85 protein-coding genes, 2 tRNA genes and 1 riboswitch (2 of these 88 only partly in view) are annotated in these 115,343 nt (G+C 54.3%); of the genes, 49 read left to right on the top strand and 38 right to left on the bottom strand.

Features of this window, described 5'->3' with window-relative positions:
* Positions 1-1,373, top strand: partial view of an Asp-tRNA(Asn)/Glu-tRNA(Gln) amidotransferase subunit GatB gene (gene gatB / locus H6G53_RS05180; protein ID WP_190531256.1) — the 3' portion only. The gene continues 112 nt to the left of window position 1, outside the view; only the last 1,373 of its 1,485 coding nucleotides appear in the window; its start codon lies off the left edge, out of view; the stop codon is at positions 1,371-1,373.
* 391 nt (positions 1,374-1,764) lie between these two features.
* Positions 1,765-2,217 (top strand): hypothetical protein, encoded by a 453-nt coding sequence (locus tag H6G53_RS05175; protein WP_143473035.1) that lies wholly within the window; start codon positions 1,765-1,767, stop codon positions 2,215-2,217.
* A gap of 98 nt (positions 2,218-2,315) precedes the next feature.
* Here H6G53_RS05175 and H6G53_RS05170 read toward each other — a convergent pair whose 3' ends face one another.
* Positions 2,316-2,894 (bottom strand): hypothetical protein, encoded by a 579-nt coding sequence (locus H6G53_RS05170; RefSeq protein WP_190531254.1) that lies wholly within the window; start codon positions 2,892-2,894, stop codon positions 2,316-2,318.
* Between the two features lie 99 nt (positions 2,895-2,993).
* Between H6G53_RS05170 and H6G53_RS05165 the strand changes: the two genes are divergently transcribed.
* Positions 2,994-3,140 (top strand): hypothetical protein, encoded by a 147-nt coding sequence (locus H6G53_RS05165; RefSeq protein WP_190355185.1) that lies wholly within the window; start codon positions 2,994-2,996, stop codon positions 3,138-3,140.
* Between the two features lie 176 nt (positions 3,141-3,316).
* Here the strand turns inward: H6G53_RS05165 and thiD are convergent, their stop codons facing one another.
* The 3 genes from thiD to H6G53_RS05150 form a co-directional block, all read right to left on the bottom strand.
* Positions 3,317-4,141 carry a bifunctional hydroxymethylpyrimidine kinase/phosphomethylpyrimidine kinase gene (thiD, locus tag H6G53_RS05160; RefSeq protein ID WP_190531252.1) on the bottom strand — a complete coding sequence of 275 codons (825 nt, stop codon included), beginning with the start codon at positions 4,139-4,141 and terminating at the stop codon, positions 3,317-3,319.
* 56 nt (positions 4,142-4,197) lie between these two features.
* On the bottom strand, positions 4,198-5,475 hold the full coding sequence (gene ftsZ / locus H6G53_RS05155; protein ID WP_190531250.1) for a cell division protein FtsZ: 1,278 nt from the start codon (positions 5,473-5,475) through the stop codon (positions 4,198-4,200).
* A 263-nt stretch (positions 5,476-5,738) separates the two neighbouring features.
* Positions 5,739-6,578: a cell division protein FtsQ/DivIB gene (locus tag H6G53_RS05150; protein WP_158234453.1), complete on the bottom strand. Its 840-nt coding sequence runs from the start codon at positions 6,576-6,578 to the stop codon at positions 5,739-5,741.
* A gap of 416 nt (positions 6,579-6,994) precedes the next feature.
* Between H6G53_RS05150 and H6G53_RS05145 the strand changes: the two genes are divergently transcribed.
* From H6G53_RS05145 to H6G53_RS05130, 4 genes are all read left to right on the top strand, one after another.
* A complete protein-coding gene (locus H6G53_RS05145) occupies positions 6,995-8,329 on the top strand; it encodes a P-loop NTPase fold protein (protein ID WP_099533550.1) in 1,335 nt (444 codons plus the stop codon).
* A gap of 91 nt (positions 8,330-8,420) precedes the next feature.
* Positions 8,421-8,912: a hypothetical protein gene (locus tag H6G53_RS05140; protein ID WP_190355182.1), complete on the top strand. Its 492-nt coding sequence runs from the start codon at positions 8,421-8,423 to the stop codon at positions 8,910-8,912.
* 358 nt (positions 8,913-9,270) lie between these two features.
* Positions 9,271-15,534 carry an AAA family ATPase gene (locus H6G53_RS05135; RefSeq protein ID WP_190531248.1) on the top strand — a complete coding sequence of 2,088 codons (6,264 nt, stop codon included), beginning with the start codon at positions 9,271-9,273 and terminating at the stop codon, positions 15,532-15,534.
* Positions 15,535-15,684: 150 nt separating this feature from the next.
* On the top strand, positions 15,685-21,084 hold the full coding sequence (locus tag H6G53_RS05130; RefSeq protein WP_190531246.1) for an ATP-binding sensor histidine kinase: 5,400 nt from the start codon (positions 15,685-15,687) through the stop codon (positions 21,082-21,084).
* Positions 21,085-21,163: 79 nt separating this feature from the next.
* Here H6G53_RS05130 and H6G53_RS05125 read toward each other — a convergent pair whose 3' ends face one another.
* The 5 genes from H6G53_RS05125 to H6G53_RS05110 form a co-directional block, all read right to left on the bottom strand.
* Positions 21,164-22,117, bottom strand: a complete 954-nt coding sequence (locus H6G53_RS05125) for a phytoene synthase (protein WP_099533555.1) — start codon at positions 22,115-22,117, stop codon at positions 21,164-21,166.
* Positions 22,118-22,166: 49 nt separating this feature from the next.
* On the bottom strand, positions 22,167-23,579 hold the full coding sequence (pds, locus tag H6G53_RS05120; RefSeq protein WP_190531244.1) for a 15-cis-phytoene desaturase: 1,413 nt from the start codon (positions 23,577-23,579) through the stop codon (positions 22,167-22,169).
* A 341-nt stretch (positions 23,580-23,920) separates the two neighbouring features.
* Complete coding sequence (gene plsY, locus H6G53_RS05115; RefSeq protein WP_190531242.1) at positions 23,921-24,595, bottom strand: glycerol-3-phosphate 1-O-acyltransferase PlsY; 675 nt, start codon at positions 24,593-24,595, stop codon at positions 23,921-23,923.
* Between the two features lie 89 nt (positions 24,596-24,684).
* On the bottom strand, positions 24,685-24,816 hold the full coding sequence (locus H6G53_RS18925) for a hypothetical protein (protein ID WP_255512336.1): 132 nt from the start codon (positions 24,814-24,816) through the stop codon (positions 24,685-24,687).
* Between the two features lie 37 nt (positions 24,817-24,853).
* On the bottom strand, positions 24,854-26,176 hold the full coding sequence (locus tag H6G53_RS05110) for an ATP-binding protein (RefSeq protein WP_190531240.1): 1,323 nt from the start codon (positions 26,174-26,176) through the stop codon (positions 24,854-24,856).
* A 143-nt stretch (positions 26,177-26,319) separates the two neighbouring features.
* Between H6G53_RS05110 and H6G53_RS05105 the strand changes: the two genes are divergently transcribed.
* From H6G53_RS05105 to H6G53_RS05090, 4 genes are all read left to right on the top strand, one after another.
* Entirely contained in the window at positions 26,320-26,577 is a 258-nt protein-coding gene (locus tag H6G53_RS05105; RefSeq protein ID WP_143473044.1) for a hypothetical protein, read from the top strand.
* An 856-nt stretch (positions 26,578-27,433) separates the two neighbouring features.
* Positions 27,434-27,700 carry a hypothetical protein gene (locus H6G53_RS05100; RefSeq protein ID WP_099533617.1) on the top strand — a complete coding sequence of 89 codons (267 nt, stop codon included), beginning with the start codon at positions 27,434-27,436 and terminating at the stop codon, positions 27,698-27,700.
* 202 nt (positions 27,701-27,902) lie between these two features.
* A complete protein-coding gene (locus H6G53_RS05095; RefSeq protein ID WP_190531238.1) occupies positions 27,903-29,309 on the top strand; it encodes a hypothetical protein in 1,407 nt (468 codons plus the stop codon).
* 71 nt (positions 29,310-29,380) lie between these two features.
* Positions 29,381-30,586, top strand: a complete 1,206-nt coding sequence (locus H6G53_RS05090; protein WP_190531236.1) for a VWA domain-containing protein — start codon at positions 29,381-29,383, stop codon at positions 30,584-30,586.
* 204 nt (positions 30,587-30,790) lie between these two features.
* Here H6G53_RS05090 and H6G53_RS05085 read toward each other — a convergent pair whose 3' ends face one another.
* The 3 genes from H6G53_RS05085 to H6G53_RS05075 all read right to left on the bottom strand — a co-directional run bounded on the left by H6G53_RS05085 (position 30,791) and on the right by H6G53_RS05075 (position 33,001).
* Positions 30,791-31,348: a glutathione S-transferase family protein gene (locus H6G53_RS05085; protein WP_190531234.1), complete on the bottom strand. Its 558-nt coding sequence runs from the start codon at positions 31,346-31,348 to the stop codon at positions 30,791-30,793.
* 90 nt (positions 31,349-31,438) lie between these two features.
* The gene (locus tag H6G53_RS05080) at positions 31,439-31,651 is read right to left on the bottom strand and encodes a hypothetical protein (RefSeq protein WP_099533621.1); all 213 of its coding nucleotides are present in this window, start codon (positions 31,649-31,651) and stop codon (positions 31,439-31,441) included.
* Between the two features lie 333 nt (positions 31,652-31,984).
* Complete coding sequence (locus tag H6G53_RS05075) at positions 31,985-33,001, bottom strand: thioredoxin domain-containing protein (protein ID WP_190531232.1); 1,017 nt, start codon at positions 32,999-33,001, stop codon at positions 31,985-31,987.
* Positions 33,002-33,143: 142 nt separating this feature from the next.
* Between H6G53_RS05075 and leuB the strand changes: the two genes are divergently transcribed.
* A complete protein-coding gene (gene leuB, locus H6G53_RS05070; protein ID WP_190531230.1) occupies positions 33,144-34,235 on the top strand; it encodes a 3-isopropylmalate dehydrogenase in 1,092 nt (363 codons plus the stop codon).
* Positions 34,236-34,436: 201 nt separating this feature from the next.
* Positions 34,437-35,255: a TlyA family rRNA (cytidine-2'-O)-methyltransferase gene (locus H6G53_RS05065; protein WP_190531308.1), complete on the top strand. Its 819-nt coding sequence runs from the start codon at positions 34,437-34,439 to the stop codon at positions 35,253-35,255.
* A 733-nt stretch (positions 35,256-35,988) separates the two neighbouring features.
* Here H6G53_RS05065 and H6G53_RS05060 read toward each other — a convergent pair.
* The gene (locus H6G53_RS05060) at positions 35,989-36,372 is read right to left on the bottom strand and encodes a hypothetical protein (protein WP_099533624.1); all 384 of its coding nucleotides are present in this window, start codon (positions 36,370-36,372) and stop codon (positions 35,989-35,991) included.
* Positions 36,373-36,748: 376 nt separating this feature from the next.
* Here H6G53_RS05060 and H6G53_RS05055 point away from each other — a divergent pair, with 376 nt between their 5' ends.
* From H6G53_RS05055 to H6G53_RS05035, 5 genes are all read left to right on the top strand, one after another.
* Positions 36,749-38,008, top strand: a complete 1,260-nt coding sequence (locus H6G53_RS05055; protein ID WP_190531229.1) for an extracellular solute-binding protein — start codon at positions 36,749-36,751, stop codon at positions 38,006-38,008.
* A gap of 138 nt (positions 38,009-38,146) precedes the next feature.
* The gene (locus H6G53_RS05050) at positions 38,147-39,520 is read left to right on the top strand and encodes a hypothetical protein (protein WP_190531227.1); all 1,374 of its coding nucleotides are present in this window, start codon (positions 38,147-38,149) and stop codon (positions 39,518-39,520) included.
* 58 nt (positions 39,521-39,578) lie between these two features.
* The gene (locus tag H6G53_RS05045) at positions 39,579-40,124 is read left to right on the top strand and encodes a 4'-phosphopantetheinyl transferase superfamily protein (protein ID WP_190531225.1); all 546 of its coding nucleotides are present in this window, start codon (positions 39,579-39,581) and stop codon (positions 40,122-40,124) included.
* A gap of 644 nt (positions 40,125-40,768) precedes the next feature.
* On the top strand, positions 40,769-41,038 hold the full coding sequence (locus tag H6G53_RS05040; protein WP_099533635.1) for a PipX family protein: 270 nt from the start codon (positions 40,769-40,771) through the stop codon (positions 41,036-41,038).
* A gap of 72 nt (positions 41,039-41,110) precedes the next feature.
* Positions 41,111-41,779, top strand: a complete 669-nt coding sequence (locus H6G53_RS05035; protein ID WP_099533637.1) for a YggS family pyridoxal phosphate-dependent enzyme — start codon at positions 41,111-41,113, stop codon at positions 41,777-41,779.
* A gap of 63 nt (positions 41,780-41,842) precedes the next feature.
* Here H6G53_RS05035 and H6G53_RS05030 read toward each other — a convergent pair whose 3' ends face one another.
* Positions 41,843-42,076 carry a hypothetical protein gene (locus H6G53_RS05030; RefSeq protein WP_190531223.1) on the bottom strand — a complete coding sequence of 78 codons (234 nt, stop codon included), beginning with the start codon at positions 42,074-42,076 and terminating at the stop codon, positions 41,843-41,845.
* Between the two features lie 362 nt (positions 42,077-42,438).
* On the opposite strand from H6G53_RS05030, the gene H6G53_RS05025 reads away from it, so the two are divergent.
* The 6 genes from H6G53_RS05025 (at position 42,439) to H6G53_RS05000 (ending at position 52,631) form a co-directional block, all read left to right on the top strand.
* Complete coding sequence (locus H6G53_RS05025; protein ID WP_099533630.1) at positions 42,439-43,140, top strand: cell division protein SepF; 702 nt, start codon at positions 42,439-42,441, stop codon at positions 43,138-43,140.
* A 178-nt stretch (positions 43,141-43,318) separates the two neighbouring features.
* The gene (proC, locus tag H6G53_RS05020; protein ID WP_190531221.1) at positions 43,319-44,152 is read left to right on the top strand and encodes a pyrroline-5-carboxylate reductase; all 834 of its coding nucleotides are present in this window, start codon (positions 43,319-43,321) and stop codon (positions 44,150-44,152) included.
* Between the two features lie 214 nt (positions 44,153-44,366).
* Entirely contained in the window at positions 44,367-45,071 is a 705-nt protein-coding gene (locus H6G53_RS05015; RefSeq protein ID WP_190531219.1) for a M15 family metallopeptidase, read from the top strand.
* Positions 45,072-45,283: 212 nt separating this feature from the next.
* Positions 45,284-46,342 (top strand): hypothetical protein, encoded by a 1,059-nt coding sequence (locus H6G53_RS05010; protein WP_190531217.1) that lies wholly within the window; start codon positions 45,284-45,286, stop codon positions 46,340-46,342.
* 562 nt (positions 46,343-46,904) lie between these two features.
* Positions 46,905-50,006, top strand: coding sequence for a COR domain-containing protein (locus tag H6G53_RS05005; RefSeq protein WP_190531215.1), 3,102 nt, complete (start codon positions 46,905-46,907; stop codon positions 50,004-50,006).
* 144 nt (positions 50,007-50,150) lie between these two features.
* A complete protein-coding gene (locus H6G53_RS05000; RefSeq protein ID WP_190531213.1) occupies positions 50,151-52,631 on the top strand; it encodes a COR domain-containing protein in 2,481 nt (826 codons plus the stop codon).
* A 313-nt stretch (positions 52,632-52,944) separates the two neighbouring features.
* Here the strand turns inward: H6G53_RS05000 and thiC are convergent, their stop codons facing one another.
* Positions 52,945-54,333 (bottom strand): phosphomethylpyrimidine synthase, encoded by a 1,389-nt coding sequence (thiC, locus tag H6G53_RS04995; protein WP_099533161.1) that lies wholly within the window; start codon positions 54,331-54,333, stop codon positions 52,945-52,947.
* 10 nt (positions 54,334-54,343) lie between these two features.
* A riboswitch (TPP riboswitch) is annotated at positions 54,344-54,444 on the bottom strand.
* A gap of 197 nt (positions 54,445-54,641) precedes the next feature.
* Here thiC and H6G53_RS04990 point away from each other — a divergent pair.
* Entirely contained in the window at positions 54,642-55,082 is a 441-nt protein-coding gene (locus H6G53_RS04990; RefSeq protein WP_099533142.1) for a hypothetical protein, read from the top strand.
* A gap of 288 nt (positions 55,083-55,370) precedes the next feature.
* Here H6G53_RS04990 and H6G53_RS04985 read toward each other — a convergent pair.
* Together H6G53_RS04985 and H6G53_RS04980 are read right to left on the bottom strand one after the other, a co-directional pair.
* Positions 55,371-55,443 (bottom strand) — tRNA-Glu (locus H6G53_RS04985).
* 211 nt (positions 55,444-55,654) lie between these two features.
* Positions 55,655-55,903 (bottom strand): hypothetical protein, encoded by a 249-nt coding sequence (locus tag H6G53_RS04980; RefSeq protein WP_190531211.1) that lies wholly within the window; start codon positions 55,901-55,903, stop codon positions 55,655-55,657.
* Between the two features lie 68 nt (positions 55,904-55,971).
* Here H6G53_RS04980 and H6G53_RS04975 point away from each other — a divergent pair, with 68 nt between their 5' ends.
* From H6G53_RS04975 to H6G53_RS04965, 3 genes are all read left to right on the top strand, one after another.
* The gene (locus H6G53_RS04975; protein WP_190531209.1) at positions 55,972-56,673 is read left to right on the top strand and encodes a hypothetical protein; all 702 of its coding nucleotides are present in this window, start codon (positions 55,972-55,974) and stop codon (positions 56,671-56,673) included.
* A 396-nt stretch (positions 56,674-57,069) separates the two neighbouring features.
* Entirely contained in the window at positions 57,070-58,167 is a 1,098-nt protein-coding gene (gene dusB, locus H6G53_RS04970) for a tRNA dihydrouridine synthase DusB (RefSeq protein ID WP_190531307.1), read from the top strand.
* A 96-nt stretch (positions 58,168-58,263) separates the two neighbouring features.
* Positions 58,264-58,659: an aspartate 1-decarboxylase gene (locus tag H6G53_RS04965; protein ID WP_190355930.1), complete on the top strand. Its 396-nt coding sequence runs from the start codon at positions 58,264-58,266 to the stop codon at positions 58,657-58,659.
* Between the two features lie 304 nt (positions 58,660-58,963).
* Here the strand turns inward: H6G53_RS04965 and fba are convergent, their stop codons facing one another.
* The 3 genes from fba to H6G53_RS04950 form a co-directional block, all read right to left on the bottom strand.
* Positions 58,964-60,037, bottom strand: a complete 1,074-nt coding sequence (gene fba, locus H6G53_RS04960) for a class II fructose-bisphosphate aldolase (RefSeq protein WP_099533146.1) — start codon at positions 60,035-60,037, stop codon at positions 58,964-58,966.
* Between the two features lie 442 nt (positions 60,038-60,479).
* Positions 60,480-60,551, bottom strand: a tRNA-Lys gene (locus H6G53_RS04955).
* 215 nt (positions 60,552-60,766) lie between these two features.
* Entirely contained in the window at positions 60,767-61,789 is a 1,023-nt protein-coding gene (locus H6G53_RS04950; RefSeq protein ID WP_190355929.1) for a glycosyltransferase, read from the bottom strand.
* An 838-nt stretch (positions 61,790-62,627) separates the two neighbouring features.
* Between H6G53_RS04950 and H6G53_RS04945 the strand changes: the two genes are divergently transcribed.
* Positions 62,628-63,356 carry a pentapeptide repeat-containing protein gene (locus H6G53_RS04945; RefSeq protein ID WP_370567683.1) on the top strand — a complete coding sequence of 243 codons (729 nt, stop codon included), beginning with the start codon at positions 62,628-62,630 and terminating at the stop codon, positions 63,354-63,356.
* Positions 63,357-63,574: 218 nt separating this feature from the next.
* The gene (petM, locus tag H6G53_RS04940; RefSeq protein WP_099533150.1) at positions 63,575-63,679 is read left to right on the top strand and encodes a cytochrome b6-f complex subunit PetM; all 105 of its coding nucleotides are present in this window, start codon (positions 63,575-63,577) and stop codon (positions 63,677-63,679) included.
* Positions 63,680-63,947: 268 nt separating this feature from the next.
* Here the strand turns inward: petM and H6G53_RS04935 are convergent, their stop codons facing one another.
* Together H6G53_RS04935 and rpiA are read right to left on the bottom strand one after the other, a co-directional pair.
* Positions 63,948-64,805, bottom strand: a complete 858-nt coding sequence (locus tag H6G53_RS04935) for a cyanophycinase (protein ID WP_099533151.1) — start codon at positions 64,803-64,805, stop codon at positions 63,948-63,950.
* 448 nt (positions 64,806-65,253) lie between these two features.
* Positions 65,254-65,964: a ribose-5-phosphate isomerase RpiA gene (gene rpiA / locus H6G53_RS04930; protein WP_099533153.1), complete on the bottom strand. Its 711-nt coding sequence runs from the start codon at positions 65,962-65,964 to the stop codon at positions 65,254-65,256.
* A gap of 379 nt (positions 65,965-66,343) precedes the next feature.
* Here rpiA and H6G53_RS04925 point away from each other — a divergent pair, with 379 nt between their 5' ends.
* Together H6G53_RS04925 and H6G53_RS04920 are read left to right on the top strand one after the other, a co-directional pair.
* A complete protein-coding gene (locus tag H6G53_RS04925) occupies positions 66,344-68,152 on the top strand; it encodes a tetratricopeptide repeat protein (RefSeq protein WP_190531207.1) in 1,809 nt (602 codons plus the stop codon).
* Between the two features lie 204 nt (positions 68,153-68,356).
* Complete coding sequence (locus tag H6G53_RS04920) at positions 68,357-69,934, top strand: trypsin-like peptidase domain-containing protein (RefSeq protein WP_190531205.1); 1,578 nt, start codon at positions 68,357-68,359, stop codon at positions 69,932-69,934.
* 225 nt (positions 69,935-70,159) lie between these two features.
* Here the strand turns inward: H6G53_RS04920 and H6G53_RS04915 are convergent, their stop codons facing one another.
* The gene (locus H6G53_RS04915; protein WP_190531203.1) at positions 70,160-70,780 is read right to left on the bottom strand and encodes a CPP1-like family protein; all 621 of its coding nucleotides are present in this window, start codon (positions 70,778-70,780) and stop codon (positions 70,160-70,162) included.
* A gap of 832 nt (positions 70,781-71,612) precedes the next feature.
* Between H6G53_RS04915 and H6G53_RS04910 the strand changes: the two genes are divergently transcribed.
* The 4 genes from H6G53_RS04910 (at position 71,613) to H6G53_RS04895 (ending at position 78,868) form a co-directional block, all read left to right on the top strand.
* The gene (locus H6G53_RS04910; protein ID WP_190355924.1) at positions 71,613-72,335 is read left to right on the top strand and encodes a response regulator transcription factor; all 723 of its coding nucleotides are present in this window, start codon (positions 71,613-71,615) and stop codon (positions 72,333-72,335) included.
* Positions 72,336-73,457: 1,122 nt separating this feature from the next.
* The gene (locus H6G53_RS04905; protein ID WP_190531305.1) at positions 73,458-74,666 is read left to right on the top strand and encodes an RNA-guided endonuclease TnpB family protein; all 1,209 of its coding nucleotides are present in this window, start codon (positions 73,458-73,460) and stop codon (positions 74,664-74,666) included.
* Between the two features lie 43 nt (positions 74,667-74,709).
* Positions 74,710-77,196, top strand: coding sequence for an ATP-binding protein (locus H6G53_RS04900; protein WP_190531202.1), 2,487 nt, complete (start codon positions 74,710-74,712; stop codon positions 77,194-77,196).
* Between the two features lie 193 nt (positions 77,197-77,389).
* On the top strand, positions 77,390-78,868 hold the full coding sequence (locus H6G53_RS04895; protein WP_190531200.1) for an alpha-amylase: 1,479 nt from the start codon (positions 77,390-77,392) through the stop codon (positions 78,866-78,868).
* 27 nt (positions 78,869-78,895) lie between these two features.
* Here H6G53_RS04895 and H6G53_RS04890 read toward each other — a convergent pair whose 3' ends face one another.
* The gene (locus H6G53_RS04890) at positions 78,896-79,096 is read right to left on the bottom strand and encodes a hypothetical protein (protein WP_190531198.1); all 201 of its coding nucleotides are present in this window, start codon (positions 79,094-79,096) and stop codon (positions 78,896-78,898) included.
* 98 nt (positions 79,097-79,194) lie between these two features.
* Between H6G53_RS04890 and H6G53_RS04885 the strand changes: the two genes are divergently transcribed.
* The 3 genes from H6G53_RS04885 (at position 79,195) to H6G53_RS04875 (ending at position 83,032) form a co-directional block, all read left to right on the top strand.
* Positions 79,195-80,142 carry an NAD(+) kinase gene (locus tag H6G53_RS04885; protein ID WP_099533160.1) on the top strand — a complete coding sequence of 316 codons (948 nt, stop codon included), beginning with the start codon at positions 79,195-79,197 and terminating at the stop codon, positions 80,140-80,142.
* Positions 80,143-80,340: 198 nt separating this feature from the next.
* Positions 80,341-81,327 carry a phosphatidate cytidylyltransferase gene (locus H6G53_RS04880; protein ID WP_190529842.1) on the top strand — a complete coding sequence of 329 codons (987 nt, stop codon included), beginning with the start codon at positions 80,341-80,343 and terminating at the stop codon, positions 81,325-81,327.
* A 235-nt stretch (positions 81,328-81,562) separates the two neighbouring features.
* The gene (locus H6G53_RS04875; protein ID WP_190531196.1) at positions 81,563-83,032 is read left to right on the top strand and encodes a DUF697 domain-containing protein; all 1,470 of its coding nucleotides are present in this window, start codon (positions 81,563-81,565) and stop codon (positions 83,030-83,032) included.
* Here the strand turns inward: H6G53_RS04875 and H6G53_RS04870 are convergent.
* The 10 genes from H6G53_RS04870 to H6G53_RS04825 all read right to left on the bottom strand — a co-directional run bounded on the left by H6G53_RS04870 (position 82,971) and on the right by H6G53_RS04825 (position 95,361).
* Positions 82,971-83,645: a hypothetical protein gene (locus H6G53_RS04870; protein ID WP_190531194.1), complete on the bottom strand. Its 675-nt coding sequence runs from the start codon at positions 83,643-83,645 to the stop codon at positions 82,971-82,973. The two genes, H6G53_RS04875 and H6G53_RS04870, sit on opposite strands and share 62 nt — an antisense overlap.
* 69 nt (positions 83,646-83,714) lie before the next feature.
* Positions 83,715-84,419, bottom strand: a complete 705-nt coding sequence (locus tag H6G53_RS18520) for a heavy metal-responsive transcriptional regulator (RefSeq protein ID WP_347343094.1) — start codon at positions 84,417-84,419, stop codon at positions 83,715-83,717.
* A gap of 201 nt (positions 84,420-84,620) precedes the next feature.
* Positions 84,621-85,532 carry a glycosyltransferase family 2 protein gene (locus H6G53_RS04860; RefSeq protein ID WP_190531192.1) on the bottom strand — a complete coding sequence of 304 codons (912 nt, stop codon included), beginning with the start codon at positions 85,530-85,532 and terminating at the stop codon, positions 84,621-84,623.
* Positions 85,533-85,652: 120 nt separating this feature from the next.
* Positions 85,653-86,780 carry a Gfo/Idh/MocA family protein gene (locus H6G53_RS04855; protein ID WP_190531190.1) on the bottom strand — a complete coding sequence of 376 codons (1,128 nt, stop codon included), beginning with the start codon at positions 86,778-86,780 and terminating at the stop codon, positions 85,653-85,655.
* A gap of 298 nt (positions 86,781-87,078) precedes the next feature.
* Entirely contained in the window at positions 87,079-87,960 is an 882-nt protein-coding gene (locus tag H6G53_RS04850) for a DUF6492 family protein (protein ID WP_190531187.1), read from the bottom strand.
* A 475-nt stretch (positions 87,961-88,435) separates the two neighbouring features.
* A complete protein-coding gene (locus tag H6G53_RS04845) occupies positions 88,436-89,848 on the bottom strand; it encodes an O-antigen ligase (RefSeq protein WP_099533766.1) in 1,413 nt (470 codons plus the stop codon).
* Positions 89,849-90,085: 237 nt separating this feature from the next.
* On the bottom strand, positions 90,086-91,264 hold the full coding sequence (locus H6G53_RS04840; RefSeq protein ID WP_190531185.1) for a hypothetical protein: 1,179 nt from the start codon (positions 91,262-91,264) through the stop codon (positions 90,086-90,088).
* A 208-nt stretch (positions 91,265-91,472) separates the two neighbouring features.
* Positions 91,473-92,855: a GGDEF domain-containing protein gene (locus H6G53_RS04835; RefSeq protein ID WP_190531183.1), complete on the bottom strand. Its 1,383-nt coding sequence runs from the start codon at positions 92,853-92,855 to the stop codon at positions 91,473-91,475.
* A 122-nt stretch (positions 92,856-92,977) separates the two neighbouring features.
* A complete protein-coding gene (gene tsaE, locus H6G53_RS04830; RefSeq protein ID WP_242030738.1) occupies positions 92,978-93,556 on the bottom strand; it encodes a tRNA (adenosine(37)-N6)-threonylcarbamoyltransferase complex ATPase subunit type 1 TsaE in 579 nt (192 codons plus the stop codon).
* Between the two features lie 200 nt (positions 93,557-93,756).
* Entirely contained in the window at positions 93,757-95,361 is a 1,605-nt protein-coding gene (locus H6G53_RS04825; protein WP_190355911.1) for an NAD(P)H-quinone oxidoreductase subunit 4, read from the bottom strand.
* A 358-nt stretch (positions 95,362-95,719) separates the two neighbouring features.
* Here H6G53_RS04825 and H6G53_RS04820 point away from each other — a divergent pair, with 358 nt between their 5' ends.
* Positions 95,720-96,478, top strand: a complete 759-nt coding sequence (locus H6G53_RS04820; protein ID WP_190531181.1) for a Uma2 family endonuclease — start codon at positions 95,720-95,722, stop codon at positions 96,476-96,478.
* A gap of 482 nt (positions 96,479-96,960) precedes the next feature.
* Here H6G53_RS04820 and H6G53_RS04815 read toward each other — a convergent pair whose 3' ends face one another.
* The 3 genes from H6G53_RS04815 to H6G53_RS04805 form a co-directional block, all read right to left on the bottom strand.
* The gene (locus tag H6G53_RS04815) at positions 96,961-97,299 is read right to left on the bottom strand and encodes a XisI protein (protein ID WP_190531179.1); all 339 of its coding nucleotides are present in this window, start codon (positions 97,297-97,299) and stop codon (positions 96,961-96,963) included.
* A gap of 161 nt (positions 97,300-97,460) precedes the next feature.
* Positions 97,461-99,401, bottom strand: a complete 1,941-nt coding sequence (locus tag H6G53_RS04810) for a tetratricopeptide repeat protein (RefSeq protein ID WP_190531177.1) — start codon at positions 99,399-99,401, stop codon at positions 97,461-97,463.
* A gap of 147 nt (positions 99,402-99,548) precedes the next feature.
* Entirely contained in the window at positions 99,549-101,375 is a 1,827-nt protein-coding gene (locus H6G53_RS04805) for an ABC transporter ATP-binding protein (protein WP_099534778.1), read from the bottom strand.
* A 553-nt stretch (positions 101,376-101,928) separates the two neighbouring features.
* On the opposite strand from H6G53_RS04805, the gene H6G53_RS04800 reads away from it, so the two are divergent.
* Entirely contained in the window at positions 101,929-103,557 is a 1,629-nt protein-coding gene (locus H6G53_RS04800) for an iron uptake porin (protein ID WP_190531175.1), read from the top strand.
* Positions 103,558-103,725: 168 nt separating this feature from the next.
* Positions 103,726-105,354, top strand: a complete 1,629-nt coding sequence (locus tag H6G53_RS04795) for an iron uptake porin (protein ID WP_190531173.1) — start codon at positions 103,726-103,728, stop codon at positions 105,352-105,354.
* 22 nt (positions 105,355-105,376) lie between these two features.
* Here H6G53_RS04795 and H6G53_RS04790 read toward each other — a convergent pair whose 3' ends face one another.
* Positions 105,377-105,532, bottom strand: coding sequence for a hypothetical protein (locus H6G53_RS04790; protein WP_190531171.1), 156 nt, complete (start codon positions 105,530-105,532; stop codon positions 105,377-105,379).
* Positions 105,533-105,719: 187 nt separating this feature from the next.
* On the opposite strand from H6G53_RS04790, the gene H6G53_RS04785 reads away from it, so the two are divergent.
* From H6G53_RS04785 to H6G53_RS04755, 7 genes are all read left to right on the top strand, one after another.
* Complete coding sequence (locus tag H6G53_RS04785; protein WP_190529806.1) at positions 105,720-107,276, top strand: ferredoxin--nitrite reductase; 1,557 nt, start codon at positions 105,720-105,722, stop codon at positions 107,274-107,276.
* A 91-nt stretch (positions 107,277-107,367) separates the two neighbouring features.
* Positions 107,368-108,708 carry a CmpA/NrtA family ABC transporter substrate-binding protein gene (locus H6G53_RS04780; RefSeq protein ID WP_190531169.1) on the top strand — a complete coding sequence of 447 codons (1,341 nt, stop codon included), beginning with the start codon at positions 107,368-107,370 and terminating at the stop codon, positions 108,706-108,708.
* 348 nt (positions 108,709-109,056) lie between these two features.
* On the top strand, positions 109,057-109,896 hold the full coding sequence (gene ntrB, locus H6G53_RS04775) for a nitrate ABC transporter permease (RefSeq protein WP_190529802.1): 840 nt from the start codon (positions 109,057-109,059) through the stop codon (positions 109,894-109,896).
* 68 nt (positions 109,897-109,964) lie between these two features.
* Complete coding sequence (locus tag H6G53_RS04770) at positions 109,965-111,980, top strand: nitrate ABC transporter ATP-binding protein (RefSeq protein WP_190531167.1); 2,016 nt, start codon at positions 109,965-109,967, stop codon at positions 111,978-111,980.
* An 84-nt stretch (positions 111,981-112,064) separates the two neighbouring features.
* Entirely contained in the window at positions 112,065-112,907 is an 843-nt protein-coding gene (locus H6G53_RS04765; RefSeq protein WP_190529798.1) for an ABC transporter ATP-binding protein, read from the top strand.
* 234 nt (positions 112,908-113,141) lie between these two features.
* On the top strand, positions 113,142-115,280 hold the full coding sequence (locus H6G53_RS04760) for a molybdopterin oxidoreductase family protein (protein ID WP_190531165.1): 2,139 nt from the start codon (positions 113,142-113,144) through the stop codon (positions 115,278-115,280).
* A 36-nt stretch (positions 115,281-115,316) separates the two neighbouring features.
* On the top strand, positions 115,317-115,343 hold the 5' portion of the coding sequence (locus H6G53_RS04755) for a DUF3181 family protein (protein WP_099534787.1). 282 nt of this gene lie beyond the right edge of the window; only the first 27 of its 309 coding nucleotides appear in the window; the start codon lies at positions 115,317-115,319; its stop codon lies beyond the right edge, outside the window.

The raw sequence follows: 115,343 nt of genomic DNA, 5'->3' as shown, positions 1-115,343 counted from the left end.
GAGCTGATCCCAACACCCATGTGGATCCGGTGTGCTTGGGGTTGCCGGGCACGCTGCCGGTGCTGAATCAAAAGGTGTTGGAATATGCGGTGAAGGCGGGCTTGGCGCTCAATTGTCAGATCGCCCCCTACAGCAAGTTCGATCGCAAGCAATATTTCTATCCCGACTTGCCCAAAAATTATCAAATTTCCCAATACGACCTGCCGATCGCGGAGCATGGCTGGCTGGAAATTGAAATTGTGGACAAGCAAGGAAACGCCACCCGCAAACGGATTGGCATCACCCGTTTGCACATGGAAGAAGACGCGGGCAAGTTGGTTCATGCGGGGGCCGATCGCCTGGCCGGGTCAGCCTATTCCCTGGTGGACTACAACCGAGCCGGTGTGCCGCTGGTGGAAATCGTTTCGGAGCCGGATATTCGCACGGGCCAAGAGGCGGCGGAATATGCCAAGGAACTGCGCCGTATTGTGCGCTATTTGGGCATCAGTGACGGCAACATGCAGGAGGGTTCCCTGCGCTGTGATGTGAATGTGTCGGTGCGACCGGTGGGCCAAAAGGCCTTTGGCACGAAGGTTGAAATCAAAAATATGAACTCGTTCAACGCGATTCAGCGGGCGATCGAGTACGAAATTGAGCGCCAAATTGAGGCGATCGCAACCGGCGAGCCGATCGTCCAAGAAACCCGTCTTTGGGAAGAGGGCAGCCAACGCACCATTTCCATGCGCTCTAAGGAAGGCTCCAGCGACTATCGCTATTTCCCGGAGCCGGATCTCACCCCGATCGTGGTGTCGGAAGAGCAACGGGAATCTTGGCGTGAGGAGTTACCGGAGTTGCCTGCCCAAAAGCGCCATCGCTATGAAACGGAGTTGAGGCTGTCGGCCTACGATGCCCAGGTGCTGACCGATGAGCGGGCGGTGGCGGAATATTTTGAAGCCACGGTGACCGCTGGGGGCGATGTGAAACAGGCGGCGAACTGGATCATGGGCGATATTGCCGCTTGGCTGAAGAACGAAAAACAGTCGATCGAAAACTTGGCCCTGAAACCGGCGGAGTTGGCGGAGTTGGTGGGGTTAATTGTGAATGGAACCATCAGCGGCAAAATCGCCAAGGACATTCTGCCGGAGCTGCTAACGGAAGGTGGCTCGCCCAAGGCCCTGGTCGATCGCAAGGGGTTGGTGCAAATTTCTGACCAAGGGGCGATCAAGGCCATGATCGAAGAGGTTTTGGCGGCCCATCCGGCGGAACTGGAACAATATCGCGCTGGAAAAACCAAGCTGAAGGGCTTCTTTGTGGGGCAACTGATGAAGAAGAGTGGCGGCCGCGTGGATCCGAAGCTCACGAACCAATTGTTGGAGGAGTTGCTGAATGGCTAGGCGATCGGCCGGCTGGGTTTCCAAGAATTCATCAAAATTTCAAAAAGGGGGGTGACACCCCTCGCCCTCCTGCTGTTATACTGTGCTAAGTAGATGCACCCTGATGACTGGGAGAGTCCGCAACGACTCTCCTTTTTTTTGTCAATTTTTTGCCGAATTTCTACCCAATCTTGCTCGACCAATTTCCCAAGCCATTTGGCCCAGTCAATTGCCGCCCCCATGGCTTGTTACCTGCCTGCTAGCGGCCGATCGGTGGCTGTCGTCTGCCCGAGTGAGGTTGACCCGCCGATCGTCCGTTCGAGATTGGTTGGGCCCCAGGTCAATGGGCGATCGGCCCCAAAACAGGCGACAATGGATCTAGTTATTTGCCCACCCGATCGCTACGCTTTCCATGTCTGCACCATCCGCCCCATCCGGTCAGTCCAGCCAACATCGCGAGCAATATACGGTTTTCTTGGATCCGACCTTGATCAATCGGGTGTTGGAACTGACCGATGCACCTGGAAATGCGATCGAGGATGGGTTGCGGTTGTGGTTAGCCCAACAAGCGGAACCTGCGGCCCCGGCGATCGCTAGCCGTAGCCTCCCCGCCAGCACACCACCACAATTGCCAGCTAAGTTGGCAGCCCCGATCGTGCCGGAGCGCCGCAGCAAGCCCCGCATTTTGAATTTGGCTCCGCCGGTTGCCCCCGCCCCGATCGACCCGATGAACGATCGCAACCTGCCGAAGCCCCTGACTCGTCCCAATGCGCCGACCCCGCGCCGATTGCCGCCGCGCCGTTCGGTCTCGGGCCCGATCGACCCGCGCAAGAGTAATGATGACGAAACGGGCTGGCTGGTTTAGGGCGGCCGGTTCAGAACATTCGCCCTAGTTGGTCAGAATGGTTCGGCCGCGAAAGTCGGCTGCGAGGGTTGTCGCCAGGCGATCGAGTGAGAACCGGTTTAACCCATGCCCGGTTCCAGAACCGTATCCCAAGGATCGGCCCAAAAATCTACCCAATCGGAGTCTGGCGATCCTTGAACAGGAGTGGCAGTGCTCGATCGCTCACTTGGGAAATTCACGCCGCTGGTAATGGTTTCCGTGGTGGTCATGGCCGCAGTTAACCCTGGCAATTGGTAGGAGGGTTCCGTTTCCGCCCGCAGTTCAGCCGTCGGCCGTGACTCAGAAGATGACTCAGAGGAAAGGATCGGCTCGATCGCGTCCGGGCCCGGTTGCGCGAACTGGGTCAGTCTCCGTAAATTCACCAAGTCATTATCAGCCTTCTCCGAAGTTGCAGACGGGGTCACAGAGTCGGCCAAACCGGCTGGTGGTTGGTCGTCCATGGCTTCGACCGTGGTTGCTGGTTGGGAATCCGAAGCTGACCGCCCCCCAGCGGGCACTTCCGGGGTAGCGGTTGTTGTTTTTTTGACCTGCGTCACACTGTTGCGAAACGACCAAGCGAGATAGACGGCCAACGCGTCGGCGATCGCCCGCACGTTGTCCTCTGGACGCTGGCCAGATTTGGGGGAATGCGTGCTCATCATTGCTCGATCGCCCATCATGCTTGTGATATCTCTAGTTTCACTCGGTTAGCAATCACAGATGGCGACGGCGATCGCAAACGGAGACCGATCTCAGTCATGCAGCAGCCTGTCCCCGATCGCCCAATTTCCGTGTTTTCACCACCGGTCGTAGCGATCGTCACCATCTTTTTTCCTCTTCCTACCGAAGCAGCAGACTTCCGGACTGGGGAGGGGCTGATTGTCGCCTGCGAAACTGGCCGATGATCGGTCGTCAAATCTGCCCACGCCCGCTAAGGAGCTGAGATTGGTGAAAATTCAGCGCGTTCAGGCAATTTCCTGCTCAAAACTTCCAGGATTGGGGAATGAGGGTGCGATCGCGGTGGGGGATTAGTGGTTGGGGATCGGTAGTCAGGAATTCACGGGGTGCGATGCAGGGGCGATTAACCGTTCAACCAACCGTTTAACAATGGGAAAAAGTGCCCGATCGGCCCCTGGCCTTGCCCGATCGCCAGAGCATGGCGCAATGCTTGCGTGACGTAGGTTTTGGCTGCCTGGGTTGCCGCCAAGGGGGCTTGTCCCAAGGCCAAGTTCGCCGCGATCGCCGCAGACAAACTACAGCCCGTGCCGTGGGTGTGGGGGGTGTCCACGGTTTCCGTTCGCAACACCACCGGTTCATCGCCCGCAAACCACACATCCACGCCCCGTAAATCTCCCGGCAAACCACCCCCCTTCACCACCACCGCCTGGGGCCCCAACTGCCAAATGGTTTTCGCCGCCGCGATCAAATCCGCCAAGGACTCGATCGCCCGTCCGGCCAATAATTGCGCCTCATAGCAATTGGGCGTGGCCACCGTCGCCAAGGGCAACAGCCGATCGCGCATCAGTGCCACCGCGTCATCATCAATCAACTGCGCCCCCGTGCGGGACACCATCACCGGATCCACAACCAAGGCCGGTAACGGGTCGGCCGTGAGCCGATCGACCACGGCCGCAATAATGTCTCGATTCAGCAACATGCCCGTTTTGGCCGCTGCGATGCCTAAATCGATCGCCACCGCATCAACTTGGGCCACCACCGCAGCCGGAGCCAACGGGTCAACCCTGGTGACCCCCAAGGTGTTTTGGGCCGTCACGCAGGTTAAAGCACAAGCACCGTGAACACAGTGCATGGCGAAGGTTTTTAAATCGGCTTGAATTCCCGCGCCACCGCCGCTATCGGAACCGGCAATGGTCAAGGCGATCGGGGGCTGCAATCCCTGGCTCATGGTCTAGATGATCTAGGACGATCAAGATCGGGCAAGATCGGGTGGGATCGGGGAGCCTAGGGATTCCGCCGCCGTTGCAGGAACTCGGGAATATCTAGCCCACCCAACATGCTGTTGCCCTTTTGGTCACCTGTGGGGTTTGGGAGGGGCTTGGGGGTCGATCGCGGTAAACCAGTGCTCAAGCGGCCCGCCGCCGGACTGGGGGGCAAATCTGCCGAAAAGCCCGTTGCAATGACCGTGACGCAAATTTCCCCTTGCAGTCGCTCATCAATCACCGCACCGAAGATGATGTTGGCGTTCGGGTCAACCACTTCATAGATCGCTTCAGCGGCCGCATTCACCTCATGGAGGGTTAGATCGCGACCACCCGTAATATTCAAGACCACGCCCTTGGCCCCTTCAATGCTGGCTTCGAGCAGCGGGGAGGAAATAGCCGCATTGGCCGCATCGCGGGCCCGGGATTTACCGGAACCAATACCAATGCCCATCAGCGCCGAACCGGCATCGGCCATCACCGCCCGCACATCGGCAAAGTCCACATTCACCAAACCGGGAATGGTGATGATATCAGAGATTCCCTGAACCCCTTGCCGCAACACGTCATCGGCAAACTGGAAGGCTTCTTGGACGGGGGTTTGTTCTGGAATGGCGGCCAACAGGCGATCGTTAGGGATGATGATCGTGGTGTCCACCTGGGCTTGCAGTTCCGCAATGCCTTCTTCGGCTTGGGCCATCCGCCGCCGCCCTTCAAACTTAAAGGGCCGGGTCACCACTGCCACCGTCAGCGCACCGGCTTCTTTCGCCATTTCCGCCACGATCGGGGCGGCCCCGGTTCCAGTGCCGCCGCCCATGCCGGCCGTAATGAAGACTAATTCTGTGTTTTGCACCAGGTTGGCAATTTCTTCCCGGGACTCTTCAGCGGCGCTTTTGCCAATGGTGCGGTTGCCGCCAGCCCCCAGCCCCTTGGTTAGCTTTTGACCAATTTGCAAGCGGTTTTGGGCCGCCGATTGGGTCAGGGCCTGGGCATCGGTGTTGATGGACCAAAACTCGATGCCGGAAATTTGGCTGGCAATCATGCGGTTCACAGCGTTGCCGCCGCCACCACCTACGCCAATGACCTTAATACGGGCGATGCTTCCTGGCACGATCTCGCTTCCTTTGGCAGTTTCACCGGGCTGCATCCCGCCATCTCCATTATTCTTAAAGCCGCTACCGATATTGCTGAGGGGCAGGCCAGCACTTCCATAGGCTCCGCTGGCTCCACGGGGGTACTCGGCGGATTCGTAGGCGGTTGGGTTGTCTTGGGCAGGCCCCAGGCGGTCATTAAGCGTCATGGGATTGGCAAGCTAAAAGGGTCGAAGGTTAGATTGTCCAACCGACAGAATTTACAGAATTTGTAGACAACTATAGGGTAAGTTGCTGAAAGTTGCTGGAAAAAAGTTATCTCAGCAATCTGGCGGCTGTTGGATCAAGGGGGCCGGGGCGTAAACGAGTGTGGGGAAGTGGCTGAGGCGGAAATCCGATCAACGGGTGGAATGCTCGGGTAATGTGCTCGGGCAATGTGCTCAGGCAATGTGCTCAGGCAACAACAGTGTTACTAGGGTGGTTTTAGCTGTTGTTGTGCTCCCTTGTCCAGAGTGGTGGATCGCATTTGGATGGCGGGTCGCTCCAAATCCCGAAAATCAATGTGATCAATTTGCCTGGGATCAAGTTGTTGCGGGAGCGATCGCATCCGCGCCAGGAGGGCCATTTGCTGGGCCCAGCGATCGCGCCCATAGGTTCCCAATTCCACGGGCCCCAATTCCGTTTGCAAACGGATCGATCGGGGGTTGCGCCAATCCACCACCTGCACGGCTACAGGCGACAAACTCAACCAACGGTAGATAAAAGCCCATTCCCGTTGAATCGTGCCATAGTCCCCGATTGCCTTGAGCACGGGCAATTGGGGAACAGGGCGCATAGCTTGGTAGCGCTCTAGCTCAATCCAAGTGCCCTGGCTGTCCATCAGACCGATTTGGGCGCGTGGGTTGCCGCCAGCCCGTTGCACCGGAACCGTGGACTCAATCACAGCCACCGGAAACAGCTCCGTGACCTGCACCACCAACTTGGGCGGCAACAGTTGGCGAGTGACTTCCGCATGGGCCACAGGGCCCCTGGCTCGCAGGCTGGCGGCAATCACTTGGGGCTGGAGTTTCCACAAAGATTGGGGATAGCTGATGCCCAGGAGCGATCGCACGTGATCATCGCTCAGCATCCGATTGCCCAGCACGTCCACCTGTTCGGGCCCCCGAATCACCCAAGGGGCAGACGTAACCAAGCTGGCCGTCGCGATCGCCACCAACCCCACCGCCACCAAGCGCCAACTTCGCCGCGCAATTTTCCAGTGGCGACGACGGCGAAGGTGCGATCGCCGCAGATCCAAGTGGCGACGAGACAAGGGAACAAGCGGATCCAGATCTGGATCCGGCCCGTCATCTGGCCCGTTAAACATCTGGCCCATTTAACTGATCTGTTTTATGTAATAGCGTCTGGAATAGTGTCCTGAATAATGGCTTCCTGCAAGGGATGGCTGATTTCTCCTGAGCTTCAGTGGCCAAGACCCCCAACCCCAATTCAAAATGGGGCCCTTTAGAATAGTTGCCGCTGCTCGCCATGCCCACCGCAGCAGCAATCCAGGACAAACTGCACAACTTCAATCAATTTCAAGATTTCAGGACAAGATTTCAGGAATAGATTTCAGGGTGAATGCCGGTGTCCCTGTACTTTGATCGCTAGGTTGGTCATGATGGTTGCATCGTAGCCCTAGTCCAAGTCGATTGTTGCTGTTTTCTTTGGCCGATATTTCTCAGTACCATGGCAATTGACGATATATCCCGCTTCTTTAAGGCCTGTAATCCTTCCTATACGCTCGATCTCGCCAAGCCGGAAGATCGAAAATACTATATTGATTTCTCGAATGTGCGCGGTGGCAATATCATCGGTGAGTTGAAGCGGACGATCGTCCGAATTTCTCCCGATGTGCCCACTTGTCAGCTTTTTACGGGACACATTGGCTGTGGAAAATCCACGGAACTCTTGCGGTTGAAAGCTGAACTGGAGCAAGAGAATTTCCATGTGGTCTATTTCGAGTCTACCCAAGACTTAGACATGGCCGATGTGGATATTAGTGATATTTTGTTGGCCATTACTCGCCAGGTCAGCGAAAACTTAGATGCCGTCGGCATTAAGTTGAAACCCAGCTATTTTGCCAATTTGTTCCAAGAGGTTTCAGATTTTCTGCAAACCCCGATCGAACTGGGTGCTCAGGCGGAGGTTTCCCTAGGAATTGCCAAAATTACCGCCAAAACCCAGGACAATCCCAAACTGCGCAGCCAATTGCGGCAATACCTGGAACCGCGAACGGAGGGAATTCTGCGGGCCATTAACGAGGAAATTATTCAGCGGGCCACCCAAGAATTGCTGCGGCGCGGCAAGAAGGGATTGGTGGTGATTGTGGATAACCTCGATCGGGTGGATAGCCGCACCTTACCCTCGATCGGGCGGCGGCAACCGGAATATTTATTTATTGATCGCGGTGCTCAGCTCCGGCGAATTAATTGCCATTTGGTCTACACCGTTCCCCTTTCGTTAATGTTTGCTGACGAATACGAAGCGATGAAAAACCGCTTAGGCGGCGGTTTGGCTCCCAAAGTATTGTCAATGATTCCGGTGCGGACTCGGAATGGGGAACCCTTTGAACCAGGCATGGAAGCCTTGCGATCGGCTGTTTTGGCGAGGGCTTTCCCAAACCTTTCTCCCACCGAAGCACTCAGCCATGTCAGCGAAGTTTTTGAAGACTTGGAAACCCTAAATCGTCTTTGTCGGGTCAGTGGTGGTCACCCCCGAAGCCTGTTAGGATTACTCTATCGCTGCCTACAGCAGGAAGACCCTCCCTTTGCTCGGGCGAACTTGGAGCGCGCCATTCGCGACAGTCGGGACGATCTCACCCTGTCGATCGATGACATTGAGCGAGAGCGCCTTTTCCAGGTTGTCCGCGAACAAAGTGTGCGTGGCGAGGACAGCTACCAAATGCTGCTGCGGACTCAAATTGTTTACGAGTACCGCGATGCCCAGGGACGGTGGTTTGGCATCAACCCTTCCCTCGAAGAAACCGATTGGTTTCAAGCTTGGCAGCAACAAAACCGCTAACTCCCAGATGATCGCCGCCTGGGCCTAACCCATCCACCCAGGCGCAATACGTAGCAGTCACGCGACTGTTCCCAAAGAGGAGCGTTAAGCCATGGGCCCCAAAGTTCCAGGCGGTCTCGCCAACGCCAATGAGCGATCTGTTGCCATTTTGGCCAGAACTCTGTTGCACCAGCAGGGAGAATTTGCCCTGATTCTGGCGCACTGCAACGATCCAACGGTTCAGCGTTGTGCCACTAATCGCTTACGCGAGATGCTGTCCTTGGAGGTCGGGTGCTTGCAGTTGCCCACCTCCGCCCGATCGCTCTTGTCACCCATCCAGAATCTCTGTCGCCAACACCCACCTCAAGCCCTGGTGGTTACCGGGCTGGAAACCCTAGAAGAACTGGATGATCTGTTGGTGGCCACCAATCGGGCCTTCAACGCCTTCACTCATCAGTTTCGATTTCCCATCATTTTGTGGGTCAACGATCGGGTAGTGCGCCACCTAGCCCGCTACGCCCCCGATCTCAAAAACCGCACGCCCACCAGCATTCGCTTCTTTGAGCAGCAGCCTCAGCCTCTCGCCTCAGTGTTGAGCAATTAGCGCTTCCCTGCTCCAACAAGTTGGATTTTTTTTCGGAATTTTCCTGTAATTTCCTAGATTTTCCCGATTTTACGCAAAATTTGTAGAGCTATACTGCTGGGTAATCTCCTTGGTACCCCATGACATTGGATCAGTGCCTTGTCAGTGCTGAGTGCTGGGAAAGTTTCTGCGCAGCACTTTTCTGCTATTCCCGAGATTTTCCTGATTTTACGCAAAATTTATAGAGCCGCATTGCTGAGTGATCGTTGAGTGATCTCTTAAGTGCCCTGAGACACTAAATCAATATCCTGGCAGTGCCGAGTGCTTGAGGATTTGTCGTGCGTCTTGAATGGATTGAGCCGATCTCCTGGTATCACTTATGACCACTGCCACTCGAGTATCCGAACAGTCAATACCCAATATTCCGGGCTACACAATCACCGAGCAGCTCTACAGAGGATCGCGAACGGCTGTCTATCGAGCTGTCCAGGATGGTGATCAGCGATCGGTGGTGCTGAAAATTTTGCTGTCGGACTATCCTACCTTTGGCGAACTGGTGCAATTTCGGAATCAATACGCGATCGCCAAAAACCTCAATTTACCTGGCATCATTCACCCCCTGACTCTTCAGCCCTTCGGTAATGGCTATGTGATGGTGATGGAAGATTGGGGAGGGGTATCCCTTAATCAATACCTACAGCAGCACCAGCTTAATTGGGTCGAAGTGCTCAAGATTGCCCTGCAACTGACCACCATTCTGCACGATTTGCATCAGCAACGCGTTATTCATAAAGATATTAAACCCGCCAATATTCTGATTGATTCCGCATCGAAAGAAGTAAAGTTAATTGACTTTAGTATTGCTTCTTTGTTGCCCAAGGAAACTCAAGAAATTCAAAATCCCAACATTCTAGAGGGAACTTTAGCCTACCTGGCTCCCGAACAAACTGGGCGCATGAATCGTGGCATTGACTATCGAGCGGATTACTACGCCTTGGGCGTGACGCTCTATCAACTATTGACAGGTCAATTGCCTTTTGAGTCTGGCGATCCCTTGGAGTTGTTGCATTGCCATATCGCTAAAGCAACACAGCCCGTGGATCAGGTAAACCCGTCAGTGCCTGAGATGGTGGGGGCGATCGTGGCAAAACTGATGGCTAAAAACGCTGAGGATCGATATCAAAGTGCTTTGGGTTTACAACATGATTTGCAGCAATGTTTAAACCAATGGGAAGCAACAGGAACCATTGCATCATTTGAACTGGGACAACGGGATTTGAGCGATCGATTCTTAATCCCTGAAAAGCTCTATGGTCGTGAGAGTGAAGTACAAATTTTGCTCAAGTCTTTTGAGCGAGTTTCCCAAGGTGCATCAGAACTGATGCTGGTGGCGGGATTTTCGGGAATTGGGAAAACTGCCGTCGTCAATGAAGTTCATAAACCCATCACTCAGCAAAAAGGGTACTTCATCAAAGGAAAGTTTGATCAATTTAATCGCAACATTCCCCTGTCAGCATTCGTGCAAGCTTTGCGGGATCTGATGGGGCAACTGCTCTCAGAGTCTGACAGTCAATTAGCCGAATGGAAAGCTCAAATCCTCAAAGCTGTTGGTGAAAATGGCCAGGTCTTGATTGAGGTGATTCCGGAGCTAGAGGAGGTCATTGGTCAGCAGCCCATAGCTCCGGAACTGTCAGGAACCGCAGCCCAGAATCGATTTAATTTACTGTTTCAGAAATTTATTCAAGTTTTCACGACTGCCAATCATCCCTTAGTGATCTTCCTGGATGACTTGCAGTGGTCTGATTCCGCTTCGTTGCAATTGCTGAAAGTGCTCATGGAAAGCAGTGGCTATCTGCTGATGTTGGGTGCTTATCGAGATAATGAAGTTTCGCCGGTTCATCCCCTGATCCTGACGATCGGGGAATTGGAAAAAGCGAACTTAACCGTTAATACAATCACTTTGTTGCCACTGAGCCTAGAGTATACCAATTGCTTGGTGGCGGATACATTGAGATGCAGCCAAGAGCTATCACAGCCACTGACTCAACTGGTCGATCGTAAAACCCAAGGAAATCCTTTCTTTACGACCCAATTTCTGAAAGCGCTTCACGAAGATGGGTACATCGTCTTTGACCGTGATCAAGGCTATTGGCAATGTGATATTGCCCAGGTCAATGCACTGGCGCTGACGGATGATGTGGTGGAGTTTATGGCGTTGCAGTTGCAGAAACTGCCGACAGCGACGCAAGAGGTTTTGAAATTAGCGGCTTGTATTGGCGCACAGTTTGATTTGCAGACCCTGGCGATCGTGGCAGAGCAATCCCAAACGGAAGCAGCCACTTGCTTGTGGAGAGCATTGCAGGAAGGACTAATCATTCCGATCACTCAGGTTTACAAGTTTTTTCAGTCTGAAGAAATTGAGCAGATTGAAGCTCAAAATCATGCCAATCCAGCCTATCGATTCCTGCACGATCGAGTGCAGCAAGCGGCTTATTCTTTGATTCCGCAGGTACGAAAGCAAGCCACTCATCTTAAAGTTGGACAGCTCCTGCTGAATAGTACGCCACAAGAAAAATTAGAAGTCGCAGTTTTTGATATTGTCAATCATTTGAACATAGGAATTGACACTGATCCATACTCTGTATCGGTGATTCAGTTAGCAGAATTAGCACTTTTAGCGGGCATGAAAGCCAAGATTTCGGTCGCTTATCAAGCTTCCATTGAATACTTTAATATTGGACTTCAGCGATTATCTCAAGAAATCTGGGACTCCCACTATCATCTCATGCTAAATCTCTATCGAGAAAAAGCAGAATGTAGCTACCTTGTTGGTGAATTTAGTACTTCAGAAACGTTACTAAACTACATTTTAGAGTGGATTACAGATCCTCTAGATACAGCTCAAATTTATAGCATTCTTATGACGCAGCGAATGACCTTGGGAACAAATATGCTATCTAGCGTTGAAGCAGGGATTAAAGGTTTAGCTGTCTTAGAAATGGTATTGCCAACTGATGAAAATGAATTGAAATCTTTAGTAGAGGTAGAGCGGCAACAAGTTCAAACTAATATTTCTCAAGTGTCAGTTCAAGGTCTGCTAAATTTACCTGAAATGACCGAACCAGTTCAGCAGAGTTGCATGAAGCTTCTAGCAATTCTGTATTCAGCTTCTTATTTGGCAGGTAATCAACTGCTGAATTTGCTAACAACTTTGCGCATGGTGAACCTATCCCTCAGGTATGGACGAGCAGAAAGTTCTAGCTTTGCTTATTGCTGTTACGGCATGATGTTGGCATTTGAAGGAAATTATCAAAGCGCTTATGAATTTGGCAAGGTCGCTTTAGATATTGACCGCATGTTTAAAAATACTCAATTTATGGCCAAAAACAATAATCATTTTGCTCATATTATCAACCCTTTTTCGCGACCTTTAGCAGAGAATATACCACTCTATAAGCAATCGGCTGAGCTGTGTGCAGAATCGGGCGATTTAGTTTTTGGGGCATGGGCAATTATTTTCTTGATTTGGTCTCATCTTTTGAAAGGAACTCCTCTGCTTTCTGTACAAGAAGAAATTCAAAAATATTTCGGCTATGTTGAAAAAACAAATGATCAAAATATGCTGGGTGTTTTTCAACTTCAAAGACAGTTTGTACGAGAACTAATAGACGATATAATTGAGGACAAGACCCTAACAGCACCTGGCTACTTTGAGCATCCATTTTTTCAGTTATGGCAACAAAGTCACTTTAACGTTGCTATTAGTTGGTATGGTTTTTTGGTTTTACAGCGGGCTTACTTTAAAGGTGATTATGCTCAAGTTTTAGCAATATCAGAAACTTTGCAAGATACATTGCCTGCAAACATGGGATTTTTTCCCATCATCGTCTACCATACTTATTATCCCTTGAGTTTGGCAGCCATTTATGTTGATGTGAACGAAGAAACTCAATTAGCTTACTATCAACAAATTCAAGAACATCAGAAATTATTAGAAAAATGGGCTGAGGCTTGTCCTAATAACTTTTTGCACAAATACTATTTAGTTACGGCAGAGCTTGTTCGCTTGAGTGGAGACCGCAGTTCAGCAGTTGATCTATATGATCGCGCCATCCTACTGGCTCAAAAAAACGAGTTCATTCAAGAAGAGGCTCTCGCCAATGAACTTACTGCTAAGTTTTACCTTGATTGGGGAAAGGAGAAGATTGCTGAAAGTTATATGCAAGAAGCTTACTATCACTATGCTCACTGGGGAGCCAAAGCTAAAGTAAATGACTTAGAGGAACGCTACCCCCAGTTGTTGCAGCCCATTTTGCAAGCTGCAAATCAACGCCTGACTGTTTTAGAAACACTATCGAGTCTTAGTGCTCCTACTTATTCAATTCATTCTACGCCTCACACCTATTCTACCAACAATATCAATCAGACTCTAGATTTAGCTGCATTGCTACAAATTTCCCAGACTTTCGCCAGCACGATCGCTCTGGATGAACTGCTCAAAAAGCTGACCCAAGCCATGCTTGAAAACTCTGGAGCAGATGGATGTGCCTTAATGCTCTGCGAGGACGATCGATGGCAAGTTCGGGTGATGGCAAATGCAAAACAAGTAGCACTGCAAGCTGTGCCGCTAGAAGATAACTCTACGGTTCCTACCAAACTGATTCATTACGTAAAAAATACTTCAATGACAGTGGTGGTTGATAATCTCAAGACTGAGCTTCCCGTAATTGGCGATTACCTCGTTCAACATCAACCTAAGAGCGTATTGTGCTTGCCGATTTTTAATCAAGGAAATTTAAGCGCTATTTTGTATTTGGAAAATCGATCAACCAGCGGTGTATTCACGAGCGATCGCATTGCAGTGCTCAATTTTCTTTGTACTCAAGCGGCAGTTTCTCTGGAAAATGCGCGACTCTATCAACAATCTCAAGAATATAGTCAGCAGCTAGAGCAGTCTCTCTATGAGTTGGACAATACCCAATCCCGTTTTCATAATCTAGTGGATAACGTTCCGGGGGTGGTGTATCAGTTCCTCATGAAAACTGATGGCTCAGTATCAATGCCCTATATCAGCAACGCTTGTTATGACCTGTACGAAGTTACGGCCGAACAAGCGATCGCCGACGTACGCATTCTCATGAATATGACACATCCAGAGGACGTTGAACTGTATCGTCAAACGATTGCTGATTCAGCTCAAGCCTTGACACCTTGGCGGTGGGAGGGAAGAATTATTACCCCATCTGGGAAAGTTAAGTGGATTCATGGAGAATCACGCATTAAAAAACTGGCAGATGAAACGTTGGTTTGGGATGGACTTTTGTTGGACATCAGTGAGCAAAAAGCTGCATCACAGGAGCGCGAAGCGGCAGAGGCTTCGTTGAGGGATTTTCAAGAGAGGCTGACATTTCTGATTCAGCAAACACCTGTTGGCATTATCGAATGGAATGACCAATTTAAGGTGGCGAGCTGGAATCCATCCGCTGAAAGAATATTTGGTTATCTTGCAGAAGAAATGCTGGATCATCACGCAACTCAGATTGTTCCAGAATCGGATAGACCCCTTGTAGCTGAAGTTATGACAGCATTGCTGGAACAAAGGGGGGGATTCCATAGTTTAAATCAGAATATTCGGAAGGATGGAACGATCATCACTTGTGAATGGATCAATACGCCTCTGGTAGATAATGAAGGAAAGGCTATTGGCATCTTTTCAATGATTCAAGATGTTAGCGATCGAATTTTGGCTGAAGCTGTAATTCAGCAAAAGTCGGAAGATCTAGAACGTACATTGCAGGAACTAAAAAATGCTCAGTTGCAAATGGTGCAGAGCGAGAAGATGGCTTCTTTGGGGAACCTAGTGGCGGGTGTTGCTCACGAGATTAATAACCCGATCGGCTTCCTGAATGGCAGCATCAATAATGGCAAAGAGCATGTGCAGGACTTGCTGGAACATCTAGCCCTATATCAGCAGCATTATCCCAGTCCCACTTCTCCAATTCAAGATCACGCTGAAGATATCGATTTGGAATATGTTTGCGAAGATTTGCCTCAGCTCCTGAATTCAATGCAAGGGGCAACCGATCGCATCAAATCGATTAGTACCAGTTTGCGGACTTTCTCCCGTGCGGATACGGAGTATAAAGTCAGCGCTAATCTGCATGAAGGGATTGATAGCACGCTGCTGATTCTGAAATATCGGCTCAAGGCAAATGCTAATCGGCCGGCGATCGAGGTGATTACCAACTATGGCGAAATACCATCGATCGATTGCTTCCCAGGACAGCTCAACCAGGTGTTTATGAATATTCTGGCTAATGCGATCGATATGTTTGATGAGTTGGCCCAGGGTCGATCGTTCAAGGAATTAGAGGCACATCCTCAACAGATCACCATCAGCACGACTCTGGTTGATGATCAGGTACAAATTACGATTCGGGATAATGGCAAGGGGATGAATGCAGAAGTGCAATCCAGGATCTTTGACCACTTGTTCACCACAAAATCCGTAGGTAAAGGTACAGGGTTGGGTCTCGCAATTGCCCAACAAATTGTAGTGGATAAACACAGCGGCAGTCTGACCGTTGAGTCGGAACCGGGACAAGGCGCTGAATTCCGGATTCAATTGCCAGTTAAGTCATAGACTTTTTTGAAGCAGAAGAGTTGTTATCGATACGAAACATAAAGTATGTGTACTAATCCTGCATTTAGCGTGATACGAGCACTCTGAAGTTGCCGCATCACCAGAAGGGAGCCTTATACTGAAAAGTAGGTTTTCTTCTTAACCACATCCATGTCCCCCCTCACCAGCTCTTCATCCCAGCCATTGCCTGCAATTGGTGGCTACACAATCACGGAGCAACTGTATTGGGGATCGCGAACGGCCGTCTATCGAGCTGTCCAGGATGCGGATCAGCGATCGGTGGTGTTGAAAGTCTTGCTGTCGGGCTATCCCACCTTTGGCGAACTGGTGCAATTTCGGAACCAATACGCGATCGCCAAAAACCTCAATCTACCTGGCATCATTCATCCCCTGACTCTTCAGTCCTTGGGGAATGGCTATGTGCTCGTGATGGAAGAGTGGGGAGGGGTATCCCTTCATCAATACCTACAGCAGCACCAGCTTAATTGGGTCGAAGTGCTCAAGATTGCATTACAACTGACCACCATTCTGCACGATCTGCATCAGCAGCGCGTTATTCATAAAGATATTAAACCTGCCAATATTTTGATTGATCCCGAATCAAAAGAAATCAAATTAATTGACTTCAGTATTGCTTCTTTATTACCTAAAGAAACTCAAGAAATTCAAAATCCAAATATTTTAGAGGGAACTTTAGCCTATCTGGCTCCCGAGCAAACCGGGCGTATGAATCGTGGCATTGACTATCGAGCCGATTACTATGCCTTGGGGGTGACACTATATCAACTATTGACGGGTCAATTGCCTTTTGAGTCTGACGATCCCTTAGAGTTGTTGCATTGCCATATCGCCAAAACAGCACAGCCAGTGGATCAGGTAAATCCGTCAGTGCCTAAGATCGTAGGGGCGATCGTGGCCAAGCTGATGGCTAAAAACGCTGAGGATCGATATCAAAGTGCCCTGGGTCTTCAGCATGATTTGCAGCAATGCTTAAGCCAATGGGAAACAACAGGCGAAGTTACTGAGTTTGAATTGGGGCAACGGGATCTGAGCGATCGCTTCCTAATCCCTGAAAAGCTCTATGGTCGTGAAAGTGAAGTACAGATTTTGCTCAAGTCTTTTGAGCGAGTTTCCCAAGGTGCATCAGAACTGATGCTAGTGGCGGGATTTTCGGGGATTGGTAAGACTGCTGTGGTGAATGAAGTCCATAAGCCAATCACTCAGCAAAAAGGTTATTTCATTAAAGGGAAGTTTGACCAATTCAATCGTAACATTCCCTTATCTGCATTTGTGCAGGCTTTACGCGACTTGATGGGTCAATTGCTTTCAGAGTCCGATGCTCAACTCGCCCAGTGGAAGAATCGAATTCTAGAAGCAGTGGGTGACAATGGCGAAGTTTTGATTGAAGTCATTCCGGAGTTAGAGCAAGTTATTGGTCATCAACCAGCAGTCCCAGAACTGTCAGGAACCGCAGCCCAGAATCGATTTAATTTGCTATTCCAGAAATTCATTCAAGTTTTCACAACTGCCAATCATCCCTTGGTGATCTTTCTGGATGACTTGCAGTGGTCGGACTCTGCTTCGCTGCAATTGCTGAAAGTGCTCATGGAAAGCAGTGGCTATCTGCTGGTGTTGGGTGCTTATCGAGATAACGAAGTTTCACCGGGTCATCCCCTGATGTTGACCATCGGGGAGCTGAAAAAAGCGAGCTTGACCGTTAATACAATCACTTTGTTGCCACTGAGCCTAGAGCATACCAATTGCTTGGTAGCGGATACGTTGAAATGTAGCCAAGAGCTATCAAAGCCGCTGACTCAACTGGTTGATCGTAAAACCCAAGGGAATCCCTTCTTTACGACCCAATTTCTGAAGGCACTCCATGAAGATGGGTACATCGTTTTTGACCGTGACCAAGGCTATTGGCAGTGTGATATTGCCCAGGTCAATGCCCTGACGCTGACGGATGATGTGGTGGAATTTATGGCGTTGCAGTTGCGGAAACTGCCGACAGCGACGCAAGAGGTTTTGAAACTGGCGGCCTGCATTGGTAACCGGTTTGAGTTGGCAACCTTGGCAATTATTTTCCAGCAATCTCCAACTGCAACGGCGGCGGCCCTTTGGGGAGCACTGCAAGAGGGATTTATTTTACCCAATACTCAAATGTACAGTTTTTTTCACTCACAAGAAGCAAACGAAACTACCGAGAAAATACAGGCTAATCTTATTTATCGATTTTTGCATGATCGCGTGCAACAGGCTGCATACTCCCTCATTAGCTCTGATCAAAAAAAACTAATTCATTTAACTATTGGTCAACTATTGCAAGCCAAGTTATCAGCAACTGAAAGAAAAGCAAAGCTATTTGATATTGTTGGGCATCTCAACTTGGGACGAGAACTGCTCACAGACCAAGCAGAACTTCAAGCTTTAGCGCAAGCTAACTTAGGAGCTGCCCAGAAAGCTAAAAATTCTACAGCTTATGTCGCTGCCAAGAACTTTGTTCAAACTGGTTTGTTGTTGCTCACTAGTAACAGTTGGCATAACCAGTATGACTTAAGCCTTCAACTACATGTACTAGCAGCGGAGGTTGCCTATTTGGTTGGAGATTGGAAAAGTATGGAGAACTATAGCCAAGAAGTTTTAGATGCAGCAAAAACAGTCTTGGATAAAGTGGAGGTTTATGCCATTCAAATCAATGGACGAGCAGCTCAAAATCAAATGGCGGAAGCAATATCAGTTGGGTCTAATGCTTTGGCGCAACTAGGTGTTGAATTTTCCTCTCAGGGAGATCAGGTAATTGCTGAGAAAGCATTGCAAGACTTAGCCCTAAAACTTGAAGGCCAAGTGATTGAAGATTTGGCTAAGTTACCAGTAATGGTCAATTCGTATATGCTTGCAGCCCTGAAGTTACTTGGCATATTGTTTGTACCGGTAAAAGTATCGAACCCCACTTTATTGCCATTACTTTGTGCCAAAATGGTCAGCCTGTCGCTGCAGTTTGGCAATAGTTCAGTATCAGCAATCGGCTATATAGGCTACGGTTTGATTCTAACAACTTTATATAACGAAGCAGAGAAAGGTTATCAATTTGGAAAACTTGCCTTAGATTTGCTCGATCAGTTTTATTCTGCTGAAAATAAAGCTATGGTCTTACTGTTTTTTGGCGCTTTTATTCAACACCGTCGCCAATCTTTACAGTCCACAGTTCCATTACTCAAAGAAGGCTATTTCCTGCACTTAGAAACAGGTGGATTACTCTATGCAGGCTATAGCATTAATAACTGTCTCTATAATCAATTTTTTTCTGGTCTTTGCTTAGAATATATACAGCCTGAGACTGAAAAGTATGCTGACGCTCTATTTCAAATGAAGCAGTATAATCCTCTAATTTATACCAAAATTAAACAACAGATCCTTCATAATCTTATTGTCATCACTGATTGCCCAGACATGCTAATTGGTGATGTTAATGACGAAAAATCTTTATTTTCTCAATACATTCGAGATAATGAGTTAATGGCCCTGGCCTGGGCTTATGTTTGTAAGCTCATGCTTGCTTATATCTTTGGTCACTATGACCGTGCTCTTAGCTATATTGATAATGCTTCTCCATACTTAGATAGTATTGACGGGTTTATCTTGATTCCAATTTTTTATTTTTATGCTGGTTTAACCTATCTTAGGATTGCGGCAACTGAATCAAATTCAGAACGATTAAATACATGTGCTCTGGCAGAAAAACAACAGATAGCCTTATCCCGATGGGCAACCTCTGCACCCATGAATCATCAGCACAAAGTGAATTTGTTGGAAGCAGAAAAATACCGAGTTTTGGGTTCTTGCTATGAAGCAGGAGATTGGTACGATCTTGCTATCGCTGGTGCTAAAGAAAATAACTACCTCCAAGAAGAAGCTCTGGCCAATGAACTCGCGGCTCAGTTCTATCTCGATTGGGGTAAAACAAAAGTCGCCGCAGGTTATATGCAGGAAGCTTACTACTGCTATGCCCGTTGGGGAGCCAGAGCAAAAATCAACGACTTAGAAAAGCGTTACCCTCAATTACTGCAACCCATTGTCCAGGCAGCTAATCAACGCTTGACTGTTTTAGAAACCCTCTCAAGTATTACCACTTCTGCTCATTCAATTCATTCCACGCCGCACACAAATTCTTCTAGCGCTATCAACGAAACTCTAGATCTTGCTACTCTGTTGCAAATTTCTCAAGCCTTTGCTAGCACGATCGCCCTAGATGAACTCCTACGAATGCTGGCTCAGACGATGCTTGAGAACTCTGGTGCAGACCGATGTGCTTTGATGCTCTGCGAAGAGAATCAATGGCAAGTGCGAGTAATCGCAGACCTAGAGCGAGTAACTTTGCAGTCTGCATCGCTCGATAATAACCTAACGGTTCCTGTGAAGCTTATTCAATACGTGAAGAACACTGAAACGACGGTGATGGTTGATGATCTCAAAACTGATCTTCCAGTGATTGGTGATTACCTGAATCAGCATCAGCCGAAGAGTGTTCTATGTTTACCGATTCTCAATCAAGGAAAGCTACGAGCTATTTTGCATTTGGAAAATCACTCCACTAGCGGTGTATTTACGAATGATCGTATTGCAGTGCTCAACTTTCTTTGTACGCAAGCGGCCATTTCTTTGGAAAATGCCAGACTCTATCAAAAATCTCAACTTTATGCTCAGCAATTGGAACAATCCCAGTTGCAAATGGTGCAGAGCGAGAAAATGGCATCTTTGGGAAACTTAGTAGCGGGGGTTGCTCATGAAATTAACAACCCGATCGGTTTTCTGAACGGCAGCATCGATAATGCCAAAGAGCATGTACAGGACTTGCTTGAACATCTAGCTCTGTATCAGCAGCATTATCCTAGTCCCACTTCTCCGATTCAAGATCACGCTGAAGATATTGATTTGGAATATGTTTGCGAAGATTTGCCTCAGCTCCTGAATTCAATGCAAGGGGCAACCGATCGCATCAAGTCGATTAGCACCAGCCTGCGTACCTTCTCCCGTGCGGATACGGAGTATAAAGTCAGTGCCAACCTGCATGAAGGGATTGATAGCACGCTGCTGATTCTGAAATATCGGCTCAAGGCTAATGCTAATCGGCCGGCGATCGAGGTGATTACCAACTATGGTGAAATACCACCGATCGATTGCTTCCCGGGACAGCTCAACCAGGTATTTATGAACATCCTGGCTAATGCGATCGATATGTTTGATGAGTTAGCCCAGGGGCGATCGTTCAAGGAATTAGAAGCACATCCTCAACAGATCACCATCAGCACGACTCTGGTTGATGATCAGGTACAAATTACGATTCGGGATAATGGCAAGGGGATGAATGCAGAGGTGCAGTCAAGAATCTTTGACCATTTATTCACCACAAAATCCGTAGGTAAAGGCACAGGGTTGGGTCTCGCGATCGCCCAACAAATCGTAGTCGATAAACACGGTGGCAGTCTGACCGTTGAGTCAGAGCCAGGACAAGGCGCTGAATTTTTGATTCGACTGCCGATCGAGGGCTGAGCAGTTTGAACTGAGCCAGCCGCTGACGAGCACCGATCGACTGGCCCAACGATTTTGCGTGGCGGGTTAACAGCTTGGCCTAGAGAACCTGCGATCGCATCAGGGCCACGGGCAGACAGCGCACTTTCCCCGTGGTGGGGACATAGGCGCGTTTATTGAACACGTCGTAACCGTTGCGCTCGATCGAGTGCAAAATTCGGCTGTAGAGCATCAAAGCAGCCCAAACGGGCCAACGCGCATCGGGGTGAAGCAGGCGAATGCCCTTGGCGGCGCTGTCAAAAATGGTGCGGGCCCGCTGAATTTGGAACTGCATCAGGGCACGCCAGCGATCGTCAACCACACCGTTCATCAAGTCCTGCTCGGTGTAGCGGAATCGCTCCAAATCTTCTAAGGGCAGATAAATTCGGCCCCGGTGGCGGTCTTCGCCCACGTCTCGCAGGATGTTGGTGAGCTGGTTGGCAATGCCGAGGGCGATCGCCCGTTCCGTGGGGTCATCCGGGTTGCGATCGGGGCTGGTTTGCATTTGCAAAAACCCATCCCAAGGGGCGCGGGCCGGCTCGCTAGCCACCCCCAAAACCGGTGTGGTCATCAGGCCCACCGTGCCCGCCACGCGATAGCAATATAGCTCTAGCTCTTCGTAGGTCTCGTAGCGACTGCGATAGAGATCCATGCGCTGCCCGGCGATCATGTCGCGGAAGGGCTGAATATCTAGGTTGTAGCGCCCGATCGTGTCAACTAGGGCCACATCAGAATCATCCAGCGCATGGCCACCAAAAAGCTGTTCGAGTCGCCGTTCCCAATCGTCCAGGGTTTCCGGCGTGGTCAGTTTGGCCATGGGCCCATCGACCAGTTCATCAGTGCGCCGACACCAAACATAAATTGCCCAAATGGCCCGCCGCTTAGCCAACGGCATCAGCGCACTGCCCCAATAGAACGTTTTGGAGTACTTGGCTGTGACCTGGCGACACAACTCATAGGATTCTTCCAGGGTCGCCAGGGTGTTAGTGCGTGGCGGGTCAGGCAAGTGCAGCATGAAGACCGGCGGGGCTGGGAAAGGTCGATGGGTCAGTCAAAGGAGTGGCTTAGGCGGAAGCGGCCAGGGCCAAATCGCGATCGCGCTCAAGGCGCGCGGCATTGCGGACAATCGCTTGCGCTGTCAGCTTACCAGAAAGCACAGCCCCTTCCATGCTGCCTAGAAACTCTTGCATGGTGTAGCTACCGGACAGGAAAAAATTCCCGATCGAGGTTTCCTGTTGGGGGCGCAGGGCCTGGCATCCCGGCCGGGCCGTGTAGACCGATCGGGGCGTTTTTTTCACCTTGGCTTTGCGAACTTTTGCCTGGTGGGGAATGTGATCGGGGAACAGCTTAGCCAGCTCGTCCATGGTGGCAGCAATGATGTCTTCATCGGAGCGGCCGATCCAATCCTTGGCCGGAGCCAACACCAATTCCAGCATCGATCGATCCGGGTCTTCGTATTCCCGAGTGGTGCGGCTCATATCCGCATAAACACTGAGGATATCCGATCGGGAGAACAACAACTGGTCGATCGTCGGCAACTTGCAATCAAACCAAATTTGAACATTGATTACCGGCACACCTTCGAGGCCTTGCAGCTTCTCGAACTCCGGCACGGCTTTCCAAGCGTCCGGCATCATGATCTTTAAGGCATCCACCGACATGGCGGACACAAAAGCATCGGCCACAATTTCCTCATCGGGCGCGCCGTTTTGACCGCGCACAATGAAAGACTTCACCGATCGATCGCCATTCAAAACAATTTCCTTCAGCGGCGCTTGGGTGCGCACTTCTCCGCCCCGAGCCGTCACGTAGTCCACGATCGGCTGGCACAACCGCTCCGGCGGGGCCCCATCCAAAAAGGCCACCTTGGACCCATAGCGCTCTTGCAAAAACCGATTCAGCGCCGTCAGGGGAACCGTAGCCGACACATCCTCAGGATTAATAAACGTCAGGGCCTTGGAGGCGGCGATGAAAATGTCGGTGTTCACCTGCTCATCCACCCCCTGGAGCCGCAGCCATTCCAAGAGGCTGTACTTATCCATGGATTCCACGTACTGCTGACCCCGCACGATCGCCGGCAACAGCCCGATCGCGAACCGAATTTTTTGCTCCCAGGTCAGCATGTCGTTATTCCGCAGAATCGACATGATCACATTAAACGGGGCGGGAATGTCCGGCACATCAAACCAAGACAGGGTTCCCGGCTTCTCCGGTTGGTTAAACACCAGGGCGTGGCGCTTCCATTGCAGGCGATCGAGAATGTCCAGCTCGCCCATCAGTTGCTTCATGTTGTGATAAGCACCGAAAAAGGCGTGCAGCCCCGTTTCCAGCCAATCACCATCCTCATCTTGCCAAGCGGCCACCAAACCACCCAACACGGCCTCGCGTTCCAACACGATCGGCTGGTGTCCCGCATCGACCAAATATTTGGCACAGGCCAGGCCCGCTAGGCCGCCACCGGCGATTGCAACTCGCATGGATTTCAACAGTCCTACTCGCTAGGGGTAAACAACGGAAGCCACAGGGCTGATGGGGGTGGAAACCGCCCGATCGCGCTTGAAATGCGATGGGTGTTGGATTCCCTTGAATAATTCTTAAGAATTAATTTTTCAGAGCTATTATACGTTGCAATTCGTTACATTTGGGGCAAATCAGAAGATGGTCATCCCCAGGCCACTTCCCGATCGAGCCAGGCCAGAGGCCCAAGCCCCCAATCCATCAAGGTTAAGCGGCGTTTCGTCAAGCTTTTAAGACTTAACCCGCTCTTGACCGACCTGCTTTCGACCCGGCACACCACCACAGAAGTAGGGCCAAAATCCTAAGAACCGCTGGCGCTGTCGGAAACAGGCTCGGGAATTTGCACCTTTTGGCCAAATTTAGGTTCTGTTCCCTTCAACAGGCGGCTGATGTTGGTCTTGTGTCGCGCAATCACAAACACCGTAATCGCCAAGCCAAATAAGCAGTAGGGCAAGGGATTTTGCAAAGACAGCATCAACACGCTGACCATGATTGCCCCGACGATCGACCCGAGGGACACATATCGCCAAATGGCCAGCACCACACAGAAGGCCGCGAACCCGCCCAAGCCCACTTGCCAAGACAGGGCTAACAACGTGCCCAGGCTGGTGGCGACGGATTTGCCGCCCTGGAAATTCAGCCACAGGGATTTGCTGTGGCCAATCACGGCGGTGAGGCCGGCGACCACTTCTAACCAGGGCTTGATTGCCAGCCAGTTGGGATCAACGATGAGGTCGCTAGTCCAAAGGGCGCGCACCAGTCCAATGGCGATCGCCCCTTTCAGGATGTCGAAGATAAAGACGGTGATCCCGGCTGGTTTGCCCACGGTGCGCATCACGTTGGTGGCCCCGGTGGAGCCGGAACCATATTGGCGGATGTCGATGCCTTTGAGCCAGCGCCCGGCTAGGTATCCAGCGGGGATGGAGCCGAGCAGGTAGGCCAAAACGAGTAATCCTAGTGCGATCGCAACAGCCATAGTTTCCAGTCCGCCAACGCCAAGCTGAATTCAACGCCACTTTATCAGCATCCCGGCCGCTAGGCTTCGGCAACTGAGGGCGGTTGCGCTTAGGGATTGCGGCGGCGGGGTGGGGGATGGGCTGGCCCTGACCGGGGGGCGGGTTGGCGGGCGGCTTCCAGTTGGGCGGCTTTGTCGCTGAGGCGGCGGGCTTCGTCGTGGTTGCCGAGGTTGCGCTCCATCGCGGCCCAAGCTCGCCAGATCGGTGCATTCTCTGGATCAACTTGGGTGGATTTCTGGAACAAGGCCCGAGCCTCTTGATGATTTTGAATGTTTCGCTCCATCACCGCCCAGGCTTGCCAGGCCGGCGCGTGGTTCCGAAATCGTTTCCAACAAACGCGCCGGAAACCCCAAATCGAACGTGTGCAACGCCGCCACCAACTGACAAGCCCGCACCACTCTTTCGCCAAATCGATCCGCCAAGTCGTTCAGGGTTTTTTGGACATAGCTAGTCAGGCTTTCGTTGTATTTGGCCTCCAGCAACATCACCAACAACTGACGATCGGCCCCCTGCCGAAACTTGGCCGCCCGGGCCGCGGGCGACAAATTCGCCAATTTGCCCAACTCGCCCGCTCGCTCATAGGCCGCCAAAAAGCGATCGATTTCCGCGTCGCTGACTCGATCGATCTCGAAGCGCTGAATCTGGGCGATCGACTGGGGAAGCTGCCGACCCCCGAGCCACAGCTCTCGCCGCACCCCCAACACCAACAACAACCCCGCCCCAACCTGGTGAAGCGATCGCACCTGCTGCTCCAACCCCTCCAAGTCCAGCGCATGGGCATCGTCAATGATCACCACCACCCGCCGATCGGTCTTCAGGGTGGCCAGCGCCGTCAAATCCAACGCCACCTGATTGCGCTGATTGGGTTCGTGCCACAACACCCGATCGCCCCGATCGTGCAACTCCGCCGCCAACCGCATCAACAGAGTGCTTTTGCCATCGCCCGATCGGCCCAACACCAGCGCGATCGGCAACGCCCCACCCAACGCCGCCCGCGATTCCACAAAGTCTTGGAGATCTTTGAGGCGATCGCGCTTCACGTCATAGCCCGCCGCAATGTCCGCCCACTGGGGCAACGTACCGTTATAAAACGCTTGACTGGTGTGGTTGGCCACCGTCGCCCGCGCTTGCTCCAGGAGCGATCGCACCGTCGGATAACCAGGAATCTCTGCTGGAGGCGGGAGCGTTGTTGAAGAACTGGGGATTTCCGCTGGAGGTGGAGCAACCGGCCGAGTCCGTTCCGAAAACTCCATTCGCAAAATTACGAGAACTGCTTGTCGTTTGCCTCTGCCAACAATTTGCTTAAGGTTGGGATAGAAGTCGGCTAAGCGCCTATACACATTGGTCATGTGATTCTTAAACGTGTTTTCGCCAATGTCCAGAGAGATAGAAGCCTGGACACGCGAATCGCTGCGCTTCTGTTCGGCAAACTGAACGAGAAATGCTGCCTTTTGCTCAGGTGTGAGACCGTAGTAATCAGCCTGCTCGCTTAAAAATTGGCTCCAAGTTATGGCGGGGGTGGGAGAGCGTGGCGATTCCATGTTGGGCGATCAATAGCTGTAGCTGTTCCTGGTCGGTAGACCAAGAGGGGACTAAACCAGACTAAGACGGGACTTGTGGGGGACTTGGGCGCTGATTACCAATTTGAGAATGGTTGCGTAGTCAATGATTCAAGGTTTTCACCATGAATTCGCAACCCCAAACTAACACCATTCAAACGACCCAAGAAACGATCGCCCAGCCCGCCCAACTCGACCCGATCTTGTCCCTCCCGATCGCCCAAAATGCCCCAAGCTGGCTGATCGCCCTGCTGACGGTTTGCGTCATCGTGGGCCGGCTCGAAAAGAGCCTGCGGTGGTCGTTGTTGCTGCTGCGCCAAGCCCGTCAGTGGCGCAACCCCAAACAGAGCCAACGCCGCCAAAACCAGCCACCCACAACCTAGACCGCGAGCGCTGATCTTCCCAACCCAAAGTCGTGGCATGTCCGCAGGGGCGTACCTCGGTACGCCCTCCAACCGGATCGATCGCTCTCTCAGTCCGGCTGCATCATTGATCACACCAGCGCCCGGCAGACAGGTCAAAAAAATTGCCAACCCTGACTTAAACCCCCGATCGCCCTGATCCTCGTCTTTGGCTGGGCAGCGACAGCCCAAAGCCACCACAAATCATCCTCAAAATTCAGACGATCGAACGCCAGCCAACCTAAAAATGGCGGATCACTTTCGATCGTCAACGGGAGTCGATCGCGGATCGCTTCCAGCAACAGGCAAAGTTAGTCTTTATTAAAGGCCTTTCAGTCCAAAATTCTGACCTCAAGCATCATTTTCTCTTCAGAAATGTCAATGTAAAATAAAATACAATTATCAAAAATGACTTAAAACAAAGAAAAAATATTGACTCTTGAGATTTCTGGGAGTTTTATGAGTTTCAACAATTGAATCATTCGCATTTAAGCATCAAATAAAAACAAATCAAATTGAAATTCACAAGAAAATATTCTTGATTTTCGGCTCGGATTGAATAATGAAAATTACAACAAAAAGAAAAATTAATTTGATTGACAATTGGAATTAATTGAAATTTTCTGTAAAAAATTGTATTGCAAATGTTTAAAAATGAAATGATTTATTTTTAAGAGAATTGTTGCCAATTTTTAATTGCGTGTTTATACGGAATTGTTCAGAAAAATGAAAAAATTAACATTAACTTCTCTCAAATTTCAATTAGCTTGAGGCACAATTCGTAGAGTTCAATTGGAAAGTCTGATCAACCCTCCAATTAAGCTGGAGATTGTACAACATGTCAGTAGATTGGAAAGTGAACAGTGCAGACACCGCTGCTCAAGCAATGGGTGGTGAGGTTCTTGATCTCAGCAACGAATTTCGCGACGACTACCATGTCTTGGTCTACCGATGTCCCGATGGGCGGGTGATTGTATTTGAAGATTGGTGGTTTCGCGTCAGTGAATTTGCGAATGAGGAAACTTTCCAAAAGGCCCTTGCGGGGGGAAATGAAGATTACCCGTTTGATTTGGAATTAGCCAATAAGCAGATTCGTTTGGAGTAGATCAAGGCGATCGAGATCAGCAATGGGCTAATTCAAGGGTGATGGCTAAATTTCCCAAGAACGCAGGTTAGCCACTCAAGCAAGATTCCAATTGAGAACCCATCAACAGACTCCTTAGCCCCATTAGCTCGATCGACTCGATCGACCGAATCAGTTGCCTGGTGTTTCCCTAGGGTTGCAGTGCTTTTTGGAGAAGTGATTTGTGAAGAATCAAAAGATTGTTGAAGCGATGCCTGGCTACCGCTGGGAAATTGATGGAGCCAATTTCGTTAAGGTCGTCTATCGTCAAGATTCAGACCTGGTTGTTTTTGCTGATCAGGGCATTTGCCACTATCGGTTTGAGGACGATGGTGAGCGGTTGATGGAGTTTTTGGACGCACAATCGCTGGTGGATGTGGGCACGGTCACGGATGGTGGTTGGCTGGATGTCACGCCCAGTGTTGTGATTCCCTGGAGTTCAACCGCAGAAACAACCAACACAACAGCAGATTCTTCTACCTCAGCACCGTCCACCCCAGGAAAGGCCTACACCTTTCGGGTACTGAACAACGACGGCACTGAGTTTGGCAAAGGGTGCTTTACCCTAGGGGATGGCAGTGAGTCTTCGGCGGAATATCGCCGGGGCAGTGCGGAAACCTTGACGGCGTTTTGGTATCGCGACCCGATCGTCGGTGTGTTGGATCTCAGCGCTCTGTTGAGCTTGAGTTTCAGCGATCGGGCAGGCGAGCAACAGTTCCAGTTCAATGCCTGGGCCCAGCCAGACTTTGATCGGGGCTTGGTGGCCGGTGGTGCAACGCCGGAGCAACTGGGTCATGTGTCTGCGCACCGGGGGGCGACGGAAGACGGAAGCTGTCAAGGACGCAAGTTGGAGTGGGTGGCGATCGGGCAGCCCACGATCGAGGTCATCGAAGAAGATGGCGTGACGATCCCGCTAGTGGACTTGGTGGTGGCGATCGACTCCAGCGTTTCCATGAAGGACGAAGCGGTGGCGCTGGATGCGGCCGTTTCCGCCGCGATCGAGGCGGCCCGGGCCCATTGCCCCTCTGACTTGCGAGTGGTCTATCTGGGCATTGAAGGCACGTTCCGAGACACCCGTTTTAATCAATCCATTCGCAAATACCTGACCACAACGGCCAACGCGGCGGAGGCCGAGTTACGGGGTCGCCAACGCGGCACGGTGGCCGGCGGTGGGGCCCAAGAAGACGGCGCAAGGGCGATCGAGGATCTGAGTCGCCATTTTGACTGGCGGCCGGGGGCTGGGCGGGCCCTGTTCTTCCTGGGCGATGAGTCCTTGGATGGCGGGAACCAGGATGCCAAGCAAGATCAAGGAGACATCGAAGCCGCTAACCTCGCGATCGCGGTGGCCAAGGAAGCTGGCGTGCGGGTGCATACCTATCTTGGAACTTCCTCGGTGAAAGACAAAGTGCGCCGGGAAATTGAAGGGGAATACGCCAGGGTGGCTCGGGAAACGGGCGGTCAATCCTTCACCTCCCAGGATGCGCTGCGGGGCTTCCAAGCCCTGTTGCAAGACGTGATTTGCGGCAGCAAGCCCGCACCGCGCCGCATTGAACATCCCTTCTGTTGCTGCCAGGCCTACGTTGAATCCTAGGGGTTCACCAGTCAGCGGCCTGCCCAACGTTTCACGATCACCAAGCCCAAACCTCACAGGAATTTGCTGCTATGCCTCAGGTCACGAGTTTTGTTTTTCACACCTTGAATCCGGATGGTTCGGTTTATGGCCGGGGCTGTTTTGCCTATGAAGGGCCGCCGGACGGGGTTGATATTCAATACAACTTCGGCACGTCGGCCGGCGGAACGGCGAATAAGATGCTGTCGTTTTGGTATAGCGACCCGGTGACGGGCACGCTGGATATCAGCGCACTGATTAATTTCAACTGGACGAATGGTTGGCAGGGGGCCCACTATCGGTTTGATTTCAACCTCTGGAACCATCCCTACAACAGCCACGGCATGACCGCTGGCCAAGCCCAACCGAACCGCCTGGGCCCCATTTCCGGTCACCGGGGCAATGGGGATGTTTCAACCCAAAAGCGGCTGCAATGGCCCACCTTGGCTCCGGCCACCATGACCGGCCAGGGCGGCTCCGCCACGCCGGTTCCCGCACCGGCCCCCGTGTCAACGCCCTCGCCCACGGAGGTCTTGACAATTCCCAAGGTGGATCTGGTGGTGGTGATCGATTCCAGCGTGTCGATGAAGGATGAGGCGACGGCCCTGAGTGAGGCGGTAGGCGCGGCGATCGAGGCGGCCAAAACCAGTTGCCCTTCTGATTTGCGGGTGACCTATTTGGGAATTGAGGGGGTGTTTAAGGGAACGCGGTTCGATCGCACCGTGCGCAATTACCTGACGGAAACGGCCAAGGTGTCGGAATCGGCGCTGAAGGGCCGCAAGGTGGGCACGGTGGCCGGCGGCGGGGCCCAAGAGGACGGCGCAAGGGCGATCGAAGATGTGTCCCTGAATTTTGACTGGCGATCGGCCGCATCGCGGGCCGTCTTCTTCCTGGGCGATGAGTCCTTGGAAGGGGGCAACGAGAACGCCAAGCAGGATCAGGCAGACATCGAAGCCGCCAACCGGGCGATCGCCACGGCCAAGCAAACCAAGGTGAAAGTCCACACCTATTTGGGGACTTCCGGTGTGAAGGCCAGTGTGAAAAAAGAAATCGAGGGTGAATATGCCCGTGTGGCTAAGGAAACCGGCGGGCAGGGTTTCACTTCGCAAGATGCCCTGAGCGGTTTCACGGGGCTGCTGCAAAAGGTAATCTGCGGCAGCAAGACGGTGATTCCCACCCCTGCGCCAACCCCTACGCCAACGCCTGCGCCGGCCGCGCAACCCTTCTGTTGCTGCCAGGCGTTTGTGGAAGGCAAGTAGTTCCTGTGATGCTTGCGATTCCCGTTGCCACCCACCAGCGGGCGATCGGGGCGTGAGCGAACTAATCCGTTCAGGTTGATGACGAATTGAGCACAAAGCATGGGGGTTGATCGCCCGATCGACCCCCACTTTCCTTTGCGTATTTGTTGGGATTTTTTGTTGAGATCTTGAGGTTGATCCCTATCCCTGGGCTGGCCGTGCTGTCTAAGCTCGCGAGCCGATCGCCTTGTGGAAGGCCGGCCGCTCACTCAGTCGTTTCAGGTAAGCGCCCAGCGCTGGATAGGGCGACAGATCCATCTTCAGCATCATGGGGATGTAGGCCAAAATTGACCCCAGGGCCACATCGGCCACCCCGAAAGTTTCACCCGTGATATAGGACGACTGGCTCAACAGCTCGTTGATGCCGCCCAGCAAGCGCGGAGCTTCCCGATCGCGGTTGGCTTCCACAAAAATTCCGGTGGCAACGGTGGAATTGGCAAACAGCGTCCATTGTTGATCCACTGCTCGCTGCTCCGTGGATTTTTCGGGGCCGTACTTCGCATCCAAGTAGAGCAAAATCGCACCGGATTCCCACAATTTGAAGTCGTCATCTTCAATGGCTGGCACTTTGCCAAAGGGGTTAATCTCCGTCAGCGGTGGTTGGCGGTGTTCGCCGGCCTGCATGTCCAGCAAAATGAACTCGTAGTCTAGGCCCAACTCTTCGAGGTACCACTGCACGATCGAGGCCCGGCTGCGCGCACCGCCATAAAGCTTAATAGCCATTGGATTTCAGTCCCAGTTTTGATTAATTTGCTCAGACTGAAATTTTAATCATTAACGCAGGGCCCTAACCGAACCCCCTGCCCTCAAGAATTAGCGAGTGCCCGTGCCTTGGGTGCGGCTGGGGCCACCGTTGTCGGGAGGCGTGGGCTGGGCGGCTGAGGCGCTTTGGGGCGCAACGGCCGCCACCAGCGCGGCATCGATCGAATGGCCATCGATCGGTTGCATCACGGCGGCCGAACCCAGAATTACGCCCACGAGGGTCAAGCTTTGGCCAATGCGGGTGCAAGTTTGAAGCGCGGTCATGATTCAAGCCCCTGATGCGAGTCGTGAAGGTCAGCCAGGGTCGCGATTGGATTGCGTCGCGCTCCTGATGACTCTTACTGTCGTGGGCGTTGCAAATCCGGAGAGGGGCAGCCGTGAAACTACGGAGGCTGGCCGATCGCCCGATCGCTGAAAGGCTGATCCTCTCGTTGGCGGTGGCGGCGATTCAGCGTCCAGTTTTGTAACTGGTTTTTAACCATCTCCGCTCTAGGAACCTCCCTTGGAACCGGGGCAGCCTGATATCCAGACCAACTCAAACAAAAGGGGCTGCCAGGGCGATCGCCTAGCAGCCCCCAGCCCCCGAACGGGGCCGGTTTAGAGAGAAGAGGGCGGAATCACCTGCAAGGCCGATCGCACCACATCCGGCGTTTGATCCAGCACCACCCCCAACAGGGCCCCGGTGGAGGTACGGCTGATGATGGCATCGGCGGCTCCGCTGTTGTCCACATTGCCAGCGGTCACCGTCACATCAGCAATGGCGAAATCTGCCGCCAACAGCACCACATCTCCTTGGCTCACGCTGAGATCCGTAATTCGATCGACCGTTTGCACCCCGGCTCCGGCCACGGCTTCCTCAGCTCGCAGCACAAACAAATCTCGGCCCGCACCCCCCGTCAGCACATCCGTGCCAAAGTCGCCGGACAACACATCATCCCCATCACCACCCAAGAGCGTGTCGTTCTCCCGACCACCCCGCAGGATGTCATTGCCATCGCCGCCCACCAGGGAATCGTTGCCCCGGTTGCCGCTCAGCAGATCATTGCCCAAGCCGCCATCCAGCACATCATTATCAGCACCGCCATTGAGCACATCGTTGGCATCGTTGCCCAACAACAGATCATTGCCCGCATTGCCAAACAGCACATCCACATCACTGGAACCAGTCACGGTGTCATTGCCCCCCAAGGCCCGCACCCCGCTGGGATATTCACTGAGACTGTTGACGGGGATAACGCGGTTATCGCTGTCGTTGGTCAAGTCCAGAAATTTGGGCCCCGCCAACAAGTTCACGCTGTTGCGGGTGAGGAAGCTGCGTACCTCGTTGCCGGACACTGCACCCACAAACTGATCCGTTGCGCGGCCGCTTTGCACCAAGCGCACATCGGGGGTCGATCGCACCCCCGCCTGTTGCACCAATCCCACCTCCTGTTGGGTGTTCACCTTGGCCAAAACCACGTCGTAGTTTTTAACGATCTCTTCTAGAACCGGGCTGAGCTGTTGGCAGGCGCTGCAAGTGGGCGAGGAAAAGTACAGAACCACCGGCTTCTCGCTGGATTTGCTCACCACCTCGGTCTGAAAATTTTGGGCTGTGATATCAACTTTGGAACTCATGGTTTAGACCTTTTATCTGGATAACCATCAATCATTTGTCTTCACGACTATGCCCTAAGTCATCGGGAAAATCTCCCATGGAAAGGGCCGCCTCCCGTCCTATGATGAAATCCGTTCAACCCTCCCGACATTTGACCGACCCGTGACCCAGACCTATCGCATTGCGCTGCTGCCCGGTGATGGCATTGGCCCCGAAATTACCCGCGTTGCTGTTCAGGTGCTCGAAACCGTCGCCCAAAAGATTGGGGTGACCTTTGAATTCACCGAAGCGCCGATCGGGGGCTGCGCGATCGACCAAACCGGCGAACCCTTGCCCGCCAGCACCCTGGAAATTTGCCGTAACAGTGACTCGGTGTTGTTGGCGGCGATCGGCGGCTACAAGTGGGACAGCCTGCCCAATGCCCAACGGCCCGAGCGCGGCCTGCTGGGGCTGCGGGCCGGTTTGGGTCTGTTTGCCAATCTGCGGCCGGCAACGATTTTGCCCCAGTTGGTGGATGCCTCGACCCTGAAGCGGGAAGTCGTCGAAGGTACGGACATCATGGTGGTGCGCGAGCTGACCGGCGGCATTTACTTTGGGCAACCGCGCGGCATCTTTGAGGGCGAAAACGGCGAAAAGCGCGGTGTCAACACGATGGTTTACTCCGAAAGCGAGGTCGATCGAATCGCCCGCGTGGCCTTTGAAACCGCCAAGCGTCGGGGCAGCAAGCTTTGCTCGGTGGATAAGTCGAACGTGTTGGAAGTGTCGCAACTGTGGCGCGATCGGGTGACGGCCGTGGCTGCGGACTATCCCGATGTGGAGTTGTCTCATCTCTATGTGGACAATGCGGCGATGCAGTTAGTTCGCGCCCCGAAACAGTTCGATACGATCGTCACGGGCAACCTGTTTGGCGACATTCTTTCGGATGCGGCGGCGATGTTGACCGGCAGTATCGGCATGTTGCCCTCGGCCAGCTTGGGCGAACCGGGTACGCCGGGTGTGTTTGAGCCGGTGCATGGTTCCGCGCCGGACATTGCGGGCCAAGATAAGGCGAATCCGTTGGCCCATGTGTTGAGCGCGGCGATGATGTTGCGCTACGGGTTGGATCTTCCGGAGGGCGCTGACCGGATTGAAAAAGCTGTGAATGAAGTGCTCGATCGGGGTTTCCGCACGGGTGACATCATGTCCGAAGGCAAAACCCTGGTGGGTTGCACGGCCATGGGTGAGGCCCTGATCGCGGTGTTGAACGAGGCGTAGGCGCATTGAACCGGAGGGCGCATCGGGCGTATCGAACCGGAGGGCGCATCGGGCGCATCGAACCGGAGGGCGTATCGGGCGTATCGAACCGGAGGGCGCACTGCCGTGCGCCCCTACAGACCGGAAATATTGGGTAGGGGCGCACCGCTGTGCGCCCAAATCCAGGATCTTGGCAAAAATCCCTTAATTTCGGTTGATTGGGTGGCAAAAACGGGCAAACAACGATTAGATGCGCTGTTGGTGAGTCGCGGGTTGTGCGAGTCGCGCCAGTTGGCTCAGCGCTGGATTCGGGCCGGCGAAGTGCGGGTCGATCGCGCCTGCATCGACAAGCCCGGAACCCTAATCGCCGAAGATGCCGAAATTGAAGTGGCGGCCCGATCGCGCTTTGTGTCCCGGGGTGGCGAGAAGTTGATCCACGCCCTGGAGGCCTTCCCGATCGATCCCACGGGTCGAGTTTGCTTGGATGGCGGCATTTCCACGGGCGGCTTCACCGATTGCCTGTTGCAGGCGGGTGCGGCCAAGGTCTATGGCGTGGATGTGGGCTATGGGCAGGTGGCCTGGAGCCTGCGCCAGGATCCGCGAGTGGTGTTGCGCGAACGCACGAATCTGCGCCACCTGACCCCGGCGGAGCTGTACGGCCCCGATGATCCGATGCCCGATTTGGGTGTGGCGGATGTGTCGTTCATTTCCCTAACGAAGGTGTTGCCGGCCCTGTGGGCGCTGTTGCAACCGCCGCGCGAGGTGATTTTGCTGGTGAAGCCGCAATTTGAAGTGGGGCGCGATCGCCTGGGCAAAAACGGCGTGGTGCGCAATCCGCGCGATCGGGCTGAGGCGATCGCCACGGTTTGGCAAGGGGCTGAGGCGATCGGGTGGCACTACGGCGGCCTGGTGCGATCGCCCATTACGGGCCCGGCGGGCAATGTGGAATTTTTACTTTGGTTGCGTGACGCGGAAATTGCGGGGCGATCGGCTCCCGATTTGGCGGAATTTTTGGCCGTGGTGCAAATGGCCGACAACTGAGCAAACAACTAAGCCAAAACCAATCCAATCAAGTTAGATCAAGAATTCTGTCCCAAAATCCTGTCCGAGAGTCCGGATCGGAATGCACAGCGGTGCGCCCCGATCCATCATCCCGTCCCATCATTTTGGACTGAGCAACAACGCTGATTGTTCAAGGTTTTGCAGGACTTTGCAGGGCTGTTCAGGGCTTTCAGGGGGCGATCGATCGCAACCAGAGCGCCCCTGAATCGGTCATTGGCATCACATCCCCCCTTTGAGCCAGAGGGTAAGCAGCCACATAATACTTTGTAAAGTCTTCCTACCGATTTGCTAAGGAAGTCAGAGGGTGATTACGAATTCTGGAGTAACCACTGAGCATGAAGGTTCCAGAATTGAATATTGCGTACCGATCGTGATCGATCAGCCCTGGTAGGCTCTGTAATTGCTGAGGCCTGATGCGTAAAGCATGGGCAATGGTTGGGGATCTCTAGCAGAATTACTTCCACGCGATCCGCTGATCCCACAAAATTCAGAGAAATTCCTTCAAGAAACCTTCAAGGATCTGATCAAATTTTTGATCGCAAACTAACAGCAGTAGTCTCAAAGTTGCCCCTCTGGGAGATGAGAAAGGCATGATGAAGTTGACCCAAATCCGAACCGTCATCGGCGAATGACTGCCAATTTCAGACTTGCCTACAATCGGATTGAGGCCAAGGCAAAGGGTCGATCGACTCGTTGCTTGGAGGCATCCAAGTTAATGGATCCGTCGCGAAAGGAGTTGTTCCTCTAAGTCGGCAATCCGATTGTAGGCAGCAGTTAATTGAGCCATTAACCGTTGCACTTGAATTTCCGGCGTGAGTTCCTTGTCACCCGCGCGATCGCTCGGTTCCCGATAGCTATCATCGATCAGAATATCTTTATATTCAGCATTCAGATCAGCCATGGAATGGAGGATAGGGCTGGGGGAATCAACCAAGGCTGCACCCCGTTGAAGAATCTGAGCCATTGGTTCATGTAAGGACGATGACTCTTCGGAAGAAACACGACTTGCTAAGCGTCCCAAGAGTGTTTCAATCGACTGATGTAGCGCATCGAGCTTGTGGTTGAGGAGTGTAATTTGATCTTGCAATGGTTCCATAGGAGGTCAGCGCATGGTTTTAGATTGCACTGGCGGAGGCTTGTGTTTTTATCGTAAATAACCCATCCTCAAAAGTTCAGCAATCGCTGAATCATTTAACGATTATCCGCATGGTAGATTGTGCAGGATATTGTTGTTTTGGAAAGTGTTTCGCATTTTTCCAAAGAATGATCTTTTAGAAAAATATGCACAAAAAACTTGTCAAAACTTTATAAAACTTCAAATATCGAGAGTTGATCGCTAAAATGACCTGGCAAAACACTGCGCAATAAATTCGCGATGAATTCGCGATGAATTCGCCATTAACGGACAAGCGACGCGCAAGTCGCATCAATTTCGCATTAATTTCGCATCAATTAAGGCAATCTAGGCGGCCATGGCTTTGCAAAATCCCGAGGCAAGGGCGGAGTTGAAGGGGAATCGATCGCCCGGAATGGCGGTGGATCTGGAGCCTCGGTGGGGGCGGCGGCAGTGGTTGCTCGGCACGGGGGCGATCGCGGCGGGCCTGTTGCTGGGGGGCTGTGGACGGCGCAATCCCAATGATTTGACCGTGCTGGCGATCGAAAATACGGTTCCTGCCCAACTGCTCCAAGCCTTTCAGCGGCTGGCGAATGCGCAGGGAGCCACCCGAGGCATTCACCTGACTTTGTTGGATCAGGCGGAATTATTGATGCAACAGTTGCAAGACTGGCAGCGGGATCCGGCGGGAACCACCATGGGTCAAGGTGATTGGCGATCGTGGATTCCGTTTTTGCGGCCGGCAGGGGCGGGGCCGGTGGGATTAACGGGATTGCTGGGCCATGAATGGCTGGCGGGGGCAGTGCGGCGCGGTTGGATCCAACCCTGGCCCGATCGCCCGGCGGGGGTAACTTTGGGCGATCGCTGGCAGTCCGTCATCCAACTCAATCGCCAAGGATTACCCGATCGCGCCGGATCCCTGTGGGGAATTCCCTACCGTTGGGGAACGACGGTGTTGGTTTACCGGCCCGATCGGTTTGCGGCCTTGGGATGGGAACCCCAGGATTGGGCGGACTTGTGGCGGCCGGAGCTGCGGGGCAAGGTGGTGCTGCTCGATCGGCCTCGGGAGGTGATTGGTCTGGCTCTGAAGCGACTGGGGCGATCGTATAACGAAGCTCAACCCCAGTCCGTAACCGGCTTGACCGCTGCTTTGGCGGCCCTCAATCAACAGGCCCTGATCTATGCCACTCAGGATTATTTGCAGCCGTTGCTGTTGGGGGATGCTTGGGTGGCAGTGGGTTGGTCCCATGAGGTGGTGACGGCCCTGGCTCGCCAACGGAGTTTGCGGGCGGTGGTTCCCCAGTCGGGCACGGCCCTTTGGGCGGATCTGTGGGTGCGGCCGGTTCATGCGGCTCCGGAATCGCTGGATTTGGCGACCCTGTGGGCCAGTCTTGCTTGGCGATCGGACATTGCCCAAGGGTTGGCCGGGTGGTTGGATGCGGCTCCGGCTCCTTGGCTGGAGGGCGATCGCACGGCTATGACAGCCAGCGTTCAGCGGGATGTGTTGCTGCCGACACCTGAGCAGCTCGATCGCTGCGAACTGTTGCAACCGTTGCCGGCCGAGTCGCTACGGCAATATCAAGACCTGTGGGTGGCGATGCGTCGATCGGTTGCTTAAGCAATCTCAGGCTCAGCCCAGCGGCCCGAACCGGTTGGGATCGGCTCAAACCCAAGCTCAAACCCAGACAGCTTCCCTATACTGGGAACAGCACTGAGCAAAACCGCAAAAGACCCAGAGCGGCTGATTTATAGACCTATGGCTTCTGTGCCCGCGATCGAATCTGGCTTGTTAGAAGCCGTTGAGCAACTGAACTACCGTGTCACCGTGGCCGATGTGGCTGCCCAAGCGGGTTTGGATTTAAACCTGGCGGAACGGGGGCTGATGGTGTTGGCGACTTCGGCCGGCGGTAACCTACAGGTGGCCGAGTCCGGTGACGTGGTTTACGTCTTTTCCCGCGACTTTCGCGACATTCTGCGCAACAAGTTCTGGCAACTCCAACTTCAGGAAACCTGGGCCAAGATTTGGAAAGTCCTGTTTTATCTGATTCGGCTTTCCGTTGGCATTGTGCTGTTGCTGTTGATTGTGGCAGTGGTGGCGGCGATCGTGGTGGCTTTGGTGGCCCTCAGCAGTTCTCGGGACAGCGATAGTGATAGTGGTGGTGGCGGCGATTCGCGGGGGTCTGGCTCCAGCTCGGGCAGTTGGAATATTGGTTTCCCGATCGGGGGTGGCTACTACGGCTGGTCCGATTGGATTTGGATCTGGTGGCCCGACTACGACAACTACGCTTACCAACGGCGACGGGAAAAGCCCGATCTCAACTTTTTAGAGGCGATCTATTCCTTTCTGTTTGGGGATGGCAACCCGAATTTGTATTTGGAAAAGGAACGTTGGCAACTGATTGCCCAAGTGATTCGCCAAAACCAAGGGGCGGTGGTGGTGGAACAGGTGGCTCCCTATCTGGAACTGCCCGATCGGGCAATGCCCAAGGCCCAAGACCTGGATGAAGATTGGATGTTGCCAGTTTTGGTGCGGTTTAATGGCCATCCCCAGGTGACCGATCGCGGCGAAATTATCTATCAGTTTCCCGACTTACAAACCACCGTGCAGGATTTGGCCGATCTGCCCGAAACCCTGCCGCGATTCCAGTCGGAGCGTATCTATAACTTCAGTCGCGCTAGCTCGGGGCAACGGGCTGGGGCGATCGCCCTCGGGGTGGCGCTGTTGGTGTTGTCCTTGGTGTTAGGGGGGCTGATTGCGGCGGGGGATGCGGCAACCTTTGGCAAGGCCTATGGGTTCTTGCGCTTTACCTGCCTGTTGGGATTGGGCTACAGCGGCGCATTTCTGAGCATTCCGGCGGTTCGCTGGTGGGTGATTTCGGGGCGCAATCGGGCGATCGAGCGGCGCAACCAGCAGCGCAGTGCCCTGGCGGATTTGGTGACCCATCCCGATCCAGACTTGGCTCACAAGCTGGCTGCCCGACAACAACTGACCCAAGCCCGCAACCAAATCACCGATCGGGATTTGACCTACACCACAGAAATGGACGTGACGGAGCAAGAAGCCCTGAACCCGGAAGCGGTCGATCGGGCCTGGCAACAGCGGCTGAACTCCGCTGGCTCTGCGGACTAGGCAGGGGGCAGGGATTGGGGTTTAGATTTCGGGTTTGGACTTTGGATATTAGGTCGCCGTGTTTTATCTGGGTACTGACTTGGTTTATATCCCCCGCATCCGAGCAGCCCTCGATCGATTCGGGGGCCGCTTTCTGCAACGGGTCTATACTCCCCAGGAACAGCGAACTTGTTGGCGATCACTGGCTCGATCGATCCCCTGGGAAACCCTCAGTCCCGAAACTCTGCTGAACGACCACCTCACGCCCGATGTGGTGAACCGGTTGGCGGGCCGCTGGGCTGCCAAAGAAGCCGTGGTCAAGGCCCTGGGCACAGGCTGGCATGGAGTGGGTTACAAGGATGTGGAAATTACCCGCCGGGCCACGGGCGAACCGGGCGTTTGTTTGCGTGGCCGGGCCCTGGTCGCCCTCGATCGCCGCTGTACCCTCCATTGCCAAACCCATCCCGTCGCTGCCAGTGCTGGGCCCGAAGCCCATTGGCAAGTCAGTTTCAGCCACGATCGGGACTATGCCACCGCTTCCGCCATTCTGGTTTGTGGATCGGGGTCTGACTCTTTGGGCCCAGCTCCCAAGGCAACCCGCACAGGATCGGATGTTGAATGTTGAATATTGGATTAGGTATTGGATCAGAGATTGAATTGGGCGCTGTCTCTGGGGGTGAAAATTTGGGGTGGAATTCGACGGATCCTGAGAAAGTTAGCCCGCCGTAACATTTCCCTGAGACCGCAGCATCTTGGGTTCCGGGATGATCCTGACCATGAAAACGGTTCTCGCCCCGGCCCCACGGCTCAACGTTAGGCAGCCAAACCATCCAGAATCGGATCTGTGGGCCGATCGAGCCGATCGCCCCCACAAAGCAGCAAACCCAGGCAAGGATTGTGTTTGATTGATCCCCGGTTTCTGATCCCGGCGCAGTGATCGGAATTAAGAATTTCAACCGAATTGGGCTGAATTTGGGTCAACCCCCGATCGAATCTCGACCCAAAATCCCGATCGCCCGTTAGCAACGCCTTGCAAAATCCCTGGAAATTGGAGAAACCCCGTAGAGATTTCACGGACTATCCCGGCGAAAGGCGATCGCATTCCGATACTATTAACTGTTCGATGCAACTGTTCGACACGAACGTTTTGCTGCGTCATGATTTGATGGCAATCTGCACGCCATAAACTAACCCGATCGCACTTCCTTGGCCATCCCGAGCCAAGCGCTCTGGGTGGCCGGCTTGCTGTCCTACCCCACTAGAGCTGGAATGAGCCTCGAAGCCTATCTAAATCACCCCACGTTTGGGTTATTGCTGATGATTTGTCGGCTGGAAAACAGTCGCGAATTATTTACGACGCTATACGCCCATCGTCTGTTCTTTTTGGTGTCGATCGCGGAGACGGGCCTCCGGTTTGAACCGGTTACCCGCAGCGATGCCCGAACCATGGTCGAGGTCAGAATGCGAGCGCTTCAGCGCAACGGCAACCGGGAGGAATATCAAGCGGTGCGGGCCGCCTACCAGCGCACCTTCCAGTAAAATCGCCTTACGAATCATCCTGTTGCCATGAGTGCGCCGTCTATGTCCCAGGATTGGGTGCAGGCTTTGGCTATGCTGCCCCGTTTGTCCCAGCGGGTCGAATTTTTGCGCGATCATTTGCCGGACTCGGTGCGATTCATGGCCGTTTCCAAGACCTTTGGCCCCGAATGTGTGCGAGAAGCCTATGAATGCGGGATTCGGGACTTTGGGGAAAATCGCGTGCAGGAAGCGGCAGAAAAACGCGCCGCCCTCAGTGACCTGACGGATATTCGCTGGCACTTAATTGGCCAACTGCAAAGCAACAAGGCCAAAAAAGCCCTGGAACTGTTTGAGTCAATTCATTCGGTCGATCGATTGGAGTTGGCCCAACGGCTCGATCGCCTGGCCGCCGAACGCGATCGCCCGCCCCAAATTTGTCTGCAAGTGAAGTTGCGGCCCGACCCCAACAAGGCCGGTTGGTCGCCGAGTGAACTGCAAGCGGCCTTGCCCGAGCTGGATCGGTTAACCCATCTGCAAATTCGAGGATTGATGGCAATTCCTCCCCTGGGCTTAAACGAAGCGGAATTAGCGGACTTTTTTGCCGAAGCCCGATCGCTGGCGGATCAAATCCAAGCCCAACCTTGGCAACGCTTGGCCATGACGGAGCGATCGATGGGCATGTCTAACGATTGGCCGATCGCCCTGCAAGCGGGAGCCACCATGATTCGCCTAGGACGAACCCTATTTGGCGATCGGGCCTAGATTCCTCACCCGTTGAATTGAGGAGATTGCACAAAAAATTCCCCAACCATTCAGCAAGACCTGTCAAGATCTGTCTGAATAGTGACCAATTTTGACCCGATCGACCACTGATCTTCGTGAATGGTGACCATAGGTAACCGCCAACCCCGATCGCTCCCCCTCCGTCGCTCGATCGCCCTTGGCAACCACCCATCCTTCAGTGGCCAACCCGATCGTGGTGGAATCAAAAAAATTGGAGTAGACTGTTGACCAAAAAACGGGCAGCCAATCAATTACGGCTCCTTTTGAATAGCTCATTGGGGTGCAGATTGGGGAATTAGGTCTGGATTCAGACCCTTAAGCAGGCGGCTTTTAGCCCAGTCTGATAAAATCGGGGCGACCTAAACCCCAACCCATTCAACAATCATTGAACAGCCCCGCGCTGGAACCCCATTTTCAAGACAACAAGCGCCGAAAACGCTGAAGGTGACGATCAATCCCATCGGCAGCAAGGATGCAACTCTTGTGGTCAATGGCGGTTTAAATGGTGGTTAATGGTGGTTCGTCGAGGAGTGGATGTTAGGCAACCAAGCCGACGGAGTCTTGGCGGCGTTCAATCAGCCCCTAGAAACTCGTCGGTACTCCAGCCCCCAACGTGGTTAGTAAGTGGAGAGGACGAGGTGAACGCTATTTTTACGAAACTTCGGGATTTTGTGGGTCTGGGTGATCCAGTGGAATACGATTACGACTACGACGAAAACGATAGCAATAACAATGGCTACCGTGGTTCGTATCAGCAGCCAGCGGCGGAATCCCAGCCCGCTGCGGCTCCCACGGATGAGGCCAACGCCCGCCGTAGCCGTCGCTATGCCGCCGTTGCTGATGCATCCGCTTCGTTGGCCGGTGGGTTTCCGGCACCGGCTGCGGCTCGATCGCCCGAGCCGATTGTGCCGCCCAGCCCCCGCGCGACAACTGGAACCCCAACAACTTCTTCTATGAGCAACGTGATTGGTATGCCGGGTGCGGTAAACGGAATTTCCGAAGTGGTGGTGATGGAGCCGCGCTCGTTTGAGGAAATGCCCCAAGCGATTCAGGCCCTGCGGGAGCGGAAGTCGGTGGTGTTGAACCTGACGATGATGGATCCCGACCAGGCCCAACGCTCCGTGGACTTCATCGCTGGCGGAACCTACGCCCTGGATGGTCACCAAGAGCGGATTGGCGAAAGCATTTTCCTGTTCACGCCCAGTTGTGTGCAGGTCAGCACCCACAGCGGTTTGGTGCGCGAAGTGTTCCAGGCCCAGGCTGCGGCCCAGGCTGCCGCTCGCCCTGGCCAAGCCCCCGTTTGGGCAACCGATCGCTTCCAGCAGGCTGCCGCTCAGTAGGCCGCCGCCCAGTCGGTTTAATCACGGCTCAATCTTCAACGATCAATCACGATCGAGGGGCCCTTGAACACCGGGCCAAACTGTAGGGCAGTAGTCAATCTATTGCCCTATATTTTTGCTCTTGACTAAATCCAATCCGCATCGATTGGATCGAAAAATTCAGCATGAGACAAGGTTTATGACGGATTCCGGGGCCGGTGCGGTTTGGCAGTTGGGCGTAATTGGCGGGGGCGTGATGGCCGAGGCAATTTTGGCCCGGTTGTGCGATCGGGACGTGATTCTTGGAGCGCAAATTTGCGTCAGTGAACCCATGGCCGAGCGCCGAGCGACCCTGGCCGAGCGCTATGGGGTACAGGTCACCGATGACAATCGATCGCTCCTGGCCCAATCCCAAATCGTTCTTTTGGCCATCAAGCCCCAAGTTTTTGCCACGGTGGCGGCCCAGGTGGCCGGTGCTTGGGATCCCGCGCGATCGCCCCTGATCCTGTCGATTTTGGCCGGCACAACCTTGGCCAAACTGGAAGCGGCCTTCGGTGGCTGTCCGGTGGTGCGAGCCATGCCCAACACACCGGCCACCGTGGGCGCAGGGGTCACGGCGATCGCCCCCGGTTCTTTGGCCGAGCAGGCGGCCATGGAACAGGCTCGCCAGATTTTTGGGGCGATCGGACAAGTGGTGGAAGTGCCGGAATCTTTGATGGATGCGGTCACCGGGTTGTCTGGGTCAGGGCCGGCCTTTGTGGCCTTGTTTGTGGAAGCGCTCACCGATGGGGGCGTGGCGGCCGGGTTGCCCCGAGCCACTGCCAGCACCCTGGCCCTGCAAACGGTTTTGGGAACCGCCCAACTGTTGCAAGACAGCCAACTACACCCGGCGATCCTGAAAGATCGGGTCACCAGTCCCGGCGGCACAACGATCGCGGGGGTGGCCGCCCTGGAGCAGGCTGGATTCCGTTCCGCCACCATCGAAGCGGTACGCGCGGCCTGGCAACGATCGCAGGAATTGGGCCGCGCTTAGGAACTGTCATCAAATCCCCGAAACCCTGATTCTTGCGTTGCGAGATCGTGGGGAGCAAGGGGCTTAAGCCCCTTGTTTAGGGTGGTTGAGCTAGGAAAATTAGTCGTTCCAGCTTCATTTGATGACACGCCCTAGGGTTCGCCGTTGATGAACCCCCAAGCTTTACCCTCAAGCTTTGCCCTCAGGCTCCGCAACCGCCGCACCCATGAACCCCATGGCCCTCAAGCCCTATCAAAAAATCCCGATCGCGGACTGTGGCGAACCCCTAGTGCCCATCCCGCCCGATCGCTTCCAGCTCTGGGATCCGCATCCCTACGCGGTGTTGGGTGCGCCCTATGGTGACCAATCGCCCTTTTGGGTGCGATCGGGCGTGCTCGATCGGCTGTTGCAGGCCGCCCAATGGTTAGCCCAACAACAACCGGGCTGGCAACTGGCCATCTTTGATGCCTATCGCCCCTTGGCCGTTCAGCAATTCATGGTGGACTACACCTTTGCCGAATTGGCCCTCATGGAAGGGTTGGATCCCGTTGCCCTGGCGCAAAATCCCCAGCATCCCCAAACCCAAGCCCTGCGATCGCGCGTTAGCCAGTTTTGGGCCAGCCCCAGCGACCACCCCGCCACCCCGCCACCCCACAGCACCGGAGCCGCCCTGGATCTGACCCTGATTGACGCGGCCGGGCGGCTGCTGGATATGGGATCCCCGATCGATGAATGTTCCGATCGTTCATTTCCCGACCACTTCGCCCCAGCCACCGATTCCCAACACCAGCAGTTCCACGCCCATCGCCAACTGTTGCGACGGGCCATGGCCGCGGGCGGGTTTGCCCAACATGCCCAAGAGTGGTGGCACTTTTCCTGGGGCGATCAACTGTGGGCCGATCGCACCGGTCAGCCCTTAGCCCACTATGGCCGGGCCTGAGAGGCTGGGTCGGAGGAGTCGCGCCTGAGGAATCGCGCCTGAGGATGCCGCCCCCCCACGGCAAGACACCATGGGCGAGCCACCATGGGCGAGCCACCGAAAACCAGGTGTATGATTGCGAGAAATGGCGCTTCCGGCCAACAGCAGCCCCCCGGGCCCCTGTTGATTGGGTGAGCAGCCTCCAGGCTTTCAGGCAATTGAACCACCGGTCTATGTCTCAGACGGAATTGTTACTGCTCGCCCGGCAGGGCAATGTAGAGGCGATCGCCACCCTCATGAACCGCAAGTTACAGACGGCGGGGATTGCGGTGGAAGTGAGCCTTGATGGCAATTGCCTAATTTTGAATCTGTTGGGGGCCGATCGCGCCCCCGATCGCCCGGCGCTGATGACCTTTGTTCGCAAGGGCATGAACATCTTGAAGGTGGAACCCGTGGGCGTGGTGCGGGTCTCCGGTTGGGCGGCCGGGGCCGGCGCACCCACCTGGACTGATGCCCTCTACCTGGCCAATGATGGCTCTGGCATGTCCTTGGCCACGCCCCCGTTGAGCGCTCTGGGCCTGACCGGTTCGCCCAGCTACACGATCGCCCCCAGCCCAGCCCCCGCGCCCTCGGAGATCAGCGCCACCTACGATCCGGGAAATACCGGGTTTGTTGCGCCGGCCCCCGCGCCCAACCCAGCCCCCGCGCCCCAACTCCCGCCGATTTATCCTGAGCCGACCTATCCCAACCCCGAAGAGGCGATCGACCTGATTCAACCGGAAAAGGTCTATGAAGATTGGCTGGCGGAAACGGGCCAACTGGGTTTCCCGATGCAGGGGGCAATTCCCAAGCTGGCGGAATTTTTGGTGTATTTCCTGAACGCACCGGAAGAACAGCTCATTGACGTGGTTTCCGTGCGCATTGATGACGGGCCGGCGGTGTTGCTGGTGACCAGTACCCGACTTTGCGCGATCGCCCTGCCCTCTTTTTGGAGCCAGCAACCGGTGCGGGAGCTGGCTGCTTTTGCCTATGGGGGCATTTCCCGCGTGGGTGTGTCCCGCGATGGGCTGGGCATTGAAACCACGTTGGGTAAGCAACTGTTGGCCTATTTCAGCAATCCTGTGTTAGGCGAGGCTTTTGTAAATCGGAGTTTAGTGCGTTTTTGTCCGGTGGAGGCGGATCCCTCGCTACCCAGCCCCAAGGACGAGCGATCGATTCTGTTTTATGGTCTGGCGATTTTGGCGGTGGTGTATTTGCTGATTCTGCTCTTGCATTGGATTTGGGGACGCTAGAACCATGGCCATCATCCCGATCGGGGGGCTGATTCGGCTGGGGATTGGTGGGAGCTTGCCTCGATCGGCTTGAGGATGCCCACGAGGATGCTGGCAATTTCTGGCAAATTGCTGAAAATTGAGCGTTGTTGCAGATCTTGGGTGATGGTTTGGATCGAGGATGGGTCGTTTCAGCATGGTTTGAGACTCCAATCGCGATCGGGCGGCTGGGCAATTCAGTCTTGCATTTTTGGGGTGGGCTTGTCGTGATGGGCGATCGGCGCTGATCAAAACAAAAACCGTAGGGTGCATGGGAGGACGGCCCAATGGTTAAAACACGCTGGATGGGTTCTCCCATGCACCGCAGCGCGATCGCTCCCTCACGATCAGATGCTTTCAAGAAATGGTCGTTAAGTGCGTGACGGATTGTGGTGCATGGGAGATGAGGCGAAATCATCACGAGTTACGGTGCATGGGAGATGAGGCGAAATCGTCGTTTCTCTTTGGCCTTGCTCCCATGCACCCTACGGGATGTTGGGGGTAGGCTCCTACAATTGGAGCGGTGATGTGAGGGGGCGGTGGCATGGAACGGGCGGAGTTGTTGGCGCTGCTGGAGCGGGCGAAGGCGGAGGGCTGGACAAAGCTGGATCTTTTACTGAAGGGATTGAGAGAATTACCAGCAGAAATCGGTCAACTACAAAATCTGACAGAGCTTAACCTCTTCGGCAACCAACTGAGTCAGCTCCCGGCGGAAACCACGCAACTGCAAAATCTGACAAAGCTTTACCTCAGCCGCAACCAACTGAGTCAGCTCCCGGCGGAAATCACGCAACTGCAAAATCTGACAGAGCTTTACCTCAGCGACAACCGACTGAGTCAGCTCCCGGCGGAAATCACGCAACTGCAAAATCTGACAAAGCTTGACCTCTTCGGCAACCAACTGAGTCAGCTCCCGGCGGAAATCACGCAACTGCAAAATCTGACAAAGCTTTACCTCTTCGTCAACCAACTGAGTCAGCTCCCGGCGGAAATCGGTCAACTGCGAAATCTGACAGAGCTTAACCTCAGCTACAACCAACTGAGTCAGCTCCCGGCGGAAATCGGTCAACTGCGAAATCTGACAGAGCTTAACCTCCACTACAACCAACTGAGTCAGCTCCCGGCGGAAATCACGCAACTGCATAATCTGAAATCGCTTGACCTCAGCTACAACCAACTGAGTCAGCTCCCGGCGGAAATCACGCAACTGCATAATCTGACAGAGCTTAACCTCGGCAGCAACCGACTGAGTCAGCTCCCGGCGGAAATTACGCAACTGCAAAATCTGACAGAGCTTAACCTCGGCAGCAACCGACTGAGTCAGCTCCCGGCGGAAATTACGCAACTGCAAAATCTGACAAAGCTTTACCTCAGCCGCAACCAACTGAGTCAGCTCCCGGCGGAAATCACGCAACTGCATAATCTGAAATCGCTTGACCTCAGCGACAACCAACTGAGTCAGCTTCCGGCGGAAACCACGCAACTGCATAATCTGAAATCGCTTGACCTCAGCAATAACCAACTGAGTCAGCTCCCGGATTTCATTCGAGAATTGCCCAAACTCGAAAAGCTGGACTTACGCGGCAACCCAATTCCCATTCCTCCAGAAATCTTGGGGCCCAAAGAGCCTTGGGAAAATCCAGGTAATTTACAAACAATTCTGGATTTTTATTTCAACAGCCAACACGATCCAAAACCTCTCTACGAAGCCAAGCTGCTAATCATTGGCGAAGGCGGCGCAGGCAAAACCAGCCTGGCCAAAAAGCTAAAAGACGAAACCTATCAACTCGAAAGCCAGGAAAAATCCACCGAGGGCATTGACGTATTGCCCTGGGAAATTCCCCATCTAGACGGCACGCCAATGCGCATCAATATTTGGGACTTTGGCGGTCAAGAAATCTATCACGCGACCCACCAATTTTTCCTAACTAAGCGCTCCTTATATTTGCTGGTTGCCGATGAACGAAAAGATGACACTGATTTTTATTACTGGCTAAAGGTTGCAGAAACCTTTGGCGACAACAGCCCCCTGCTGATCATCAAAAATGAAAAACAAGATCGCCAATGCAAGCTCGATGAGCGCACCCTACGCGGCGAATTCAGTAACCTCAAAGAATCCCTCAGCACCAACCTAGAAACCAATCGCGGTCTAGACACCATCTGCGCCAAAGTTCAGCAGTATCTCAGCAGCCTCGACCACGTTCAACAAATCATTCCCGCTCACTGGGCTGATATTCGCGCCGTCCTTGAAAACTATTCCCAAAGCCGCAACGTTTTAGAACTCAGGGACTATTTCGATCTCTGCCGCAGAAATGGTTTCAGCACCGAAGCAGATATGCTGGCTGCCAGCCAATTTCTGCATGATTTAGGTATTTGCCTCCATTTTCAAGATGTCCGATTTCTCAAAAGAATCCTGATCCTTAAACCCGAATGGGCAACCGGCACACTCTACAAAATTCTTGATAACCAAGAAGTCAGAGCCGACTTTGGCCGCTTCAATGACGACACCCTCGAACAGCTTTGGGATGAGGGCGATGAATCCCAAATGCGCGACGAACTCTTGCAACTGATGAAAGAGTTTGCCCTTTGCTATGAAATCCCCGGCTGCAAAGGTCGCTACATTGCCCCCCAACTGCTCGAAAAAGAACGCCTTGACTACGATTGGGACAGAACCGATAACCTAATCCTCAGCTATCGCTACCAATTCAAACCCAAAGCGATTTTCCCGCAACTGATCGTGGCGCTCCATGAACAAATCGAGAAGAATTGCCGCGTCTGGAAACATGGCATGGTGATCACCAACGGTTCCGCCCGCGCCGAAATCATTGAAGACGATCGCTACTACGAAGCCGAAATTACCATCCGCGTTTCTGGCTCCAACAAACGCCAACTGCTGACTATTGTTGGCCACGAACTCGACAAAATTAACCGCAGCTATGAACGCCTCACCACCGAAGTCCTAATCCCCTGCAATTGCAGCCAATGCAAAGGCAGCCAAACCCCCCACACCTACTCCTGGGAAAGCCTGCAACGCCGCCTCGCCAACGGCCGCCGCACCGTCGAATGCGACCAAAGCTATGAAGATGTCGATGTGAACCGCCTCATCGACGACATCGCCGAACCCCAACCCCGCGACAACCTCGACAAAATGGAGAGATTCGAGCAACCCAACCAAACTCAATCCGCCTCCCCATTCAGCCCCACAATCAACATCTACAACCAAAACGACAATCAACCCATGACCACCAACATCACCCAAAACCACCACGGCAGCGGCGACAACGTAGCAGGCAACAAAACCGTTAACAACTACCACGCCCCCCAAACCCCCGAAGCCGCCCAACAGGCGATCCAAGACCTGCTGAAACAACTGAAAATCGACGAACAAACCACCGCCGCCAAACTGCAAACCCAAGTCACCTTCAAAGATTTGGAATGGCAACAAACCCTCTGGGCCGCCTTCAAAAACGCCGGCCCCGAACTCGCCAAAAGTGCCGTTGGCATCGCCCTAGCCAGCGCTGGTCTACCCGGCGCGATCGCCGCCGCCGCCTTTAATGTGGTGGTCGAAGGAGTGCGCGGCGGCCTAGATGCCCGTGACGCACTGCCCCCCGGTGAAGACAACCCCTTTGGGACACCAACCTTTTGAGTTGCAACGCTTCCTAAAAAACCAAAAAAAGAGGCAGGAAAATCCCACCCCTTGCGAGTTTCTCTGTGGCATTGCTCCCATATCCCCAACATTCTTAGGGGATAGGCTCCTACAATTGGAGCGGTGATGTGAGGGGGCGGCGGCATGGAACGGGCGGAGTTGTTGGCGCTGCTGGAGCGGGCGAAAGCGGAGGGCTGGACGGAACTGGATCTGGCGGGGCTGGATTTGGTGGAGTTGCCCCCGGAAATTGGTGAGCTAACTCAGCTTCAGGTTTTGATTTTGGGGAAGTGGGACGAGGAAACCGAAAAATGGAAGGGCAATCAATTAACGACGCTGCCGCCCGAAATTGGTCAACTGCAAAATCTGACAAATCTTGACCTTAGCTACAACCAAATTAGCGAGTTACCAGCGGCGATCTCGCAACTGAAAAATCTGACATTGCTTGACCTCCGCGACAATCAACTGAGTGAGCTACCGACGGCAATTGGTGAACTGGAAAGTTTGACTACGCTTCACCTCGGCAACAACCAAATCAGCGAGCTACCGGCGGCGATCGCACAATTGCAAAATCTAACTACGCTTAGCCTCTGCGAAAACCAACTGTGGGAGCTACCAGCGGCGATCGCCCAACTGCAAAATTTGGCAGAGCTTGACCTCCGCGAAAACCAACTGAGGGAGTTATCGGCGGCGATCGCACAACTGGAAAATCTGACATTGCTTGACCTCGGCGACAACCAAATCAGCGAGCTACCAGTGGTGATCGCACAACTGGAAAATCTGACATCGCTTGACCTCGGTAACAACCAAATCAGTGAGCTACCAGCGGTGATCGCGCAACTGCAAAATTTGACATCGCTTGACCTCGGCAACAACCAAATCAGCGAGCTACCAGTGGTGATCGCACAATTGCAAAATCTGACATCGCTTGACCTCAGTGGCAACCAAATCAGCGAGCTACCAGTGGTGATCGCACAATTGCAAAATCTGACATCGCTTGACCTCAGTGATAACCAATTGAGGGAACTACCGACGGCGATCGCGCAATTGCAAAATCTAACTATGCTTAACCTCAGCTATAACCAACTGAGAGAGCTATCAGCCGCGATCGCACAACTGCAAAATTTGACAGATCTTGACCTCCGCGATAACCATCTGAGTGAGTTGCCAGCATCTATTCGAGAATTACCAAAACTTGAACATCTAGATTTGTCTGGAAATCCTCTCCCCATTCCTCCAGAAATTCTATGTAGACAAGAACAGTTGTCTGAAAATTTATGGGGTCTTTATTACGAGTCACAAACTATTCTGGATTTTTATTTCAATAGCCAACGTGACCCCAAACCCCTCTACGAAGCCAAATTGCTGATTATTGGCACAGGAGGCGCAGGCAAAACCAGCCTCACCCAAAAGCTCCAAGACGACACTTATCAACTCGAACCTGAGGAAAAATCGACTGAAGGAATTGATGTTCTGCCTTGGGAGATTTGCCACCTAGACGGCACACCAATGCGCGTCACTATTTGGGATTTTGGCGGTCAAGAAATCTACCACGCTACTCACCAATTTTTCCTAACTAAGCGCTCCTTGTATTTGCTGGTGGTCGATGATCAAAAAGATGAAACCAACTTCTATTACTGGCTAAATGTTGTAGAAACTTTTGGCGATAATAGCCCACTGCTCATCATCAAAAATGAAAAACAAGATCGCCAATATCAGCCCGACGATCGCACCCTACGCGGCGAATTCAGAAATCTCAAAGAATCCCTCAGCACCAACCTAGAAACCAATCGCGGACTAGACACCATTCGCGCCAAAATTCAACAGTATCTCAGCAGCCTTGATCACGCTCAGCAAATCATTCCTGCTCACTGGGCTAACATTCGCACCGTCATTGACAACTATTCCCAAAGCCGCAACATTCTAGAACTCAGGAACTATTTCGATCTTTGTCGTAAAAATGGCTTCAGCACCGAAGCAGATATGCTAGCTGCCAGCCAATTTCTGCACGACTTGGGCATCTGCCTACATTTTCAAAATGTCCCATCCCTCAAGAGATTCCTGATTCTCAGACCTGAATGGGCCACTGTTTCGCTCTACAAAATTCTTGATAACCCAGAAGTTAGAGCCAACTTTGGCCGCTTCAATGACGACACCCTTGAACAACTGTGGGATGAGAGCAATGAATTGCAAACACGCAACGCACTCTTGCAACTGATGAAAGAGTTTGCCCTTTGCTATGAAATTCCCGATTGCAAAGGTCGCTACATTGCCCCTCAACTGCTTGAAAAAGAACGCCTTGATTATGATTGGGACAACACCGATAACCTAATCCTCAGCTATCGCTACCAATTCAAACCCAAAGCCATTTTCCCGCAGCTAATCGTGGCGCTCCACGAACAAATCGAGCAAATTGAGGAGACTTTCTGCGTCTGGAAACATGGCATGGTGATTACCAACGGTTCCGCCCGCGCCGAAATTATTGAAGACGATCGCTACTCCGAAGCCAACATCACCATTCGCGTTTCTGGCTCCAACAAACGCCAACTGATGACCATTGTGGGTCACGAACTCGACAAAATTAACCGCAGCTACGATCGCCTCACCTATGAAGTCCTGATCCCCTGAAATTGCAGTCAGTGCCAAGGTAGCCAAACACCCCACACCTACACCTGGGAAAGCCTGCAACATCGCCTCGCCAACCGCCACCAAACTGCAAAACCGGGTGATGATCCAAGATTTCACTTGGTAGCAAACCCTCTGGGCTGCCTTCAAAAACGCCGCCGCCTTCAACGTGGTGGTTGAAACCGACCTTTTGAGCCGCAACACCTCCCCAAAACCCATAAAAAAAGGGATAGGAAAATCCCACCCCTGTCTGGTTAGGCGGCTCGATCGAACCTCACGGGACGATCGAACCACCCATCAGTCCTGTGATTGACGCTTACGGAGCCGCCACCAAGTCTTTCTTCGCGGCCTCGCTGGCCAGGAATTTCTCCAGTTCCGTCAGTTGATCCGCATCCACCTTGGTTTGCATCGGGCAGAACTTGGGCCCACACATCGAGCAAAACTCAGCGGTTTTGTAGATGTCGGCCGGCAAGGTTTCATCGTGGTATTCCTTGGCCCGCTCCGGATCGAGGGACAGCTCAAACTGCTTGTTCCAGTCGAAGTTGTAGCGAGCTGCCGAGAGTTCGTCGTCCCGATCGCGCGCGCCGGGCCGGTGGCGAGCAATGTCCGCCGCATGGGCCGCGATCTTGTAGGCGATCAAACCGTTACGCACGTCTTCCGCGTTCGGCAAGCCCAGGTGCTCCTTCGGCGTGACATAGCAGAGCATCGCCGTGCCATACCAGCCGGCCATGGCCGCCCCGATCGCACTGGTGATGTGGTCGTAGCCCGGTGCGATGTCCGTCACCAGCGGCCCCAACACATAGAAGGGCGCTTCGGAGCACTCTTCCATCTGCTTCTTCACGTTGAACTCGATCTGATCCATCGGCACGTGGCCGGGGCCTTCCACCATCACCTGCACATCGTGCTCCCAGGCGCGGCGAGTCAGTTGGCCCAGGGTTTTCAGCTCGGCCAATTGCGCTTCATCGGACGCATCGTGGGTACAGCCGGGACGCAACGAGTCGCCCAAGCTGAAGGACACATCGTATTTCTTGAAGATTTGGATGATGTCGTCGAAGTGCGTGTAGAGCGGGTTTTGCTTGTGGTGGTGCAGCATCCAGCGGGCGATGATGCCGCCGCCACGCGACACAATCCCGGTGATCCGGCTCTTGACCAAGGGCAGGTGCTCGATCAAGATCCCGGCGTGGATCGTCATGTAGTCCACACCTTGTTGGGCGTGCTTTTCGATGATGTGCAGGAAATCATCGGCGGTCAGGTTTTCGATCCGACCATGGACGCTTTCCAGGGCTTGGTAGATCGGCACAGTCCCGATCGGCACGGGCGAGGCGTTGATGATCGCCGTGCGGATTTCGTCCAGGTTGCCGCCGCCGGTGGACAAGTCCATCACGGTGTCTGCGCCATATTTCACCGCCAGTTCCAGCTTGGCCACTTCTTCGGCCAGGTTGGAGGAGTTGGGCGATGCGCCGATGTTGGCGTTGACTTTGCACTTGGAGGCAATCCCGATCGCCATCGGTTCCAAGTTGGGGTGGTTGATGTTAGCCGGAATGATCATCCGGCCGCGGGCCACCTCGTCGCGAATCAGTTCGGGGGTGAGGTTTTCGCGTTGGGCAACGTAGAGCATCTCTTCGGTGATGATGCCCTGACGTGCGTAGTGCATTTGCGACACGTTTTCTTGACCGCGACGCTTGGCAACCCATTCGCTACGCAACATATTTGGTTCCTCAAAAAAGTAGCTTTCCTACGCCGGTTTGAACCGGATCAGGTTCTAAGGGTGTGTTCTCAGCCTGGGCAAGGATCCCAGACACCCCTAGCTTGGCCAGTGGTGGAGCTGGCGCTGAGGTTTCATCCTACCATTTTGCCTTGGCTGCCATTGGCTGGAAAACCGGGCGGGGATCGACTGGGGAAAGGATCAATTGGGGAAAGCCACAGAATCGCGATCGGGGTTTGATTGGCGGGCGATCGCGTCTAAATTGGGTGGGAAATTGTGTTGGAAACGTTGTACGGAGTCGCCAGACCATGCCACAGGGGCCAGGATTTTTGTTCACATTTGTCTACTACACCGTGATGGCGACGGTGGTGGCCACTTTCTCGAGTGCGCCGTTGCTGTTTGGTGGACGGTTGGGCCTGGAGGCGATCGAAACAGCCTTGCCGATCGGGCTGGTGTTGGGGCTGTTGGGGGCTTATTTTAACCGCACGGCTTCGCTGGAGCTGACGGTGCGATCGGGCAATGATCTGCAAACGCAACTGGAGCAACTGCTCACGAGCTGGGAATTTGTGACGGTGGATCCCACAACCGTGCTGGGCGATCGCACCGGCATCCAGGTTTATGAACGCGCTTCCTGGCGCAAGTGGTTTTCGGGGCGTGTGTTTGTGCGCATCGAGCGGCAAACGGCCACCGTGGTCAGTCGTGCGGGCCTGATTCGGAAACTGGAGCGACAACTCGGCGCGGTTCTGTAAGGGCGTTAGGGTCGATTTCCTGGAATAACGGTTGTTTCCATCCCTCAACGGTCGCCGCCGCCCTAGACAAGGGGCTTAGGGCCTGTCGTCATTTCCATCGCCGTAGGGGTTGGGTCTCCTAACCCTAACCCGGGCGATCGCCACAACCCTGTCCACCCCTGGGAACACCCAAGGATTACGGGAACCCCCAAATGGGCTGAGAACCTGTCGTAATTACGACAGGCTCTCGACTCTTAATCCTTCCTAACCTCTGGTGTTACCCGGCTCGTCAGTCAGTTCTATTTTTGATACCCCCAGGGGAATTCGAATCCCCGTCGCCTCCGTGAAAGGGAGGTGTCCTAGGCCTCTAGACGATGGGGGCGTATCATTAAGCTTTCGCTCGGAGCGCTCAGGCTCGGTAAACTTACTTTACCATTGCTTGAGTTCTTTTGCTGTGGGCGTTTCGCTCGCGTTTCGCTTGCCGTCCGCGCCTTTCGCGATATCTAAATTAGCGAACTCCTCTAGAAGTGTCAAGCACTCAATTAATTCTTAACAATCGTTAACAATTGATCTCAGCGTCCCGATCGCTCGGGTTAGCCAGCGGTCACTTCATTAACCTGCACGATGCACCGGTTCAGGACGCGGTGGCAACTGCTTTGATGGATGACTCCGGCTTGGGGGTGCTCGTTATGATTGGAGCAGATCCTAGACAAAATCCAAGACCAGCCCGATTCAGCGCCGGCCAGATCCCAAACCAGCCCGTTTGATGTTTGACTGCGGAAGCCTGGGGCGATCGAGCGAGATTGGTTGGCCACCCTGGCGGAATGGCGACGGGCAGCCATGAATAAGTGGAGTATTGGGGCGATCGGGAACTGGTAAATTGCACGAGGCGCAAGGGAGGATTGGGGGAATGCAACAAATTCATCGATCGCGTGACCGATCGGGCCAGCGATCGCCCTCCCGAGCGCCCTTGGGCTGGGCTGTGGTGCTGGGTTGTGTGGCCCTGTTGACCATTGAGGCGATTGATCAAGGGCGATCGGCGGTGGCCCAGGCGCTCCCGGGGGCGATCGACCGAGTTGGGCAACCTCAGCCTGCGCCCCGGGTGACTGCGCCCGGCCCGGATCGTGAGCTGAAGTTTGACTATTCGGTTTCCGGTTGCGAAGATGCCTCGATATCGCCTGCGGTTGCGCCTCTTTGGGCAGCGGCTCGGGCCCTAACCTGCAAAAGTGGGGCATCCGAGGGGTTGACCCGTTCCCCCTTGGCCTTGGGACGAGAGTTGGTCAGCAACATCGCCATCAGCACCGAAGGCAGAACGCTGGTCTTTGGCCATGATTTGACCTACACCTGCTGTGCGGCTTTTGTGCTCGATCGCTCCCTCGATCGCGAAGGCGGCCAATCGATCATCACCGTCGTGGAACGCAATGAGGGGGAACATTGTCGCTGTCTATGCGATTACCAAATTACCGGCACGATCGGCCCCTTGCCGCCCGGTTCCTACACCTTGCGGGTTTATGGAGAATTGGGAGCCGCCCGCGCTCGACAGTTGCTCTTTGAGAGATCGACCGTCATCGGTGGAGAACTGCCGCCCGCTGGGGCCCCCACGAAGCGCTGAACCCTTGGCAACAGTGCCAATCTAAGGCCCTGCTGCCGCCGCTCGATTTCCAGAAAGGGCGATCAAATTCCCATGTATTCTTAAAGAAAGATTTTAAAAAAGATGCTTAGGGAATGTCTGAACAGCCCCAATGGCTACCTTGCGGGCCCCAGCGATCAACATAAACAAGGGGCTTAAGCCCCTTGCCCCGCGACGGTTGATGCTTGGCCCGTGTCGAAAGACACTTTCCAGACATCCTCTTGAGGCAATATTTCTTAGGCAATATTTCTTAGGCGATATTCAAAAGCCAACTTTTAGGGGAAATTCCCCATCCCTCAGCCACGGTTTCCTGTCCCGATCGCATTGCCCACGGTTGCAGCCGGTGACCAATGCCTCGATCGCCCCTTTCGATCGCCCATGTTGACCCTATCCCCTGAACTCAAAGCCCGTTTGGCCGAACCACTCCAAATTGGTTCCGTCACCCTTCAGAGCCGCGTGTTGCAAGCGCCCCTGTCTGGTGTCACGGATTTGGTCTTTCGGCGTTTGGTGCGGCGCTATGCACCCACCTCAATGATGTACACCGAAATGGTGAACGCCACCGGGCTGCACTACGCACGGCAACTTCCGCAAATCATGGAGGTTTCCGCCGAAGAGCGCCCCATCAGCATTCAACTGTTTGACTGTCGCCCGCAATTTTTGGCCGAGGCGGCCCAAATGGCCGTTGAAGAAGGGGCCGACACCGTGGACATCAACATGGGCTGCCCGGTGAACAAAATCACCAAAAACGGTGGTGGTTCTTCCCTGTTGCGCGACCCAGAAACGGCCGAGGCGATCGTGCGGGCCGTGGTGGCGGCGGTGAACGTGCCGGTCACCGTGAAATCACGGATTGGCTGGAACGAAAGCGAAATTAACATCGTGGATTTTGCCCGGCGGATGGAAGCGGCGGGCGCAGCCATGCTGACCGTTCACGGTCGCACCAGGGCCCAGGGCTATAACGGCCCCGCCAAATGGATCTGGATCCAACGGGTGAAGGAAGCGGTTTCCGTGCCGGTCATTGCCAACGGGGATATTTTTGCCGTGGAGGCTGCGGTGCGTTGTTTGGCGGAAACCGGCGCGGATGGGGTGATGTGCTCGCGGGGAACCATGGGCTATCCGTTCTTGGTGGGTGAAATTGACCATTTCCTGAAAACCGGCGAGTTGCGCCCCCAGCCCAGCCCGATCGAGCGGTTGCGTTGTGCCCAAGAACACCTGACCATGTTGGCCGCTTACAAGGGCGATCGGGGTGTTCGCCAGGCCCGAAAGCACATGACCTGGTATGCCAAGGGGTTCTATGGGGCGGCGGAGTTGCGCGGCCAACTCTGCCGGATTGAAACGGCCGCTGAAGGGGTGGCCCTGATCGATCGCACCATTGCCCAAATTGAACGCCACGAAGCCGAATTCGGCGCGATCGGCCCAGAATCAGAACAACCAAACGAGCCAATTAACGAGCCAATCAACGAACCCGTTTTGGCCTAGCCCCGATCGACTCCTCAGAACCTGTTACCTCAAAGGCCCTGAAACAGGAGAGACTCTGAAATAATCATCGGCAATCCTTCTCTTATCGCTTCTTTAATGAAGACCTTTGTTTCCGGGAAAATTCACGGTATCCGCGTCACCGACAAAAGTGTGGATTACAACGGCAGCGTCGGCATTGATGCGGCGTTGATGGAGCGCGCTGGCATTGAAGCCTATGAGCAAGTGCATTTGGTTAATCTGCGCAATGGTGAACGTTGGGTCACCTACGCCATTCCCGCCGGGCCGGGCGAATTTACGCTCAATGGTGGTTCTGCGCGGTTGGGAGAAGTGGGCGACAAATGTTTAGCGATCGCCTATCGCTTGAGCGATCGACCCTTCACGGCTCCCGTTGTTTTTTGTGATGAAAACAATGCCATTGCTGACACCATGCAATACCACATTCAAGGCGGCAACCTGACGGGCCATAACGATTGGGTGGTTCCGGTTCATTAAGCTTGTTGCTGTTGGCCGATCGACATCAACAATCAACCCAAGCCACAAACCCGAGGGCCAATAACCCAAAGGCAACCCCCCTAAACAGAAAAAATAGCGGCGAGGCACTTGGCTTCACCGCTATTGTCATTTTTGGGTCAAAAATTCAGTGATTAATCAATGACCAATTAATGACCAATTAATGACTAATCAGTAATCAATTAGTGCTCAATCAATGATCAATCAGTGATCAAGCGAAGGCAGAGTTGGGCGATCGCCCGATTCATTTTGAATCATCCATCACCCAACTTCCCGATCGAACCTTTTAGACCTTGGCAGCAGCCTTAGCCACCAATTCACCCTTGGCATACTTGCGAGCAAACTCGTCCACCGAGACTTGCTTGATCTTGCTAGCGTTGCCAGCGGTCCAGAACTCGCTATAGCGATCGGCACACACTTTTTGCATGTACTTGATCGAGGGCTTCAGGAAGTGACGGGGGTCAAATTCCTTGGTGTTGCCGGCCAGGGCTTCGCGCACCGCAGCGGTGATCGCCAAGCGGTTGTCGGTGTCGATGTTCACCTTGCGCACACCGCACTTGATACCCTTTTGGATTTCTTCCACGGGCACGCCGTAGGTTTCGGGGATCGTGCCGCCGTATTGGTTGATCAGCGCCAGCAGATCTTCGGGAACCGAAGACGAACCATGCATCACCAAGTGGGTGTTGGGAAGACGGTTGTGGATTTCTTCAATGCGGCTGATGGCCAAGATTTCGCCGGTCGGCTTGCGAGTGAACTTGTAAGCACCGTGGCTGGTGCCGATCGCCACTGCCAGAGCGTCCACTTGGGTCTTTTCCACGAAGTCGGCTGCTTCATCGGGGTCGGTCAGCAGTTGGGAGTGATCCAGCTTGCCTTCAAAGCCGTGACCATCTTCTGCTTCGCCCATGCCGGTTTCCAGCGAACCCAAGCAACCCAGTTCGCCTTCCACGCTCACACCCAGCGAGTGGGCAACTTTCACCACTTCGCGGGTCACGTTCACGTTGTACTCGTAGCTCGCGGGGGTCTTCGCATCAGCTTCCAGCGAGCCATCCATCATCACGCTGGTGAAGCCGTTTTTGATGGCCGAGTAGCAGGTGGCCGGCTCGTTACCGTGGTCTTGGTGCATGCTGATGGGGATGTGGGGATAGGTTTCCACAGCTGCCAAGATCAAGTGACGCAGGAAGTTTTCGCCAGCGTAGTTACGAGCACCACGCGACGCTTGCAGGATCACGGGGCTATCGGTTTCATCGGCTGCCCGCATGATCGCTTGGATCTGCTCCATGTTGTTGACGTTGAAGGCAGGAATGCCGTAGCCATTTTCTGCCGCGTGGTCGAGCAGAAGCCGCATGGGTACGAGCGCCATAGGAATCCTCCTAAGATAGATTTATATCGATGCCTCGATAACTCTCGGCCGGTCGAGTGCTTGGCACTAATCTTAAAACAATTGTTGCCAGCCCCTCTGTTTTTCTGGAAGCAAGAATTAAAATTTCGGCGATTTGGCGGTTTTGGAGATCTTGAATTGACCCAGCGCCCGATCGACCAAGCCTAGAGACCTGATCTCGAAAGGATTCGGGCGATTCTGGCCCGTGGAAAATCCTGAGTTGCAGGGAGTTGTGGCAGGGAGTTTTGGAAAGTGACTTGATCTCCCGATCGACTCGATCGCCCAAAACCAGCCCTTGGGGTGTTGCGCAGGCATGGCGGATTGTGGAGAGATCCGGTCAGTTCAATCCAGAGCAGGATCCCAAAGACAGGATCTGAAGACTATCTCTGAAGACTATTTTTGGGGACTGTGGATTCTAAAAAAATGGGTCGCCTGGGATTCGAACCCAGAACTAATCGGTTAAAAGCCGAGTACTCTACCGTTGAGTTAGCGACCCCCATCGCCCTGTTGGGGGCTATGAGGCGGTGTTGGGGACTGCAAGCACAACCGGGCCGGTTGGGTGTCGCAGTGAAATTCCGAACACGGGTGATTAATCTAGCAGGCTTTTTGAAGCTCGTCAACTGATCGTTGCAAATCATTGCGCCCAATTGCGCCAAATTGATCCGCCAGTCGATCAAATTTTGCCGTGATGCGACGTGATGCAAGGTCACTTTAGCGGCTAGAACGGTTGTCATGCATGGGATATAGCGAAGCCAGGGGGCCGCTAACCGGAGGATCGCTTTCTTGGCGGGCGGCTTCAATTTCTGCCCGGCGGGCCCGCAGTTGGATGTCTTCGAGCATTTTGCGGTTCACGGCCAGCAAATCCGCTACCAATCCCAAAATCCAGAGCTGCACCCCCACCAAAATCCCGATCGCCGCCAGGATCAAGCTAGGCACGTGGGCCCGGGGTGAGCCGCCAAAGTAAAGCAGCAGCCAGCGAATTCCCAGCAACACCCCGATCGAGAAAGGAACTGTCCCCAAAATCAGAAACGATCGCAGGGGCTTGTAGGTCATGAAAATCCGCAGGATCGTGAAGATCGATCGCTGGATGTAGCTGCGGATGCTCTTGACCAGGCGTGAGGGGCGCAGGTAGCCATTGGTGCGAATCGGCACGGAAACAATTGCGATTCCCTGTTGCCCCGCTTGGATAATCGTTTCCAGGGTGTAGGTATAGCCATTGAACACATTGACCCGCAGGGCCGCCTCCCGACTCAGGGCCCGAAAACCGCTGGGTGCATCGGGAATGTCCGTGTCGCTGGCCAAGCGCACCACCCAACTGCCAAACTGTTGCAGGGCCTTCTTGACGGGCGAGAAATGCTCAATTTCTGCGATCGGGCGGGCCCCAATCACCATCTCTGCTTGATGGGCCAGGATTGGAAACACCAGCGCCGGAATGTCATCGGCACAATATTGATTGTCCGCATCGGTATTAACGATGATGTCTGCTCCGGCCTTCAGGCAAGCATCCAAACCGGCCATGAACGCCTTTGCCAGTCCCTGATTGGTGGACAGTCGCACAACGTGGTCTACCCCATGGGCCAAAGCCACCTCAGCGGTGCGATCGACGCTGCCATCATCAATCACCAACCACTCCACCACATCACAGCCGGGCACCTCGCGGGGCAAGGCTTGGAGCGTAATGCCCAGGGTTTCTTCTTCGTTGAAGCAGGGAATCTGAATAATCAGCTTAGTCACGGTTCAGTCGCCAGGAAGACGCTAGGGGCGATCGCCCGCATTTAGCCTACCGCCCTTGGGGCAGACCGTAACAGAACCATGGGCTAAGGTAGTCAGCTATTGTTGCGCAACTGTCAAGAATCTTCATCGAAACTTGATGTTTCTCCAATGCAGACTCTAACCAATATTCCAATTGCCCTTTAAGCAATACTTTGGCCCAGACCCGATCGCTGGGATGTGAATATCGGGTGGATATGGGGTCGATTGCTAAGTCGGCACTTGATCCGCGATCGTAATCAATACTCAAATCGACACTTAATATCGACACTCAGATCAATAGTTGAAAGTCGGCAACAATGTTTAACCCAATCGATCATAGTTGCGTGAAAACAACAATCGATTCTTTACATTCTGTAAATTTGAATTTGAAATGTAGGATAAATCAATAGGGTTCTTACTGGAGCGGAATCATTTTTCTCAGCAGATCCTAACAAAATTGATCCCCGCAAGCGTTGAGTTGCTTTGATCGAGCGAGGTGGTGATGATCGGCGCGATCGACTGCTGAATCGATTTTCGGTTGTAGGGACGGATTTCCGAACTAAAGCCTGGAACCGTTGATTTATCTGGTTCAGAAACTGTCACATCGCGATTTTTTGCCGCACAATTTCGCGAGTCAATGGAAACCAAGGGTATTTGATGGGATGTGCGATCGAGATCACCATTGCTCTGTAATGGCGGCCGGCGTATTAAAGCGTAACGATCGCATTCCGCAACAGCAAGCGGTCACCGCCCCCACCCAATTTATCCTAGATATTAGAGGCAGGTTGAACGAGGGGAAGGCGCAATGAATTCAGTTCAAGTGTTGACGAAAGTAGTGGCGGGCGTTGCATTCTTCGCCAGCACATTGGCAGTGACGGCGCTCCCGAGCGTTGCGGAAAACCCTGCCCATGTGCGCCAACTGCTGGAAACCAAAAGTTGCGCAAATTGTGACCTGAGTGGTGCTGACCTGTCTGATCTTGATCTGGCTGGGGCTAACCTGCAAGGGGCGAATTTGAATGGAGCCAAACTGTGGCGCACGGACTTGACGGCCGCTAATTTGAGCCGAGCCAGCGCGATCGAGGCGCGGATGCACGCAGTTAAGCTCGCCCAAGCCAACCTGCAACAGGCGGATTTGACTCTGGTGGGATTGGTGTTGGCAGATTTGCGCTCGGCGAATCTCCAGGATGCCAACCTGTTGGGAGCCAACATGGAAGGGGCCCAGTTAGCTGGGGCCAACCTGAACAATGCTCGCCAGACCATGGCCGGGTTGCTGCGGTGGCAACAGGCCAGCTACGGCAACATGGATGTGCCGATGGATGTGGCGGGGATTAATTTGCGGGATGCGAATTTACACAACGCTTCCCTCAGCCGCGCCAGCTTGGAAGGGGCTGACTTGGCCGGGGCCAACCTAACCAATGCCGATTTGCGGTTTGCCAAGTTGCATGGGGCGAATGTGGCGAATGCCCGCTTGGAAAACGCTCGCTTGCAGGGCACTATTTTGGCAACCCAAAAGGAAAGCACCGCCCTGTTGATTCGCAGCGCACCGTAAGTTTGGCTGGGTTGGGTGGCCAGCCAGGCCACCAGTTGGCTCGCGGGGAAGGCCAGCAAAGGGCTGAATCCAAGTCTCAATTCGGGCCGCAATTCGGGCCACTATTCAAGCCGCCATGCAAGCCGCCATTCCAACCGTAATTCGAGTCTCAATTCGAGTCCCAGTCCTACGCGCGTTGATACAATGGCGAGGCACGTTACCGAAACCGAAATAACACCATGAGCGGCGAAATTTTTAGCACGGCTTTTTTGGCATTCACCTTGATTTTGATTGGCTTGGGCGGTGGTTTCCTGTTGCTGCGGTTGCAAGGGGCCGATAAGTAGGCAACCTGGAACAGCGTTTGCCGATTTCATCGGTGGCTAGCCCAGCGTCGATCGGCTCAATCCTCGAGTCTCAATTCGCTGCCCGTTCAATGCCGGTTCGCGCGATCGGGTCAAGATTTCAAAGCTCAAACGCAAAACCCAGCCCCGGTGCATCACTGAGGCTGGGTTTTGTGGTTTTGAACAGTGCTCTTTCGGTTGGCTTAGCCCAGGAGCGCGAGAGTCGTTAGATCACGGAAGATCACTGAAGCTCACGGAAATGGTTTAACGACTAGCGCGGTTGCCCGGTGCTGACCACACGCCGCATGGGAATCGAGTATCGATCGCCGTAGCTGAGCACATGCAGGCGGAGGTGATGCAGACTAACGGGATCGTTGGCTCCCACTAGGGATTGATTGGTGTAGGTGATGTCGCCCGGGTCAATGATGGTGACCGTGCCTTTACCCAGCACTTCGATCGAACCGTCATCCTCAAAACAGGCGCAGGTATCTTCATCAATGCCAATGCCCAGGCGATCGGGATGCAAGGACACGGCGCTCAAGAGCCGCGCCATCCGATTTCGGTTGTGGAAGTGCTGATCCACGATCACATGGGGCAACACACCAAACCCCGTGGCCATATCCACCAGCGATCGATTGGGGGACTCGCCCGAGCCACCGCCCGCGATCATGTGGTGGCCCATCACCGCCGCCCCGGCACTGGTTCCGGCCAGGGAAATTTCCCGTCGCCGCACCCGCTCCAGAATGCTTTCCATCAGCCGCGTTTCCGCCAGCAGGCCACACAGCCGCAACTGATCGCCGCCGGTCATGAACACGCCCGTACAACTGTAGACATATTCTAGATAGCTTTCGTTGGAGCCTTGGTCGCGATCGCGCACATCAAGAATTTCGATCGACTCGGCTCCCATGCTCTCGAAAATCATGCGGTACTTGCTGCCAATCACCGATGGCTCCCGCGAAGCACTCGGAATGATGGCGATTCTGGCACCGGTTCCGCCCGATCGCTGAAAGAAGGCGTGCAGAATTTCACGACCGTGAATCTTGTCTTCTGCGCCGCCAATGACCATGACTGCGGCTTTTACGGCTTGGGGAACTGAACGATCCAACATTCGCGTGTGAGCTTGCACCATGGGCTTAAACGTGCGAGGGGGAGAGCAAAATTGAGGAGCCATGATCTCTTGCGTTGAGTGGTTGCAGATGGCATTGGCACTCAACCCTGCGCTTCACTCTGCGCTCAATTTTGACTGGATTGTCATTCTGCCGAATGACCGAAACAGGTAGACATTCGGGCAAGGATCGCGCACAAGACCCAACTTAGGAGTAATTAGCGATCGCACAGATATTTAATCATCTTTCTATCCTGCAATTGGCAAAGATTTTGACCGACAGAATTGACCATGATGGCGATCGCGGGCCCTTCAATCGTTCGAGTGTTGTTCAGCGGCTAATGAATTTCTATGAATTGGTTAGCGATGGGGCAGACATTCAGCCAGTTACTGAGTCGGGCATTCAGTTAGACCTTGACTCACTAGCAGGGTGGGCATTACCCACCCCGATCTAGCCCAGACGGCATTCATCCTACATTTGGCGGACTTGCGGTTCCCCGTCCACAATTTCCCCAATCAGCACGCAGTCTGTGGTTCCCACAAACAGGCCGTTTTCCAGGACTCCGGGAATGTTATTCAGGGCTTTTTCCAACGTAGCGGGATCGTCAATGCCGTTGGGGAACTTCACATCCAGAACCAAGTTGCCCTGATCCGTCACCACGGGGCCGGCTTTTTTGACGGCCATCCGCAATTGCGGCTCACCACCCAGAGCGACGATCGCCCGCTTCACCGGCTCCAAAGCCATGGGCAACACTTCCACAGGCAACAGGAAGGTGGTTCCCAGCCGATCGACCAATTTGCTGGCATCCACCACCACAATAAATTCCGCTGCCAAGCAGTCCACAATTTTTTCCCGGGTGTGGGCCGCGCCGCCGCCCTTGATCAGGTTCTTTTGCGGATCCACTTCGTCGGCCCCGTCGATCGCCACATCAATCCGATCCACATCGTTGGGCGTGGCCAAGGGAATGCCAAACTGCTTGGCCAGCACTTCCGACTGGAACGACGTGGGCACGCCGATGATGTCGGTGAGTTCACCGGACTTGAGCCGATCGCCCAAATATTCGATCGCAAAGGCCGCCGTTGAGCCGCTGCCCAACCCCACGACGGTTCCCGACTTGACGCGGGCCACGGCGGCCCGGGCCACTTGTTGCTTCATGATGGTTGCGGGATCGAGCTGGCTCATGGGTCAAACTCCTGTGAAGTTTTGAAAGATTGATCTCAGGGGGATCGGGTTATGCAAACCGGGTTCAATTAAACACCGGATGGCTGACCCGATCGCGAGTTCCGGCGGCCGAGATTGCAGCGGGATCCGGAAACCCAGGCCCTAAACCGTGACCTGGAGCAGGTGTCGTGCCATCAGCCAAATTCGATCAATTCAGATTCCATCAAGCCAATTGAAGCGATCAAGAAAATCCAAGCGATCAAGTTCGGTCAGCCCGATTTACCCCACTAGATTTACCCAGCCCGATTTACCCAGCCCGATTTACCCAGCCCGATTTAACCCATTAGATTGAGCCAGCCCGGTTATCAGCAGCCAAACGCGGGCGGATGCGAGGAGATCCATGCAAGCAGGCGAAACCACAGCCCCCAGACAGGAAGAAACGATCGCAACAATCACCCCCAAAACTGCGCTCCCGATCGCCTTGAAAATGCTGGTGACGGAGTTTGACCAGGCTTTGGCGGCGGCCGAGGCGGCTTGGCGACAGGGCCAGGCCCAAGGGGCGATCGAGCAGGCCCGTCGGGCCATTCGGCTGATTCCCGATCGGCCAGAGCCTTACCGCTGGTTGGGCAATGGTTTGCAGGGGCAAGGTCAGTGGGCCGCGGCCGATCGCGCCTATGGCTGGGCCTTGCACTATCGACCCGATTGGGCAGAAGTCTGGGCTAATCGGGGCACCACTGCCCTGCAACAACAGGATTGGGCAACGGCCACCGAGCACTATCAGCAAGCCATTCAGGCTAACCCTGAGCTACCGGACTTGCATCTTTACCTGGCCCAAAGTCTTTGCCAGCAATGTCGGTGGCCGGAAGCGGCGGCGGTGATCGAGCAGGCCTTGCAACGCAACCCCGATCGCGCCCTGGCCCACCTGCTGCAAAGTTGGATTGCGCTCGATCGCGAAGCTGGGGACGATCCTGAGCTGGCCTATGCGGCGGTTCAGCGATCGTTGGCATTGGATCCTCACTATCCCGGTGCTTGGTTCCAGTTGGGACGGGTTTGTTTTTATCGCCAAGAATTTCGGGAGGCGATCGCCGCCCACCAACGGGGACTGACCCTGGCTCCGCCCGATTCCGGTGTGCAGGCGCGGGCCCTGGGGGCGATCGGGAATTGCCACTTTGAGCTAGCGGAATTGGCCGCCGCCGCCGACTGCTACGAAGCCGCCCTCCGCCATCAACCCGATGAAGCGGATGTTCACTGGGGACGGGCCAACCTTTGGTTACACCAAGGCGACTATGAACGGGGCTTTGCGGAATTTGAATGGCGCTGGCCCAACGTTTTGCCCCGGCGGCCCTTCCAGCAACCGGCCTGGAATGGGGAGCCGATCGCGGGGCAAACCATCTTGGTCTATGCCCAGTGTGGTTTGGGCGATATTTTGCACTTGGCGCGATATTTGCCCCTGTTGGCGGCTCGGGGCGCGAGGGTGGTGGTGGAGTCGCCGCCGCCCACGGCCCGAATTTTGGCGGCCCTGCCAGGGGTGGCGCAAGTGGTGGTTCAAGGGGCGGCCCTGCCGGCCTTCGATTGGCAAATTTCCTTCCTGAGCCTGCCCAAGGTGTTCACGCCCAGCTTGGCGGCCATTCCCCGATCGATGCCTTACCTGTCAGCCCAGGCCACGGACTGGCGACCAGAGCAGGCATTTACCTTTCGGCGCGATCGACTCCATGTGGGCATTGCCTGGGCCAGTGGCTACCAAGCCAATCGCGACGGCCGCCGGGACTATCACAATCGATCGATTCCCCTAGCCCAATTTGTGGAGCATCTGAATTGCCCTGAGGTGCAACTGCATAGCTTGCAAGTGGGCCATGATGCCGGGGCGATCGCCCAATTTCCGCAAGTCCAGGCCTGGCACGATCGACTCCGGGATTTTGCCGACACCGCCGCCCTCGCGGCCCAAATGGATTTGGTGATTTGTGTTGACACCTCTGTCACCCACTTGGCAGGCGGCCTGGGCTTGCCCACCTGGATTTTGTTGCCACAGATGCCCAATTGGCGCTGGATGCTCGATCGCGCCGATTGCCCTTGGTATCCCACGGCTCGGTTGTTTCGTCAGCTCCAACCCCGAGATTGGGCGGGCGTTTGGCAGCAGGTTCGGCCCGCCTTGGCTCAGGCGATCGACCAATGGCGATCGGGACTAGGCCCCTTTGGGCCCCGTTCCTGAGTGAATTTTCGGTGGATTAACCTCACGTTCTTCAGCTTCCAACCGCCAACCCAGCGAGCCGCTAAGACAGAAACCAAGACAGGATTTGTCTGCGATCGCATCGGTATCTCCCGATCGGTCTGCTAAGTTCAAGAAAAGTACAATGCCAACGCCAGCGCACCCACCAGTGGGGCCCGGCGCTGGCGGTTTTGTTGTGACCACGTTGTGACCATCGTTGCAGAAGGGTTTGGGGCCATGAGTATCAATCAGCGATCGCAGCCTATGCCGCCATATCGGCTTCCCCATGCCCTCTGGGGGCTGGGAGGAATGATCCTCCTCTCGATCGGCTCCATTGGCTGGGCGGCCAGTCCCGTTGCAGCGCGGCAAATGCCCCCCGACGCAGGACGACTGGGCCCGGCGAACGAGTCGATCGAGCCGTTGCGCCCCGTGGTTCCCGGTCACCGAGCCCAAGGCAACAGTGATGAAGAGGTGAACGTGCGGGTTTATCGCACCGCCAGCCCCGCCGTTGTGTCGATCGAAACCAGCAGCAGCACCGGCAGCGGCAGCATCGTTAGCGCCGATGGCCTGATTCTGACCAACGCCCATGTGGTGGATGATGCCGCCAGCCCCGTGACTGTGGTGTTGGCCGATGGTCAAAAATTTGAGGCGGATATTCTGGGATTTGCGGAAGGCAGCCTAGACCTCGCCATGCTGAAGTTGCGGGGGGCGAGTGGGTTGCCGGTGGTACCCATTGCGCCACCCGGTTCCGTGGAAGTGGGGCAGCGGGCCTTTGCGATCGGGAATCCCTTTGGCAAATTCCAAAACACCTTCACCGTGGGTATTGTCAGCCGCCTGGACAACATTGAAGGGCTAATTCAAACCGACGCGGCCATCAACCCCGGCAACTCCGGCGGCCCACTCCTGAACAGCAAAGGGCAACTGATTGGGGTCAACACTTCGATCTATGTCGATCGCGACGGCGGTGGCAACATCGGCATTGGCTTTGCCATCTCCACCGATCGCGTGTTGGACTTCCTGGCCAAGGCGCGATCGGGAGATTTGCGTCCCTCCATCCCCGTCACCACCCTGGCTCTGAATAATCAGCCCCTGGCCGGCGAACTGGCCGAGGGCGATCGGGTTTTGAGCCAAGACCAAACCCTCTACGACATCTACACCTTTACGGGCGAAGCGGGCAACCAAGTCACGATCGACCTGGCCAGCGGCGACTTCGATGCTTACCTGATCGTGCTCAATCCCGAAGGAGAAGAGCTAGCCCAGGACGACGACAGCGGCGGCCAAACCAACGCCCGCGTCACCGCCACCCTGCCCAGCAGCGGTCTGTACACCGTGTTTGTGAACACCGCCGCCACCAACCAACAAGGACGCTATACCCTGCGGGCGCGATCGGGTGGCCCCGCCGCCACCAACCCCGGCACGCAGCCCGGCACGCAGCCCGGTACACAACAGGCCGGCTCCCTCATCCTGCAAGATGCCGGCAGCCTAACCGCCAGTTCGCCCCGTCTGCAATCCGACAACAGCCCCTACCAGGAATATCGATTCAATGGGCGGGCCGGCCAACGAATTGAAATCCTGCTGGAGAGCAATGACTTTGATCCCTACCTCATGGTGGCGGATCCCCAAGATGAAAAACTGGCCGATGCCGACGACATCAGCGACACCAACACCAACGCTGCTCTCGTGGTGCAGTTGCCCAGCACCGGAACCTACCGGATCATCGTCAATGCCTACGATCCCCAAGGGCGAGGACGCTATCAACTCACGGTGCGCGAGGTTAGCAACTAGGGGAGCGTTCCGTGAAATAACCAGAAAACAACCCCTCTGAACGGCAAATGCCCAGCGATCAAAGATAACTGTTGATCGCTGGGCATTTTGGGCTTTCAAGGCTTGGCTCTAACTTTCAAGCTTTAGTTCTTGATTGTTGCCGTTTGCCTTGAATTGTGCCCTTAAATTAAATTTTGCTCTTGAATTCCGAGTCTTGGCCCTTGTCTGCAATGGCGATCGCCCTGCTCATCGCAGCAAGCAACTGGTAAGCCAAAGGATAATCAGCGTCACCACCGCCACCAACTGCTCCGTGCGCAGGCCAACCACAGGCGGAATCAGACCCGTGATCAACGAACCCAAAATCAGACCACCAATCAGCCCCAGCAGCGTCAGCAACACCGCTCGGCCAAAGCGCCGTTCCTTGCGATTGAGGAAAAACAAGCTGGCCCCTGCCCCGATCGCCAGCACCAATTGCAGCAGCGCACCATCACCACCAGGGTTCAATAACCCCAGCACCAACAGCACCGAAAATGTGCCGCCGGCCTGGATCCAATCGGTACGGGTGGGCTGATCGATCGACCCCGCTAACCAATTGGGCAGTTGCGGCGGCTGACTGGGCTGGGGAGCGGCCGGTGCGGGGCGATCGTCCTGTTCCGCGAACCGGATTCGATCGGGGACTTTAATGCGTCCCTCCTGCCGCAGCCGCAGCCGATCCATCAACACTGCGTCATAGGCCATTTCAACCGCTTCCATCCGTTGGCGGTCTGTTTCATGTTCCTTGAGGAGCCGATTGCGCGCCGATTGAATCTCATCAAAAGACGCATCCTCGGTCACGCCAAGCTGTTCGTAGGGGTTCGGGTTGCTCATGCGTTGGGTGGGGCTAGTCTCTTGGCGGCGATCGAGTGGAACAGCGCCTTCGACGCTATCTGTTCAGTACTGTTTTAGTGATCACTGCATGATCGCGGCACTTGGCGATCGCCCTAATACCGTGAAAACACTATTTAAATCTAGTCTAAATTCTAAGCAACCGGCACCTGAGCAGTTCGGATTGGCAACAAGTCCTCATCATTGAGTCAGTCCCTCCCCCAAGCCTTGCGCCAGATCAGCCGAATCTGCAGCCGGATCTACGGGATCTGTCCGGATCTATCCGGATCTATAAGAATCGACCCACTGCGCCAGACCAGTCGGATCCTTGGGCCAAAACCTTGCACCAGTCAGCTCCCAAGGGTTTGGGATGATGGCCCGTCAATTGCCAATCATCCGTTGGTCAAAGGCGAATCGCCACAACCGTTAGTGAAATAGTGCCGGTTTGATAGAATACGCGCAATAACATGCAGCCCACTGTCCAAAACTTTCCTAAACACTCCCTCGTAAGCAATCAAGCGCCCAAATAAGCTAGAAATGCGTTTGGTCACATCCGGTTGATCCCTGATCCCCGTAGAAAGGGTCAATAAACTGGCGTGCAACCCCAATCAGCCCCGCAAATGATTTGGACAATCATCCTATTTGGACAAATTTGGACAAATTTTAGTTGGATCGTTGGACAACGATTTGCACCTGATTGAGTGAAAGGGGCACAATTGAGCAGCCCCTATTTATTTGGGTTCATCACAGCTACCCAAATCTCCACCCCGCGATGACCGTCGCACCCCCAATGGCCCCATAATATTTCTCTGCCGATTATCTTGGCTTCAAAGCGATGACTGACACGCCTCCAAAGCTGCTGGTTGTGGATGACGATCCAGCGATCCGAAAGTTGATCCATCGCTTCTTAAGCAAGCAGCAATATCAAATGGAGTCGGCTCCTGACGGGAAGACGGCCTTAGCGCTCTTTGAAAAGTTTCAACCCGATCTGGTGATTTTGGATGTCAATCTACCGGATGCAACGGGGTACGAACTGTGTCGGGAAATGCAAGCCAAAACGGGTGTCTACGTTTTGATGCTCACCAGTCGTTCCGATGAAGCCGATAAAATTAAAGGGTTTCGTCAAGGGGCAGATGATTACTTGACAAAACCCTTTAGCTTGATGGAATTAGGGGTGCGCGTTAGTGCCATTCTCAAGCGGGGGCGGGGCAATTCTCCGCGTGATTTACCGCAACCTTCCCTTAATTTTGGCAGCTTAATCATCGATCCGGAACGCCACGAAGTCACCCTTGATGATCAATTAATTACCCTAACGGCCTTAGAGTTCAATATTTTGCATTTTTTGGCCAATCATCCAGGACGGGTCTGGAATCGCCAAGAACTTTTGCAAAGAGTTTGGGATTACGACTATGTGGGCGACCAGCGGGTTGTTGATGTCCACATTGGTCAAATTCGCAAAAAGATGGAAAGTGCAGGAGCGAAAACCCAAATTATCCAAACGGTGCGCGGAGTTGGTTATCGATTTAATCCTCCCGATGCTGCACCACCGGCTCAATAGGATGTTCTAAGAGGATGCCTGAGCAGTAACTTGGGGCACTTGCCAAGGGACTAGTAGCTATCAGGGCAAGGGGCTTAAGTCCCTTGTCTTCGTCGATCGATGCCACCCACAAGGTCGCCGATTTGGCTTTTTCGCCCATCCCCTCAGGATTCCCGAGGGCGTTCAGGGGGAAATGTTGGGGCGATCGATCGGGCGGTCGATCGGGACTTCAAAAACCAATCGTCAATGTTGAATCAGCGAAGTTGACTCAGCAAAGGTAGCCCGTTTTCTCGCGGCCAACTCTGGCTTTTCAGGCATCCTTCGCGCAAGACCTCGTGAAACCTGGGGCGCGAATCCCAAGCATCATCATCGGAATACGGTAGTCTTGAATACAAGATCAGTCCAGGTGATCTCCTAAGCTAAGGGGAATTTTGGATAAATCAAATTGGCCTTTCTACTCCCCATGGGTGCATTCCAGACCGTTTAGCTAATGCCCTAACTCGGTGGTTTTCAGGCAACAGTCAATTGCACCAGTCCTTGGGATCAATTTGTCAATCTTGAGGAAGTTTGATGAGGAGTAAATTTAGGAGTAAATTCAGAGTGAACCAATAATTTCAAAAAAGACTAATTTCAAGAATGATTAATTTAAGAGATGATTCAAAAACGCAGTCATTTCTCAATAATTCTTTTTGGTTTTAGTCGATTTGCAGAAAGGCCTAGCGAATTAGCATTAGGCAATTTCTGTCCTGACCATCATTGCGTCACCCTTCACAATGGCAATCGAGAAAAAACCTAAATCATTGGGTTTATTATTCAGTTGCCAATGGTCTGTTTTGTCGCTAATTGTCGCCAAAGATGCATTTTTTGGGATAAATTTAGCCGAAATTTCATCAAAAGTCCGTCATTGGGATGAGGTCATTAGGATGAAATGGGTCAGAAAGTTCTGAAGTTTCCCGAATCTGCAAAGTTCGATTGAGATATAGGAAATATGTAGTTGTCGAGAGAGCCGAGGCATTGTAATGCCATCGCACCCCGAGATTACCTAGTTTTGCAGTGATGGTCATGTCATTGACCAAAAGAAAGGGTACAAGCCCCGCTCTTCTAGGGCGGCTTTTTCGATCAACCCCACTTATAATGTTAGTTATGAGAGCACGATTTCGCTACCGAATTTATCCCAATCGCCTGCAAAGATTAATGCTGGCGAAGACGTTCGGTTGTGCTCGTGTGGTCTACAACGATGCAATTCGATTGCGTCAAGACCTCTATCAGCAAGGGGAGAAAGTTAGCGATACTGAAATTCAGAAACGGGTGATTACCCAAGCCAAGCTAACCGTTGAACGTGAATGGCTATCGGAAGTTGCATCTGTACCGTTAGTTCAATCCTTGCAAGATGCCCATCTGGCTTTTCGTAACTTCTTCAAAAGCTTGAAGGGTGAGCGGAAAGGCCGCAAGGTTGGGTTTCCGAAGTTCAAAAAGAAACACTCAACTCAATCCATTCGCTTCACAACTAACGGTTTTTCGGTTAAACCCAACTCGGTTTACTTAGCCAAGATCGGTTGTGTGCGGGTCAAGTGGTCAAGAGAACTGCCATCGGATCCATCATCAGTGACGATCATCAAGGATGCAGCCGATCACTACTTTGCATCGTTTGTCTGTGAAGTGGATCCGATCGCTCTGAAGGCTATCAACAATGGAGTTGGCATCGACTTAGGATTGACCACCTTTGCCACTCTGTCCACGGGTGAAAAGGTACGAAGTCCCAAGCCTCTAGCCAAATCCCTCAAGCGATTGCGCCGTGCTCAAAAATCCCTCAGCCGCAAGGTTAAGGGCAGCAAGCGCCGATATCTAGCCCGCCGCAAGGTGGCCCGGATTCACGCCCGCATCAAGGATCAACGAACCGACTTCCTGCACAAGTTATCAACCCGAATCGTTCGCGAGAACCAAGCGATCGTTCTGGAAGATTTGAATGTGTCGGGCATGGTGAAAAATCGCAAGTTGGCGCGGGCAATTTCGGATGCTGGCTGGTACAGCTTCCGTCAAATGATCGAGGGAAAAGCAACTCGCTATGGGCGGGATTTCCAGGTGATTAGCCGATGGGAACCGACTAGCCAGCGTTGTTCATCTTGTGGTCAATTGGGCGGCAAGAAACCCCTTGATGTACGCGAGTGGACGTGTATGCACTGTGGTGCGGTACATGATCGCGATGTGAATGCCGCAATCAATATCCAAGTCGCGGGCGGGCAGTCCGAGACTCAAAACGGACGTGGAGGCCAGCGTAAATCCAGTTCGCTGGTGGCAGCCGATGAAGCGTCAACCCGTGGTCTAGTCGAGCAACTTCGGTTGTTTGCCTAGGGCCGGAATCCACGCTCCTTTAGGACAGGGAGGATGTCAACACATGAGACATCGCGTCTTTGAACTGCTACTGATTCTGAAGGCCACGAGGCTTTCTTCCATTGGTGCTCAGATGCTCTTGTGGACGATGCTGGGCATTTTGTCAACGCTGGGCATCATGACCGGGATTACTTACAACCTGCTGAAGGATCAGACGGTTGATGAGATTCAAAAAACCCTGAGGATTGAGGTGCAAGGCCTCGAAAGCGATCTGAAGCAGGTGGAAGAATTTGCGGATGGGTTCGGAGTTGCTGTCTATGAGGTCAGCCGACTGGGCCAGGATGAGGCGGCGATCGCCCAAAGCTGTGAACAGATTATTTTGGAATTTTTGAAAAACCGGCCGCCTCTGGTGGCGGGCTTGGGGTTGCAACAGGAACCGTTTGCCCTGCTGAAGAGCCGGGAGCAGTTCGATCCGTATTATTCGATCGTGCCGCAGCGGTTGGTAAACCGGGTTTCGGAACTGGGGCGATCGCAGCCCACGCCTACTAGCCCCCGATCCACGGTGTCGGAACCGAAAACCGCTTTTTCGGAGCCAAGCATGATCCATAAGCGGCTGGCTCCGCCCTATGTGTTGATCCGCGATGGCATTCCCCCTTCCACTCCATCGCCCACAGCCACGCCTTCAACCCCCGATCGCTTGGCCCAACTCGATCGCGCCGAATCCCTGACGGAGCGGCTGACCCCTTCGGAAGCTCGCCTGGTGTCTCCCAAGGAGGCAAGTGCAGCGGAGCCAAGGTGGCTCAAGCCCTACCGCTGGAATCAACAGGTGCTGGTGACGCTGCTGAGTCCGGTGCGCAGTCGCGATCGCCACAAGGTGGGATCCACGGTGGTGGATATTGACATTACCAATCTCAGTGAACGTTTGGCGCGGCCGGTGCTGGGACAGGACGGCTATTTCGTGCTGCTGAGTTATGAGGGGGAACTGCTGGCCTATCCACCGGATCCGCAGCGGGCCACGGGCCTATCGAGCTACCAGAAAATTCCCTCCCTGGAACAAATTTGGCCCAAAATTCGCCAATCTCGGTTGGGTTTTCGGACAACTCCCGCTGAGTTTTTGGCCTATCGCCCGATCGCGGGAACGGACTGGATGATGGTGGCGGTGGTGCCGCGCCGCCGACTGTTTGCCCCCATTTTTCAAACGGCCTTGGGAACCAGCTTAGTGGCCAGTTTGGTGCTGTTGGGCAGCATTTGGTTTTTCGTACACCGGTTGAATCAGCGCTTGAAGCCGATGATTGATGGCTGCCGGGAACTGGTTCACAGCAGCCAAATGGCGCTGCTTTCCAGCGGAATTACCAATGAAGAGGAAACATCGCCCCCGGCAGGTGGCATCCCCAGCAATCCCAAGGGGCCGGAGTCGGCGCGATCGCCCGAATCGATCGCCCCGATGGCTACCTTAGCCAGCGCCGCGCCGCCCTTTCCCGGCGCAGGAGCGGGCGCGGTGGGGTCGATCGACCCTTCCGCAGCCTTAGCAACCAAGCCCGCCGCCCCGATCGATCCCACCCTGGGACTCGATGAGATTGATCTTTTGCAAGATGCTTTCCAGGCCATGTATCGGCAATTGGAAACCTCGCTTAGCTCTTTGCAAAATACCCTGAATCAACTGAAAGATACCCAACTTCAGGTGATTCAAAGCGAAAAAATGGCGGCGGTTGGGCAAATGCTGGCAGGGGTAGCCCACGAAATTAATAATCCCATTAGCTTTATTTCCGGCAATGTGGAACACCTGGGCCACTATGTTCAGGATTTGGGCCGCATTATTCGCAGCTATCAACATTACTTTCCCGAAGTGCCAGAAGAGTTACAAGAGGTGTTGGAGGAAGTTGATCCTGATTTTCTGTTAGATGATTTGACCCAAATGGTGCGATCGATGCGGTTGGGATCCGAGCGTGTACGAGATATCGTGCGATCGCTCCGATCCTTCTCGCGAGCCAATGACAACGATTTTCAGGTCACCAATATCCATGAGGGCCTCGACAGCACCTTAATTATCTTGAACCATCGCATTAAGGCTTCCAGCGAGCGGCCAGAAATTCAAGTATTACGGGAATATGCGGATTTGCCCTTGGTGGAATGCTGTTTAGGGCCTCTGAATCAGGTGTTCATGAACCTTTTGAGCAATGCGATCGACGCGATCGAGGAATCCCAATCCGGTTGGACTTTTGATGAAATTCGGGAAAATCCTGGCATTATTCGGATTCAAACGCGCCTCTGTGAAGGACGGCTGATTCGGATCACGATCGCCGATAACGGCAGTGGCATTCCTGACCATTTGCAGAGCCAAGTGTTCAATTCCTTTGTGACTTCAAAACCCGTGGGCAAAGGTACAGGTTTGGGGCTTTCAATCAGTCACCAGGTGATTCATCAAACCCATCGAGGTCGGCTCTGGTTTGATTCGCAAGTGGGGCGTGGTACGGCGTTTCACATCGAAATCCCGATGCATCAAGACATTCCCAGCCCGGCCCTCTCCCAGGCTGTGGCTGCCGTGAGCTAGGTCGCTGCCGCTTTCTCGGAACCGCTTGCCGACACCCAACCCACCACCATCCTCCTCAACGCCATCGCGACCAATCCGTGCAATAGCACCCTTTCTGAAAGAGTTTAAGTTTGTGCAAACTACCGGGCTGAGTTCTGGGCGATCGGCCTACAGTCATGGATAAGGGCCAGCCCAGGAAGCGGAGAGAACGGTCATGGTAGAAACAAACGGTGTCATCATGCAGTACTTCGAGTGGTACTGCCCCGCCGATGGCTCCCTTTGGGGTCAGGTGCAGGATCAAGCTCGGGAGTTGGCCGCAAAAGGGATCACAGCCCTTTGGTTACCGCCGGTTTATAAGGGCACCAGCAGTTCTGATGTGGGCTACAGCACCTATGACCTGTTTGATTTAGGCGAGTTTGACCAAAAAGGCACTATTCGCACCAAATATGGCACTAAAGAAGAGCTGATCGCAGCCGTGAAAGCTTCGCGGGCAGCGGGTTTGCAGGTTTACTTGGACACGGTGTTTAATCACAAAAACGGGGGCGATGCCACGGAAACGGTGTGGGCCACGCCCGTCGCCAGCGATAACCGCAATTGGGAGTTGGGAGCGGCCCGGGAAATTAGCATTTGGTCGAAGTTCACCTTTCCCGGTCGGGGCGATCGCTACTCGGCCATGAAGTGGGATGCCCGCTGTTTTGATTCGGTGAACCACAATGCCAACGATCCGGACGATCGCGCCATTTATCGCCTCAGTCCCAAAACCTTTGAGTCGGAAGTGAGCCATCGCTATGGCAACTGCGACTTTTTGATGGCTTGCGATTTGGATACGAATCACCCGGAGGTGCGCCAGGAGTTGGTGCATTGGGGCCAATGGATCCAAGACACCCTGGGCACGGATGGGTTTCGGTTGGATGCGGTGAAACACATTCGATCGAGCTTTTTCAATGAGTGGCTCGATGCGGTGCGCCGTCACTGTCCCCATCGAAAGCTGTTTGCGGTGGGGGAATATTGGGAAAACGACGTGGAGGCCCTGCATCGGTATTTGGCGGCCACGGAGGGGCGGATGTCGCTGTTTGACGTGCCGTTGCACTACAACTTCCACCAGGCCAGTCGATCGGGCAGTGCCTATGACCTGCGCACCATTCTCGATCACACCCTGATGCAACAGCAGCCCACCTTGGCCGTCACCTTTGTGGACAACCACGATAGCCAACCCCTGCAAGCCCTGGAATCGCCTGTGGAAGCTTGGTTTAAACCCCTTGCCTACGCGATCATTTTGCTGCGGCGGGAGGGCTATCCCTGTGTGTTCTACGGGGACTATTACGGTGCGGAATATACCGATCGGGGACGGGATGGCCATCAACATACCGTTTCGCTGTCCAAACACAATTGGCTGTTGGATAAGTTTCTGTATGCCCGTCGGCGCTTTGGTTGGGGGCCGCAGTATGACTACTTCTCCGGCAGCAACACGATCGGCTGGACTCGGTTAGGCGATGCCACTCATCCCCTGAGCATGGCGGTGGTGTTGAGCAATGGTGGCCCCAGCAGCCTTTGGATGGAAACGGGGCAATCGAACGCCACGTTCTATGACCTAACGGATCATGTGAAGGAACTGGTTTACACCAATGAGTGGGGCTGGGGTGAGTTCCGCTGTGCCGGGGGATCGGTATCGGTTTGGATTCAGCAGGCTTGATCCCGATCGGGGCGAATCAGAGACTCATCAAGGGCTAATCAAAGGGCTAATCAAAGGGCTAATCAACCAAGGGCTGAACCCAGCAGCTAATTCAGCAGCTAACTTAACCAGCAGCTCAGCCAGCAGCCAAATCATGGGGGCCGATCGCAACGGTTGAATTGCGGTTGCGGTGGCATGGTGGTGCGATTCGAGCATTCCGCATTGGCCAGAAACGCTACAAAAAGACATGGTGCAAGAGAGACATGGTGCAAGGGCCAAGTTCTCGTCTTGTTCTGCGTTCTCTTGGCCGATCGCCCTGACCTGCACCGAATCATTTCCCCTTTGCCATGAATCTGAAACAAGTCATCATCATCTATAAAGCCGGAGACTCTCGCAGCCAAGGCTGGGCAGAGCGTTGCTCACGGGAACTGGATGCCCTAGGCACGCGATCGCTCGTGGGCCCCAGCGGCCCAAAGGACAATCCCTACCCGGTGTTTTTGGCTTCGGTCACCCAGCCGATCGACCTGGCGATTGTCTTGGGGGGGGATGGCACGGTGTTGGCCGCTGCTCGACACCTGGCCCCGGAACAAGTGCCCATTTTGGCCGTGAACGTGGGAGGGCACTTGGGGTTTTTAACGGAACCCTTTGAGCTGTTTGAAAACTCCCAAGCGGTGTGGGAACGGCTCCAGAGCGATCGCTTCGCCGTTCAACAACGGATGATGTTGCAAGGGCAGGTTTTTGAAGGGAAAACCCTCGCCGCGATCGAAGATGGCAGCTACAAGGGGACGGAACCGGTGGGGGAAACCTTCCTGGCCCTGAACGAAATTTGCGTGAAGCCCATTTCCAACGATCGCCTGATGACCACCATGCTGGAAGTGGAAATTGATGGCGAAATCGTCGATCGCTACCACGGCGACGGGCTAATTGTGGCCACCCCCACCGGTTCCACCTGCTATACCGTTTCCGCCAACGGGCCCATTCTCCATTCTGGCCTGGATGCCATCACCGTTACCCCCATTTGCCCCCTCAGTTTGTCTAGCCGCCCGATCGTGTTGCCTCCCCGCTGTGTGGTCAGCATTTGGCCCTTGGGGGATTACGAGCTGGCCACCAAAGTTTGGACGGATGGTGTTTTTGGGGCTTCCCTTTGGCCCGGCCAGCGGATTGATGTGCGGATGGCGGATTGCGTGGCCAAGTTTGTGATCCTGCGGGAAAACTATTCCTACTACCGTACCCTGCGCGAGAAATTGCTTTGGGCCGGGGCCCGCATTGACTATGGCCATGCCAGCCGCAATTAGGCCCAGCACCCAGCCTAAACCTGAAATAGGGACGGCTTTAGAGCGATCACCCTAGTTGGCTACGGCACACAACACCGAGGCGCACTGCCTTATCCTTAATTAAGGCCAACTTAACCTCGGTTCCCCGTTTCCTTAACCCTGTGTCGCAGTTCTTGGTCGCTGCGCTCGCCCTTGCTGTCCTCGTGCTGGTTGCGTCCCATGTCTTTGAGTGAATCAAGTTCCGCTGCGATCAAGTCTGCTTTGCCAAAAGCGGCCCAGGGCAATGCCGGCCGCAGTTGGGGCGATCGATTAGCAGGGTGGCCCTGGCGGCGGATTTTCAGTGCCGTGGTGGGAATCTCGATCGCCCTCACCATGCTGGTGTTGGGTGGCTGGTATTTCACGGCGGGGTTTGGCCTGTTGGTCTACCTGGGTTTGGGTGAATATTTCGCCCTGGTGCAGGCCAAAGGGGCAGTTCCCGCCGTGAAAACCGTCACCATTGCTTGTTTGGCAATTGTGGCCGCTTCGGCTTGGATGCCGTCCGTGGCCGATGCGATCGTCCCGATCGCCAGCACCCTGGTTTGTTTCTATTTGCTGTTTATGCCCAAGATGGCCTCGATCGCCGATCTGTCCAGCTCGGTGATGGGCCTGTTTTACTGTGGCTATTTGCCCAGTTATTGGGTGCGACTGCGGGTCGGGGCGGGGCTGGCCTTGGACGATGGAGCCGTGGCCCGGTTGCCGCTGAATGGGTTCTGGCCCGAATCTTGGAACCCGGCCGCCTGGCCCGAGGCCCTGACGGTGACGATTCTGGCCTTTTGCTGCATTTGGGCGGCCGATATTGGGGCCTACATCATGGGCAAATGGGTGGGCAAAACTCGCCTCTCGGACATCAGCCCCAAGAAAACCGTGGAAGGCTCTTTGGCCGGCACGCTGGGCAGCGCACTGGTGGGAACTCTGGGTGCGGCCTATTGCCATTGGCCCCTGTGGTTCATCACGGGGCCTTTGTTGGGGCTGCTGGTGGGCGTTTCCAGTCTGCTGGGGGATTTGATTGAGTCCCTGATGAAGCGAGACGCGGGGGTCAAAGATTCCGGGAATTTGATTCCGGGCCATGGCGGCATTCTCGATCGCGCCGACAGCTACATTTTCACGGCTCCCCTGGTGTATTACTTCACGACCCTATTGCTCCCGTTCGTTTCCCAGTTGAATTAGTTGTGTTAGCTAATTCGCTGCTGAATCGTTCCAATCCCATGACTTTCTAAAAACTCCAATTCCTTAAATTCCTTGAACTCCTGTTCCCTAAGGAGTTGCCCTATGGCCGTGGTGCTGATGGCAGGAATGACCCGATCTGCGCCTGCTAGCTGGATTTTCGGGAGCCAATGCAACGAGACGATCGCCTCGCTTCTACAATGGGGGCGACTAGTTTGATTTGGATGAGTTCACAGCCTTGAACGCGCCCCAGTCGGAACAATTTGAGCGCGTCCGATCGAGCCTGCGACGGGCGATCGAGCAGTTGGGTGCTCGCGATTCACAACGGTGGAATGCCCTGATTCAGCCGGATTTGGATCGGTTAGCGGGGGCTCTCGACAAGCTCGATCGATTCGTGGTGCGGATTGCGGCCTTTGGCTTGGTTAGCCGGGGCAAATCCGCCGTTTTGAATGCCCTATTGGGGGAACACCTGCTGGAAACGGGGCCCCTGAATGGCCTGACGCGCTTGCCCCGATCGGTGCGGTGGCATCCTCCCGGGCGCGATCGCCCGATCGAGGTGGAATTCATTGACACACCGGGGCTGGATGAAATTGATGGAGAAAGCCGCGCCGAACTCTCGCGGGAAGTGGCCGAGCGATCGGACTTGATCCTATTCATCACCGCTGGCGACTTAACCCAGGTGGAATATGCGGCCTTGCGAACCTTGCGCCAGGCCCATAAGCCCCTGATTTTGGTTTTCAACAAAATTGATTTGTTTCCCGAAACGGAGCGGCCGGCGATTGTGGAGCGGCTGCGATCGCTCATGCAGTTGGAAGCGGCCGGCCAGCCCCCACCCACCCACCCGCCCAGCAATCCCGCCGAACGTCGCTGGGATCCGTTCTTGCCCGTGGATGAAATTGTGCTGGCGGCGGCGGAACCGGCTCCAATTCAAGTGCGGGAAGAATGGCCCGATGGCCGGGTGACCTATGGTTGGGAGTCGCCCCCACCGGAGATTGAGACCTTGCGATCGGCCATCTTGGCCACCATCGATCGGGAAGGAGAAGCCCTGCTGGCCCTGAATGCTCTGATGCAGGCCCGCACTGCCCAGCAAACCATCGCCCAAAAAACCCTCACCCACCTGCGCGACGATGCGGAGGCCCAAACTTGGCGATTCATTCAAGTGAAGGCCGTAATCGTGGCCCTCAGTCCCTTTGTGCTGTTGGATGCGATCGCGGCGGTGTTGGTGGATTGGTTTTTGGTGCGATCGCTGTCGCGGCTCTATGGCTTGCCCCTGGTGCGATCGGCTTGGCAGTCGTTTTGGAAAACGGGCTTGGTTAGCTTGGGAGCCATGTTGCTTGGAGAAGTGGGGGGCGGCTTCCTGGGTGGGAATGACGGGCGATCGCTCCAAGCGGGCAGCGACGGCTTCAGCGGTTACCTGGGGGCGGCCCTGGTGCAGGCGGCGGCGGCGGCCTTTGGTAGCTTAGCGATCGCCAAAACCACCCGCAGTTCTCTCGAAGCGGGCTGCACTTGGGGAGATGACGGCCCCGACACCCTCGCCAAGGACTTGCTGGATTTTGTAGAGCCGGGAACCGTCTTGCACCAACTGCGAGACGAGTGGCGATCGCGCATTGGCCTGGGTGGCCTTGATGCCAAACCCACCGACCCCGCTAAAACAGTCGCGATCGTGCCCGCGCCGAAAATCCCCCCGGCAGATAAATCGGACAAGTGACCCCCGCCCGCATTTGTGACCAGTCGCAGAACTGGGCCGCCAGCGCATCGCCCGAGCCATTGCAAACTCGCACATTAAAGCCATATTCCCTGGCCACTCGCCCAAATTCATTCAGGTAGGCATATTGGCGCGGGTATTCCAAATTATTCCAAGGTTGCAAATTAAACGTCACTTCCACCCAAGGCGGCAATTGCTCATCACCCCGGTGGATCGTCCAGCGATCGACAATTTTTCCCCCCAGCAAATCCCGCGTGAGCCAGAGGCTAGGCGGAGTCAGGCCCTGTTGGCGAATTTCCTGATCGGTGGCCATGGGTTGATCGCCAAAACAGCCCGTCCGTCGAAAGATTCGGGTTGGCTCCAGTTCCACGGCCACCGGATCCCCCAAGGGTTGATCGGACAGTGCATCGCTGCCGCTGGTGACGGCTGCTGCCGCGGCCTCCGAAGCCGAAGTTTCCACGGCTGGCGACACGGACATTTGCACCGGCTCGGTCTTGGGTGGCCCTTCCCGGGCGATCGCCCCGGGCGCAATTGCCACCGGCAACCCCAACCCCAGCCCTAAACCAACGGCCCAACCAATAGCAGCACGGTTAGCAACACGAGTAAGACTGGGCATGACTTTTGCGCCATTCTGGCGGCAGCTTGCAACGGGCAATTCTGAAGATTTTAGAGGGCGCGATCGGCTTCAAGGTTCAGTGCCAGGGCTTGGCGATCGATTCGCACAGCAACCGGCAGCAGCAGACGGCGGCGGGGTTGACTGGGCGATTGATGACTGGGCGATTGATGACTGGGCGATTGATGACTGGGCGATTGATGACTGGGCGATTGATGACTGGGCGATTGATGACTGGGCGATCGATGACTGGGCGATTGATGACTGGGCGATCGTTAAACCCTGAGTAGCCGCAGTCTCCGCCTCCAAAGCAGCACCCTCCATCGCCTGATGAAGCTGACTTGCTCGCTCCACAATCGGACAAATATTGCCCGGGGATTGTTCCAAGTCATCCGCCACCGCCAACAGGGATTGCAACTCATCTCGCAGCCGCTGAAGCGATTGAATGCGGCGATCTAGATCTGCCAACTTATCCCGCAGCTTATGCTTCACCGTTGAACAGGGAGCATTGCCACTGTCATAAACCGTCAGCAGCTCACTGATATCTTGCAAACTCATGCCCAAAGATTGGGCCTGCTTCACAAAGGCCAAGCGATCGAGCGTGGACGGTGCAAACAACCGAAACCCGCCAGCCGTTCGATCGATCGCTTGGATCAGTCCCAAACTTTCGTAGTAGCGAATCGTTTGAATGGAGCAGCCACTGCGCGATCGCACCTCTCCAATTTTCAACAGATTTTGGGCTGGTGCTTCAGCACGCTTTGCAAATTCCCAAGACACTGGAACCTCAGAAATTTTTTATTCATCGAACTTCGTTCACCTAAGCTTATCAATATTTATCAATCATGCATTCAACTTTGAGGATATCTACATTGAGGGATTTACACATTAAGCTTTGATTGAAATCCTGAGTTAGCTCCCAGGTTTTAGCAGCATCAACAATCCCTCACTGAACTTTATTAAGCTGAGCTTAGATGATCGCTAAACCCAAGTGGTTCTGCGTCCCAGTAATCCCATAATTGTGCCCGCTCCCTGCGCCGTTCGGATACAAGCTCGATATAAATGATGCTTTCCTCGCAATAATCCAGGAATTAGTGCCAGAATTCCCAAAATCATTAACGCAAGCCCTTTGCAGAGCCGAACTAGAAATATCTTGGGCTGTGGGTAGAGTTCTTTTTCAACCAAGCTGTAAATGCTCCAACCCCAATAGTTACGCCGTAACAACCATTGAAACGTGGTTCGACTAGCTGGAATCGATTCATAGGCGATCGCCTCTGCTGACCAAACAATTTTTAAGCCCGCTTGATGGAGTCGCATAAATAGGTGCGTATCTTCTCCACCTCCCACCGCAAATCGCTCATCAAAAACACAGGGCATTTGCTTCAGATACGGCGCAGGGAGCAACACATTGTTCGTGAAAGCCACGTGCAAGTTCTGACCTGTTTTATAGGCAGGAGGCGCAAAGAATTGTCCCTGATGAATCCAGTTAGGCACTTGATTGGATTGAAACACGGGCAAGATTGGCCCGCCCACAATATCTGCTTGAAATTGCGCTTGCGCAGTCAAAAGTGCTTCTAGCCAAGAGGGGCAAGCTTGTTCATCATCATCAATGATGGCGATGAAGTCACTATCTTCAGCCGCATTTTGAATGGTACGATTTCTGGCATAGGTCACACCCGATCGCATTTCAATATCGTAGCGAATTGGCCAGTGGGAGCTTTCTTGCCAAGTGGACAAGGTTTCGCGCGCCGATCCATTTGCATCATTGTCAACCACAATGATTTCAATTTCAGGAGTTGCAATTTGCTCAAACTTGAGTGCCTGCAAGCTCAAGATCAGTTGATGCAGTAAATCTTGTCGTTTATAGGTGGCAACGCAGATGGAAACTTTCATGAAAATTTAATTGATCACCTTCAATTAGCCACACTCAATCAGTCGCACTCACCAATCGCACCTAAACCGCCCGTGATCCCTCATTTTGCGATGATGACTCGTTGAATCGAAGCCTCACGATCAAAGCGCCCAAGGCAACGGTTCCACCGCCGGACAATCGGTTTGCATTTGATAGGTACATCCTTGAGCCGTTGCGTAGTGAATAGCCAAGACCATTTCATTCACATGCAATGAATAGCGTCCTGATAACCTGGGCGATCGCTTATTTTCAATTGCCTCGGCTAAGTCGGCAATTCCCCGCGCAAAATCCATTTGTTGAGCGCCCCGATACTTTTGACGCTTGGTGACTGGCCCCACCAATGGGTAACGTTGCGCGAGCGGCCCCTCGATCGTTTTGCGACGAATTCGTAGACGACGTTTAATATAAACGGGCGATCGATAAAACCAACAATCTTCCGTATACATCACCCCCTGATCTCCAAAAATTCGTAATTCGTGATCGTGGGAAGCCACGATGCTACAGGTCAAGCGAGCCACAACTCCCGAGGCAAACTTAATACAGGCAACTGAAAAATCCGGCGTATTGGGTGGATCTAAATGATCAACACCCTTATTGGGAATCGTACAATCCGCAAAGGCAGTAACGCTAACAGCCGACCCAAAGAAAGCAGGTAACCAAGTTAAGTAATAGCCCGCATGTTCCAACGTGCAACCCACTTCAAATTCATCTTTGTAGGGCCACGGTATTCCCGATTCACTCAGCCAGGTTTGGTAAGCCATCGCAGGCACAAACCCATCGTCCATTTCTGCATAAACCAAGCTGACTTGGCCAACCGCTTGCTCGCGCAAAGCTTTCCAAATTGTCTGTGCCGTTTCGCCCAAAAGGCTGCAAGGCGCACCGGAAATTTCCAGTTGCTTAGATTCCGCTAGTTCAACCAGTTCTTTGGCCTCTTCAAAAGTCATCCCCAGCGGTTTTTCTGAGTAAACATGTTTGCCCGCCAACAAAGCTGCTTTGGAAACTTCGTAGTGACTGCGAGGATTGGTTAGGTTTACGACAATTTGCACGCGCTCATCTGCGAGCACCGCTGCCAAACTGGGGTACTTAGGAAGTTTATGAAATTGAGAAAAATGCTCTGTGCGTGCTGAATCTCGATCCATTACGCCCAGAATTTTTAATGAAGGATGATTTTCGAGGGTTCGCACATAATAATCAGCAACAAATCCACAGCCGATCAATGCAACATTCATGGAACTATTGCCCGTCTATATTGATCAAAAACAGAACAAGGGGGATGCCCCAAATAGTCAGCCAGTTTTGGCGGTCTCAGGATCAAGAACATCACTATTGGCCAACTCCTTGGGCAGCGGGCCCCCACAAACCTGGCCAAATTTTCATCCTTTACCAAGATTTGTGGCCAGGAACCGGATCATTGAAAGTAGCCCGAGGGTTTTTGATCGTATGCTGGCTTCTTCGACTCGCTCAACATTTACCCTCCATCCATCATGAAGAGCGATCGACTACACATGCACACCCCTAGCAACCAGTCTATTCAAGCTCTAACAAGCTCGCGTATCGATCAACTGCTATTTTAGCCTTAGCAGAAATCATGATGGCAACATGCTCAGGTCGAGTTGAGTTAACAAAGTTGCGCAACTCTTCTTCGGTCATCACATTGGGATCGTAATAGGAATTGAGAATTTTGGTTGGATCCCAGTAATGACCGCTTCGGTCTTGAAGCACCCGGTCAATATAGGTTCCATAGAGTGTGTATTCAGAAAAATGCCAGGTTTTTGAAACTGCCTCGAACCATGATTGATGATAAATTCGCTCAATGTGACGACACATCGCTGTTACATTTTCTCGTTTCCAAGTGATCACATCAGCAATGTAGTCGGGAGCTGGCATGGGTGTTGCCGTTAAACCCAATAACCGGCTAGCCGATTGATGCCAATGTTGATGCGGCGTATCCATTCCGATCGGATTGCCCTCTGGCTCAGCATAGAATCGAACTTGGTTATTTTTGACCAGGTTCGAAATGCCAAAGTCTCGGATAAACATTTCATCCGAGTCCAAAAATACTGAAATTTCTTCATCAATGACTCTAGAAAGTGCGATTTTGGAAATTTGCTGCATAATCCAGCTACGCACTGGAACTCCTTTTAGGCTGAACCAGGTTTTTCGGATTTTGGGTAGCCTAAAAAGCCAAAAGGGGAGCAGATCTTGAACAATAATAATTTCTGTGTGTTGATTTTTGAGTTGTGAAAACAATTTTAGATCGCGCTTTTCTACAACAATGTAATGCTTGAAAGGTGGTTGAACAAATCGCGATATACTTTTGCAGAGAAGTTGACAGCGTTGGAAATCTTGATCATAGCTTGGCGTAATGATTGCAAAGGAAGACAGATTTTGAGAATTATCGACTTGCATGGGATGACTGGTGTTGAAGGCAGAGCTAGGTTATCGATTTTTGAGCGTCTTCAAGCGAAGTACTGACTCAAAGGGTTCTTTTAAAAACAGGACAGTTGAAAGCAAGGCACTGAACAATTATTCTTATTGATTTTATTTGAATCAGGAAAAAGTGAATCAAGAAAAAGTTTCTCAATCATGAAATGAATTGTTCTATTTTCAAGCTTGAAGCTTTGTAAGCCTGAAGTAATGTTCAAGCAACTTCTCAGGCTATGTTTCAAGCACCCATTGTAAGCCAAGGATTTTCGCTATTATTATACTGCATTGCCGAAATTGATTTGTATTTAGCTTTGTAGAATTTTTTGAGAATTTTCGAGGAATTTTTATTTTTGATCAAGAAGAATTTGTAAATTGTAAAAAGTGAATTTTTCTTAAAGAATTTGCTTACAAGTAAGTATTTTGAATTTTCTTAAAGTACCTTCAGTTTTTCTCGTAATCAAGAATTGGACTTATACTCAATTCCAACTCTTGACTCATCCGACAAGAACTCAGCGGTCTCGGGCAAGGGTTGTTCCGGAATTTGAGTGGAAAAATTTGGAGGGTTGACTTTAAATTGTTGATAATAGTTTGCTGCCACTGTGAAGGAGACAGCGGCAAAAATGACACTTGGCAAAGAGTTACGAAACAGCAAGGAGCTTTCCGAAAGATTAGCAACGGTGCTGTAGGTAAAGAACATCAGAACCCAAATATATTCGTTATTTTTGGTGGCACGCATGAGCGCTATGGTTTTGACAATTGTTTGGAAAACAACCCAAACGTAAACTGCTAAGCCCACAAGACCTAAATCAATACATATTTCCAAAAATCCATTATGCGCATCAGGAACGGGCCACCGAACTGCACGAACAACATAGGCTGATTTCCCATCTAAGCCATTCCAGAATGTGCCAAAGCCATAACCCAGGATTGGTCGATCTTTGATTCGATCAATCACAAATTCCCAAACATCTGTTCTACCTGTTAGGCTAGCATCCTTACCTAACGCGCCCAGGATATTAATTACGATGTCATCCCAATAAAAAAATAAATTAATTCCAATGACGGCTGACCAGATTAGGCAGCGAACCATCCATTTGTGTGGTAGGCGAAAAATCTGGCCAAATGCGCTCATGCCAATCAGCAATCCAATATTAATAAAGGGACTTTTGGAGCCAGAGAGTTGAATAAGAACAAAGGCAGTGAGGAGGCCAGACCAAGCTAAATAGCGATATCGTCGATAGGTTTCGGAAATACCAAGCAGCACAAAGACCCCGGAAGCGAGGGCCATCATTTTACCCAGTTGATTTTTGTGGGAATAGATGCCACGCCATTTGCCGGCATGAACTGCGCCCATCACGCCATATTTACGCAGGGCAACACCAAAGACGAAGCAGAGTACTTGGGAAATACCAAACATAACTCCCAAGATGCGCACTTGATCCCTGAGGGAGTAGCGAGTGGCGAGATAAAGACCAAATTGAAAGGTGCCAATCATGGCGATCGAGGCGTTAAGGGTCTTAGACGGCTCGATCGACCAGAGAAACGAAATGGGAAACATAGCAATGAGAAAAACCACTGTGGGAGCTGCCATTAGCATCACAATGACTTTTTTCCATCGCATAATTAATAAAATATTAGTGACGATGTAGTTCAAAAAATAGAGCGCCACGCTCGGTTTATAATTAAAAGATAAGATATCTTGCCCATCACCTTCACTGGCTCCATTGGTTAAAATAACCTCCAGAATGCCAAGGGAGTAGCGAATGAGAAAGAAAACAACAAAAATGTGTTCTAAGAGAAAGAGAGGATTGCGGTTATAAACCTCTTTGAGTTTTGCTGTTGCTTCCTTTGTAATCAAAAAAATGCTCATTTCTTTTTGATCAAATACTAGTCAAGGGGTTTGGCAGCGAATCTGGGACAATATTCGTAAACAGTCAAAATAAATTCAAAACGAACTCAAAAATAGAACAATTTAAGATCAATGGCAGATCAATATTAACAACATTAATTCAATGCCAAGCTCAAGTTTGGTTCATGGGTTCGCTGGTTTGAGCCGTGAGTTCAGCAGTTATAGTCCAATTTTTAAGCGAGTTTACCTGACTTGCCACTAGGCGTTGGGCTTGCGGGGGGCGCGGCGGTGCTTGGGTGCTGGTGGCTCGTTAGCGGACAGGTCTTTGAGAAGAAAACTGAGCCACAGCCGCAAGGAGTTGGTTTCCTGTTGTTTTTTGTGGTTGACCCGCAGGAGTGCTTGGCGATCGCGCTGTAACTCGGCTTGGATTGCTTGCTGCTGAGCACGAGCTTGGGCCATATTTTCGTGAATTTGGTTTAATTCCACTTGCCGATCGCGACAGAGGGCCACGAGTCGATCGTGCTCTGCCTGTAGTTTAGCGACGGTGGAGGGCAGTCCGTCGTATTGCTGTTGCAGGGTTTCGATCTGTTGGCGAAGTTCGTAGCGCCGCCGGTGATGGGCATCGGCTTGGGTGCGAATTTGTTCGAGGGCCGCTTGCTGCTGTTGCAGGGTCATTTCTACGCTCTGCTGTTCTCGCATGGTGTCAGCGAGCGATCGCGTGAGGGTGGCCGTGCGCTCGCTGAGTTCGGCCGCTTGGGCCTCAAGGCTGGTGCAGTTGTTAAGGAGGGTTTGTTCTCGCTGGCGGAGGTTGCTGAGGTTGGCTTGGCGTTCTTGGGCCTCTTGTTCTAGGGCAATTGTTTCGGCGCGCAGTCGATCGACCTGAGCAAGGTCGCGCTCCATGCTTGCCTTGCGACTGTCAAGATTGGCTAGTTGAGTTTGATGCTGAGCAATTTTGTCTTCGAGTTGCTGGCGCTGGGTTTCCAAATCAGCCAAAACGCGATAGACCTTCTGCGTTCGGCCGCTGCCTTCATCAATTTGGGACTGAATTGCTTCTTTTTCCTTGCGCAGAACACCAATCACGGCTTCGAGTTGCTGCTTACGGGTGAGGGATTGCTCTAGTTCTCGTTCGAGGCGATCGACCTCCACACGCAAGGCGCTGGCGAGGTCGCTGCTGAGGGGCGGGTTGATGGTTGGTGGGCGGCGATCGCTGGGTAACCAGTTGGCATATTCGGGGGAGATGGTTTCCCTGAGGCGAGGATCCCAGGGTTCGGACTGCGATCGGGAGCGATCGGGCGTTAAGGCGGTGATCGCCGCTGCACCGGACAGGGCAATGGCTCCGAGACCGAGGGCCTTTTGCCATTGGCGATCGGTCACAACCCCAATGCCAAGACCTAAGCTAAACGCGACCGTGCCTGCGATCCACCAATTGCGATTCACTGCTAACACACCATCTGAACTATGCGATCGTAGCCATAACTTAACTGCTGATTACTCCAATCCATCGATTACCCCAATCTATACCAAGGGATCAACAGAGCCAGACCGAGACCAACCAAACCCACAAAAAATCAGCAGACAGAATCAACGAACGAAACCAGCCAATACAACCAGTCAATACAACCAGCTAATACAACCAACAACCGGGTTAATATTCCAGCCCGTCCATCTCAACGCAATTCCCCCCATGCCGACGGGCCCGCTCAAGGGCCCGCAAAGCCGATCGCACGGCCGCATCGGGCAGTTGCTGGAGGTCAGGTACTAACGTGCCAATGCCTAAGGATAGGGTCACTTCTCCGCCAGCGATTGGGATCGGCTCCTGGGCGGATGGGGAGCGATCCATTGGTGCTCCGGCAGGGACTTCGGAAGAGACTTCAGGGGCCACTTCAGCAGCCATTGCAGCCTCAGAACCAGTGACCAAGAACGCATCGGCTAAATCTGCGCTGGCATCGATGCCGACATTGCCAACATTGCCAACATTAGTGTTGGTATTGATCGGTCTGGATGCCTCTTGCCCAGCATGAACCCGGTCATTGGCGGTGTTGGAGTTGCTCCGGGGCCGATCGCGCGTTGGGGGAAAATCCATATCCAAATGCAAAGACGAACCGGCAGCCCAAGGAGAAGCCGGAGCCTCATCGTAGTGGCTTGGCCAATGGTGAGCCGTGGGAGTCATGGCCTGCTGAGTCGTGCAGCGATTGAACTGATGGCGAATCGATTCCGCGACGGCCAAAGCGCCGATCGAGTCGGTGTTGGGCAGCAGAATCAAGAATCGATCGCCCCGATCGCGGCCAACCACATCAGAACTGCGCTGCACCTGTTGTTTTAAGACCGTTGCCAGATTGTGGATCGTTTGTTGACCAAAGGCCTCGCCTTGGAGATTCACCCAATCCGCCAAATGATCCACCTCGCAGGCCACAATCGATAGCACCTGTTCCGATCGCAGCGCCTGTTGCCAAGTGTGCTGCAACGCTTCATAAAAGCGATGATGATTCGCCAAACCCGTTTCCAGATCAACGCCTTCCAACTGTCGAATTCGGTCTTGGGCCTGGGCGAGGGCCACTTGCAATTTTTCCTGTTCCGCTTCCATCAAAATCAGTCGATCGCGATGTTCATGGAGCCAACTTTCCAGGGCTAATCGTTGTCGCTCCAAAAACTGCAATCGATCGCCATACCGCACCAGCAAGCGACTGGTGAGCCGCACAAACTGCGCACAATCATCCTGATCGTCCAATTGCGTCAGGGCGCTGACCTTCGCCGCCAAACCCCCCGTAAAGGAAGACTCCTGATCCAAACAGCTCAACAGCACCCAAGCAAGGCGGATGGAGTCCAAGGCCCGACTACAAATCCAAGCCGCAGTCATTCCCGTTAAAAGACTGACAGCCAAGGCCCAGCTCGCCACCTTGGCCAAGGGAAACGGCTCCCAACTCGCCCACAGAAACCAGCCCCCCAAAACACTTAAAAACACTGCCGCACCGACTTTGGTTGGCAGCGATCGATTCCAGTTGATCGGCGGACTAGAGAAGCGCGTCACCGGTTGGCTTACCCACTGAGTTGATCAAGTTATCCAGGACGGGAACGCCACAGGAGCATCGGAGATGAGGAAATCGCATTCACTCACAGTTCACCTCGCCACAGACCAGCGCCCACCCTCCATCATTCCTGATTCAGCGTGAGTCCGCCCAAATTTGCGCAAAGATCTTCAAGATGTCGAGGGTTCCAGCCCGGCACTTCACCCACCACCTCAATCAACACCTGACGGCCCGTCATGCCCGATCGCAAGGCCACTTGGAGATAATCGATCGGCAGTTCCGGCAACCGCTCCGACCACTCGATCGCCACAATTCCCGCAGCCACCTCGCCCCCTTCCCAATATTGCTCCAGGGCCAGCGGCTCCACCTCTTCTGGACTCAACCGATAGAGGTCAAAGTGATACAGCGGAATCGCCCCCTCCAAATACTCATTCACCAGCACAAAGGTGGGACTCACCACCGGCTCCGCAATGCCCAGCCCCGCCGCCAAACCTTGCACCAGCGTTGTTTTGCCGGCTCCCAACTCTCCATCCAGCAGGATCACCGCACCGGGCCGCAAGATCTGCCCGATCGCCCGGCCCAGGGCTTGGGTCGCAGTCGCATCTGCCAAAAAGAATTCCAGAGTCATTGCACCAAAGTCGCCGGGTTGCCAAAGAAAACCATTACCAGGAAACCCCAAGGGATTAATCAAGGGGTAAGTCAACGGTATCTGTAAAACTATCGCTGTGGAATTCCATCAACTCAGAATCGCACGGCTGCTGATTGGTGATCAAAACAAAATCCCGATTCTCCACCAGGAAAAATCGGGATTATGGAATCATCTCATCGAGATTTGTCAGGGGTTCGTCACCCCTTCAGGGGCAACATTGAGAGCCTTCGCTAGAGACCCTTAGCTAGCGATCCTTAGTTGGTGCGTACCGATGCCGCCAACTCCGTATCCGCCAGCTTTGGAGCATTCAGCACCGCCGAGTAGAATCGGGAATCCTGGGCCTTTGCCACGATCGCGAAGCTGCTCCGCACTCGGCTAGCCACTTCCGTTGACTTCATTTCATAGGTTTGGGTCGCCAGCTTGGGATAGATACCCACACCCACGATCGGGGCCAACAACACCAGGGCGATCGCCAGTTCCCGCAGCTTCAGATCCGACCAATTCACTTCAGTCAGAGCCGTATTCTCCTTGCCGTAGAAAATTTCCCGCAGCATCGACAGCAGATAAACCGCCGAGAGAATCACGCCCACCGCCGCCAACACCACCACCGTGGCCCGGAACGGAGCGCTATAGACTTCGCTGGTGGTTAAGCCAAGGAACACCGTCAGCTCACCCACAAAACCGCTCATACCGGGCAGGGCCAAAGAAGCCATGGTCGTCGCCACAAACAGCGCGAAGGTGCGGGGCATCTTTTGCCCAATGCCGCCCATGTCGTCGATCGAGAGGGTGTGGGTGCGCTCGTAGGTTACGCCCGTCAGGAAGAACATCGCCGCCGCAATCAACCCGTGGGACACCATTTGCAGCACCGCGCCGCTCAGACCCACATCGGTGAAGGAAGCAATCCCCAGCAACACAAAGCCCATGTGGGACATTGACGAGTAGGCAATCCGTCGCTTCAGATTCCGTTGGGCAAAGGCGTTCAGCGCACCGTAGATGATGTTCACCACACCCAGGATCGCCAAAACCGGCGCAAAGTAGATGTGCGCGTTCGGCAGCATCTCCATATTCATCCGAATCAAGCCATAGCCCGCCATCTTCAGCAGCACACCGGCCAGCAGCATGGAAACGGGCGTGGGCGCTTCACCGTGGGCATCGGGCAACCAGGTGTGACCCGGGAAGGCGGGCAGCTTCACCAAGAAGGCGATCGAGAAAGCCGCATAAAGCAGGAGTTCCGCCGTCAGGGAGTAGTTCTTCAGCCCCAAGGCATCCATATCAAAGGTGACCGGGCCGCCCGAGAAGGCCATGGCCAGCGCCGCCACCAAGATGAACAGGGAAGCAAGAGCCGTGTAGAGAATGAACTTAGTGGCAGCGTAACGGCGCTTCGCACCACCCCAAATTGAAATCAGCAGGTAGACCGGTACTAACTCCAGTTCCCACATCAAGAAGAACAGGAGTAGGTCTTTGGAAACAAACACCCCAAGCTGAGCGCTGTACATGGCCAGCAGCAGGGTGTAGAACAGGCGGGGTTTCTTGGTGACATTCCAGGAAGCGCCGATCGCCAGGGTGGTGACCAAACCGGTCAGGGCCACCAGCGGCATGGAGATGCCATCGATCGCCAAAGACCAGTTCAAGCCAATTTGCGGTAACCAAGCGTAGGTTTCCGCCAGTTGAAACTCAGTGTTGGTGAAATCAAACTGCCCGAAGCAGGTGTAGGAAATCAGGGCCAACTCCACAATGCCCACTGCCAGCGCATACCAACGGATTGTTTTTCCGTCGCGATCGGGCAGGAAGGGAATTGGCAGTGCCGCCACCAAAGGCAGCAGCGTAATCAAACTTAACCAGGGAAATGTTGCGTCCATTGACTCCACCCGGCTGCAAAGGTCGGGTATGAACTCGATGAGGAGTAGGTAGGGATAATTACTCACCTGGTTTTAGTTTAATAAACTTTACATACAGTGACCAATCGTTTTTTCTAATGATTACGATTTGTTTCAAAAAGTTAAGTTCATGTCTGCAATCGATCGCCCAAGGGGATCGCTCCGCCGATCGCGGATCCAGCGATCGAATGGGCGGGGCAAGGGTGGGGAATTTTTTCACCGAACTGGATCAATCGCTCAGGCTGAATGGTGGCAGGCTCGGAGAACCAATCCTGTCTGATTCTGTCTGAACGGAGAGATTGCTAAAATCCAAACAGTCGATCGCCCCCACTTGCCCGCCATGGTTGCCATCCGGCCCAACCGCTCCACAACAATTGCTAGGACTGCCGCTGGGGCTGCTGCATCTGACCAGCCTCAATCGTTGGCCGCCACACCGGCAACCGAACTGGTTGAAGGGGGCGATGTGATTGCCAGAGACTCACCCGATGACTGGCAAAAGGCAGATTGGGAGATATATCAGCAAGCGATCGCCCAAGCCAGTGAGAAAACAAAAGGTTATTATCACGACGGAATGATGAGGCTCGAAATGTCTCCCGTCGGAAACCCCCACTCCCGTGACCATTCGATCGCAATTTACGCGACGTTACTGTTTGCTGCGCTTCGTGATCTGCGGGTGGATGTCCACGACAATTGCACCTACCGCAAAACCGGCCTGAGAGAAGCGCAACCTGATATTTCCCTATATGTGGGCGATCGGGTGGGATCGCTGGACTGGGAAACCAAGATTGTGGACTTGGATCAGTTGCCGCCGCCGGACTTGGCGATCGAAATTTCCGATAGCACCTTGCCCGATGACTGTGGGCGCAAACGCTTGCTCTATGAAGATTTGGGCGTGCGGGAATATTGGGTTGTGAATGTGGCGGAGGCGCTGATCCTCGGGTTTGAAATTATTGAGCGCGGCAGTCGGCGGATCCAAGAATCGATCGTGTTGCCGGGCCTGAGTTTGGACATTCTTGAAGAAGCCCTGCGGCGATCGCGCGAGGCCGACCACGGCCAGGTCAGCGCTTGGTTACTTCAGCAATGGCAGGCTGAAGGGTAGTTTCCAGCGAAGGAGCGGCCGACACGGAAGGGTGCAGAAAGTTGCAGCCAATGGCCGCTGTACGTCCTCTACTAGGGGCGATCGCTTGAAATGAATTGGTTTGCGGAGATCTCGCATATCAGAGGGCGCATGGCGATGTGGCCCCACAAGAATCGATTTTCCCGCATGGGTAGGGGCGTACCGCTGTACGCCCTCCGCCAGGATTGATCGCTGGAACCGAATTGGTTTGCGGAGATCTCGCGTATCGGAGGGCGCATGGCGATGTGGTCCCACAAGAATCGGTTTTCCCGCATGGGTAGGGGCGGACCGCTGTACGCCCTCCGCCAGGATTGATCGCTGGAACCGAATTGGTTTGCGGAGATCTCGCGTATCGGAGGGCGCATGGCGATGCGCCCCTACGGGTTGGGTTGGGTGGTGAGTTGTTGCAGGAGGGATTGGGTGAGGGGGTGGTCGGAGAGTTCGGCGGCGCGAGATTGCTTGCTTCATGCCACCGCGAATTCGGAGAGGGGACGCTCTTCGGGGGCAAGGAAACCAAGGACAATATCGGTGTTGGGAATGCCAGCTCGCATCAGGTCGGTGGCGATGCCGTCGGCGGTTTCGTCGGTTTCGATCCAGATTTTGCCGTTTTTGAGGCGAGCGAAAATCATGGTTTTTTCGATGCGTTTGCGGTTTTTCCAACCGATGCATAGCCACAGGCAGTAGCCCCGATCGCGATCGATAATCAGGCAGTTTTCATCAGTGTCGCTGGCGGCTCGGTTTGCCCAGTCGTGGTAGTCCTGTACGGTGGCTTCGAGAATGTTTAGGTACGCTGAGGTGTCCATAAAACGATCTCTGGGGTGTCTGGATTTATGGGGGCGATCGGGCGGGCGGCGGCGAGGTCGGGTAGGGGCGTACCGCTGTACGCCCTCCGCCAGGATTGATCGCTTGATACGAATTGGTTGGCGGAAATCTCGCGTATCGGAGGGCGCATGGCGATGCGCCCCTACGGGTTTGGTGGGGTGGTGAGTTGTTGTCGGAGGGATTGGGTGAGGGGGTGGTCGGAGAGGTCGGCGGTGCGATCGGCTTGGAGGACGGTTTGCACCAAAACATTCAAGCGGCGCACGGTTTCTTTGACGTAGGGATGATCAGGATTGAGAGCGTCCTGAAAAGTCTTGAAGGCCAGAAGCAATAAGCTCTCTGCTTCTGAGTAGCGTTCTAGAGCCATATATAGTTGCCCCAAATTGCCCTGGCTAATGGCGGTGTCGGGATGGTCGGCTCCCAGCACTTGCTCACGGATTTCCAGCGATCGCCGGTAGAGGGGTTCCGCTGCCTCGTACTGTCCCTGGGCTTGGTAGAGTACCGCCAAGTTGTTGAGGCTGGCGGCAGTGTTGGGATGGTCGGCTCCCAGCACTCGCTCCCAGATTTCCAGAGATCGCTGGTAGAGGGGTTCCGCTGCCTCGTAACGTCCCTGGGATCGGTAGAGGTTTGCCAAGTTGTTGAGGCTGGTGGCGGTGTCGGGATGGTCGGCTCCCAGCACTCGCTCACAGATTTCCAGAGATCGCCAGTAGAGGGGTTCCGCTGCTTCGTAACGTCCCTGGGATTTGTAGAGGTTTGCCAAGTTGTTGAGGCTGGCGGAGGTGTCGGGATGGTCGGCTCCCAGCACTCGCTCACAGATTTCCAGAGATCGCCAGTGGAGGGGTTCCGCTGCCTCGTAACGTCCCTGGGATTTGTAGAGATTTGCCAAGTTGTTGAGGCTGATTGCGGTGTCGGGATGGTCGGCTCCCAGCACTCGCTCACGGATTTCCAGAGATCGCCGCAAGAGGGGTTCCGCCGCCTCGTACCGTCCCTGGAAATAGTAGAGTCCTGCCAGGTTGTTAAGGCTTTGGGCGGTTTCGGGATGGTCGGCTCCCAGCACTCGCTCACTAATGCCCAGAGATCGCCGATAGAGGGGTTCTGCTGCCTCGTACCGTCCCTGGGAATAGTAGAGTCCTGCCAAGTTGTTGAGGCTGGTGGCGGTGTCGGGATGGTCAGGGCCAAAGCGGCGTTCGGTAGTGCTCAAGCGGTCGCTCCAGTGCTGTTCGGCTTCGGCCCAGAGACCCTGCCCCTCAGCCAGCCGCGCCAGGGCTGTGAAGGGCCAACCACAATCGTCATCATTAATCTCGCCACTGGCCGCCGCTGCTGTTGCCAAATGCGGCCAGGCGGGGCGGGTGCGCTCCAAGTCCGCCAGCGTCACCCCATAGGGAACCGTTTGCGCCACGCTCACCATCTGCCCCAAAAACGCCTGTTGCAGGGCCTCGCCTTCAGGCCAGTCTGATCGCTGGGCTGCAAAAAACTCCCGAATTAGCGGATGCAGGCCATATTGCCCATCGCCCAACTGTTCCAACAAACTCAGCCGCACCAATTCCGCCCGCGCTGCCTCCAGCGCTTCCTCATCGTCGTTGGGCAAACAGCCCTGCACCCAATCCCACAACACCGGAGCCGGCCCAAAACAACCCAACAACACCGCCAGCCGTTGTGCTTCCTGGCTCAGGGCTTGCCAGCTTAACTCAAAGGCAGTTGCTACCCCCTGCTCGGCTGGATCGTTGAACATCATGCCAGCCTTTCGCTGATCGATTTTGATGTTGATCGCCGGTAAGCTGCTCACCACCTCGTTCACAGTGGCCGCCACCGCCGGATCGGCCGTTTCTTCCACCACGATCGCCTCCAACAGCGTCAGATCATCGAACGGATTGTCCAGATTGGCCGCCGGGAGCCGCGCCGCCACCCGATCGCCCAGGGCCGCCACCCGATCGCGCACCGGAGCTGCCAAAGCACCCACCGCCGTGCGGATTTGGGGCAAGATCGGCTCTAGAACTTCCTTGGTTAACAGTTCGCTGGTGGTTTCTGCCGATTTTTTCAACATCAACACCCCGATCTCCGCTGCGCCCATTGCCAACGGTTCCATCACTTAAACTCCCGTGGGATTGGTCTAATCTGTCTCTGTTTTACAACGTCGATTAGCTCGGTGGCAGGGATTACGCAGGGGTTGTTGGGGGGTTGGGGCCGGGCGATCGCACAAAATCACCGATCGCCCAGCAAAATCAAGCCATTGCTAAACATCTGCCCCCAGCATTTGCAATCGATAAAGGCTGGCATAAAGACCATCCAAAGCCATCAATTGATCGTGGGTTCCAGACTCCGCCAAACGACCCCGTTTGAGGGCAAAGATGCGATCGACATTGCGAATGGTCGAGAGCCGGTGGGCAATAATAATTGCCGTGCGATCGCGCATCATTCGATCGACCGCTGCTTGAATAACCGCTTCTGTTGCCACATCCAAACTGGACGTAGCTTCATCCAAAATCAGTACTTTGGGTTCTCGAATGGCCACCCGTGCAAAGGCCAAAAGCTGCTTTTGACCGCCCGATAAATTAGTGCCGCGCTCACGCAATTCCGAATCATATCCTTGGGGTAATTGCCGGATAAATTCATCAATGCTGACTCGTTCGGCGGCGGCTTGCACCTCGGTCAGGCTGTAATTTTCCCCGAGGGTAATGTTGCTTTTTACGTCGCCGGAAAAGAGAAATCCATCTTGCAAAATAATCCCTAATTCTCGGCGCAAATCAGCCTGGGCCATGTCGCGAATGTCCACGCCATCCAGCAAAATTCGCCCTTCGGTGACTTCATACAAACGGCTGAGTAGCCGGATGATTGAAGATTTGCCCGCGCCCGTGGGCCCCACGAAGGCCACTTTTTCGCCGGGATGGATGGTGAAGTCTAGGTCGTGGAGCACAATTTCATCGGATTTGTAGCCAAAGGAAACATGCTCAAAGCGAATTTCACCACGGGTTTTCAGGCTGGCAAATTGGGCGCGATCAACCTTGGGCGGGTCTTGGATTTCGATCGGCTCCGAGAAGATTCCGTTAATTCGTTCAATGGCGGTGAATCCCGCTTGAATGGCGGTGAATTTTTCGGCAAATTCTCGCAAGGGATCAAACATCCGTTGGGCAAAGAGAATGAAAGCCGCCAAGGTTCCAAACTCGATCGTTTTGCCCGCCACCAATGCGCCGCCATACCAAAGCACCCCGGCGATCGCGACCAGGGAAATCCACTCCAAGGTGGCTGAAACGGCCGAGTCAAAAAAGATGGTGCGATCGACTTCGTGAATATAGTCTTGGTTGGTTTTCCGAAACTGTTTGGCGTTGTAGCGTTCTCGACGGAACAATTGCACCACATTCACGCCCACCAGATTCTCTTGCAGCATCGAATTCAAATCCGATAACCGCTCGCGGGCCCGATAGTTGGCTTTCCGAAATTCCCCTTGGAAATAAACAATGGCCCCCGCGATCGGGATCAACATCAGCAACAGCAATAAGGCCAATTGCCATTGCAGGGTCAACATGGTGGCCACCAACACCACGATCGACAACAGATCGCTCACAATCCCGATCGCGCCCGTGGAGAAAACCTCACCTAAGGCATCCACGTCGCTGGTTAGGCGGGTAATCAACCGACCCACGGGCGTGCGATCGAAAAAGCGCATGGCCAGCGCGGTCACATGATCGAATAAATCATTGCGAATATCCGCCGTGATCCGTTGGCCCACTTCCTGCACCAAGTAGCCCTGAAGCCCTTGGAGCGCCAACCGCACTGCCACCGTCACCAACACCAACAGCCCCACGGTGTTCAGACCCGATCGCAGGGGCATCGCTTCCAGAAAATCCCAAGCGCTGGCCTCGCCCCGAATCAGCGAGATGGCTTGACCCACCAAAATTGGCTGCAACGCATTGCCCAAGGACAAGGGCAGCAACAAAATCAGTGACACAATCAGCAGCTTGCCGCTGCGACGGGCGTAGGGTACCAGTCGCAAAAAAAGCCGCCAGTCAGTTTCAGAGCGGCGATCGGACGGGGTTTGCGCAGCAGCAAGATTCGCAGTCATAGCCAACCGGTAGAGACACAAATCAAGCCGCCCTGACGGATTGGCGGCCGGGCCTGTTTGCAAAGGCGGGCAGACAATCGATCAGGGTGGCTTGACGGCAATTTCAGTACAGAGTCTCCCCCATTATCGCCTATGAATTCGCCTCCATGACTCGATCGCCCGGTGGCAGCTCAGCGGCTCCAATCGCCCAGCGGATCTCTGGATCGCCCTGTCTGAATTGATACGCGATCGGGATCTGCAATCCATCACGATCAACGATGGTCAAATATCTGCCAAGGAGGCACAAACAGTCAGAAAGGTGGTATTTGACAAAGGGAAAAAATCAGAAATAATCAAAAAAATTGACCGATCTGAAATTAGAACGCGAACCAAGAATTAAGGAGTTTGAGGGTAGAAATCAGCAGAATTTGGGATGACATCTGAATTCGCCATAGGTTATGAATCTGAAGATTTCTGTTTTGGGTGCTCGTGCGTTGACTGCGAATTCTACCTGCCAGCTAGCCCTACAGAATCGTTACCCGCTAGCTCCACAGGAAACGCCTAGGAATTTCTGATGATTCATCCCTTTGCTCCACGACTCGCTCATTATTCACTGCTGCCTTTTTTAGCCCTGATTTTGGGAATACCCACGGGGGCGATCGCCTCGGAAATTCCCCTGCTGACCTTGGACGATCGCCCGACGGTGGCCACCGAAGCTGACCTGCTGGGCACGGATCCCTTAGGCACGGATGACCTGGCCCAAGTCACCGCCGTTTCGCAACTCTCGGATGTGCAACCCACCGATTGGGCATTTCAGGCGCTGCAATCCTTGGTGGAGCGCTATGGCTGCATTGCCGGTTATCCCGATGGCACGTTCAAGGGCAACCGGCCCCTCAGTCGCTATGAATTCGCCGCCGGGTTGAATGCCTGCCTCGATCGAATCAATGAGCTAATCAAGTCCGCCACCGATCCGCTTGCGACCAAGGAAGACCTGCGGAAATTGCAAAAACTGCAAGAGGAATTCGCGGCGGAACTGGCAGCCCTGCGCGGTCGGGTGGATTCATTGGAAGCCCGCGCTTCGGAACTGGAAGCGAACCAGTTTTCGACCACCACCAAGCTGAAAGGCGAAGTGATTTTTGCCTTGGATGACGTATTTGGCAATGGGCGGGCCGGCGACGGTGACTTGGATTACAACACCACGTTTTCTTACCGAGCGCGGCTGAATTTCAACACCAGCTTTACCGGAAAAGACGAGTTGCGGGTGCGGCTGCAAAGCAACAACATCATCCCGATCGATGGGGCCGTGACCGGAACCAGCATGACCCGCCTGTCTTTTGATGGCAACAGCAACAATCGGTTTCGATTGGACGATTTGCACTATCGCTTCCCGATCGGGCACAAAACCCATATGTGGCTGATTGCCAGCGGTCAGGGAACTGACGGCATTGCCGATCCGTTGAATTCGTTTCTGCGCAGTGACAGTGCCGGTTCCCTGTCGCGGTTTGGTCGCTTTAGTTCGATCTACCGCAGTGTGCGCGGCCCCGGGGTTGCGATCGAACATGACTTTAGCGATCGGTGGTCGGTGGATCTGGCCTACCGTGCGCCCCAGGGCAGCAACCCGGATGATGAAGCGGGCCTGTTCAACGGCAGCTACGGCATTTTGGGCCAAATCCTATATCAGCCCAGCAAAAGCGCTGGCATTGGCTTCACCTTCGCCCACACCTACTTTGACGAAGCCGACGTGAACATCACGGACGGCGTGGGCAGTGCCTTTGCCCAACGGCCCTTTAATCGGGTTGATACGTTGGCCAACTCCTATGGGTTGATCGGCTCGGTGCAATTTAGTCCGCGTTTCAACCTGTCCGGCTGGGTGGGCTACACCGATGCTAAAGCCAAATCGGGCAACGATCGGGGAGCCAATGCCGACATTTGGAATTGGGCCGTCACGATGGCTTTTCCGGATCTGTTTAAGGAAGGCAACTTGGGCGGGATTATTTTCGGGATGCCGCCGAAGACCACCCAAAACGATGTGGACAGCCGCGAAGATCGCGATACCTCGTTCCACCTGGAGGCGCTCTACTACCACCAGCTCACGGACAACATTGCCATTACGCCCGGTGTGATTGCGATTTTTAACCCGGAGCACAACAACGATAACGAGACCCAAGTGGTGGGTGTGGTGCGCACCGTGTTCTCTTTCTAACTAAATCCGGTGTGGCCATTCAGCGTAAATACCTGATCCGGCTTTTTGAAAGTAGCAGAGGTGAATCATTGACGGGGAGCCAGCTTTTTCTGGGCAACAGCTCACTGCGGCTCACTGCGGCTCAGTCAATCTCCCCGCAACCGCTTGGCAATTATTGAGGACTAACCCATGACCCATCGTTTTCTGCCACTACTCTCTAGCTCCGCTCTGTTGCCTCTTTTGACCCTGATTTTGGGAATACCTACGGGGGCGATCGCCTCGGAAATTCCCCTGCTGACCTTGGACGATCGCCCCACGGTGGCCACCGAAGCCGACCTGCTGGGCACGGATCCCTTAGGCACGGATGACCTGGCCCAGGTCACCGCCGTTTCGCAACTCTCGGATGTGCAACCCACCGATTGGGCATTTCAGGCGCTGCAATCCTTGGTGGAGCGCTATGGCTGCATTGCTGGTTATCCCGATGGCACATTTAAGGGCAACCGGCCCCTCAGTCGCTATGAGTTCGCCGCCGGGTTGAATGCCTGCCTCGATCGGATCAATGAGCTAATCAAGTCCGCCACCGATCCGCTTGCTGCCAAGGAAGATCTGCGGAAATTGCAAAAACTGCAAGAGGAATTCGCGGCGGAGTTGGCCGGCCTGCGGGGGCGGGTGGATGCCCTGGAAGCCCGCACGGCAGAACTGGAAGCCAATCGCTTTTCGCCGGCCACCAAGCTCCAATCCGAGGCCATGTTTGCCCTAGCTGATGTGTGGGGCGACGAAAAGGCGGGCGGCGGCGATTTGGACTACAACGCCACCTTTGCCTATTGGGTGCGGCTGAATTTCAACACCAGCTTTACCGGAAAAGACGAGTTGCGGGTGCGGCTACAAAGCAACAACATTCTCCCGATCGATGGCGACTTGACGGGAACCAGCATGACCCGCCTGGGCTTTGACGGCAACAGTGGCGGCCAGCTCCGGTTGGGGGATTTGTACTACCGCTTTCCCTTGGGCGATCAAACGCGGGCCTGGTTAATTGCCAATGGCCACGGCACGGATGGGATCACGGATCCCCTGAACGTATACCTGCGGAGTGACAGTTCTGGGGCCCTGTCCCGATTTGGGCGCTATAGCTCGATCTATCGCGGGTTGCGCGGCCCCGGTGTGGGAATTCAGCATCGTTTTAATCAACATTGGTCGGCCGATGTGGCCTACCGTGCGCCTCGGGCCAGCAGCCCGGATGATGAGGCGGGGCTGTTCAATGGCAGCTATGGCATTTTGGGGCAATTGCTCTATCAACCCACCCCCAGCACCAGCATTGGCTTCACCTTCACCCACACCTATTTCGATGAAGCGGATGTGAACATTACGGACAACATCGGCAGCGCCTTTGCCCAACGGCCGTTCGATCGGGTGGATACTGCGGCCAATTCCTACGGGTTGATCGGTGCGGTGCAATTCAGTCCCCGTTTCAATTTGTCCGGTTGGGTAGCTTATACGGATGCCGAGGCCAAATCAGGGGGCGATCGGGGGGCCAATGCGGATATCTGGACTTGGGCCGTCACGATGGCTTTCCCGGACTTGTTCAAGGAGGGCAATGTGGGCGGGATTATCTTCGGGATGCCGCCGAAAACCACGCGCAACGACTTGGCCAGCCGCGAGGATCGGGACACGTCGTTGCATGTGGAAGCCCTCTACCGCCACCGGCTGACGGATAACATCGCCATCACGCCGGGCGTGATCGTGATTGTGAACCCGGAACATGATGAGGACAACGGTATGCAGGTGGTGGGCGTGGTGCGCACTACCTTTGCGTTCTAAGTTCTGCGTTCTGAGGTTTTTTCTAAGGGTTTTGCCTGTGTTGGGAGCCGATCGCCTGGTTCAGTTTTGGGCCGAGGCGATCGGCTGTTTTTGGGGTGGCTGACTGGGCGATCGGGGCGATCGGGGCGATCGGGGCGGAATCGAGCGGCTCACGGGTGCTTAAATGCAGAAATTGCATGAAATTCATGCTTGAAACGGATTCTGTAAAGTTTTTTGTAACTTGGATTACAAAAGCCCTGAGGCGCGATCGCTAGCATTTGCCCATTCTCAGCTCTAGCAACTACAACTTCTGACCGAATACTCCCTGGCCTCGGCCAGCGGTCAGAAGTTTTTACCCACCGGCATTGACCCCCTCGCTGGTAACTATGGCTCAAGCGATCGCCCCGGCAAGTTCCAAACTCACCAAGTTTGAGAAATTCAAAGCCGAAAAAGACGGACTGCAAGTTAAACACGAACTCGCCACCTTTGCCCGCTTGGGCTGGGAAAACCTCCCCGAAGATGACTTGAATCACCGTTTGAAGTGGCTAGGGGTGTTCTTTCGCCCGGTCACTCCCGGAAAGTTCATGTTGCGGATGCGGTTGCCCCACGGCATTTGCACCAGCGGCCAACTGCGCGTCCTCGCCAGCATCGTTGAGCGCTACGGCGACGATGGCAGCGCCGACATCACCACCCGCCAAAACCTGCAACTACGCGGAATTCGGTTGGATGACATTCCTGAAATTTTCCAACAGCTCGATCGCGCCGGCCTCACCAGCATCCAATCGGGCATGGACAACGTGCGCAACATCACCGGCTCCCCCGTGGCCGGCATTGATGCCGACGAGTTGATCGACACCCGGGGGCTGGTGCGCAAAGTGCAGGACATGATCACCAACAACGGTGATGGCAACCCCAGCTTCACTAACCTGCCCCGCAAATTCAACATCGCGATCGACGGCAGCCGCGACAACTCGGTTCACGCCGAAATTAACGACATCGCCTTCATCCCCGCCTACAAAGACGGCAAGCTTGGGTTCAACGTGGTGGTGGGCGGGTTCTTTTCCGCCAGCCGCGTGGCCCCCGCCATTCCCCTCAATGCCTGGGTGGATCCACGCGATGTGGTGTCCCTCTGCGAAGCGATCTTGGTGGTCTATCGGGATCACGGCCCCCGCGCCAACCGCCAAAAATCTCGGTTGATGTGGCTGATTGACGAGTGGGGAATTGAAAAATTCCGCGCCGTTGTCGAAAAGCAACTGGGATTTCCCTTGATTGCCGCCGCCGAGCAGGATGAGTATTGCTGGGACAAACGCGACCACATCGGCATCCACGCCCAAAAGCAAGTGGGCCTCAACTATGCCGGGTTACACATTCCCGTGGGCCGGCTGAATGCGCGCCAAATGTTTGACCTGGCGCGGTTGGCGGATATCTACGGCAGCGGTGAACTGCGCTTCACCGTTGAGCAAAACGTGATCATTCCCAACATTCCCGATTCCCGGTTAGCGGTTTTTACCCAAGAGCCGCTTTTGAAAACCTTTTCGATCGCCCCGGCTCCCCTCGTGCGGGAACTGGTTTCTTGCACGGGGTCGCAGTTTTGCAACTTTGCGCTGATTGAAACCAAACAGCGTGCTCTGGCCGTGGCCCAAGCCGTCACCGATCGGGTCAAGCTGCCTCGGCCAGTGCGAATTCACTGGACCGGCTGCCCCAACTCCTGCGGCCAGCCCCAAGTGGCCGACATCGGCTTGATGGGCAGCAAGGCCCGCAAGGACGGCAAAACCGTTGAGGCCGTGGACATTTTCCTCGGCGGCAAGGTGGGCAAGGAGGCCCACTTGGGCGATCGGGTCATGAAAGGCATTCCCTGCGAAGACCTGAATGATGTGCTGGTGGACTTGCTGGTGGAGCATTTCCAAGCCGAGCGCAAATCTCCCGCCCTGGCCGAGGCGTAACCCAACCCGGCCCTTAGCTCCCAACACCCAACACACCACTCGATCCTCCCCGATCGTTGACTCCCCCTCTTTACCTTCAAACTCAGCAACCATGAGCAGCTTTTCTCGCCGCAAGTTTTTGTTCACCGCCGCCACCGCTGCCGGAGCCACCGTTGCGATCCATGGTTGTGCTGCCGGAGGTGGCAACCAGGCCGCCAGCAGCCCGGCCGGTGGCGACTCCGCCGGGGGCAGCCCTTCGCCGGCCGCCTCGATCGCCCCGCCGGAAGTAACCAAAGCCAAGCTCGGTTTCATTGCCCTCACCGACGCGGCCCCCTTGATCATCGCCAAGGAAAAGGGCCTCTTCGCCAAATACGGAATGCCCGATGTGGAAGTGGTCAAGCAAGCCTCTTGGGCCGCCACTCGCGACAACCTGGAATTGGGATCGGCCGGGAACGGGATTGATGGTGCGCATATTCTTTCCCCAATTCCTTACCTGATGACCACCGGCAAGGTCACGAAAAAACCCGTGCCGATGAACATCTTGGCCCGTTTAAATACCAACGGTCAGGCTATTTCCCTCAGCAAAGACTATCTTGGTCAAAAAATCGGTCTTGACAACCAACCTTTCAAAGCAGCTCTGGCTAAAGCAAAGTCCGGTGGCAAAGATGTGAAAGTGGCCGTCACCTTCCCCGGAGGAACACACGATTTATGGATGCGCTACTGGTTGGCATCCGGTGGCATTGATCCCAACAAGGATGTGTCGGTGATTGTGGTTCCGCCGCCGCAAATGGTGGCCAACATCAAGACCGGAACCATGGAAGCCTTCTGCGTGGGTGAGCCTTGGAATGCCCAAACGGTATCCCAAAAGCTGGGTTTCTCGGCCTTGGTGACCGGTGAACTGTGGAAAGATCACCCGGAAAAGGCCTTTGCGATGCGTGCCGATTGGGTGGAAAAGAACCCGAACGCCACCAAAGCCCTGACCATGGCAGTGCTGGAAGCACAAATGTGGTGCGACAAGCCCGAAAACATTGCCGAAATGTGCGACATCATCAGCAAGCGCGAGTGGCTGAAGATCAAGGCGGAAGATATCTTGGGTCGCTCCCAAGGCACGATCGACTTTGGTGATGGGCGTAAGGAAGAAAAATTCCCGCTGGCCATGAAATTCTGGGCAGACTTCGCCTCCTATCCCTTCAAGAGCCATGACCTGTGGTTTGTCACGGAAGACATTCGCTGGGGTTACTTGCCGGAAAACACCGACACGAAAGCTTTGGTGGATCAGGTCAACCGGGAAGACATTTGGCGCGAGGCAGCTAAGGCGCTGGGTGTGCCCGAGGCGGAAATTCCCAAGGATACGTCGCGCGGGGTGGAAACCTTCTTTGATGGGGTGAAGTTTGATCCGGAAAATCCCAAGGCCTATCTCGATGGTCTGAAGATCAAGGCCCTGAAAGCCTAGGGCTGGGTTCTGAATCGAATGTTGTCAGGCAATCAAAACCTTTCATTCAGGAATGATTGCCATATTGAAGGGAGGGCTGAAGCCACCAGCAACGGTTTCTCTCGATCGAGATTAGACTGCGACTGCCCGATCGAGATTGCCCGATCAAAATTCCTGGGTCAGTCGCCTGAATCAAATCATTTGATCAGGCTTGATAATCTCATCGAGAATGAGCCGTTGTTGGAGGGTTTCAGCCATCTGCGAGCAAGCGCAACGATCGACTCAGGCTGACAACTTGAATGCCCATCGAATGCCCATCGAATGCTCAACGATCGATTGAGGATTTAATCACACTCAGGTTTGACCACCATGGCTGCAAGTAGTTCTAGTTCGCTCGTTGATTCGATTATTCGTTTTGTGCCGCTGTCTAAGAAAAATGCCCGCAAAGTGATTGCGGCCATTGTGGGAACGCTCATTTGCTTGGTGGCTTGGCAGGCAATTTGCTCAATTCCCGGAGCACCCTTGCCGGGGCCCCTGGAAGTGTTTGGCGACACCCAGGAATTGATTGTGGGTGCGTTCGATCGCACGGATCCCAACAGCACCGATGTGGGCATTTTTTGGCACTTAATGGCCAGCTTGCAGCGGGTGGCGATTGGCTTTTCAGCGGCAGCAATTATTGGGGTTTTAGTGGGCATTCTGATCGGCAGCAACCCGCTGATCTATGACGCACTGGATCCGGTCTTTCAACTCTTACGAACCATCCCGCCATTGGCTTGGCTGCCCATTTCCTTGGAAGCCTTGAAAAATAACCAATCGGCGGCGCTGTTTGTAATTTTCATTACAGCAGTTTGGCCGGTTTTGCTGAACACGGTAACCGGTGTGCAGCAAGTGCCCCAAGACTACAAAAACGTGGCCCGGGTGCTGCGTTTGGGGCGAGTGGAATATTTCCTGAACGTGCTGTTTCCGGCCACGGTTCCCTATGTTTTCACGGGTCTGCGGATTGGCGTTGGGCTGTCCTGGTTGGCCATTGTGGCGGCGGAAATGCTGGTGGGCGGTGTTGGCATTGGGTTCTTCATCTGGGATGCCTATAACAGCTCCCTGACCAGTGAAATTATCCTGGCGTTGATTTTTGTGGGCTTGGTGGGGCTGTTGCTCGATCGATTCGTGGCTTTTTTGGGCAGCATTGCCGTGCCGCCGGAACGCCGCTAACGGGCGAAGTTTGGGCATAGCTTTGGATAACTCACTCCTCGATCGCACAACACCGATCGCACAACACCATGACTCCTTTTTTGGAAATCGATCACGTTGACAAAATCTTTCCGCTGCCGGGGGGCGATCGCTACATTGCGCTCCAAAACATCAACGTTGAGATCAAGCAAGGGGAATTTATTTCCCTGATTGGTCACTCCGGCTGCGGCAAGTCCACCCTGCTGAACATCATTGCGGGCCTCGATCGCCCCACCAGTGGCGGGGCCATCTTGAACGGTCGCCAAATCGAAGCCCCGGGGCCCGATCGGATGGTGGTGTTCCAAAACTACTCCCTGTTGCCCTGGAAAACCGTCCGCGACAACATCGCCCTGGCCGTCAACACGGTGCTTAAGAATCTGCCCAAGGAAGAGCGGCGGGCGATCGTGGAAGAGAATATTCAGCTCGTGGGGTTGGCCCACGCGGCCGATAAGCTTCCCGGCGAACTGTCCGGCGGCATGAAACAGCGGGTGGCGATCGCCCGGGCCCTGGCCACCCGTCCCCAAGTGTTGTTGCTCGATGAACCCTTCGGGGCCTTGGATGCCCTGACCCGGGGCGGCCTCCAAGAGCAACTGATGCGCATTTGCGAAGAGAGCCATGTCACCTGCGTGATGGTGACCCACGATGTGGACGAAGCCTTGCTCCTGAGCGATCGGGTGGTGATGCTAACCACTGGCCCCGCCGCCCATGTGGGGCAAATTCTGGAGGTGGATATTCCCCGTCCCCGCAGCCGCATGGACGTGGTGAACCATCCCAGCTACTACAGCCTGCGCAACGAAATCGTTTACTTCCTCAATCAACAAAAACGTTCCAAGAAACGGAAAGTGGCGGCCCCTGTGGTGGCGGCCGGCAATGGCCTGGAAAAGGTCAACTTGGAGCTGGGTTTCATTCCCCTCACTGACTGTGCGCCCCTGGCGATCGCCCGGGAAAAGGGATTCTTTGCCAAGCACGGTCTAGAGCAGGTCACCCTTCAGCGCAAACCCAATTGGAAATCGATCGCCCATGGAGTCGCCAGCGGCCAGCTCGACGCGGCCCAAATGGTGACCGGAATGCCCTTGGCCATGACCCTGGGCAGCAGCGAAAGCGAACCCGTGCCAATCCAAGCCTCCATGGTGCTGTCCCGCAACGGCAACGCCATCACCTGGGGCAAACGCCTGATCGAACAGGGCGTGAATGACCTGGCCACCTTCAAGAGTTTGATTGAGCGGGATCCGGACAAGGTTCACACCTTTGCCATGGTGCATCCGGCTTCCATGCACAACCTGTTGCTGCGGCATTGGTTCGCCTCCGGCGGCATTGACCCCGATTGGGATATCAGCTTGGCCACCGTGCCGCCGCCGCAGATGGTCTCGAACCTGAAGGCGGGCAACATTGACGGCTATTGCGTCGGAGAGCCTTGGAACTCCCGAGCCGTGCAAGAGGGCATTGGTCAAATCATGGCCACGGATCTTGACCTGTTCCCGGGTCATGTGGAAAAAGTGCTGGGGGTGCGGGAAGATTGGGCCCAGGCCTATCCCAATACCCATGCGGCCCTGCTGACGGCCCTGCTGGAGGCCTGTGAATATTGCGATGATCATCGCAACCGGGCTGAGGTGTTGGAAATTTTGGCCCGCCCCGACTATGTGGGGCTGCCGGTGGAGATGATTTCGCCCGGGTTCCTGTCGCCGCTCGATCGGGGTGATGGTTCCGAGGCCCAAGCGCTTTACACCTTCCATCAGTTCTTTGTGAGCCGATCGGCCTGTCCCGACGCGGTACAGTCCCTTTGGACCCTGGCCCAGATGGCCCGCTGGGAAATTACGCCCTTCCCCCGCAATTGGGTGGAGGTGATGGAACGGGTGAACCCGACGGCCACCTATCTGACTGCGGCTCGCAATTTGGGACTGCCGGAGGTGGAATTAGACCGCAAGCCGATCGTCCTGTTTGACGGCCAAACCTTTGACCCCGATCGCCCGATCGACTACCTCGACAACCTGGCGATTAAACGCAATATCCGTGTGGCCGAAATTCGGGTCGATGAAATCTTTAGCTGCTCCGTTTCTCCTAGCTAAGGGGCCCGCCTGTGGCCCGATGCCGATCGCCCCAACTCTTCATCCTCTGACTCGATCGACCCCTTCCTCAGCCCTGGCAATCCTATGCAAACCCTCTCTTCTCAAACCGTCCCGCCCATGGTTGTCGCAGCGGAACCCGATTTTTTGGTGATTGACCAAGTTTCCAAGGTCTATCAAACGCCCAAGGGGCCATACCCCGTGCTGGATGGGGTCAACTTGCGGGTAGCCGAAGGTGAATTTGTTTCGGTGATTGGTCACTCGGGTTGCGGCAAGTCCACCCTATTGAACATGGTTTCGGGCTTTGCGGAACCGACGGCCGGTGAAGTGCGCCTAGAGCAGCAGCGAATCACTCGGCCCGGCCCCGATCGGATGGTGGTGTTCCAAAACTATGCCCTGCTGCCCTGGAAAACCGTTTTGGAAAATGTGTTGTTGGCGGTGAAAGCCGTTTACACCACCCAACCCAAGGAAGCACAGCGGCAATTGGCCCTGAAATATTTGGAGATGGTGGGGCTGAGTGAAGCAATTCACAAGCGGCCGGCGGAAATTTCCGGGGGGATGAAACAGCGGGTGTCGATCGCCCGGGCCCTGGCCATTTGCCCCAAGGTGTTGATTCTGGATGAACCCTTTGGAGCGTTGGATCCCATCACCCGCGAAGAGTTGCAAGACGAGTTGCTGCAAATTTGGCGGGAAAATCAGGTCACGGTGTTGATGATCACCCATGACATTGATGAGGCGCTCTACCTGTCCGATCGATTGGTGATGATGACCAATGGCCCCGCTGCCAAGATTGGAGAGGTGATGGATATTCCGTTCCCCCGACCGCGCGATCGGGCCCGACTTTTGGAAGATCCCAAATATTACGAGCTGCGCAACTACGCACTCGACTTCCTTTATAACCGCTATGCCCACGATGACGCGGCGGAATAGGGCTGAGGGTTGGCCCCCGATCGGCTCTTACGCGATCGGTTCCTACGCGATCGGCGCTTAATTGGCCTCATGGGCCTCTCTCCTCAGCTCAATGCTCAGTTCAACATTCAGCTCAACGCCCCGCCAGGGGCATTTTTTTGACTCATGGCCCGCTGGGATCGTTGCCTAGCTGCGGCTTGACTTATTTTCACAACGTAAACGTATTCGCAACTTAGAGGTTGTTTTAATTAATCCATGGAATCTGTCAGAACCGTTTGTCCCTACTGCGGCGTGGGGTGTGGTTTGGAAGTGGTGCAAGGGCCGGCGGGGCTGAAGGTGCGGGGCGATCGGGCCCATCCTTCCAGCCAAGGTATGGTTTGCGTAAAAGGGGCAACGATTTTGGAGTCGATCGACCGCGATCGGCTGCTGTACCCCATGTGGCGATCCGCTTTGGATCAAGACTTTCAGCGGATTAGTTGGGATGAGGCCTTTGAGGCGATCGTGCATCGCATCCAAACCGTTTTGGCCAACCAAGGGCCCGACGGCCTTTGTATGTATGGCTCCGGGCAGTTTGTCACGGAGGATTACTACACGGCCCAAAAACTGATCAAGGGTTGCCTGGGAACCAACAATTTTGATGCCAATTCGCGGCTTTGCATGTCTTCCGCCGTCTCGGGCTACTTACGCAGCTTCGGGGCCGACGGGCCCCCCTGTAGCTATGACGATTTGGAACTGACGGATTGCCTGTTCGCGATCGGGACCAATACAGCCGAATGTCACCCGATCGTCTTTAACCGGTTCCGCAAACACCACAAGGCCAACCCCGATCGGGTGCGATTGGTGGTGGTGGATCCCCGCTGCACCGAAACGGGCCAGGTGGCCGATCTCCATTTGCCCATTCGCCCCGGCACTGACATCGACTTACTGAACGGCATGGCCCACCTGCTGCTGAAGTGGGATCAGATCGATCGCGCCTATATCGAAGCCCACACGGGCGGCTTCGCAGCCTACGAAGATTTGCTGCAACATTACCCGCCCGATCGCGTGGCCGAGCAATGCGGCATTGCGGTGGAGTCGATCGAGGCAGCGGCGCGAATTTGGGCCCAGAGCGATCGGGTCTTGTCCCTTTGGTCTATGGGCATTAACCAATCCTCCGAAGGCACAGCTAAAGTTCGCAGCATCATTAACCTGCACCTGCTGACGGGGCAAATGGGCAAACCGGGCGCGGGGCCCTTTTCCCTGACCGGCCAGCCCAACGCCATGGGCGGCCGCGAGGCCGGCGGTTTGTCGCGGTTGCTGCCGGGCTATCGCTCCGTGACCAATCCCCAGCACCGGGCCGAAGTGGAGGATTTTTGGAACCTGCCCCCGGGTCGCATTTCCCCAACACCGGGCCGGGCCGCCTGGGAAATTGTGGAAGGGCTGGAGGCGGGAGCGGTGGGCCTGTTGTGGATTGCGGCCACCAATCCCGCCGTTAGTTTTCCCGACCTGAACCGCACCAAAGCCGCCCTGAGTCGATCGCCCTTCACGATTTATCAAGAAGCCTATTACCCCACGGAAACCAGTGCCTTTGCTCATTTGCTGCTGCCCGCCACCCAATGGAGCGAAAAAACCGGCACGATGACCAATTCTGAGCGGATGGTGACCCTTTCCCAGGCGTTTCAGCCCCCTCCGGGAGAAGCCAAGGAAGATTGGGCCATCTTTGCGGAGGTGGGCCGGCGACTTGGCTTCCGGGAGCAGTTTTGGTTCCAATCCTCAGCGGAGGTTTACGGCGAATTTGTGCAATTGACCCGAGGCCGCCCTTGCGACATGACCGGTTTGAGTCACGATCGGCTCAGAACCGCTGGCCCCCAACAATGGCCTTTTCCGGCGGATGGGGCGATCGACCCTTTGCAGCCAGCCCCCACCAAGCGGTTGTATACCGATGGACAATTCCATACTCCCGATCGGCGGGCTCAATTTCTGGCGGTTCACTCGCGCGGGCTGGCGGAACCACCCGATGCGGCCTATCCCCTCGTGTTGACCGTAGGCCGGCTCTATGGCCATTGGCACACCCAAACCCGCACCGGTCGGATTGAAAAAATCAAAAAGCTGCACCCGAATCCCTTCATCGAAATTCACCCCAAGGATGCGGAACCCCTGGGCATCCAGGAGGGCGACTGGGTGGCGGTGAAGTCGCGCCGGGGCGATGGGCGGTTTCCGGCCAAGGTGACCCGGGCGATCGCGCCGGGAACCGTGTTTGTGCCCATGCATTGGGGATCCCTGTGGGGTGACGGGGCCGAAGCCAACGCCCTCACCCACCCGGAAGCTTGTCCCGACTCCTTTGAACCGGAACTGAAGGCATGTGCTGTTCAGTTGCAAAAGCTGGCCTCACCGCCCAGCAATCTGGATAATTAAGTCTGCAAGTGATCCAACTCAACCGCAGGTGCTGAAATGTCGAAATCTGTCAGTAATGAAGCG

The sequence above is a fragment of the Limnothrix sp. FACHB-406 genome (assembly GCF_014698235.1).
In the GTDB taxonomy this organism is placed as follows: domain Bacteria; phylum Cyanobacteriota; class Cyanobacteriia; order CACIAM-69d; family CACIAM-69d; genus CACIAM-69d.
This window is presented reverse-complemented; position numbering and strand designations above follow the sequence as displayed.

Bases quoted from the DNA above. Each gene is read 5' to 3' on its own strand.
- H6G53_RS05005 (WP_190531215.1), top strand. From the start codon at position 46,905: ATGGAACGGGCGGAGTTGTTGGCGCTGCTGGAGCGGGCGAAGGCGGAG.
- H6G53_RS04975 (WP_190531209.1), top strand. From the start codon at position 55,972: ATGCAACAAATTCATCGATCGCGTGACCGATCGGGCCAGCGATCGCCC.
- proC (WP_190531221.1), top strand. From the start codon at position 43,319: ATGACGGATTCCGGGGCCGGTGCGGTTTGGCAGTTGGGCGTAATTGGC.
- H6G53_RS05050 (WP_190531227.1), top strand. From the start codon at position 38,147: ATGGCTTCTGTGCCCGCGATCGAATCTGGCTTGTTAGAAGCCGTTGAG.
- H6G53_RS04845 (WP_099533766.1), bottom strand. From the start codon at position 89,848: ATGAGCATTTTTTTGATTACAAAGGAAGCAACAGCAAAACTCAAAGAG.
- H6G53_RS05100 (WP_099533617.1), top strand. From the start codon at position 27,434: ATGTCAGTAGATTGGAAAGTGAACAGTGCAGACACCGCTGCTCAAGCA.
- rpiA (WP_099533153.1), bottom strand. From the start codon at position 65,964: ATGAGCCAGCTCGATCCCGCAACCATCATGAAGCAACAAGTGGCCCGG.
- H6G53_RS05145 (WP_099533550.1), top strand. From the start codon at position 6,995: ATGGCAATTGACGATATATCCCGCTTCTTTAAGGCCTGTAATCCTTCC.
- H6G53_RS04800 (WP_190531175.1), top strand. From the start codon at position 101,929: ATGATTCATCCCTTTGCTCCACGACTCGCTCATTATTCACTGCTGCCT.
- dusB (WP_190531307.1), top strand. From the start codon at position 57,070: ATGTTGACCCTATCCCCTGAACTCAAAGCCCGTTTGGCCGAACCACTC.
- H6G53_RS05125 (WP_099533555.1), bottom strand. From the start codon at position 22,117: ATGCTGCACTTGCCTGACCCGCCACGCACTAACACCCTGGCGACCCTG.
- H6G53_RS04815 (WP_190531179.1), bottom strand. From the start codon at position 97,299: ATGGACACCTCAGCGTACCTAAACATTCTCGAAGCCACCGTACAGGAC.
- H6G53_RS05105 (WP_143473044.1), top strand. From the start codon at position 26,320: ATGAATTCGCAACCCCAAACTAACACCATTCAAACGACCCAAGAAACG.
- H6G53_RS05085 (WP_190531234.1), bottom strand. From the start codon at position 31,348: ATGGCTATTAAGCTTTATGGCGGTGCGCGCAGCCGGGCCTCGATCGTG.
- H6G53_RS04870 (WP_190531194.1), bottom strand. From the start codon at position 83,645: ATGCCCAGTCTTACTCGTGTTGCTAACCGTGCTGCTATTGGTTGGGCC.
- H6G53_RS05135 (WP_190531248.1), top strand. From the start codon at position 9,271: ATGACCACTGCCACTCGAGTATCCGAACAGTCAATACCCAATATTCCG.
- petM (WP_099533150.1), top strand. From the start codon at position 63,575: ATGAGCGGCGAAATTTTTAGCACGGCTTTTTTGGCATTCACCTTGATT.
- H6G53_RS04770 (WP_190531167.1), top strand. From the start codon at position 109,965: ATGACTCCTTTTTTGGAAATCGATCACGTTGACAAAATCTTTCCGCTG.
- H6G53_RS04760 (WP_190531165.1), top strand. From the start codon at position 113,142: ATGGAATCTGTCAGAACCGTTTGTCCCTACTGCGGCGTGGGGTGTGGT.
- ntrB (WP_190529802.1), top strand. From the start codon at position 109,057: ATGGCTGCAAGTAGTTCTAGTTCGCTCGTTGATTCGATTATTCGTTTT.
- plsY (WP_190531242.1), bottom strand. From the start codon at position 24,595: ATGGCTGTTGCGATCGCACTAGGATTACTCGTTTTGGCCTACCTGCTC.
- H6G53_RS04880 (WP_190529842.1), top strand. From the start codon at position 80,341: ATGTCTTTGAGTGAATCAAGTTCCGCTGCGATCAAGTCTGCTTTGCCA.
- H6G53_RS05075 (WP_190531232.1), bottom strand. From the start codon at position 33,001: ATGAGTTCCAAAGTTGATATCACAGCCCAAAATTTTCAGACCGAGGTG.
- H6G53_RS04820 (WP_190531181.1), top strand. From the start codon at position 95,720: ATGGTTGCCATCCGGCCCAACCGCTCCACAACAATTGCTAGGACTGCC.
- H6G53_RS05175 (WP_143473035.1), top strand. From the start codon at position 1,765: ATGTCTGCACCATCCGCCCCATCCGGTCAGTCCAGCCAACATCGCGAG.
- H6G53_RS04855 (WP_190531190.1), bottom strand. From the start codon at position 86,780: ATGAATGTTGCATTGATCGGCTGTGGATTTGTTGCTGATTATTATGTG.
- H6G53_RS05110 (WP_190531240.1), bottom strand. From the start codon at position 26,176: ATGGAATCGCCACGCTCTCCCACCCCCGCCATAACTTGGAGCCAATTT.
- ftsZ (WP_190531250.1), bottom strand. From the start codon at position 5,475: ATGACGCTTAATGACCGCCTGGGGCCTGCCCAAGACAACCCAACCGCC.
- H6G53_RS04785 (WP_190529806.1), top strand. From the start codon at position 105,720: ATGGCTCAAGCGATCGCCCCGGCAAGTTCCAAACTCACCAAGTTTGAG.
- H6G53_RS04905 (WP_190531305.1), top strand. From the start codon at position 73,458: ATGAGAGCACGATTTCGCTACCGAATTTATCCCAATCGCCTGCAAAGA.
- H6G53_RS04810 (WP_190531177.1), bottom strand. From the start codon at position 99,401: ATGGAACCGTTGGCAATGGGCGCAGCGGAGATCGGGGTGTTGATGTTG.
- H6G53_RS04925 (WP_190531207.1), top strand. From the start codon at position 66,344: ATGCAAGCAGGCGAAACCACAGCCCCCAGACAGGAAGAAACGATCGCA.
- H6G53_RS05040 (WP_099533635.1), top strand. From the start codon at position 40,769: ATGAGCCTCGAAGCCTATCTAAATCACCCCACGTTTGGGTTATTGCTG.
- H6G53_RS04895 (WP_190531200.1), top strand. From the start codon at position 77,390: ATGGTAGAAACAAACGGTGTCATCATGCAGTACTTCGAGTGGTACTGC.
- H6G53_RS04825 (WP_190355911.1), bottom strand. From the start codon at position 95,361: ATGGACGCAACATTTCCCTGGTTAAGTTTGATTACGCTGCTGCCTTTG.
- H6G53_RS04935 (WP_099533151.1), bottom strand. From the start codon at position 64,805: ATGGTGCAAGCTCACACGCGAATGTTGGATCGTTCAGTTCCCCAAGCC.
- pds (WP_190531244.1), bottom strand. From the start codon at position 23,579: ATGCGAGTTGCAATCGCCGGTGGCGGCCTAGCGGGCCTGGCCTGTGCC.
- H6G53_RS04790 (WP_190531171.1), bottom strand. From the start codon at position 105,532: ATGCAATTTCTGCATTTAAGCACCCGTGAGCCGCTCGATTCCGCCCCG.
- H6G53_RS05130 (WP_190531246.1), top strand. From the start codon at position 15,685: ATGTCCCCCCTCACCAGCTCTTCATCCCAGCCATTGCCTGCAATTGGT.
- H6G53_RS05080 (WP_099533621.1), bottom strand. From the start codon at position 31,651: ATGACCGCGCTTCAAACTTGCACCCGCATTGGCCAAAGCTTGACCCTC.
- H6G53_RS04915 (WP_190531203.1), bottom strand. From the start codon at position 70,780: ATGAGCAACCCGAACCCCTACGAACAGCTTGGCGTGACCGAGGATGCG.
- H6G53_RS04910 (WP_190355924.1), top strand. From the start codon at position 71,613: ATGACTGACACGCCTCCAAAGCTGCTGGTTGTGGATGACGATCCAGCG.
- H6G53_RS04885 (WP_099533160.1), top strand. From the start codon at position 79,195: ATGAATCTGAAACAAGTCATCATCATCTATAAAGCCGGAGACTCTCGC.
- H6G53_RS04780 (WP_190531169.1), top strand. From the start codon at position 107,368: ATGAGCAGCTTTTCTCGCCGCAAGTTTTTGTTCACCGCCGCCACCGCT.
- H6G53_RS05165 (WP_190355185.1), top strand. From the start codon at position 2,994: ATGCAGCAGCCTGTCCCCGATCGCCCAATTTCCGTGTTTTCACCACCG.
- H6G53_RS05010 (WP_190531217.1), top strand. From the start codon at position 45,284: ATGTCTCAGACGGAATTGTTACTGCTCGCCCGGCAGGGCAATGTAGAG.
- H6G53_RS05140 (WP_190355182.1), top strand. From the start codon at position 8,421: ATGGGCCCCAAAGTTCCAGGCGGTCTCGCCAACGCCAATGAGCGATCT.
- H6G53_RS05015 (WP_190531219.1), top strand. From the start codon at position 44,367: ATGGCCCTCAAGCCCTATCAAAAAATCCCGATCGCGGACTGTGGCGAA.
- fba (WP_099533146.1), bottom strand. From the start codon at position 60,037: ATGGCGCTCGTACCCATGCGGCTTCTGCTCGACCACGCGGCAGAAAAT.
- H6G53_RS04850 (WP_190531187.1), bottom strand. From the start codon at position 87,960: ATGCAAGTCGATAATTCTCAAAATCTGTCTTCCTTTGCAATCATTACG.
- H6G53_RS04795 (WP_190531173.1), top strand. From the start codon at position 103,726: ATGACCCATCGTTTTCTGCCACTACTCTCTAGCTCCGCTCTGTTGCCT.
- H6G53_RS05090 (WP_190531236.1), top strand. From the start codon at position 29,381: ATGCCTCAGGTCACGAGTTTTGTTTTTCACACCTTGAATCCGGATGGT.
- thiD (WP_190531252.1), bottom strand. From the start codon at position 4,141: ATGAGCCAGGGATTGCAGCCCCCGATCGCCTTGACCATTGCCGGTTCC.
- H6G53_RS05170 (WP_190531254.1), bottom strand. From the start codon at position 2,894: ATGAGCACGCATTCCCCCAAATCTGGCCAGCGTCCAGAGGACAACGTG.
- H6G53_RS05035 (WP_099533637.1), top strand. From the start codon at position 41,111: ATGCTGCCCCGTTTGTCCCAGCGGGTCGAATTTTTGCGCGATCATTTG.
- H6G53_RS18925 (WP_255512336.1), bottom strand. From the start codon at position 24,816: ATGGAGCGCAACCTCGGCAACCACGACGAAGCCCGCCGCCTCAGCGAC.
- H6G53_RS05000 (WP_190531213.1), top strand. From the start codon at position 50,151: ATGGAACGGGCGGAGTTGTTGGCGCTGCTGGAGCGGGCGAAAGCGGAG.
- H6G53_RS05055 (WP_190531229.1), top strand. From the start codon at position 36,749: ATGGCTTTGCAAAATCCCGAGGCAAGGGCGGAGTTGAAGGGGAATCGA.
- H6G53_RS04900 (WP_190531202.1), top strand. From the start codon at position 74,710: ATGAGACATCGCGTCTTTGAACTGCTACTGATTCTGAAGGCCACGAGG.
- H6G53_RS04765 (WP_190529798.1), top strand. From the start codon at position 112,065: ATGCAAACCCTCTCTTCTCAAACCGTCCCGCCCATGGTTGTCGCAGCG.
- H6G53_RS04890 (WP_190531198.1), bottom strand. From the start codon at position 79,096: ATGTCTTTTTGTAGCGTTTCTGGCCAATGCGGAATGCTCGAATCGCAC.
- H6G53_RS05030 (WP_190531223.1), bottom strand. From the start codon at position 42,076: ATGAGCTATTCAAAAGGAGCCGTAATTGATTGGCTGCCCGTTTTTTGG.
- H6G53_RS04965 (WP_190355930.1), top strand. From the start codon at position 58,264: ATGAAGACCTTTGTTTCCGGGAAAATTCACGGTATCCGCGTCACCGAC.
- H6G53_RS05060 (WP_099533624.1), bottom strand. From the start codon at position 36,372: ATGGAACCATTGCAAGATCAAATTACACTCCTCAACCACAAGCTCGAT.
- H6G53_RS04980 (WP_190531211.1), bottom strand. From the start codon at position 55,903: ATGGCTGCCCGTCGCCATTCCGCCAGGGTGGCCAACCAATCTCGCTCG.
- H6G53_RS04860 (WP_190531192.1), bottom strand. From the start codon at position 85,532: ATGAAAGTTTCCATCTGCGTTGCCACCTATAAACGACAAGATTTACTG.
- H6G53_RS04805 (WP_099534778.1), bottom strand. From the start codon at position 101,375: ATGACTGCGAATCTTGCTGCTGCGCAAACCCCGTCCGATCGCCGCTCT.
- H6G53_RS04990 (WP_099533142.1), top strand. From the start codon at position 54,642: ATGCCACAGGGGCCAGGATTTTTGTTCACATTTGTCTACTACACCGTG.